The sequence below is a fragment of the Amycolatopsis panacis genome, assembly GCF_003600245.1.
Lineage (GTDB): Bacteria > Actinomycetota > Actinomycetes > Mycobacteriales > Pseudonocardiaceae > Amycolatopsis > Amycolatopsis sulphurea.
Window position 1 is genome coordinate 1 of sequence record NZ_QZFV01000087.1, and the last position, 114,170, is coordinate 114,170.

The 114,170-nt window shown below is 68.3% G+C and carries 106 protein-coding genes, 1 tRNA gene and 3 pseudogenes (1 of these 110 running past the window's edge); 68 read left to right on the plus strand and 42 right to left on the minus strand.

The features are described from left to right. Positions 1–182 precede the first annotated feature (182 nt). The 8 genes from trmB to D5S19_RS16770 all read right to left on the minus strand — a co-directional run bounded on the left by trmB (position 183) and on the right by D5S19_RS16770 (position 7,184). Positions 183–890, minus strand: a complete 708-nt coding sequence (gene trmB / locus D5S19_RS16735) for a tRNA (guanosine(46)-N7)-methyltransferase TrmB (protein WP_120024282.1) — start codon at positions 888–890, stop codon at positions 183–185. Positions 891–910: 20 nt separating this feature from the next. Continuing rightward, the gene (locus D5S19_RS16740) at positions 911–1,405 is read right to left on the minus strand and encodes a hypothetical protein (RefSeq protein WP_233574006.1); all 495 of its coding nucleotides are present in this window, start codon (positions 1,403–1,405) and stop codon (positions 911–913) included. Positions 1,406–1,647: 242 nt separating this feature from the next. After that, positions 1,648–2,391, minus strand: a complete 744-nt coding sequence (locus D5S19_RS16745) for a hypothetical protein (RefSeq protein ID WP_120024284.1) — start codon at positions 2,389–2,391, stop codon at positions 1,648–1,650. Continuing rightward, positions 2,388–3,296, minus strand: a complete 909-nt coding sequence (locus D5S19_RS16750; RefSeq protein WP_120024285.1) for an ABC transporter ATP-binding protein — start codon at positions 3,294–3,296, stop codon at positions 2,388–2,390. Before D5S19_RS16750 ends, D5S19_RS16745 begins: the two co-directional genes overlap by 4 nt. Before the next feature lie 149 nt (positions 3,297–3,445). Beyond that, positions 3,446–4,168 carry an ABC transporter permease gene (locus D5S19_RS16755; RefSeq protein WP_120024286.1) on the minus strand — a complete coding sequence of 241 codons (723 nt, stop codon included), beginning with the start codon at positions 4,166–4,168 and terminating at the stop codon, positions 3,446–3,448. A gap of 23 nt (positions 4,169–4,191) precedes the next feature. Then, the gene (locus tag D5S19_RS16760) at positions 4,192–5,115 is read right to left on the minus strand and encodes an ABC transporter ATP-binding protein (RefSeq protein ID WP_120024287.1); all 924 of its coding nucleotides are present in this window, start codon (positions 5,113–5,115) and stop codon (positions 4,192–4,194) included. A 228-nt stretch (positions 5,116–5,343) separates the two neighbouring features. Beyond that, positions 5,344–6,000, minus strand: a complete 657-nt coding sequence (locus D5S19_RS16765) for a response regulator (RefSeq protein WP_120024288.1) — start codon at positions 5,998–6,000, stop codon at positions 5,344–5,346. Continuing rightward, positions 5,997–7,184, minus strand: a complete 1,188-nt coding sequence (locus tag D5S19_RS16770) for a sensor histidine kinase (RefSeq protein ID WP_120024289.1) — start codon at positions 7,182–7,184, stop codon at positions 5,997–5,999. Before D5S19_RS16770 ends, D5S19_RS16765 begins: the two co-directional genes overlap by 4 nt. Positions 7,185–7,348: 164 nt before the next feature. Between D5S19_RS16770 and D5S19_RS16775 the strand changes: the two genes are divergently transcribed. From D5S19_RS16775 to D5S19_RS16805, 7 genes are all read left to right on the plus strand, one after another. Then, positions 7,349–8,893, plus strand: a complete 1,545-nt coding sequence (locus D5S19_RS16775) for a dynamin family protein (protein ID WP_120024290.1) — start codon at positions 7,349–7,351, stop codon at positions 8,891–8,893. 30 nt (positions 8,894–8,923) lie between these two features. After that, positions 8,924–9,517: a hypothetical protein gene (locus tag D5S19_RS16780; protein WP_120024291.1), complete on the plus strand. Its 594-nt coding sequence runs from the start codon at positions 8,924–8,926 to the stop codon at positions 9,515–9,517. A gap of 159 nt (positions 9,518–9,676) precedes the next feature. Continuing rightward, positions 9,677–10,027, plus strand: coding sequence for a nucleotide exchange factor GrpE (grpE, locus tag D5S19_RS16785; protein WP_120024432.1), 351 nt, complete (start codon positions 9,677–9,679; stop codon positions 10,025–10,027). Beyond that, positions 10,024–11,850, plus strand: coding sequence for a dynamin family protein (locus D5S19_RS16790; protein ID WP_120024292.1), 1,827 nt, complete (start codon positions 10,024–10,026; stop codon positions 11,848–11,850). The genes grpE (D5S19_RS16785) and D5S19_RS16790 overlap by 4 nt, the downstream gene beginning before the upstream one ends. Positions 11,851–11,975: 125 nt before the next feature. After that, positions 11,976–12,659, plus strand: a complete 684-nt coding sequence (locus D5S19_RS16795) for a hypothetical protein (RefSeq protein WP_120024293.1) — start codon at positions 11,976–11,978, stop codon at positions 12,657–12,659. A 348-nt stretch (positions 12,660–13,007) separates the two neighbouring features. Then, a complete protein-coding gene (locus tag D5S19_RS16800; protein WP_120024294.1) occupies positions 13,008–14,828 on the plus strand; it encodes a phosphoenolpyruvate carboxykinase (GTP) in 1,821 nt (606 codons plus the stop codon). A gap of 195 nt (positions 14,829–15,023) precedes the next feature. Then, a complete protein-coding gene (locus D5S19_RS16805; RefSeq protein WP_120024295.1) occupies positions 15,024–15,611 on the plus strand; it encodes an EndoU domain-containing protein in 588 nt (195 codons plus the stop codon). Between the two features lie 71 nt (positions 15,612–15,682). Here D5S19_RS16805 and D5S19_RS16810 read toward each other — a convergent pair whose 3' ends face one another. After that, complete coding sequence (locus D5S19_RS16810) at positions 15,683–15,946, minus strand: helix-turn-helix domain-containing protein (protein ID WP_120024296.1); 264 nt, start codon at positions 15,944–15,946, stop codon at positions 15,683–15,685. A gap of 318 nt (positions 15,947–16,264) precedes the next feature. On the opposite strand from D5S19_RS16810, the gene D5S19_RS16815 reads away from it, so the two are divergent. Continuing rightward, a complete protein-coding gene (locus tag D5S19_RS16815; protein WP_120024297.1) occupies positions 16,265–16,543 on the plus strand; it encodes a DUF3311 domain-containing protein in 279 nt (92 codons plus the stop codon). After that, entirely contained in the window at positions 16,540–18,204 is a 1,665-nt protein-coding gene (gene mctP, locus D5S19_RS16820; RefSeq protein ID WP_120024298.1) for a monocarboxylate uptake permease MctP, read from the plus strand. Before D5S19_RS16815 ends, mctP begins: the two co-directional genes overlap by 4 nt. A 12-nt stretch (positions 18,205–18,216) precedes the next feature. Here the strand turns inward: mctP and D5S19_RS16825 are convergent, their stop codons facing one another. Then, positions 18,217–18,864, minus strand: coding sequence for a hypothetical protein (locus D5S19_RS16825; protein ID WP_120024299.1), 648 nt, complete (start codon positions 18,862–18,864; stop codon positions 18,217–18,219). A 46-nt stretch (positions 18,865–18,910) separates the two neighbouring features. Between D5S19_RS16825 and D5S19_RS16830 the strand changes: the two genes are divergently transcribed. Further along, positions 18,911–19,486, plus strand: coding sequence for a peroxidase-related enzyme (locus tag D5S19_RS16830; RefSeq protein WP_120024300.1), 576 nt, complete (start codon positions 18,911–18,913; stop codon positions 19,484–19,486). On the opposite strand, the gene D5S19_RS16835 is transcribed toward D5S19_RS16830, so the two are convergent. From D5S19_RS16835 to D5S19_RS16845, 4 genes are all read right to left on the minus strand, one after another. Continuing rightward, positions 19,474–19,761, minus strand: coding sequence for a hypothetical protein (locus tag D5S19_RS16835; protein WP_120024301.1), 288 nt, complete (start codon positions 19,759–19,761; stop codon positions 19,474–19,476). The genes D5S19_RS16830 and D5S19_RS16835 overlap by 13 nt on opposite strands. Continuing rightward, positions 19,762–20,691 carry a bifunctional helix-turn-helix transcriptional regulator/GNAT family N-acetyltransferase gene (locus D5S19_RS16840; protein ID WP_120024302.1) on the minus strand — a complete coding sequence of 310 codons (930 nt, stop codon included), beginning with the start codon at positions 20,689–20,691 and terminating at the stop codon, positions 19,762–19,764. Positions 20,692–20,956: 265 nt separating this feature from the next. Beyond that, on the minus strand, positions 20,957–21,106 hold the full coding sequence (locus D5S19_RS32500; protein ID WP_162836041.1) for a hypothetical protein: 150 nt from the start codon (positions 21,104–21,106) through the stop codon (positions 20,957–20,959). A gap of 257 nt (positions 21,107–21,363) precedes the next feature. Further along, positions 21,364–22,554 carry an ATP-binding protein gene (locus D5S19_RS16845; RefSeq protein ID WP_120024303.1) on the minus strand — a complete coding sequence of 397 codons (1,191 nt, stop codon included), beginning with the start codon at positions 22,552–22,554 and terminating at the stop codon, positions 21,364–21,366. A gap of 688 nt (positions 22,555–23,242) precedes the next feature. Between D5S19_RS16845 and D5S19_RS16850 the strand changes: the two genes are divergently transcribed. Further along, positions 23,243–23,749, plus strand: coding sequence for a DoxX family protein (locus D5S19_RS16850; RefSeq protein WP_120024304.1), 507 nt, complete (start codon positions 23,243–23,245; stop codon positions 23,747–23,749). A gap of 198 nt (positions 23,750–23,947) precedes the next feature. Here D5S19_RS16850 and D5S19_RS16855 read toward each other — a convergent pair whose 3' ends face one another. Beyond that, on the minus strand, positions 23,948–25,237 hold the full coding sequence (locus tag D5S19_RS16855) for an acetyl-CoA C-acetyltransferase (protein ID WP_120024305.1): 1,290 nt from the start codon (positions 25,235–25,237) through the stop codon (positions 23,948–23,950). A 95-nt stretch (positions 25,238–25,332) separates the two neighbouring features. Between D5S19_RS16855 and D5S19_RS16860 the strand changes: the two genes are divergently transcribed. Both D5S19_RS16860 and D5S19_RS16865 read left to right on the plus strand, forming a co-directional pair. Continuing rightward, entirely contained in the window at positions 25,333–26,667 is a 1,335-nt protein-coding gene (locus tag D5S19_RS16860) for a 3-oxoacyl-ACP reductase (protein WP_120024306.1), read from the plus strand. Next, on the plus strand, positions 26,667–27,503 hold the full coding sequence (locus D5S19_RS16865) for a MaoC/PaaZ C-terminal domain-containing protein (protein ID WP_120024433.1): 837 nt from the start codon (positions 26,667–26,669) through the stop codon (positions 27,501–27,503). Before D5S19_RS16860 ends, D5S19_RS16865 begins: the two co-directional genes overlap by 1 nt. Here D5S19_RS16865 and D5S19_RS16870 read toward each other — a convergent pair. Next, positions 27,492–28,151 (minus strand): TetR/AcrR family transcriptional regulator, encoded by a 660-nt coding sequence (locus D5S19_RS16870; protein WP_120024307.1) that lies wholly within the window; start codon positions 28,149–28,151, stop codon positions 27,492–27,494. The two genes, D5S19_RS16865 and D5S19_RS16870, sit on opposite strands and share 12 nt — an antisense overlap. A gap of 120 nt (positions 28,152–28,271) precedes the next feature. Here D5S19_RS16870 and D5S19_RS16875 point away from each other — a divergent pair, with 120 nt between their 5' ends. The 3 genes from D5S19_RS16875 to D5S19_RS16885 are packed head-to-tail and all read left to right on the plus strand — an operon-like array spanning position 28,272 to position 30,735. Next, on the plus strand, positions 28,272–28,907 hold the full coding sequence (locus D5S19_RS16875) for an SCP2 sterol-binding domain-containing protein (protein WP_120024308.1): 636 nt from the start codon (positions 28,272–28,274) through the stop codon (positions 28,905–28,907). A 44-nt stretch (positions 28,908–28,951) separates the two neighbouring features. Further along, positions 28,952–29,497, plus strand: a complete 546-nt coding sequence (locus D5S19_RS16880; protein WP_120024309.1) for an SCP2 sterol-binding domain-containing protein — start codon at positions 28,952–28,954, stop codon at positions 29,495–29,497. Between the two features lie 56 nt (positions 29,498–29,553). Further along, entirely contained in the window at positions 29,554–30,735 is a 1,182-nt protein-coding gene (locus tag D5S19_RS16885) for a YDG/SRA domain-containing protein (RefSeq protein WP_120024434.1), read from the plus strand. Here D5S19_RS16885 and D5S19_RS16890 read toward each other — a convergent pair. The 7 genes and pseudogenes from D5S19_RS16890 to pdhA form a co-directional block, all read right to left on the minus strand. Then, entirely contained in the window at positions 30,732–31,205 is a 474-nt protein-coding gene (locus D5S19_RS16890) for an FxsA family protein (RefSeq protein ID WP_120024310.1), read from the minus strand. The genes D5S19_RS16885 and D5S19_RS16890 overlap by 4 nt on opposite strands. A gap of 553 nt (positions 31,206–31,758) precedes the next feature. Next, positions 31,759–33,557 (minus strand): annotated as a pseudogene (locus tag D5S19_RS16900) (ABC transporter ATP-binding protein). Positions 33,558–33,657: 100 nt separating this feature from the next. Continuing rightward, positions 33,658–34,125, minus strand: a complete 468-nt coding sequence (locus D5S19_RS16905) for a TetR/AcrR family transcriptional regulator (protein ID WP_233573987.1) — start codon at positions 34,123–34,125, stop codon at positions 33,658–33,660. Positions 34,126–34,150: 25 nt separating this feature from the next. Beyond that, positions 34,151–37,954: a Pls/PosA family non-ribosomal peptide synthetase gene (locus D5S19_RS16910; RefSeq protein ID WP_120024311.1), complete on the minus strand. Its 3,804-nt coding sequence runs from the start codon at positions 37,952–37,954 to the stop codon at positions 34,151–34,153. 196 nt (positions 37,955–38,150) lie between these two features. After that, the gene (locus D5S19_RS16915) at positions 38,151–39,491 is read right to left on the minus strand and encodes a dihydrolipoamide acetyltransferase family protein (protein WP_120024312.1); all 1,341 of its coding nucleotides are present in this window, start codon (positions 39,489–39,491) and stop codon (positions 38,151–38,153) included. 12 nt (positions 39,492–39,503) lie between these two features. After that, positions 39,504–40,496: an alpha-ketoacid dehydrogenase subunit beta gene (locus D5S19_RS16920; RefSeq protein WP_120024313.1), complete on the minus strand. Its 993-nt coding sequence runs from the start codon at positions 40,494–40,496 to the stop codon at positions 39,504–39,506. After that, a complete protein-coding gene (pdhA, locus tag D5S19_RS16925) occupies positions 40,493–41,731 on the minus strand; it encodes a pyruvate dehydrogenase (acetyl-transferring) E1 component subunit alpha (RefSeq protein ID WP_120024314.1) in 1,239 nt (412 codons plus the stop codon). Before pdhA ends, D5S19_RS16920 begins: the two co-directional genes overlap by 4 nt. A gap of 360 nt (positions 41,732–42,091) precedes the next feature. Here pdhA and D5S19_RS16930 point away from each other — a divergent pair, with 360 nt between their 5' ends. Continuing rightward, positions 42,092–43,513: a M20/M25/M40 family metallo-hydrolase gene (locus D5S19_RS16930; RefSeq protein WP_199730540.1), complete on the plus strand. Its 1,422-nt coding sequence runs from the start codon at positions 42,092–42,094 to the stop codon at positions 43,511–43,513. An 88-nt stretch (positions 43,514–43,601) separates the two neighbouring features. Here D5S19_RS16930 and D5S19_RS33800 read toward each other — a convergent pair. Further along, positions 43,602–43,794, minus strand: a pseudogene (locus D5S19_RS33800) (transglutaminase family protein); the annotation flags it as partial. A 192-nt stretch (positions 43,795–43,986) separates the two neighbouring features. Between D5S19_RS33800 and D5S19_RS16940 the strand changes: the two are divergent. The 4 genes from D5S19_RS16940 (at position 43,987) to D5S19_RS16955 (ending at position 49,151) form a co-directional block, all read left to right on the plus strand. Then, positions 43,987–44,904: an ABC transporter substrate-binding protein gene (locus D5S19_RS16940; protein WP_120024316.1), complete on the plus strand. Its 918-nt coding sequence runs from the start codon at positions 43,987–43,989 to the stop codon at positions 44,902–44,904. 22 nt (positions 44,905–44,926) lie between these two features. Then, the gene (locus D5S19_RS16945) at positions 44,927–45,886 is read left to right on the plus strand and encodes an amino acid ABC transporter permease (RefSeq protein WP_120024317.1); all 960 of its coding nucleotides are present in this window, start codon (positions 44,927–44,929) and stop codon (positions 45,884–45,886) included. Further along, the gene (locus tag D5S19_RS16950) at positions 45,883–46,656 is read left to right on the plus strand and encodes an amino acid ABC transporter ATP-binding protein (protein ID WP_120024318.1); all 774 of its coding nucleotides are present in this window, start codon (positions 45,883–45,885) and stop codon (positions 46,654–46,656) included. The genes D5S19_RS16945 and D5S19_RS16950 overlap by 4 nt, the downstream gene beginning before the upstream one ends. A 191-nt stretch (positions 46,657–46,847) precedes the next feature. Further along, positions 46,848–49,151 carry an oxidoreductase gene (locus tag D5S19_RS16955; protein WP_120024319.1) on the plus strand — a complete coding sequence of 768 codons (2,304 nt, stop codon included), beginning with the start codon at positions 46,848–46,850 and terminating at the stop codon, positions 49,149–49,151. 121 nt (positions 49,152–49,272) lie between these two features. Here the strand turns inward: D5S19_RS16955 and D5S19_RS16960 are convergent, their stop codons facing one another. From D5S19_RS16960 to D5S19_RS16980, 5 genes are all read right to left on the minus strand, one after another. Further along, positions 49,273–50,019, minus strand: a complete 747-nt coding sequence (locus tag D5S19_RS16960; protein WP_120024320.1) for an ESX secretion-associated protein EspG — start codon at positions 50,017–50,019, stop codon at positions 49,273–49,275. 2 nt (positions 50,020–50,021) lie between these two features. After that, entirely contained in the window at positions 50,022–51,320 is a 1,299-nt protein-coding gene (locus D5S19_RS32030; protein WP_158605551.1) for a hypothetical protein, read from the minus strand. Beyond that, positions 51,317–51,919 (minus strand): DUF3558 domain-containing protein, encoded by a 603-nt coding sequence (locus D5S19_RS16970; RefSeq protein ID WP_233573988.1) that lies wholly within the window; start codon positions 51,917–51,919, stop codon positions 51,317–51,319. Before D5S19_RS16970 ends, D5S19_RS32030 begins: the two co-directional genes overlap by 4 nt. Positions 51,920–51,923: 4 nt before the next feature. Continuing rightward, entirely contained in the window at positions 51,924–52,418 is a 495-nt protein-coding gene (locus D5S19_RS16975; RefSeq protein WP_120024321.1) for a hypothetical protein, read from the minus strand. Between the two features lie 376 nt (positions 52,419–52,794). Beyond that, positions 52,795–53,388, minus strand: a complete 594-nt coding sequence (locus D5S19_RS16980) for a DUF3558 domain-containing protein (RefSeq protein WP_120024322.1) — start codon at positions 53,386–53,388, stop codon at positions 52,795–52,797. Between the two features lie 161 nt (positions 53,389–53,549). Between D5S19_RS16980 and D5S19_RS16985 the strand changes: the two genes are divergently transcribed. Then, on the plus strand, positions 53,550–53,699 hold the full coding sequence (locus D5S19_RS16985; RefSeq protein ID WP_199730536.1) for a hypothetical protein: 150 nt from the start codon (positions 53,550–53,552) through the stop codon (positions 53,697–53,699). 152 nt (positions 53,700–53,851) lie between these two features. On the opposite strand, the gene D5S19_RS16990 is transcribed toward D5S19_RS16985, so the two are convergent. After that, complete coding sequence (locus D5S19_RS16990; protein ID WP_120024323.1) at positions 53,852–54,427, minus strand: hypothetical protein; 576 nt, start codon at positions 54,425–54,427, stop codon at positions 53,852–53,854. 178 nt (positions 54,428–54,605) lie between these two features. Here D5S19_RS16990 and D5S19_RS16995 point away from each other — a divergent pair, with 178 nt between their 5' ends. Genes D5S19_RS16995 through D5S19_RS17005 form a run of 3 tightly spaced genes read left to right on the plus strand, consistent with a single transcriptional unit; the run spans position 54,606 to position 58,744 of the window. Continuing rightward, complete coding sequence (locus D5S19_RS16995) at positions 54,606–56,435, plus strand: NHL domain-containing thioredoxin family protein (protein ID WP_120024436.1); 1,830 nt, start codon at positions 54,606–54,608, stop codon at positions 56,433–56,435. Positions 56,436–56,474: 39 nt separating this feature from the next. Next, the gene (locus D5S19_RS17000; protein WP_098512527.1) at positions 56,475–56,768 is read left to right on the plus strand and encodes a GroES family chaperonin; all 294 of its coding nucleotides are present in this window, start codon (positions 56,475–56,477) and stop codon (positions 56,766–56,768) included. 26 nt (positions 56,769–56,794) lie between these two features. Beyond that, on the plus strand, positions 56,795–58,744 hold the full coding sequence (locus tag D5S19_RS17005) for a VanW family protein (RefSeq protein ID WP_233573993.1): 1,950 nt from the start codon (positions 56,795–56,797) through the stop codon (positions 58,742–58,744). Positions 58,745–58,822: 78 nt separating this feature from the next. On the opposite strand, the gene D5S19_RS17010 is transcribed toward D5S19_RS17005, so the two are convergent. Beyond that, positions 58,823–60,508, minus strand: coding sequence for a bifunctional metallophosphatase/5'-nucleotidase (locus tag D5S19_RS17010; protein WP_120024324.1), 1,686 nt, complete (start codon positions 60,506–60,508; stop codon positions 58,823–58,825). Between the two features lie 259 nt (positions 60,509–60,767). Between D5S19_RS17010 and D5S19_RS17015 the strand changes: the two genes are divergently transcribed. Next, on the plus strand, positions 60,768–61,439 hold the full coding sequence (locus tag D5S19_RS17015) for a VanZ family protein (RefSeq protein WP_120024325.1): 672 nt from the start codon (positions 60,768–60,770) through the stop codon (positions 61,437–61,439). Here the strand turns inward: D5S19_RS17015 and D5S19_RS32505 are convergent. Continuing rightward, entirely contained in the window at positions 61,380–61,556 is a 177-nt protein-coding gene (locus tag D5S19_RS32505) for a hypothetical protein (RefSeq protein WP_199730537.1), read from the minus strand. The genes D5S19_RS17015 and D5S19_RS32505 overlap by 60 nt on opposite strands. Before the next feature lie 114 nt (positions 61,557–61,670). Between D5S19_RS32505 and mug the strand changes: the two genes are divergently transcribed. The 4 genes from mug to D5S19_RS17035 all read left to right on the plus strand — a co-directional run bounded on the left by mug (position 61,671) and on the right by D5S19_RS17035 (position 65,752). Continuing rightward, positions 61,671–62,231 carry a G/U mismatch-specific DNA glycosylase gene (gene mug, locus D5S19_RS17020; RefSeq protein WP_120024326.1) on the plus strand — a complete coding sequence of 187 codons (561 nt, stop codon included), beginning with the start codon at positions 61,671–61,673 and terminating at the stop codon, positions 62,229–62,231. Positions 62,232–62,509: 278 nt separating this feature from the next. Beyond that, the gene (locus tag D5S19_RS17025) at positions 62,510–63,295 is read left to right on the plus strand and encodes a response regulator transcription factor (RefSeq protein WP_120024327.1); all 786 of its coding nucleotides are present in this window, start codon (positions 62,510–62,512) and stop codon (positions 63,293–63,295) included. A gap of 158 nt (positions 63,296–63,453) precedes the next feature. Beyond that, positions 63,454–65,298 (plus strand): acyl-CoA dehydrogenase, encoded by a 1,845-nt coding sequence (locus D5S19_RS17030; protein WP_120024328.1) that lies wholly within the window; start codon positions 63,454–63,456, stop codon positions 65,296–65,298. 178 nt (positions 65,299–65,476) lie between these two features. After that, positions 65,477–65,752 (plus strand): GlsB/YeaQ/YmgE family stress response membrane protein, encoded by a 276-nt coding sequence (locus D5S19_RS17035; protein ID WP_120024329.1) that lies wholly within the window; start codon positions 65,477–65,479, stop codon positions 65,750–65,752. A gap of 40 nt (positions 65,753–65,792) precedes the next feature. On the opposite strand, the gene D5S19_RS17040 is transcribed toward D5S19_RS17035, so the two are convergent. Then, positions 65,793–66,185 (minus strand): nitroreductase family deazaflavin-dependent oxidoreductase, encoded by a 393-nt coding sequence (locus D5S19_RS17040; RefSeq protein WP_120024330.1) that lies wholly within the window; start codon positions 66,183–66,185, stop codon positions 65,793–65,795. A gap of 114 nt (positions 66,186–66,299) precedes the next feature. Here D5S19_RS17040 and D5S19_RS17045 point away from each other — a divergent pair, with 114 nt between their 5' ends. Beyond that, complete coding sequence (locus tag D5S19_RS17045; protein ID WP_120024331.1) at positions 66,300–66,950, plus strand: hypothetical protein; 651 nt, start codon at positions 66,300–66,302, stop codon at positions 66,948–66,950. 124 nt (positions 66,951–67,074) lie between these two features. Beyond that, on the plus strand, positions 67,075–67,968 hold the full coding sequence (locus tag D5S19_RS17050) for a helix-turn-helix domain-containing protein (RefSeq protein WP_233573994.1): 894 nt from the start codon (positions 67,075–67,077) through the stop codon (positions 67,966–67,968). A 245-nt stretch (positions 67,969–68,213) separates the two neighbouring features. On the opposite strand, the gene D5S19_RS17055 is transcribed toward D5S19_RS17050, so the two are convergent. Beyond that, the gene (locus tag D5S19_RS17055) at positions 68,214–69,125 is read right to left on the minus strand and encodes an Abi family protein (RefSeq protein WP_199730538.1); all 912 of its coding nucleotides are present in this window, start codon (positions 69,123–69,125) and stop codon (positions 68,214–68,216) included. Between the two features lie 704 nt (positions 69,126–69,829). On the opposite strand from D5S19_RS17055, the gene D5S19_RS17060 reads away from it, so the two are divergent. The 7 genes from D5S19_RS17060 to D5S19_RS17090 all read left to right on the plus strand — a co-directional run bounded on the left by D5S19_RS17060 (position 69,830) and on the right by D5S19_RS17090 (position 75,584). Beyond that, positions 69,830–70,075, plus strand: coding sequence for a hypothetical protein (locus tag D5S19_RS17060; RefSeq protein ID WP_120024332.1), 246 nt, complete (start codon positions 69,830–69,832; stop codon positions 70,073–70,075). After that, a complete protein-coding gene (locus tag D5S19_RS17065; RefSeq protein ID WP_233573995.1) occupies positions 70,059–70,307 on the plus strand; it encodes an AMED_5909 family protein in 249 nt (82 codons plus the stop codon). Before D5S19_RS17060 ends, D5S19_RS17065 begins: the two co-directional genes overlap by 17 nt. Positions 70,308–70,645: 338 nt before the next feature. Next, positions 70,646–72,199, plus strand: coding sequence for an FtsK/SpoIIIE domain-containing protein (locus D5S19_RS17070; protein WP_120024441.1), 1,554 nt, complete (start codon positions 70,646–70,648; stop codon positions 72,197–72,199). Beyond that, positions 72,196–72,582 carry a hypothetical protein gene (locus D5S19_RS17075; RefSeq protein WP_120024333.1) on the plus strand — a complete coding sequence of 129 codons (387 nt, stop codon included), beginning with the start codon at positions 72,196–72,198 and terminating at the stop codon, positions 72,580–72,582. The genes D5S19_RS17070 and D5S19_RS17075 overlap by 4 nt, the downstream gene beginning before the upstream one ends. Next, positions 72,582–74,180 carry a replication initiator gene (locus tag D5S19_RS17080; protein WP_120024334.1) on the plus strand — a complete coding sequence of 533 codons (1,599 nt, stop codon included), beginning with the start codon at positions 72,582–72,584 and terminating at the stop codon, positions 74,178–74,180. The genes D5S19_RS17075 and D5S19_RS17080 overlap by 1 nt, the downstream gene beginning before the upstream one ends. 17 nt (positions 74,181–74,197) lie before the next feature. After that, the gene (locus D5S19_RS17085; protein WP_120024335.1) at positions 74,198–74,416 is read left to right on the plus strand and encodes a helix-turn-helix domain-containing protein; all 219 of its coding nucleotides are present in this window, start codon (positions 74,198–74,200) and stop codon (positions 74,414–74,416) included. 1 nt (position 74,417) lies between these two features. Further along, the gene (locus tag D5S19_RS17090) at positions 74,418–75,584 is read left to right on the plus strand and encodes a tyrosine-type recombinase/integrase (RefSeq protein ID WP_199730539.1); all 1,167 of its coding nucleotides are present in this window, start codon (positions 74,418–74,420) and stop codon (positions 75,582–75,584) included. A 98-nt stretch (positions 75,585–75,682) separates the two neighbouring features. On the opposite strand, the gene D5S19_RS17095 is transcribed toward D5S19_RS17090, so the two are convergent. Continuing rightward, positions 75,683–75,753 (minus strand) — tRNA-Gly (locus D5S19_RS17095). 110 nt (positions 75,754–75,863) lie between these two features. Between D5S19_RS17095 and D5S19_RS17100 the strand changes: the two genes are divergently transcribed. From D5S19_RS17100 to D5S19_RS17110, 3 genes are all read left to right on the plus strand, one after another. Then, entirely contained in the window at positions 75,864–77,042 is a 1,179-nt protein-coding gene (locus D5S19_RS17100) for an oxygenase MpaB family protein (RefSeq protein ID WP_120024336.1), read from the plus strand. Positions 77,043–77,143: 101 nt separating this feature from the next. After that, complete coding sequence (dcd, locus tag D5S19_RS17105) at positions 77,144–77,725, plus strand: dCTP deaminase (protein WP_120024337.1); 582 nt, start codon at positions 77,144–77,146, stop codon at positions 77,723–77,725. A gap of 407 nt (positions 77,726–78,132) precedes the next feature. After that, positions 78,133–83,643, plus strand: a complete 5,511-nt coding sequence (locus D5S19_RS17110) for a DUF11 domain-containing protein (RefSeq protein ID WP_233573996.1) — start codon at positions 78,133–78,135, stop codon at positions 83,641–83,643. A gap of 9 nt (positions 83,644–83,652) precedes the next feature. Here D5S19_RS17110 and D5S19_RS17115 read toward each other — a convergent pair whose 3' ends face one another. Together D5S19_RS17115 and D5S19_RS17120 are read right to left on the minus strand one after the other, a co-directional pair. Next, the gene (locus D5S19_RS17115) at positions 83,653–84,657 is read right to left on the minus strand and encodes a cation diffusion facilitator family transporter (RefSeq protein ID WP_120024339.1); all 1,005 of its coding nucleotides are present in this window, start codon (positions 84,655–84,657) and stop codon (positions 83,653–83,655) included. 90 nt (positions 84,658–84,747) lie between these two features. Then, the gene (locus D5S19_RS17120) at positions 84,748–87,012 is read right to left on the minus strand and encodes a (Fe-S)-binding protein (RefSeq protein WP_120024340.1); all 2,265 of its coding nucleotides are present in this window, start codon (positions 87,010–87,012) and stop codon (positions 84,748–84,750) included. Positions 87,013–87,181: 169 nt separating this feature from the next. Between D5S19_RS17120 and D5S19_RS17125 the strand changes: the two genes are divergently transcribed. Continuing rightward, entirely contained in the window at positions 87,182–87,508 is a 327-nt protein-coding gene (locus D5S19_RS17125; RefSeq protein ID WP_120024341.1) for a DMT family transporter, read from the plus strand. Then, the gene (locus D5S19_RS17130) at positions 87,505–88,065 is read left to right on the plus strand and encodes a TetR/AcrR family transcriptional regulator (RefSeq protein WP_120024342.1); all 561 of its coding nucleotides are present in this window, start codon (positions 87,505–87,507) and stop codon (positions 88,063–88,065) included. The genes D5S19_RS17125 and D5S19_RS17130 overlap by 4 nt, the downstream gene beginning before the upstream one ends. 77 nt (positions 88,066–88,142) lie before the next feature. Here the strand turns inward: D5S19_RS17130 and D5S19_RS17135 are convergent, their stop codons facing one another. Beyond that, complete coding sequence (locus D5S19_RS17135; RefSeq protein WP_120024343.1) at positions 88,143–88,682, minus strand: YbhB/YbcL family Raf kinase inhibitor-like protein; 540 nt, start codon at positions 88,680–88,682, stop codon at positions 88,143–88,145. Positions 88,683–88,843: 161 nt separating this feature from the next. Here D5S19_RS17135 and D5S19_RS17140 point away from each other — a divergent pair, with 161 nt between their 5' ends. The 8 genes from D5S19_RS17140 (at position 88,844) to D5S19_RS17170 (ending at position 95,050) form a co-directional block, all read left to right on the plus strand. Continuing rightward, positions 88,844–89,623, plus strand: coding sequence for a DUF4097 family beta strand repeat-containing protein (locus D5S19_RS17140; protein WP_120024344.1), 780 nt, complete (start codon positions 88,844–88,846; stop codon positions 89,621–89,623). Between the two features lie 27 nt (positions 89,624–89,650). Continuing rightward, a complete protein-coding gene (locus tag D5S19_RS17145; protein WP_120024345.1) occupies positions 89,651–89,881 on the plus strand; it encodes a hypothetical protein in 231 nt (76 codons plus the stop codon). Then, complete coding sequence (locus tag D5S19_RS17150; RefSeq protein WP_233573997.1) at positions 89,878–90,519, plus strand: alpha/beta fold hydrolase; 642 nt, start codon at positions 89,878–89,880, stop codon at positions 90,517–90,519. The genes D5S19_RS17145 and D5S19_RS17150 overlap by 4 nt, the downstream gene beginning before the upstream one ends. Further along, complete coding sequence (locus tag D5S19_RS33175; protein WP_233573998.1) at positions 90,426–90,632, plus strand: alpha/beta hydrolase; 207 nt, start codon at positions 90,426–90,428, stop codon at positions 90,630–90,632. The genes D5S19_RS17150 and D5S19_RS33175 overlap by 94 nt, the downstream gene beginning before the upstream one ends. A 184-nt stretch (positions 90,633–90,816) precedes the next feature. Next, on the plus strand, positions 90,817–92,688 hold the full coding sequence (dnaK, locus tag D5S19_RS17155) for a molecular chaperone DnaK (RefSeq protein ID WP_120024346.1): 1,872 nt from the start codon (positions 90,817–90,819) through the stop codon (positions 92,686–92,688). Beyond that, positions 92,685–93,386, plus strand: coding sequence for a nucleotide exchange factor GrpE (grpE, locus tag D5S19_RS17160; RefSeq protein WP_120024347.1), 702 nt, complete (start codon positions 92,685–92,687; stop codon positions 93,384–93,386). The genes dnaK and grpE (D5S19_RS17160) overlap by 4 nt, the downstream gene beginning before the upstream one ends. 33 nt (positions 93,387–93,419) lie before the next feature. Further along, positions 93,420–94,610, plus strand: a complete 1,191-nt coding sequence (gene dnaJ / locus D5S19_RS17165; protein WP_120024348.1) for a molecular chaperone DnaJ — start codon at positions 93,420–93,422, stop codon at positions 94,608–94,610. A gap of 5 nt (positions 94,611–94,615) precedes the next feature. Continuing rightward, positions 94,616–95,050, plus strand: coding sequence for a heat shock protein transcriptional repressor HspR (locus tag D5S19_RS17170; protein WP_120024443.1), 435 nt, complete (start codon positions 94,616–94,618; stop codon positions 95,048–95,050). A gap of 79 nt (positions 95,051–95,129) precedes the next feature. Here D5S19_RS17170 and D5S19_RS17175 read toward each other — a convergent pair whose 3' ends face one another. Then, positions 95,130–96,305 carry a globin domain-containing protein gene (locus D5S19_RS17175; protein WP_120024444.1) on the minus strand — a complete coding sequence of 392 codons (1,176 nt, stop codon included), beginning with the start codon at positions 96,303–96,305 and terminating at the stop codon, positions 95,130–95,132. A gap of 344 nt (positions 96,306–96,649) precedes the next feature. Between D5S19_RS17175 and D5S19_RS17180 the strand changes: the two genes are divergently transcribed. The 5 genes and pseudogenes from D5S19_RS17180 to D5S19_RS17200 all read left to right on the plus strand — a co-directional run. Then, entirely contained in the window at positions 96,650–97,123 is a 474-nt protein-coding gene (locus D5S19_RS17180) for a MarR family winged helix-turn-helix transcriptional regulator (RefSeq protein ID WP_120024349.1), read from the plus strand. A 57-nt stretch (positions 97,124–97,180) separates the two neighbouring features. Next, positions 97,181–99,064 (plus strand): MFS transporter, encoded by a 1,884-nt coding sequence (locus D5S19_RS17185; protein WP_233573999.1) that lies wholly within the window; start codon positions 97,181–97,183, stop codon positions 99,062–99,064. A gap of 122 nt (positions 99,065–99,186) precedes the next feature. Beyond that, a complete protein-coding gene (locus tag D5S19_RS17190; RefSeq protein ID WP_120024350.1) occupies positions 99,187–100,374 on the plus strand; it encodes an MFS transporter in 1,188 nt (395 codons plus the stop codon). 112 nt (positions 100,375–100,486) lie between these two features. Next, complete coding sequence (clpB, locus tag D5S19_RS17195) at positions 100,487–103,084, plus strand: ATP-dependent chaperone ClpB (protein WP_120024351.1); 2,598 nt, start codon at positions 100,487–100,489, stop codon at positions 103,082–103,084. Between the two features lie 325 nt (positions 103,085–103,409). Beyond that, positions 103,410–104,064, plus strand: a pseudogene (locus D5S19_RS17200) (hypothetical protein); the annotation flags it as partial. 332 nt (positions 104,065–104,396) lie between these two features. On the opposite strand, the gene D5S19_RS17205 reads toward D5S19_RS17200, so the two are convergent. Next, complete coding sequence (locus D5S19_RS17205) at positions 104,397–105,002, minus strand: hypothetical protein (protein ID WP_120024353.1); 606 nt, start codon at positions 105,000–105,002, stop codon at positions 104,397–104,399. Positions 105,003–105,302: 300 nt separating this feature from the next. Here D5S19_RS17205 and pyrE point away from each other — a divergent pair, with 300 nt between their 5' ends. The 9 genes from pyrE to D5S19_RS17250 all read left to right on the plus strand — a co-directional run bounded on the left by pyrE (position 105,303) and on the right by D5S19_RS17250 (position 110,656). Beyond that, on the plus strand, positions 105,303–105,866 hold the full coding sequence (gene pyrE, locus D5S19_RS17210; protein WP_120024354.1) for an orotate phosphoribosyltransferase: 564 nt from the start codon (positions 105,303–105,305) through the stop codon (positions 105,864–105,866). Between the two features lie 68 nt (positions 105,867–105,934). Beyond that, positions 105,935–106,516: an RNA polymerase sigma factor gene (locus D5S19_RS17215; protein WP_120024355.1), complete on the plus strand. Its 582-nt coding sequence runs from the start codon at positions 105,935–105,937 to the stop codon at positions 106,514–106,516. Then, on the plus strand, positions 106,507–107,079 hold the full coding sequence (locus D5S19_RS17220; protein WP_120024356.1) for an Asp23/Gls24 family envelope stress response protein: 573 nt from the start codon (positions 106,507–106,509) through the stop codon (positions 107,077–107,079). Before D5S19_RS17215 ends, D5S19_RS17220 begins: the two co-directional genes overlap by 10 nt. After that, positions 107,076–107,444 carry an Asp23/Gls24 family envelope stress response protein gene (locus D5S19_RS17225; protein WP_120024357.1) on the plus strand — a complete coding sequence of 123 codons (369 nt, stop codon included), beginning with the start codon at positions 107,076–107,078 and terminating at the stop codon, positions 107,442–107,444. The genes D5S19_RS17220 and D5S19_RS17225 overlap by 4 nt, the downstream gene beginning before the upstream one ends. Further along, positions 107,441–107,746, plus strand: coding sequence for a hypothetical protein (locus D5S19_RS17230; protein ID WP_120024358.1), 306 nt, complete (start codon positions 107,441–107,443; stop codon positions 107,744–107,746). The genes D5S19_RS17225 and D5S19_RS17230 overlap by 4 nt, the downstream gene beginning before the upstream one ends. Before the next feature lie 103 nt (positions 107,747–107,849). Further along, entirely contained in the window at positions 107,850–108,293 is a 444-nt protein-coding gene (locus D5S19_RS17235) for an Asp23/Gls24 family envelope stress response protein (protein WP_120024445.1), read from the plus strand. 225 nt (positions 108,294–108,518) lie between these two features. Next, positions 108,519–108,917 (plus strand): DUF2784 domain-containing protein, encoded by a 399-nt coding sequence (locus tag D5S19_RS17240; protein WP_120024446.1) that lies wholly within the window; start codon positions 108,519–108,521, stop codon positions 108,915–108,917. 16 nt (positions 108,918–108,933) lie between these two features. Beyond that, complete coding sequence (locus D5S19_RS17245; RefSeq protein WP_120024359.1) at positions 108,934–109,593, plus strand: TrmH family RNA methyltransferase; 660 nt, start codon at positions 108,934–108,936, stop codon at positions 109,591–109,593. Between the two features lie 121 nt (positions 109,594–109,714). Next, a complete protein-coding gene (locus D5S19_RS17250) occupies positions 109,715–110,656 on the plus strand; it encodes a glycoside hydrolase family 76 protein (protein ID WP_120024447.1) in 942 nt (313 codons plus the stop codon). Between the two features lie 159 nt (positions 110,657–110,815). Here D5S19_RS17250 and D5S19_RS17255 read toward each other — a convergent pair whose 3' ends face one another. Then, positions 110,816–111,682 (minus strand): LacI family DNA-binding transcriptional regulator, encoded by an 867-nt coding sequence (locus tag D5S19_RS17255; RefSeq protein WP_120024448.1) that lies wholly within the window; start codon positions 111,680–111,682, stop codon positions 110,816–110,818. A gap of 168 nt (positions 111,683–111,850) precedes the next feature. After that, on the minus strand, positions 111,851–112,879 hold the full coding sequence (locus D5S19_RS17260; RefSeq protein WP_120024360.1) for a LacI family DNA-binding transcriptional regulator: 1,029 nt from the start codon (positions 112,877–112,879) through the stop codon (positions 111,851–111,853). 128 nt (positions 112,880–113,007) lie between these two features. On the opposite strand from D5S19_RS17260, the gene D5S19_RS17265 reads away from it, so the two are divergent. Both D5S19_RS17265 and D5S19_RS17270 read left to right on the plus strand, forming a co-directional pair. Further along, the gene (locus D5S19_RS17265; protein ID WP_120024361.1) at positions 113,008–114,027 is read left to right on the plus strand and encodes a substrate-binding domain-containing protein; all 1,020 of its coding nucleotides are present in this window, start codon (positions 113,008–113,010) and stop codon (positions 114,025–114,027) included. 34 nt (positions 114,028–114,061) lie between these two features. Further along, positions 114,062–114,170, plus strand: partial view of an ABC transporter permease gene (locus tag D5S19_RS17270; protein ID WP_120024362.1) — the start only. 878 nt of this gene lie beyond the right edge of the window; only the first 109 of its 987 coding nucleotides appear in the window; it begins with the start codon at positions 114,062–114,064; its stop codon lies off the right edge, out of view.

Here is a 114,170-nt window from a genome sequence, read left to right on the forward strand (position 1 = left end):
CGCGCTCAAGCGGGTGGCGGCCGAACCACTCAACGACGAATACCCGCGCACCGGGGGTGCGATAGCGCCGGGCCGTTGCCGGGGATGGGAACCCGGCAACGGCCCGTCGTCGTGTCTGTGAAGGGACCCTTCACAGCCTCTGCGTCCGTGAAGGGTCCCTTCACAGCCTGCTTGCTGGCCCGTCAGATCCGTTCGAAGATCAGGTCGTGCGAGACGCGGCCTTCGACGTCGGCGCGTTGCTCGAACTTCGTGACCGGTCGCCACGGCGGGCGCGGTGCCCAGCCACCCGGCTCGTCGGCGTAACGGTTGCGCAGGGCCGGTTCCGCGGAGCACACCGCGAGCATCTGCTCCGCGTAGTGCTCCCAGTCGGTGGCGAGGTGGAAGGTCCCGCCGGGTGCCAGCCGCGAGGCCACCAGCGCAACGAACTCCGGCTGCACGATCCGTCGCTTGTGGTGCTTCTTCTTCGGCCACGGATCGGGGAAGAACAGCCGCACGCCGGCGAGCGCGCCGGGTGCGACGTGTTCGGCCAGCAGGACCACCGCGTCCCCGTGCATCAGCCGCAGGTTCGTCACGCCGAGCTTCTCCGCCCGCAGCATCAGCTGGCCGAGACCCGGGTCGTAGACCTCGGCGGCCAGGTAGTTCAGCTCCGGCGCGGCGGCGGCCAGCTGCGAGGTGGTCTCTCCCATCCCGGAGCCGATCTCCAGCAGCACCGGTGCTTCGCGGCCGAACCACGCGGGGAAGTCGACCGGTCCGGCGGGCAGGTCGGCGACCGTGCGGCCCAGCCGTGGCCAGTGCTCCTCCCATGCCCGCTGCTGCCCGACGGTCATCCGCCCGCCGCGTTTGACGTAACTGACCACGCTGCGCAGCCGTGGCTGGTGCTCGTTCTCCACCCGGACAAGATACGGGCGGGTCAGCGCACCGCTTCGAACTCCCCGAGCCGGGCCCGCAGACCGGCCACCCCGGCCACCGCGATCGGCGGCGGGGTTCCCGCGGAATGCGCGGGCAGCACGTCGATCCAGCCGTCGTGCCGGTCGGTGTTGAGCACCGTGGTCGGGATCGAATGGCCGGACCGGCCGCGTTCGGAGGGCATGAACTCCCAGTAGCCGGATTCGCCGTCCGCGGCCCACGGCACGAACTCCCAGCCCGGCCTGCGGCTGAGCAACTGGGCGACGCGATCCTCGATGCGGAAGCCGAGCGCGCGGGACTCCAGCCGCCCGCTCGCCATCGCGCGCAGCCACCACGGGGCGGGCAGCTGCTCGTCGGACCGGGCGGCCCGGTGGTACAGCGTGAGCACGGCGTCTTCGGCGGCACGGTGCACCCACGCCTGGCGCAGGTCGCCCGGGCGCGTGGCCGGCAACGCGAACCGGGGCAATTCGATTGCCTGGGACCATTCGAGGTCCAGCATCGGTTCGAGCCGGGGCCGGGGAGCCGCCGCACCGCGGGCTGCCGGAATGGCGCTGACGAGATCTTGACCAGCGTCCACCGTCAAGGTTCACCTCCGGTGAGCTGTGTACATCGAGTGCGCTCTAGCCTTCGAATAAACAGGCCACCTGAGCAGTATGTCCGCTCGCTGTGAGGGAAGCCACACCTGCTTAACGTGGTCTTAATCCGTTTGCCTGATGTACAAGCGCGTCCGCACGTGCAGATTCACGCGTCGCGCCGGTTCGCGGTGTACACCCCGGCCGCGAACAACGCCGCGCAGATCGCCGCGAAATACGCGAGATAGGCCCAGGGTCCGAGAGGGGCCGACAGTTTCAGGGTGGTTCTGGTGAAATCCCCACCGGCGAACTGTGCTGCCGCGTAGAACGGCATCCACTGGTAGACATCCTCGCCGATCCGGGGAATCAGCAGCACCAGTCCTTCCACCAGCTGGGTCCACGCCAGCGCCAGTGCCAGGGAGAACGCGGTGCTGCGCAACAACAATCCCACGCCGACACCGAATATTCCGGTGAGCGCGAAGGTGATCGCCTGACCGAACACCAGCCGCCAGTCCGCCGCGGTGTGCAGGGCGAGATCGGCGTCCGGCCGGACCAGCTGCGCCAGCCCCCACGACCCGGTTCCGGCGGCGAGCCCGAGCAGGGCGCACAGCGAACCCACCACGGCGCCCTTCGCCAGCAGTGCGGGCACTCGCGCCGGCACTGCCAGGAAGGTGAGTTTCAGCGTGCCCCAGTTCGCATCGGAGGTCGCGGCGAGCACCGCGAGTACCAGTGCGACAGTCCGGCCGGCGCTCGCGGCAAGCTGGGTGTTGGCGACGTTGGCGGTCACCTCGGCACCGGAGAGCCCGAAGAACAGCGCGGTGAACCCGATCGGCGCGAGCACCGAAAGCGCCGCGCACCACCACGGCGCGCGGGTGCTGAAGAGCTTGATCCGTTCCGCCCGCAGGACGTTCACCGGGCACCTCCGCTCGGATACTCGGTGTCCTGCCCGGTCAGCTCCAGGTACGCCTGTTCCAGCGAACCGGTCAGCGGGGTCAGCTCGTGCAGGGTGACCCCCGCGGTGAACGCCAGCTCCCCGACCGCTGAACTGTCCATTTCGGACACATGAAACACGCCGGGCTCCTCGGTGAACACCACGCCCCGCTCGGTCAGTGCGGTGCGCAGGGCCGCCTCGTCCGGCGTGCGCACGCGGACCTCACGCGGTCCGGCCTTGGCCAGGAACCCGGCCATCGTGCCCTCGTGGATCAACCGGCCCCGGCCGATCACCACCAGATCCTGCGCGGTCTGTTCCATCTCCGGCAGCAGATGGCTGGACACGAACACGGTCCGGCCCTGCTCGGCCAGCGTCCGCAGCAGCCCGCGCACCCAGTGCACGCCTTCCGGGTCGAGGCCGTTCACCGGTTCGTCGAACAGCAGCACCCGAGGGTCGCCGAGCAGTGCCGTAGCGATGCCCAGCCGTTGCAGCATGCCGAGGGAGAAGTGCCCGGCGCGCTTGCCCGCCACCGAAGACAGCCCGACCAGCGCCAGTACCTCGTCAGCCCGGCGGCTGGGCAGCCCGTTGGCCGCGGCCAGCCAGCGCAGGTGCGCTCGCGCGGTCCGGCCCGGGTGCCGCCAGGCCGGGTCCAGCAGCGCGCCGACCGTCCTGAGTGGATCATCCAGCTGCCGGTAGGGCCTGCCCTCGATCAGGGCGGTGCCGGTGTCCGGGGTGTCCAGGCCGAGCAGCAGCCGCATGGTGGTGGACTTGCCCGCGCCGTTCGGGCCGAGGAATCCGGTGACCCGCCCGGGACGCGCGGTGAAGGTCAGATCGCGCACCGCGACGGTGCCGCCGTAGGACTTGCCGAGTCCGGTCGCTTCGAGCACGTTCGCCCCCTCTCGCCGGGCGAACTCTACCGGTACGAAAAATCCGGGCCGCCCCCGAAAGGCGACCCGGATTTTTCTTTCTTCCCCTTTTTCCCCATTGGTCTCGCCGAGTCCGGTCCCGGTCGGCCCGGCGAAACCTTCCCTGTGGGCTACGCGTCGCGCTTGTTCACGACGAAGATCGAGATCACCAGCATCAGTACCGCGAATCCGGCGAAGTAGGCCAGCGAGCCGCCCTGCGAGAGGGAGACTCCGCTGTCCGGGCGGTGGTGCAGGAAGTTTTCCGCGACGTGGAACGGCAGCCAGTCGTAGACCTTTTCGCTGACCAAGCTCACCAGACGCTCGCCCATCAGCGCCCAGATCAGCACCAGCGAGAGCGCGCCGGCACTGTGCCGCAGCAACGCGCCGACACTGAGCGCGATCACCGCGGCCAGTCCGAAGAACACTCCGCCACCGGCGACGTTGATCCAGTCCGCCGAGGTGTTCAGCGCCAGCCCGGGGAAGGGCTGCATGAGGTAACCGATCCCCCAGGCGGCGAAGCCGCCGATCTCGCCGAGCACCAGCCCGAGCAGTCCGACCACGCCGGCCTTGGCCAGCAGCACCGAGGTCCGGTTGGGCACGGCCTGGAAGGTGGTGCGGATGGTGCCGAAGCGGTATTCGGTGGTGATCGACAGCGCGGCCACCACCATGGCCACCGCGACGCCGAACTGGTATCCGCCGGTGGTGTCGGAGACCGAGAGCTGGTCGGCGTGGTTCGAGTTGGTGGCGATGTACATGATGCCGAAACCGCTGGTGAGCAGGATGGCGAGGAGTCCGCCCCACAACGGCGCACGGGTGGTGAAGAGCTTGATGCGTTCGACCGCAAGCAGATTCATGATTCTCTTCCGATACGTGGTGGTCAGTGAGCGGGGGCCTGCTCGGCCAGCCCGGTGTGGTACTCGACGGAGTCGCCGGTGATCTGCATGAAGGCCTGCTCCAGCGATCCGGTCTGCGGGCTCAGCTCGTGCAGCACGAGCCCCGCGGCGGCGGCGATCTCGCCGATCTTGGCACTGTCCAATCCGGACACGATGAGCGCCTCGCCCGCCTCGGTGACCTGCGCGCCGGCCTGCGCCAGGTGCTGCGCCAGGGTGGGCAGCTGCGGCGAACGCACCTTCACCGTGTTGTCCGAGGCGCGCGCCACGAATTCCTCTGTGGACGATTGGGAGATGAGCTCTCCCTTGCCGATCACCACAAGCTGGGTGGCGGTAAGCGCCATCTCGGAGAGCAGGTGACTGGAGACGAACACGGTGCGTCCCTCGTCGGCCAGCCGGTGCATGAACTGCCGGATCCAGAGGATGCCCTCCGGGTCGAGGCCGTTCACCGGCTCGTCGAACAGCAGCACCTCCGGGTCACCCAGCAGCGCCGCGGCGATGCCCAGCCGCTGGGACATGCCGAGCGAGAACCCGCCGGCGCGCTTGTCCGCGACCGAGGTGAGCCCGACCAGGTCGAGTGCCTCGTCCACCCGGCCCTTGGGAATCCCGTTGGACTGGGCCATCCACCGCAGGTGCCCGCGGGCGGAGCGGTTGGGGTGCACCCACTTCGCGTCGAGCAGTGCGCCGATGGTGCGCAGCGGGTGCTTGAGCTCGTGGTAGAGCTTGCCGCCGATGCGGACCTCGCCCGCGGTCGGGCTGTCCAGCCCCAGCATCATCCGCATGGTGGTGGACTTGCCCGCACCGTTCGGCCCGAGGAAACCGGTGACCTCTCCGGACGGCACGGTGAACGAAAGGTTGTTCACCGCCAGGGCGTTCCCGTAGCGCTTGGTGAGACCTGCTGCCTCGATCATCCTTGCTCCCCTCGGTGCGGTCACTGACCTGTCACATGGTGACGGAGTAAACCGGCTCGCGCGTCATCCTGCGGTTCGAATCCGCTGCACGACCTGAGTAGTACACAAACGGGCTACTCAGCAGGGGTCACCTCAGGGAAAACCCCGAGGTGACCCCGAGTTCACCGCGAGTGATCGCGACAGTCCGAAGTGGAACGACGAGAGTACGAAGTGGACTGTTCGGCCGGGTCAGTCCACGCCGGGGCGGGCGAGCCCGGTCTCGTAGGCGAGCACCACCGCCTGTACCCGGTCACGCAGATCCAGCTTCGCCAGGATCCGGCCGACGTGGGTCTTCACCGTGGCCTCGGACAGGAACAGCGATTCGGCGATCTCCAGATTCGACATGCCCTTCGCGATCAGCACGAGCACTTCGCGCTCACGCTCGGTCAGCACGTCGAGCTCGCTCGCGTCGCGGGCAGGGGTGCCGCCGGCGCCGACGAAGCGGTCCAGTAGCCGCCGGGTGACCGACGGGGACACCACGGCGTCCCCCGCGGCGACCGAACGCAGCGCGGAGACCAGATGGTCGGGCTGGGTGTCCTTGAGCAGAAAGCCGGACGCACCGCCCTGCAGCGCCGCGTACACGTATTCGTCCAGATCGAAGGTGGTCATCACCAGCACGCGCGCGGTGCCCGCCGCGGTGATCTGCTTGGTCGCCTCGACCCCGTCGAGCACCGGCATCCGCACGTCCATCAGCACCACGTCCGGCCGCAGCTCGGCGGCCATCCGCACGGCCTGCGCGCCGTCGCCTGCTTCGCCGACGACGTCGAGATCGGCCTGCGCGCCGAGCACCATCCGGAACCCGACCCGCATCAATTCCTGATCATCGACGATGACTACCCGGATCACGAGTCCAATCTAGCCGGAAACACTGCGTGAACCTGCCAGCCGCCCCCCGGGGCCGGCCCGGCTTCCAGAGTTCCGCCGTACACGTTGGCCCTCTCCCTCATCCCGATCAGCCCGTTGCCGCCGGGTACCTGCAACCTCGGCGCGCCGGTTTTCGACCCGGTGGTGACGTCCACGAGCTGGCGGGCCCGGCCCGCGCCGTCGTCCCGGACCAGCACCTCGACGCGGTCGCGGTCGCGGTGCACCCGCACGGCGGCCCGCGCGCCGACCCCGGCGTGCTTGAGCGTGTTGGTCAGCGATTCCTGCACGATCCGGTAAATCCCGAGGGACACCCCGGCGGGCAGGGCGCCGAGTTCCTCGTCGAGTTCGAGGGTGGTCGGCACGCCGGCCGTGCGGATCCGCGTGACCAGTTCGGATACCGCGTTCGCGTCCGGCTGCGGCACCCGGGGCTCACCCTCGCCCTGATCGCCGCGCAGCACGTCGAGCAGCCGCCGCAGTTCGCCGAGCGCGCCGCGGCCGGTCTCGGAGATCGTCTGCAGCGCCCGCCCGGCCAGCTCCGGGTTGCCTGCCAGCGAGAGCTTCGCGCCGTCCGCCTGCACCACCATCACGCTCACCGAATGCGCGACCACGTCGTGCAGTTCCCGGGCGATCCGGCTGCGTTCCTCGGCCACCGCGATCCGGGCGGCCTGGTCGCGTTCGGTCTCCAGCAGATGCAGCCGGGCCTCGACTTCCCGGTGATAGGCGCGGCGGGCGCCCATGAACTCGCCGAGGGTCCAGAACAGCGCGAGGCCCAAGAGGATGAATATGATGTTCGGCAGGCCCCGCTCATCGGGGTCGGCCAGTACCGTCACCGTGTTCATCAGCACGAGCGCGCCCACGTAGAGCAACCCCTGCTTGCGCCCGACGTAGACCAGGATCGTGTAGAGGCTCAGCCCGAGCGCCACGATGCCGGCGACGCCGAGCCCCAGCGTGCTGTGCGCGACGGAAACGGCGTAGACGAGGTAGGCCGCGAGGACCGGACGCTTGCGGCGGAAGGCCAGCGGCGCGACGACCGCGATGTCGATCGGCACGGTGACGTACCAGGGCGGCATCGGCACGGTGTCGGTGTCCGGGAAGGCGGCGTTGCCGAGGAAGAGCATCAGGTCGACGAAGCCGAGGAGGACCGCGATCAGCGTGTCCCCGGCCATCGGGTGGGCACGCATCCACAGACTCAGCCGTCGCACCTTTCAACAGTAGGTCGTGCCCGGCCGGGGTGCGTCGCTCTCGGGTACCACCTTCGATGCGACCGAAGGATGACCGGCATGGCACGATTCGTCCGCGGGCAGGAACACGAGCCGGAAGGACACGGACGGTGACGGCAGCGGCGGGGCAGGGTCGGCTCGCGGGGCCACTGTCGGATTCGGTGGCCGCGCTGTGCCGCCGGTTGCAGTCGCAGGTCTCACCCCGGACCGCGGCCGGCTTCGGCGAGGTGCTGCGAAGGCTCGGCGCGCCCTTGCAGGTGGCCGTGGCCGGGCGGATCAAATCGGGTAAGTCGACGCTGGTCAACGCGCTGATTGGGCGCCGGGTCGCGCCCACCGATGTCGGGGAGTGCACGCGGCTGGTCACGCGGTTCCAGTACGGCACCGTCGACCGGGTCGAGGTGGTGTTCGCCGACGGCCGCAAGCAGGTGCTCCCGTTCGCCGCGGACGGTTCGATCCCGGCCGAGCTGGGTGTGGACATCGCCGAGGTCTCGCACCTGGAGGCGTACCTGACCAACGCGGTGCTCCAGGACATGACTGTGATCGATACCCCGGGCCTCGGCTCGCTCGACGCGGCTTCGGTCTCCCGGACCGAGCAACTGCTCGGCGCCGCGGACCTCGACGATGGTTCCGACGATCTCGACGACACCTCGCGCAACGCGGTGGCCGGCGCCGAGGCCGTGCTGTACGTGGTGACCCAGGGCGTGCGCGCGGACGACCAGCAGGCGCTCGCCGCGTTCACCGCCGCGACGGCGAGCCGGGAGGCAGGCCCGGTGAACGCGATCGCGGTGCTGAACAAGGCGGACACGATCGTCGCGGAGACCGTCGCCGGGGCCGGCGGGGATGTGTGGAAGGCCGCGCAGCTGCTCGCGCAGAAGCAGGCGAGCACGCTCAAGCCGCGGGTCGCGGACGTGCTGCCGGTGATCGGCCTGATCGCCGAATCCGCCGAGTCCGGTGGGTTCACCTCGGCCGACGCGGAGGCGTTGCGGCAGCTGGCCGGGCTCGACGAGGACGTGCTGGAGACCATGCTGGTGGCCGCGGACCTGTTCACCGGCTGGGAATGCGAGGTACCCGCCGGGGTCCGGCTCCGGTTGCTGGAGAAGCTGGACCTGTTCGGTATTCGTAGCGCGGTGGCCCAGATCCGCGCCGATCCGGAGCTGACCACCGGTGCTCTGCGGCGCAAGCTGCTCGACTTCTCCGGTCTCGACGCGGTGCGCCACCGGCTGGCGGTGGTGTTCGCCGCGCGTGCCGACGGAATCAAGGCCGCGGCCGCGCTCGCCTCGGTGACCGCGCTCGCGCACGCCTCCGGCGACCCGGCCGAACGCCAGCGCGTGCACGACGCGATCGAAGTGCTGCTGGCCCGCCCGGAGGCACACCAGCTGCGTCTGCTGGAAGCGTTGACGCTGGTCGCCTCCGGTGCCGTGGAGATGCCCGAGGACCTGGTCGAAGAGGTGCTGCGGGTCGGCAGCAACGCCGAACTCGGCGACCAGCTCGGCCTGCCCGGGGCGAGCCGCCCGGAGCTGGCCGCGCACGCACTGGAGCGCGCGGGCTGGTGGCGGTCGTTCGCCTCGTTCGGGGCCACCCCCGCGCAGAGCCGGGTGGCACACGTCGTGCACCGGGCCTATTTCCTGATCTGGCAGCAAATCCGCGAGCAGTGAGGACCCCCGCCGGACGCGTAGGCTGGTTTCGTGCGGCTGGGGGACACCACTTCGTGGCGGGTGTACTGGGGCAGCGATCAAGGCATCGACCTGGCGCTGTACCTGCGGGACGTGCTCGCCCTCCCGGTCGCCGAAGGCCAGGTGCTGCCGCCGGTGGAGCCGGCGGTCCCCGTGCACGTGCCGCCCGCGCTCGACCGGGCGTCGGTGCAGGCGGGGTGGCCCGGCTGGTGGAACGGGCTGCTGGAAGCCCTCCGTTGCCGCGGGGAGAGCCGGGCCGCGCGCCGCCGTGGCACCCCGTCGCCCGGGGACGGTTCCGCGATCGACCTTGCCGCGCAGCACTTCGCCCAGGCCGCGGCCCGGCATTTCGCCGACGCCCGCCGTCCGGCAGCGTTCCACCGGCGCCAGATCGTCGCCGGTGACCGGCTCGGCCAGCTCGTCCGCGAAACCGAGCTGGAACTCGGCCGCCGGGCGCATCCGTTCCGGTTGTCGGTACTGGAAATTCCGGTGGCCGGCCGGGTCTGGCTGCGCACCGGGGAGGAACAGCTGCTGGTGTCGTCCCGGCTCGCCGAGGACGTGCCCGCGCTGGAACAGGCGATGCGCACGCTGATCCGGAGCCTCGCCTGAGGCGGGTGGCGGAGCGGCCCCGGCGGCTGGTGGAATCTCCGGTGACGAACGGGGGGTGAGCCGGTGACGGGACTCGGCGAGAGCGAAGCACCGACCGGCGAGATCTCGGCCGCGGACCTCGCGCGGATCATCGCGGAGGCCGAGGGAACCGGGGACGGCATGGTCGCGTCGGAGCCCGGTGTGGATCTCGTAGCTACTGCCGGTGAGCTGGATCGTGCGCTGGCCGACCGGCAGGCCCTCATCCAGCTGTGCCTCTACGCGCTCGATCGCGCCCGTAGCAACGGGGTGGCACAGCGGCTCGAAGACGGGCTGGCCGCGATCGGGGTGCTGGCCCTCCGGCCGGACGGTGAACGGTTCGATCCGGCCCGCCACGAGGCGGGCGGCGCGGTGGCCACCGAAGATCCGGCCCTCGAAGGCGTCGTCGCGGAGACCGAGGTGACCGGGTTCGCCGACCAGGAGCGGCTGCTGCGCGCGCCGGTCGTCACGGTCTATGCGAAGCGGGCGCTGTGACGGCACCGGCGCTGCCCGCGCAGGTCCAGGCCGCTCGCGAGCAGCTGCTGGAGGTGGTCCGCGAGGCCGATCCGGCGCTCGCGCAGTGGGTCGCAGACGTGCGCCGGACTCGTTCGGCCAAGCCGTCGGTGGTGGTCGTTGGCGAGACCAACCGAGGCAAGAGTTCGCTGGTCAACGCGCTGCTGGCGAGTCCGGGGCTGTCCCCGGTGGACGCGGACGTGGCGACCGCGACGTACCTGGTCTTCGAGCATGCGGCGCAGTGGGGTGCGCAGGCATGCTACCCCGGGCAGCATCCGTCCGTGCCGTTCGACCTCGGGCAGCTGGTGGACTGGGTGTCCGCGGCACACGAGCTGCCGCCCGGCCAGCTTCCGCCGCGTTACGTCGAGGTGTCCGGCCCGATCCCGCTGCTGGAGCGGCTGACGCTGGTGGACACCCCGGGCGTCGGCGGTCTCGATTCGCGGCACGGCACGCTGGCCCGGGAAGCCGCCGCGGAGGCGACCGCGCTGGTGTTCGTGGTCGACGCGTCGGCCCCGTTCACGAGCACCGAGCTGCGGTTCCTGCGCGACGTCGCGGATCGTGTGGAAACGGTCGTCTTCGTGCTGGCGAAGACCGACGCGTTCCGTGGCTGGCGGGAGATCCTCGAAGCGGACCGCCGGCTGCTGGCCGAGCATGCGCCGAGGTTCGCCGAGGCGGTGTTCCACCCGGTGTCGGTGCGCGTGTTCGAGACCGCGGCGAAGGCGCCGAATGAACAGGTCGCCGCGATGTTGCGGGAGAAGTCCGGGATCGCCGCGCTGCAGGTGGCCCTGCAGGAGTTGCTCGTTGGCCGGTCGATGATGCTCACCGAGGCCAACACGCTGCGGGCGCTCTCCAGCGTGCTGGCGGAGCTGAAAGCCGGGCTCCAGGCGGAAAGCCGCGCGCTGTCCGCGGGCGAGGCCGAGGCTGAACAGCTGCGCGCACGCCGGGACCAGCTGCAGTCCGACCGGCGCACGTCCACCCGGGGCTGGCAGCTGAGGCTGCGCGGGGAGATCCAGCGCACCCGCGTCGAGATCGGGCACGAGAGCAGCCGGGAGATGCGGGAGGCCCAGGCACATTTCAGGCAACGCATCGACGCCGCGAAGCGCGAAGATCTGGCCGCGCTGCCGCAGGATGTGGACATCGCGCTGCAGACCACGTCGCAACGCGTTTCGATGCTGCTTTCCCAACGGCTGAACCAAGTCACGAACGTCGCGCTCGCGGAGCTGTTCTCCCCCGGGGAATTGGACGTGATCCGCGGTCAGTTCGCCAGGGCGGGCGGCCCGCCGGTGGTCCTGCGCCCGCCGGACAAGAAGCCGCCGACGGCCGAGGACAAACTGCTGGTGTTCATGGGTGTTTCCGGCGGCCTCGGCGCGGGCAAGCTGGCCGCGCTGCCGCTGGCCGGGGTCGCTTTGCTGAACCCTGTGGTGCTGCCCGCGACAATCGTGATCGGCCTCGGCGCCGGCTGGTGGATGGCCCGCACCCGCAAGCAGGCCGCGGACAAGCAGCATCTGAAGCAATGGCTGGTCGAGGCCATTGCGGACGCCCGTGCCACGCTCGACCAGCTGGTCGCCGAGCAGCTCATCGAGGCCGAGCAACAGCTGTCGCTGGCCTTGGACGACGCGATGGGCCGCCGGATCGAGGCCATCGAGGCGGAACTGAAGCAGGTCGATCAGACGATCAAGATGGGCGCGCAGGAACGGGCGAAGAAGATCGCGATCGTGGCCAGACGCCTGCGGGAGATCACCGAAGGCCACGCCACGGCTGAGGCGCTGCTCACCCGTATCCGCGCGCTCCGGGACCGGGCGTGATCGGCTGAGGCGGGACTGACCTGGGCACTGATCGGCTTGTGGACGGGAACCGAACCGGCATACCGTGAGTCTCACCGATCGATACAGCTCAGACCCGGCCGTACCAAAAAAAGGGGGCACCACCCATGTGGGTCGACGAGAGCGGCGGCGGCGACGCCAACGGGCCCGAAGCCATGACCGTGCACGTCGAAGGACAGGAGTACCAGGCCGAGGTCAACTACGACGCGGACCACGACGGCGTGGCCGACACCGCCATCGTGGAGCACGGCGACGGGACGGCGCAGGCCTTCCTGGACACCGATCACGACGGGGTCGCCGACCGGTACGAGGTGCTCGGTGCGAGCGGCCAGGTACAGGAAAAGGCTGTCTACGACGAGGCCAGCGGTTCGTGGGTGGAATCCGGTGGCCACGCCGGCGGCACCGATGCGCCGGCCCAGCACACCTCGACCGGCGGGCACATCCACGCCGATCTGCCCGGCGGCGGAGTCGATGCCGGCGCGGCGACCATCGACACCGACCACGACGGGCACAACGACACCGCGGTCGTGGAGACGAAGTCCGGCGGCACCATCGCGTTCACCGACACCGACGGCGACGGTGAGGCGGACGTCGCGGTCGAGATCGGCTCGGACGGCTCCACCAGCACCTACGAGCACAGCGGCCCCGGCCAGTGGAGCGAGACCTCCGGTGCGCCGAACCGGGCGCTCGACCCGGCGGCCGACGCGGCCTGGGGCGGCGAGGGCACCCAGCTGCTCAACGGTGTCGCGCGGATCGACTCCGGCACCGGCCAGTGGATCAGCCCCAACTGAGCTGTCGTAAGTAACCTGCGTCACAGTCGAAGGGCCCGGCGGTTGCCGGGCCCTTCGTCGTATCGGCGCACGGGCAACGCACCCGAATGCGGCGCCCCGTCAGGAGGATTTCCGGCGCTGGACCGAACCGGTGAAACTGAATCGATTCCCTTATCGTTCTTGTGAGAGAACCGACAGGTCAGCTCTCGGTTACCTGCCGGTCATCCGGCTACAGTCGGGGAATCCCAAAACTCGTACACCGGTTCGCCGCCGGTGGGCGAAGCCATTCGGTCGCCGGCAATGAAGCCCGCACCAAGAACCCCGTCGTTCGCGGTGTGGGCTCTTTTGTCGTCGGAGTCAGGAGTAGAGATGACCGCAGTCGCCATTCCCGGGCTGGACAACGCGCCGACGACGCACACCGGCGTGCTGTCCTGGGTCCGGGAGGTCGCCGAACTGACCACCCCGGACCGCGTGGTGTGGGTCGACGGGTCCGACGAAGAGGCCGCCCGGATCAACGAAGGCCTGGTCGAAGCCGGCACCTTCGTGCGGCTGAAGGCCAAGCCGAACTCCTACTGGGCCACCTCCGACCCCGGCGACGTCGCGCGCGTCGAGGACCGCACCTTCATCTGCTCGAAGCGGGAGGAGGACGCCGGCCCGACGAACAACTGGGTGGCCCCGGCCGAGATGAAGGCCACCATGACCGAGCTGTACCGCGGGTGCATGCGTGGTCGCACGATGTACGTGATCCCGTTCTGCATGGGGCCGCTCGGCGACGAGAATCCCAAGCTGGGCTTGGAAATCACCGATTTCGCGTACGTGGTGGCCTCGATGCGGGTGATGACCCGCGCGGGCAAGGCGGCGCTGGACAAGTTCATCGCGCCGGACGGCGGCGAGCGCGAGTTCGTGCCCGCGCTGCATTCGGTCGGCGCGCCGCTGCAGCCGGGCGAGCAGGACGTCGCCTGGCCGTGCAGCGAGACCAAGTACATCTCGCACTTCCCGGAGGAGCGCGCGATCTGGAGCTACGGCTCCGGCTACGGCGGAAACTCCTTGCTGGGCAAGAAGTGTTACTCGCTGCGGATCGCCTCGGTGATGGCCCGGGACGAGGGCTGGCTGGCCGAGCACATGCTGATCCTCAAGCTGATCTCGCCGGAGGAGAAGGTCCACTACGTCGCGGCGGCGTTCCCGAGCGCCTGCGGCAAGACCAACCTCGCCATGCTGCAGCCGACCATTCCGGGCTGGCGCGCGGAAACCCTCGGTGACGACATCGCCTGGATGCGGTTCGGTGAGGACGGCCGGCTCTACGCGGTGAATCCGGAGTTCGGTTTCTTCGGCGTCGCGCCGGGCACCGACTACCACACCAACCCGAACGCCATGCGCACCATCGAGCAGGGCAACACGGTCTTCACCAACGTCGCGCTCACCGACGACGGGGACATCTGGTGGGAGGGCATGGAGCACAAGCCCGCGCACCTCACCTCGTGGAAGCACCAGGACTGGACGCCGGAGTCCGAAGAGAAGGCCGCGCACCCGAACTCGCGTTACTGCACGCCGATGTCGCAGTGCCCGATCCTCGCCCCGGAGTGGGACGACCCGCAGGGCGTGCCGATCTCGGCGATCCTGTTCGGCGGGCGGCGCAAGACCACCGTGCCGCTGGTGAACGAGGCCCGCGACTGGCAGCACGGCGTGTTCATGGGCGCCACGATGTCCTCGGAGACCACCGCCGCGGCGGCCGGCGCGGTGGGCAACGTGCGCCGCGACCCGATGGCGATGCTGCCGTTCCTCGGCTACCACGCCGGTGACTACTTCAAGCACTGGCTGGACCTGGGCAAGAACGCCGACGCGAACAAGCTGCCGAAGATCTTCTACGTCAACTGGTTCCGCCGCGGCGACGACGGCCGGTTCCTGTGGCCGGGCTTCGGCGAGAACTCGCGCGTGCTCAAGTGGGTGCTCGATCGCGTGGAGGGCAAGGGCGACGCCACCGAGACGCCGATCGGCTACGTGCCCGCCGCGGCCGACCTGGACACCGATGGCCTGTCCGAGCCGGTCGAGGACATCGAGGCCGCGCTGGCCGTCAACCCCGAGGAGTGGCGGGCCGAGCTGCCGCTGATCGAGGAGTGGTTCGCCAAGATCGGCCAGGTGCCCGCCTCGCTGCGCGACGAGCTGGACGCGCTGGCCCAGCGGCTGGGCTGAGCCCCGGAGTGTCCGAAAGGGACGTTCGTGCCACGGCGGTGCGAACGTCCCTTTCGTCTCAGGCTGTGAAGGGTCCCTTCACGGTCGCTGAGTCCGTGAAGGGACCCTTCACGGACTTGCCGCGCGGCCGCGGCCGGCTGACCGGCCGAACGCGCGCGGCAGAGTTAGGCTCCGTGCCGACGAGAGGAGCCCCGAATGGGTGGTGGACACGGCTCCGGCGCCGGTCATCGGGCGACCACGGAGTTCCCGTCCGGCTGGAGTGCCGAGCAGATCATCGCGGTGCTGAAGGACGTGGCCAACGACCCGGACGGACCCCGCCGCCAGCAGTACAACGGCCGCTGGCGCTGCGCGGGTGAGCGGTACGGCGTGCACGTCGCGGTCCTGGTGAACGGCAACGGCCACGTGCACACCGGCTACCCGTTGTCCGGCCCCGGCGTGCTCCGCAATCCCGACACCGCCCGTGACCCGGCGAACCCCGCCGTGACGGACCGCTCGGGCAACCGCATCAGCTACTTCCTCGACAGCCTCCTGCAGCAGCTGACCGATCGCCTGGCCAAGCGGGATCTGGCGTACTACCTCGAACTCCAGTGGTCGGGCGAATGGGAGGAACTGGCCGACACTCTGGCCGCGCACTTCACCCACACCGGTTTCCGGCTGACCGCGGACGAGTTCGCCGATTTCGAGAAACTGCTCAACTCGTTCGACCTGCCCGCCCGCGACTGCGACTTCCTCAACGACCGCACCCGCATCCTCGCCGAGCTCGCCCCCGCTCAAGGGCTGTGAAGGGTCCCTTCACAGCCTCAGCGTCCGTGAAGGGACCCTTCACAGCCTGCGAATCGAGGGTGCGGGGAAGGCTAGCTGGCTTGGGAGAGGCTGGTGGGGTCGCAGTCCAGGCGCAGCCGATCCAGGGGTAGCTGCACGGCGTCCGCGATCGCCGCGACGGTGAAGAACGCCGGGGTCGGGATCCGGCCGGTTTCGATCTTGCGCAGGGTTTCCACCGAGATTCCCGCCTCCTCGGCCACCTCGGTCATGCTCCGGCTCGCCCGGGCGGCGCGCAGCACCACGCCCAGCCGCTCGCCGCGGGAGCGTTCTTCGTCGGTGAGGGGCACGCGCACCATGCCGCCCAGTTTAGCCACAGAGTTGTCCACTGCCTGTGGACAACTCTGTGCACAAGGGAGCCGGGGCCGTGGACAACCGGACCGGGACACAATTTCTGGGGGCGTCCGGTGGTTCGCGACACCGCACAATGGGGTTATCCGCATACCGCCGATCGGCGGTACAAGCCCGTTCCCGGCGGGTTCTCCACGGATGTGTCCACAGCATCCGGGTTGGAAAACCACTCTGGTCAAATCGATACCGGGCAGCTGTGCCGCGCGCCACGCCGAGGTTCTAGGGTCAGGCCGTCGCTGTGTCGCGCAAGTGTTAGGTGAGGTCCCATGTCCACTGCCAAACCGGACCGGCGGGTGCGCGGATTCCAGTTCAGCGCCTGGAATCTGCTGTTGCTCATCCCGCTGCTGATCCTGGTCACGCCGCTGTTCAACTCGGATGAGCCACGCCTGTTCGGCATGCCCTTCTTCTACTGGTTCCAGCTGGTCTTCGTGGTGGCCGGCGTGCTGTGCACCGGCATCGTCTACTGGGCGACCCGGAACAAGCCGGCCAACCCGGCCCGCGAGGAGCGGGATGTGGACGACCTGGACGAGGGGAACGCCCGATGAACCACATCCAATGGGTCGAGCTGAGCATCTTCATCGTCCTGTTCGCGCTGGTCACCGTGCTCGGCTTCGTCGCGTCGCGGTGGAAGGCGGGCGGTTCGCTCGACCACCTCGACGAATGGGGCCTCGGCGGCCGGAGGTTCGGTTCGTGGATCACCTGGTTCCTGCTCGGCGGTGACCTCTACACCGCCTACACATTCGTCGCGGTGCCCGCGCTCGTGTTCAGCGCCGGCGCGCTCGGCATGTACGCGCTGCCCTACACGATCGTCGTCTATCCGATCGTGCTGCTGCCCGCGTTGCGGATGTGGTCGGTCAGCCGGTCCAAGGGGTACGTGACTCCGGCCGACTTCGTCCGCGGCCGCTTCGGCTCGCCGACGCTGGCGCTGCTGATCGCGATCACCGGCATCGTCGCGACCATGCCCTACATCGCACTGCAGCTGGTCGGCCTCGAAGCCGTGCTGCGCACCATGGGCATCAACGGTTCCGGCATCGTCGGGCACCTGCCGCTGCTGGTCGCCTTCCTGATCCTGGCGCTCTACACCTACCAGTCGGGCCTGCGCGCGCCCGCGCTGATCGCGTTCGTCAAGGACATCCTGATCTACCTCGTGATCATCGTGGCGATCGTCTACCTGCCGTCCAAACTCGGCGGCTGGAGCCACATCTTCGACACGGCCAAGGAAACGCTGGCGAAGCCGAGCCCGGCGACCGGCAAACCGGCCGGTTCGATCCTGCTGAACTCCAACAACCAGCTGCAGTACGCGACGCTGGCGCTCGGCTCGGCGCTCGCACTGTTCCTGTACCCGCATTCGCTGACCAGCGTGCTCGCCTCCCGCGGGCGCAACGTCATCAAGCGCAACATGGTCGCGCTGCCCTCCTACTCGTTCGTGCTCGGCCTGCTCGCGCTGCTCGGGTACGTCGCGATCACGGCCGGGGTGAAGCCGTTGACCAACGCGGCCACCGGCAAGCCGGACGGCAACACCATCGTCCCGCTGCTGTTCGATTCGCAGTTCTCGAACTGGTTCGCGGGGATCGCGTTCGCCGCGATCGGGATCGGCGCGCTGGTGCCCGCGGCGATCATGTCGATCGCCGCGGCGAACCTGTGGACCCGCAACATCTACAAGGAGTACATCCGCAAGGACGCGACCCCGAGGCAGGAGGCCAAGCAGGCCAAGCTCGCTTCGCTGGTGGTGAAGCTGGGCGCGGTGCTGGTGATCATCCTGATCGACCCGCAGTTCTCCATCGACCTGCAGCTCATCGGCGGGGTGCTGATCCTGCAGACGCTGCCCGCGGTGGCGATCGCGCTCTACACCCGGTGGTTCCACAAGGCCGGGCTGATCGCCGGCTGGGTCGTGGGCATGGGCTGGGGCCTGATCATGCTGTACGGCATTCCCAACCCGGCCAACGGCAAACAGCACTTCGGCGGGTCCGCGCTGGCGATGGGCAACCTGTCGATCTTCGGCTGGCACCCGTTCGGCGGCACCGGGCTGGCCGCGGTGCAGATCTACCCCGGTTTCGTGGCGCTGATCGCGAACATCCTCGTCGCGGCGGTGGTCTCGGTGCTCGCCCGCGCGCTGAAGTGGAACCCGGGCCGGGACGACACCGGCCCGGAGGACTATCACGCGGACGAGCACGACAAGGACCTGCGCCCGATCGGCGCGCACTGAGCGCCCTGAGTCCTAATCGGACGAAACGGCCCGCTCATCTTCCGGTGAGTGGGCCGTTTTCGCGATCATGGCGTTCGAGACCACGTACAGCACCACCGCGTTGAGCAGGTGCCACAGGAAGTGCGTGCCGGTCGGGAAGACGTCGCACACGACCTCGTCGACCTGGCGAAAGGCCAGTGACAGCGCGAAAATCGCCCCGGCTACCGCGAAGTGCGCCCAGTACGGATCACGCGCGACCGCGAGTGCCACCGTGAACACGGCAAGCCCGATGAGCGCCGGCAGGTAGAGCCCGCCACCGAACGCCGCCGTCGCCACGGTCAGTCCGGCGAATGCGGGCGCGGCGAGCCAGGACCACCGCATTGGCACGCCGAAGAACATCCGCGGGAACATCGCCGCGTAATACAGCAGGAACACCGCGATCGCCGACGAGTCCGCGACCGCGCCCCAGCGCGTGGCGACCAGGTGGAACACGGTGCTGGCCACGAACACCAGCCCGATCAGCCCGGCGAGAAGCCGCCCGTGCCGCTGTCCGTTCGCTCTCCACCAGACCAGCCCGGCAGCCACTAGGAAGGCCAGGTTGGTCACGTCGTTGAACGGCTCACCCCACAGCCCAGGGGCGAGCCGTTCGCAGTAGCCGTCCACATACGCGGTCCAGTCCACGCCCGTAAGGAAACTCCTCCCGGGTCAACGGAGATACCTTGGGGGCATGAGCGATGCGGTGAGCCGGTTCCCGGTGACGGAACTCGAAGACCTGCCCGACGACCTGCGTACCCGGATCGGGGCCATCGCGGAGAAGTCCGGATTCACGCCGAACATCTTCCGCGCGCTCGGCCACCGGCTGGCCGAGCTGCGGGCCTTCCTCGACTACCACGACGCGCTGATGGAGCGCGAGGGCGGACTCAGCAAGGCCGAACGCGAGCTGGTCGTGGTCGCGACGTCCGGGGCGAACCACTGCACTTACTGCGTGGTCGCGCACGGGGCGATCCTGCGGATCCGGGCCAAGGACCCGGAGCTGTCCGACCGGGTGGCCGCGAACCCGTGGCAGGTGGAACTCGACGAACGTGGCCGCGCGATCGTGGATCTCGCGCTGGCGCTGGCCCACGAGCCGGCGTTGTTCGGCGAAGGCGATCTCGACGCGGCCCGCGAGGCCGGGCTCACCGAGGACGAGATCTGGGACGTCGGCGCCATCACCGCGCTGTTCGCGATGTCCAACCGATTGGCGCACCTGACCGCGTTGCGGCCCAACTCGGAGTTCTATCTGATGGGCCGTCAGAAGCGGTAGAACGGTCCGGGCAGGTCCCGGCTGAGCTGGAACCGGATGCGCAACCAGCTGCGCATCCGGTTCAGCGGTTTGGTCCAGATCCGCGGTGCCGGGCCGAAGTAGCGCGGGTCCCGGTGCGGGGTGAACGCGTCGCCGGTGAGGATGACCACCTCGTGCCCGCGAGGGCAGCGACCGGAAACCGAGAGCACCCCGCGGGTGAGGTTCTCGACCCAGTCGATCTCGTCGACGCCCAGCAGCGTTCGACGGTCGCAGACAGCGCAGTAGGCGACGAACACCTAGAACTCCAGCCGCCAGATCTCTTCGGTCAGCAGCGGTCCGAACTCGTCGGTGGGGTACTGATCGGCGAGTTCGAACCCGGCCGCACGGTAGATCCCGCGGGCGGCGCTGAGCACCGACAGCGTGGACAGCTCCATCCGGGCGTACCCGTGCGAACGGGCGAACTCGACGCACTCCCGCACGAGCCGCTTGCCGACGCCGTGCCCGCGCGCGGCCGGTTCCAGCAGGAGCATCCGCAGCTTCGCGAGGTCCGGGTCGGCGCCGGGCATGCAGAAGATGCTGCCGACCCGCACACCGTCCAGCTCGGCGATCCAGCCGGTCTGGCGGGGATCGGGGTGCTCGGCGTAGTCCGCGACGATCCTGGTCACGAGTGCCTCGAACCGTTCGTTGAGCCCGTACTCCTCGGCGTATTGCTCACCGTGCCGCTGCGTCACCCAGCCGAGATCACCCGGACGTGGGGCGCGCAGCGTCACCATGGGCACCGGGTGCGGCGGCTCGCCGACGAGTGCGGTGATGGTCCCCATCGCGCCGAGCAGACGTCGCTGGTCGCGGTCGGGGAACCGTTCCAGCAGCCCGCCGATCCGCCGGGTCGAGCGGCCGTTCAGATCGGCGAACGCCGCCCGGCCCGCCGCGGTCAGCGCGACCACCTGCTTGCGCGCGTCGCTCGTGCTGCGCTCGCGCACGAGCAGGCCGCGGGTTTCGAGCCTGCTCAGCAGCCTGCTGGCGTACCCGCCGTCGAGGGAGAGCCGCTTGCGCAGCTCGGTGACCTGGACCTGCTCCTGCTGGGCGAGTTCGAACAGCACCCGGGCCTCGCTCAGCGAGTACTCGGCGTCGGCCGGGCCCTCGTCGAGCACGCCGATCACGCCGGTGTAGAGCCGGTTGAACGCGCGCACCGCGGCGACGCGTTCGGCCAGACTGGAGCCGGTCATCCTGGATCACCTCAACCTCGGATCGTTGCCTGAGTCAAGGATTACCGGCGGGGCCGTGCGGGGCAAGGGGTTTCTCCCCTGGTGGGACGGCGGCGGGCGACCCGGCCCGGAAATATGGAAACCCCGTGATGCTGCCAGGTCGGGGGTCCGCCAGCATCACGGGGTCGTAGGGGGTATCGAAGCCACGTAGCGGGGCGTTACACCCTTGCTCTCATGTGGTCTGGATCACTCACGTACGTGTGGCGACCACGGTCGTTGACGCAGGTCAGCGCATGAACGGCTGACGTGCCTGGGCCAGTGCGATGAGCTCCTGCCGGACCGTGGAGGTGGCCGCGGTGTCGATCGCGCGGTTCAGCGCCCGGCGAGTGCGAGCCTCGGCGCGACGGGCACGGAGCTTGGCGGCGATGTTGCTCATTGGTGTCTGCATCCCCTTTGCAAGGTCTTCGGTGGCTGTGCCTCCAGTATGCACCTTTTTTCACAAGGAATCCAACGATTCAACGGTGACGTGCCGCACTGGCCGAAGAATCATCGGACAAGATCCGGACATGGCCGGACAGATTTCGTGTTAGCGGTCACAAGCAGGTAACGCGCCCAGTTTTCCTACGGCTGTCTAGCTTCTCCGCTAGAAAGCGATAGGAAGCCGCATAGACGCTGACGCGGGGGCCGTGGGGGTCAGTCGCGGCCGAGCAGGTAATGCCCGAAGTGCGGCACGGTGAAGGCGATCTGCCCGCGTTCGGCGGAGTAGACCAGCCCCTTCTTCATCAGGTTGTCCCGGGCCGGCGACAGCGAGGAAGGCTTGCGGCCCAGGTAAACGGCCACGTCCGCGGTGCTGGAGGCCTCGTCCTTGCCCTGGGTCAGCTCGGCCATCGCGAGCAGGTACTCGCGCTCGGCCGGGGTCGCGCGCTCGTAGCGGGACCCGAAGAACCCGACGGCCAGCTCCGCCTCCGCCTCGGGTGCGGCGACCTGAACGTCCTTGACCGTGATCGGGTCGTCCGGTGCGGCGTCCCAGGCGGCCTTGCTGTAAGCCTGGATGAAGTACGGATACCCGCCGGAAGCGTCGAAGAGCGCGTCCAGCGCCTCCGGCTCGATGCCCGCTTCCTCGCGCTCGATCGGGGCGAGGACGGCGAGGTCGGCGTCCGCCCGGTCCAGCCGGTCGATGCGGGCGTACCGGAAGAGCCGCTCCGAGTAGGACTTCGACGCGGACAGCACCGCGGGCACGTGCGGCAGCCCGGCGCCGACGACCACGAGCGGTGCGCCGGACTGCGACAGCTCGTGGCAGGCCGCGCACAGCGCCGAAACGTCGTCCGGCTGGAGATCCTGGATCTCGTCGATCAACAGGGCCACGCCCGTGCCGACGTCCGCGGCCAGCTCCGCGACGTCGGTGAACAGCTCCACCAGGTCGATCTCGATGTCGCCGGAATCGGCGCGGCCCTGCGCCGCGGGCGCGTCGATCCCGGGCTGCCAGCGGTCGCGCAGCTTCGCGTCCGGCTTGCTCGCCTTCAGCGCGAACGCCTTGAGCACGCCGAGCACGGTCTCCACCCGGTCCGGCGCGCGGTGGCGCACCGCGAGGTCGCGGATCGCCCGATGCAGTGCGGCGGACAGCGGACGGCGCAGCTCGGCATCCGGTCGCGCCTCGATCTTGCCCGCACCCCAGCCGCGCCGGACCGCCATCGAACGCAGCTCGCCCAGCAGCACGGTCTTGCCGACGCCGCGCAGCCCGGTGAGCACGAGGCTGCGCTCCGGACGGCCCCGCGCCACGCGTTCGAGCACCACCTCGAACGCCTTCAGCTCGCGTTCCCGCCCCGCCAGCTCCGGCGGGCGCTGCCCGGCACCGGGCGCGAACGGATTGCGGATGGGGTCCACTCTGGCACCGTATCCGGTTGTCTAGCTCCCACCCGATATTCCGCCATACCGCACTAGCCGTGTCGGCTCGGCGCCGAGGGATGGACGGGTCTGCAGCCCCGTCCATCCCTACCCCCAGCATCACTCCGACGTCGGGTCAGCCCGGCAGGTTCCGCGTCGAGTAGATCTTCCTCGAGTCGCGGATGTACTCGGCAGTGCCGGCTCCGTCGTCCACGTACAGCCGGCTTTCGACGGTAGAGGTTGACGCAGTGTCAAGATCAAGCGTCTCGGTAGCGGTGTATTCCGGTATCTAGGATTTTCCCGATATTCAGCTAGGCAGCACTGGCCTGGTTGGCCACCAGCCGCGCGGGTCCGTGAAGGCCACCTTCACGGACTCTGCGGCCAGGGTGTCGGCAAAGTTGGTCGGGGACCCGGCAGTGGGCGATGCGGAGGTGTGTGCGACCACCTCGTGGCGTGCGCCGGACCGGTTTCGGGTCTGTGAAGGGTCCCTTCACAGACTCAGAGTCCGTGAAGGGTCCCTTCACGGACCTCTACACCGGCTTTGCCGGAACCCTCGACTCTGCGGCTGTGAAGGTTCCCTTCACGGCCTTCCCGGGTAGGGCGGACTTGGTTCGGCTGGGGACGAGCCGTGAGGGCCTTGGTGGCGGTAGGTTTTTGGCAAGGACCACAGACTCAGGGAGGCGGAACCGTGATTCTGCGCCGGGCGGCACGCCCACTGCTCGCGTCGATCTTCATCTTCGGCGGGATCGGCGCCCTCCGCGATGTGCAAGGGCACGCGAAGGCTGCCGAACCCCTGATCACCGGTGCCTTGGACAAGGCCGACGGTCTGGTGCCGGAGCGCGTACCGCGCGATCCGGCGACGCTGGTGCGCATCGACGCCGCGGTCAAGATCGGCGCCGGCTTCGCGCTGGCCACCGGCCGGGTCCCGCGCCTGGCGGCGGTCGCGCTGCTCGGCTCGCTGGTGCCGACCACCCTGGCCAGTCACCGGTTCTGGGAGGAGACCGACTCGGTGGCCAAAGCGGGCCAGCAGGTGCACTTCCTGAAGAACGCCGGTCTGGCCGGTGGCCTGCTCCTGGCGGTGGCCGACACCGCGGGCAAGCCGTCCCTGGGCTGGCGGGCCCGCCGCGCCGCGAAGAAGGCGGGCAAGCGGGCGGAACGGCTGGGCAAGAAGGCGGAGCGGTCCCGGACGGACTGACAGCGGGCCGGGGCCGGATTGGGCCGGCGTGACTCGACCGGGATCGGCTTGATGCGACCAGCCCAGCCCGGTCCGGCTCGACGCGCCTCGGATCGGCCTGGCCCGACCCAGATCGGCCCGATCCGGCCCGGCACCCGTTCGACCGCGAAACCGGCGGGCCGCATCGGTATCCCATCGCCATCCCCCGGCGCGTCCCGGCTACTTCTCCAGGATCGCCGTCACACCCTGCCCGCCTGCCGCGCAAATCGAGATCAGGCCACGGCCCGAGCCCTTCTCGTGCAGCAGCTTCGCCAGCGTGGCCACGATCCGCCCACCGGTGGCGGCGAACGGGTGCCCGGCGGCCAGCGAGGAACCATTCACATTGAGCTTGGCCCGGTCGATCGAGCCGAGCGGCGCGTCCAGCCCCAGCTTCTCCTTGGCGAACGCCGGGTCCTCCCACGCCTTGAGCGTGGCGAGCACCTGTGACGCGAACGCTTCGTGGATCTCGTAGAAGTCGAAGTCCTGCAGGGAAAGTCCCGCTCGCTCCAGCATCCGTGGCACAGCGTAAGCGGGCGCCATCAGCAGACCCTCGTCGCCGTGCACGTAATCGACCGCCGCGGTCTGGCTGAACGTCAGGTAGGCCAGCACCGGCAGGTTGTGCGCCTTGGCCCACGCGTCGGTCGCGAGCAGCACGGTGGACGCGCCGTCGGTGAGGGGCGTCGAGTTGCCTGCGGTCATGGTCCCGTCCGCGCCGCCGTACACCGGCTTGAGCTTGGCCAGCTTCTCCACCGACGAGTCCGGCCGCAGATTCTGGTCGCGGGTCAGCTTGAGGAACGGGGTGAGCAGATCGTCGAAGAACCCGCGGTCGTAGGCGGCGGCGAGGTTGCGGTGGCTGGCCGCGGCGAGTTCGTCCTGCGCTTCGCGCGTCACGTCCCAGACCTTCGCGGTGAGCGCGGCGTGCTCCCCCATCGACAACCCGGTGCGCGGCTCGGAGTTGCGCGGGATCTCCGGCACCAGGTGACCGGGCCGGATCTTCGCGACGAGCTTGAGCCGGTCCGGCAGCGTCCTGGCGGCGTTGAGCCGTACGAGAATCTTCCGCAGCTCCGGGTGCACCGCGAGTGGGGCGTCACTCGTGGTGTCGACTCCGCCGGCGATCGCCGAATCGATTTCCCCGAGTGCGATCTTGTGGGCGACGTTGATCACCGCCTGCAATCCGGTACCGCAGGCCATCTGCACGTCGGAGGCCGGGGTCACGGGCGAGAGCCTGCTGCCCAGCACGCTTTCCCTGGCCAGGTTGAAGTCCTTCGAGTGCTTCAGCACCGCACCCGCGGCGACCTCGCCGATCACCTCGTCCTGCAAGGAAAACCGGCTGACCAGGCCGTCCAATGCGGCGGTGAACATGTCCTGGTTGGCCGCCCGGGCGTAGGGCCCGTTCGATCGCGCGAACGGGATCCGGTTCCCGCCGACGATCGCGACCTTGCGCACCGCTGGGGTCTTTCTGGTCGCCATGACGTCCACCTCTCTGAAATCGTCCCGCGTCCACTGTAACCTACTTGTGAGTAAGTTAGACTGTGGCAGGACGCAGACGGCACGGGAGGCGCGTGATGGCGGACAGGTACCAGCAGTTCACGAAAACCCCGCTGGGGCGATTCGTGGTGCCGAAGCTCGGCCTGCCCAGCCCCGCGACGCTGCGCCGGTACCGCCCCGGTCAGCCCGCGCTCGAAGGTCCCGCGCTTTTCGGCGCGGCGCCCGGCGGCCGGCTGGAGAAGTCCGTCCAGGCACAGCTCGCCGGCGCCGGGATCGAGGTGCTCAGCACGCCTGCCGAGCGGCACGCGGCCCTGGTCTTCGACGCGACCGGCGTCCGGGACCCGGGCGGGCTGCGCGAGGTTTATCGCTTCTTCCATCCGGTGATCCGCAAGGTCGGCTCGTCCGGCCGGGTGGTCGTCCTCGGCACGCCGCCGGAGTCCGTCGAGGGGCGTGAGCGGATCGCGCAGCGGGCGCTGGAAGGCTTCGTCCGCTCGGTCGGCAAGGAGCTGAAGCGCGGGGCGACAGCGCAACTCGTGTACGTGGCCGAAGGCGCTGAAGAAGCCACTGAGTCCACGCTTCGGTTTCTTCTGTCGGCGAAGTCGGCCTTTGTGGACGCACAGGTGATCCGTGTCGGCACGCTCGCGAAGACCGCGCCCACGCCGGCGAGCTGGGAAAAGCCGCTGGACGACAAGACCGCACTGGTCACCGGTGCCTCGCGCGGGATCGGCGCGGCGATCGCCGAGACGCTGGCCCGCGACGGCGCGCACGTGGTCGCGTTGGACATCCCGGCGCAGGGTGCCGATCTGTCCACAGTGGCCAATCAGATCGGCGGTTCCGCGCTGCAGCTGGACATCACCGCCGCCGACGCGCCGGAGAGGCTCGCCGAATACCTGACGACCCGCCGTGGCGGCGTCGATGTCGTCGTGCACAACGCAGGGATCACCCGGGACAAAACGCTCGGCAACCTGACCGAAGCGGGCTGGGACGCGGTACTCACCGTGAACCTCGCCGCGCAGCTGGCGGTGAACGACAAGCTGCTCGGTGACAAGGTGCTCAACGAAAACGGCCGTATCGTCGGCGTCTCCTCGATCGCGGGAATCGCCGGCAACGTAGGCCAGACCAACTACGCCACGTCGAAGGCGGGCGTGATCGGCATGGTGAACGTCGGTGCCCCGCAGCTCGCCGACTACGGCGGCACGATCAACGCGGTCGCCCCCGGGTTCATCGAGACGCAGATGACCGCCGCCGTCCCGCTGTTCATTCGCGAGGCCGGGCGGCGGCTGTCCAGTCTCGGCCAGGGCGGATTGCCGGTGGACGTTGCGGAAACCATTGCGTGGTACGCGAATCCGGCGTCCGCGGCGGTCAACGGCAACGTGGTCCGCGTGTGTGGCCAAGCGCTGCTGGGGGCGTGATGACGGTCCGTGAGCTGAGTAGCGCGCCGAACCTGGCTTCGCTGTACGCGAAAGCGCTGCTGAGCCGTGGCGGCGGGACGACGCTGCCGGACACCGAGCTGGTGCGCCCGGAGGTCGTCGTGGACTCCGCGCACGTCGCGGCCTACGCCGATGTCTGCGGATTCCGCTACTCCGACGAGCTGCCCGCGACGTATCCGCACATGCTCGTCTTCGGCATGCAGATGTCGTTGATGACCGACCCGGGTTTCCCGTTCCCCCTGCTCGGCCTGGTGCACGTGGAAAACCGGATCACTCAACGTCGTCAGCTGCGTCTCGACGAGACGTTCAGCGCACGGGTGCGCGCGGAGAACCTGCGGCCGCACGAGAAAGGCCGGCAGCTCGACCTCGTGAGCGAGCTGCGCGTCGGCGAGGAAACCGTCTGGTCCGAGGTGTCGACTTATCTACGTCGCGGCGACGGCGCCTCGCCGGCCGGTCCTCGCGCGGTGCTGGCTCCTCCGACGCCCACCGGGCTGTGGCATATCCCGGGCGACATCGGCCGCCGCTACGCCGAGGTCTCGGGCGACCGCAACCCGATCCACCTGCACCCCCTGACCGCCTGCCTGTTCGGCTTTCCGAAGGCGATCGCGCACGGCATGTGGACGAAGGCCCGTGCGCTGGCCTCGTTCGAAGGCCGGCTGCCGCCCGCGTTCAGCGTCGAGGTGCGGTTCAAGCAACCGGTGCTGCTCCCCGCGAAGGCTGCGTTCACCAGCTGGCACACCGACGACGGCTGGGCTTTCGAACTGTGGCACGCCCGCAAGCCGAAGCCGCATCTCGACGGCGTGATCTCAGGCGTCTGACGGCTTCCAGACCTGTCCTTCGACGAGGTCGTTGAACCCGAGCCAGACGAGATTCATCAGCCACGAAGCGAGTACGCCGTCGGAGATCTCCGGGTGGTCCAGCGCCCAGTCGGCCAGCGATTCCGCCGCGCCCACCAGCGCCGCGGACAGGCCGGTCCCGGAGAACTCCGCCTGCTCGCCGAGCCCTTTCCGCGTGCCCGCGGCCACCACCAGCGCGGCGACCAGCTCGATCGCTCGCATGCGCATGTCCGTGATCTCGGCGGCGAATGTGCCGCCGACGGTGAGCGCCTGGCGGTGCAACACAGTCCAGGATTCGCGGTACTCGCCGACGAAGCGGTAGAAGGAACGCAGGCCGTGCCACAGCTGCATGTCCGGCGGCAGTTCAGGTTGCACGCCGGTCTGGACGGCCTCCAGGAGGCGGTTCGCCTCGCGCTGGACGCACTTGCCGAACAGGTCCTCCTTGGCGCCCAAGTAGGTGTAGATCATCGGCTTGGAGACCCCTGCGACCTCGGAGATCTCGTCCATCGAGGCCGCGTGGTAGCCGTGGCGGGCGAACACCCGCACCGCGGCGTCCAGGATCTGCCGCTCGCGGACTGTGCGGGGCAGCCGGCGGGCGCGCTCGGGTGGGGGCGGGGCTTCGTCGGACACTGTGGTTCTGACCTCCTCTTGCTGGCAAGAGACGGTACCGGTCGGCGTGGCCGGAGCTGGCTTGCCTGCTTACCTACTCGTCGGTAGCCTTATCTTCGCGGTGCGCGGGAAGGGAGACCGATGGCCGACGATGCCGAGCCGGCCGGCCCCGGCCTCCGCGGGCCGGCGCTGCTCGACGCCCTGGATCAGGCGGATTTCGCCGACCCCGGCGTGACCGACGTGAATGCGGTCGCCGACGCGATCGACCCCCGTGAGCTGGGCAGGGAAGACGTCCGCAGACTGCTCGCCACGCTGCTGCGACTCGCCCGGCAGGCCCCCGCGTTCGCACTGGAGAAGGTGGACCCGGTGCGGCTGGCCACCCTCGTCGCGCGTGCGTCGCGGGCGCAGTTGGAAGCCGTCGTCACCGATCGTGGACTACGCGCCGAGGTTCTGGACGAGATCTTTGCCCGGATGGGCGCGCACATCCGAGTCGATCGGGCGAGGTCGCTACACGCCGTCGTCCACTGGCTCCTTTCCCGCGAAGACGGCTACGATCGCTACGAAACCACGATCTCGCAAGGCGCTTGCACCGTATCCCGGCAGATGCGCGAAGAGCCGCGGGTGACGATCACCGTCTCGCCAGTGGACTTCTTCCGGCTCATCACCCACCAGGCGACGCCGGCGGGGCTGTTCGTGACCGGAAAGCTCAAGGTAAAAGGCGACCTGGCCTTCGCCGCCGGTTTGATCGGCTACTTCGACCTGCCTCGCCCGGTGTAGTCACCGTGCCCCGCCGTGCCACGCCAGCGCCGGACGAACATGCCGTGAACGGTTTCGCCCGCGCTCTTGTCGTCGAAAAGCTGACGCCGGACCAGTTCGTGCAGGTCCTCGCGACCCTGCACATGCTGGGCTCCGCCGGCGCTGGAATCGAACTCAGCGCGCTGACCACCCAGTCGTTGGTGAACGTCGTCGCCGCAGCAACCCGCGACCAGCTGAAGGCCCTGGCCGACCACCCGGACCTACGCGCCGTGTTCTTGGACGAGATCTTCCGCCGAATGTCCGAACACCTCCACCCCGCCCGCGCCCGCCACGTCGACTTGGTCGTCGCCTGGCGCTTCCCCCGCGACGACGGCTACGACCGCTACCAGACAGTCATCGAGGATGGCCTGTGCGTTTCGAGCACCGAGCTGACCCGGACTCCGGATACGACGATCACCGTGCAGGCCGAGGACTTCATCCGCATGGCGACCGGCAACGCCGCAGCCGCCGCGATGTTCGTGACTGGTCGTGTCCGGGTGCGGGGAGAGTACGCACCGGCGGTGCGGTTGTCGGGGTACTTCGACATCCCTCGGCCGAGTGGGGCCGATTAGGGGACGGCGGCGTGGATCGCTGATTCTTGTCGGTGCTCCACCATAGAGTGACCGGCATGGCACTTGCAGACATTGACCGGCAGCACGTGCAGGCCGCGGTTGATGAGTCCGAACGGTCGAAGAAGTCGGATTTCCTTGCCAAGCATGGGCTTCCGAAGGATGAGCGGTACCAGGTACTGGTGGGGCACTACGCCTATCCCGCTCGGGCGATTGTCTGCAGGGCGTATCAACTAGCGACGGGCAGCGCGCTCGCTGGAAGCCAGGCGACCGGAGCGGCCCGGCCGCTCGTCGATCGCCTCGCCGATCTCGGGTATGAGGTGCTCGACCGAGCTACGGCACCAAAGTTCGGGGAAATCCCGAAGGTTCCGGAAGGAACGATGTTCATCAATCGCCGGGCCGCAACGGCCAGGGGGACACATCGCGCTCGCCAGGGTGGCATTGTCGGCACTGGCAAGACCGGTGCTGAGTCGATCGTGGTCTCGGGAGGGTACGCGGATCAGGACTTTGGTTCGGTGATCCTCTACACCGGACACGGTGGTCGAAATGGTGACACCGGAGAACAGACCGAGGACCAGACCTTTGCCGATTCCGGGAATGCTGCCCTAGTCACCAGCAGGGTTAGCGGTGCGTTGGTGCGAGTGATTCGCGGTGCGCACAAGGGTTCTCAGTACGGGCCTCAGTCAGGGTACCGATACGACGGTCTGTATCGGGTCGAGGATGCTGCCTATGTTCGTAAAGATGGCCTGAGGCTGTGTCAGTTTAGGATGGTCAAGCCACAGCTGGAACTCGACGTGTTCGCTACACTACCAACGCGGGCCGAGATTGTTGACGAGCTGGCGCACGATGCTTCTCCCGCCGGTAACCCCAACCCGAAGCAGACCACTACGATGGCGAAGCGGACTGCCCGGATTGCCGAGATTATTCAACGGATCAAGCGTATTCATCAGGACACTTGCCAGATGTGTGGGCTGCAGCTCGTTGCCGGCGACCGTACCTACTCGCAGGGTGCGCATATCAAGGCGCTAGGTGGGCCGCACTACGGCCCCGATACGCCAGGAAACGTATTGTGCCTCTGCCCGAACTGTCACGCGCTGTTCGATCTAGGCGCGATCCTCATTCAGGACGACTGCACGTTGCTCCGCAACGGCGCACCCGCTGGTCAGCTTCGTATCCAGGCCGGCCACGTTATTGATATGACGTGCGTTGCCCATCACCGGGACGCGCATACCAAGTCTTAACCTTCGACGATCCGCCCCTCGATCACCGGATGCGCCGAATCCCGGGCCGGTCGTGGCTGCTCCGGCACGACCTCGCTGTCGACGACCATCACCGGTCCGCGGTGCTGGTTGGCGTAGCGGATCGCGCGCTTCTCGGCGCGGCGGAGCCAGAGGCGGCGGGCCACGGCGCGGGTCGGGGGCAGCAGGAAGAACAGGCCGAGCACGTCCGAGACGAAGCCCGGGATCATGATCAGGACGCCGCCGACGGCGACGAGCATGCCGTCGGTCAGTTCCTTTTCCGGGTTGCGGCCGGACTGCGCGGTGGCGGTGAAGGCGCGCATGGCCTTGCCGCCTTCCCGGCGGGCGAGCCAGGAGCCCACGACGGCGCCTGCGATGAGCAGGCCGATCGTGCCGAGCACGCCGACGGCTGAGCCGACCGCCCAGATCGCGGCGAACTCGGCGATGACGTAGAGCAGGAACACGACAGCCATACCTCCCTAACGCACGGGCGGTCCGATTTGCTCCCGTCCCGCTATCGGTGCAGGTCAGAGAGGTAAACGCGGACGTCTCGCGGGGTGCTCAGCAGGATCTGGCGGGCGGTGGGGGCAGCGGTTGAGCATGCGGGTCCGGCGGGGTGGCCAGTGCCAGATCCAGGTGAGCAGTTCGCGGTCGACCTTGGAGATGCAGCCGCGTGCCTGCGTGTCCTGGCCGCGTTCCCGGAGTTGCCGCAGGAAGTACCCGGCGCAGGCTGACGGGGCGGGGCACGTCCAGGAACAGCACGGTGTCGGCGAACGGCAGGCGGAGGTCCATGGTCCGGCTGTAGTTGCCCTCGATGACCCAGTTGTCCGTACCTGCCGCGGCGACCACCTCGGCACGGAACTCCTCCGGCGGCGCGGGTATCCAGCCGGGGCGCCAAGTACAGCTCGTCCAGGTGGGTGGCGGGGAGGTCGAGTACGGCGCCGATTCGGCGGGCCAGCGTCGACTTGCCGCTGCCGGAATTGCCGAGGATCACGATGCGCCGCCCCATGACGGTCAGCGTAGAGGCTAGCTCAGATAGGCCTGCGCCTGCAGCGTGAACAGCTCCGCGTAACCACCCTCGGCAGCCATCAGCTCCGCATGCGTGCCGTATTCCGCGACTTTCCCGTGGTCCAGCAGCAGGATCCGTTCGGCCTGGCGCGCGGTCGAGAAGCGGTGCGAGATGTACAGCGTGGTGCGGCCCGTCGCGAGTGTGTGCAGCCGGGTGAACAGGTCGTGCTCGGCTTGGGCGTCCAATGCGGACGTCGGCTCGTCCAGCACGAGGATCGGGGTCTCGCGCTGGAAAGCGCGGGCGAGTGCGATCTTCTGCCATTCTCCGCCGGAGAGGGAAACGCCCTGGTCGAACCAGCGTCCGAGGGGGTGTCGTAGCCGCCGGGCAGCCGGGCGATGCGCTCGTCGGCGCCGGCGCGGCGGGCGGAGTCTTCGATGTGCGCGCGGTCGGTGAGCCGGTTCAGGTCGCCGAGGCCGAGGTTCTCCGCGGCGGTGCCCTGGTAGCTCACATAGTCCTGGAACATCGCGCTGATCTGCGTGCGCAGCGCATCCGGATCGAACTCGCGCAGGTCGACGCCATCGAGCAGGATGCGGCCCGCGGTCGGGTCGTAGAGCCGGCACAGCAGCTTGAACAGCGTCGGCTTGCCTGCGCCCTTGCGGCCGACCACGGCAACGGTCTCGCCGGGCCGGATCTCGAAGCTGCACGCCGTGCAGGGCCGGCTCGTCAGCGCCGGGGTAGGTGAAGCTCACCGATTCGAATCTGATGTGTCCGGACACTGTGGACGGTATCGGGCGCGGCTGCGGCGGCGCGACGATCTCCGGCTCGGTGCCGAGGCAACGGTAGAGCGTGTCGAGGTACAGATTGTTCTCGTACATCCCGGAAAACGCGGTGAACAGTCCGGAAACCGAGGCCTGCACGGAGGTCGCGGCCGCGGTGTAGAGCGCGAGATCGCCCAGGGTGAGCCGCCCGCCGACGGCTTCCATCGGGATGTAGAGCGCGATCCCGGAGCCGGCCAGGGTGCTGAGCAGGCCCCAGGAGGCGGACGCGATGTTGCGGTGCACGGTCAGCTTCCGCTGCCGTTCATACGAAACCTGGGCCAACTGTCGGAACCGATCCACAAAGTACGGTCCGAGACCGAAGAGCTTGGTCTCCTTGGCGTACGCGAGCCGTACCGCGACTGGGAGATGAACGCCGGAATCGGCGCCAGCAGCGAGACGAGCGCGAGCAGCGGGCTGATCGACACCAGCAACGCGATCATGCTGCCAAAGGTGATCGTGGCCCGGATCAGGCCGAGCGCCGAGGTCATCATCGACAACGGACGGCTCGGCGCCTCTTGGGCGGCTTGGCGCAGCATGTCGTAGGACGCGGAGCCCTCGAAGTACGCCAGGTGCAGCTTGCTCGCGTGGCCCATCACCTGGTTCCGGATGGTGAGCTTCATCCGTTCCTGCAACAGCGATTGCGCGATCGTGGTCATCGAGCTGCTGAGTGCGGTCGCGGTCGGTACCCCGAACTGATAGAAGCGTGATCGCCACGACGTCCCCTGTAAAGCCGCGATGCTGGATCGCGGCGACCACGGAGTCGAGCAGGATCTTCGCGATATAAGCAGCCACTGTCGGCAGCAGTCCGGAAAGGAGCGTGACCAGTGCAATGAGGACGGTCAACGTCGGGCTTGCCTGCCAGGTCAGCTTCGCGACTTTCGGCAGGCCCGCACGGTACCCGCGACCGATGTGCGCATCCGCTGGGACCGCGATTGTGGTTCCTGATCCGGTTGCGGTTCCGGGATGTCGACGGGGCCGGTGAGCCCGCTGTCCGGCACGGTCTGCGGGGATCGTCTGCCGCGTTTGCCGAATATCTGCACGGCAGCATCTCGGCCGCCTGGGATCACGGGCGCACCACGCCGTGCAGGAAGATGTCGATCATCTCGGTGGGTCCGGGGCGCCGGGCAGGGGCCCGCTTTGCGCGAACAGCATGCTCAGGAACAGCGATGCGGCCTTTTCCACGGGCAGCCGGAGCCGCGTGGCGTCCGGTACGAACAGCTCCCGCACGGCCGAGTGCATGGCGTCGTACGACTCGCGCCGGCTGTCGCCGGTGACCGACTTGCGGTTGCGCCCTTCTACCGGGTGCCTCCGGGCCGCGCCCATCCGCCGCGGGTGGGCGGTCAGCGCACCGACCGCCTCCCGCAGCCGCTCCGCCAACGGCAACTCGTCCTTGTCCTGGAATACGCGGAAGATAGTGCCCTCGCCGATCCCGGCGGCCCGGGCGATCTGCGCGGTGGTGACCTCGCGGCCGTGTTCGACCACCAGGGGGAGCACCGTGCGCACGATCATCCGGCGCCGGTCCTCGGGCGCCATCGCCGGAGCGCGTTTTCCCGTCTCGGGCGTCACGCCGCCCACAGCACGGAGTGAGCACTCACTCCGTCAACGAGACGGACCGCGGCGCGATCGGGTTGCCGCCGAACCGCCGCCGGGCCGGAACCGATTCCCCGCGCATGACCAGCGAGTTCGCCTCGATCGAGCTGTGCGGGCCAAGGTGGGTGTCAAACAGCGTGACGGTGTGCGGGCCGAGCGTCGAACCGGCGTCCAGCCGGATCGGGCCGAGCCGCAGCACCCGGTCCTGGAACAGGTGGGTCTGCACGACGCAGCCTCGGTTGATCACCGCGCCGTCGCCGAGCCGGATGAGATCCGGCTCCGGCAGCGACTTCGTCTCGCAGACCACACCGCGGCCGATCCGGGCGCCGTGCAGCCGCAACACCGCGTTGAACAGCGGCGAGCCGACAATCAGCGCGCCGAACCAGCGCATCACCAGCTCCTCGTGGTAAACCGCGACCAGCTCGTTGCGCCAGACGAAGCCGCTCCACAGTGGATGCTCGCCGGTCCGCACCCGGCCGTTCAGCAGCCATTTCGCCGCGACTGAAATGGCCGTGGCGGTCAGGCCGGCGCCGAGCAGCACTGCCCCGGACACCAGGAATGCGGCGGCTATCCCGAGTTTCTGGGACACCAGCTCCTGCGCGGCGAACACCGCGAAACCGAGGGCCGCGGAGATCGCGAGCGGGATCACGCGAGTCAGCTCGACAAGGGCCCGGCGCAGCACCAACGCGCGTGACGGCGCATAGGTACGTCCGGCGTCGGCCTTCGCGGCCTGGCGCGGGATCGCCAGCGCTGGCCGGCCGACCCAGGAGGTGCCTTCCTCGGCCTCGCTCGGCGCCTGGGAAAGCACCCCGATCAACGCCCCGGTCGGCACCGAACGCCCGGATGCCACCTCGGCCGAATTGCCGACGAACGCGCGGTCGGCGACGCTCGCCGTGCCAAGCAACACCCGGCCATTGCGCAACCGGTACGTCGCAAGGTGCGAGTCGTCCGCGAGGAAAGCACCCGAGCCGACCGATATCAGCTGCGGTAGACCGACCACAGTGGACGCCTCGGTACGGCGGCCGACCCGTGCGCCGAGCAGCCGGAGCCAGCTGCCGGTGAACAGGCTCGCGTAGATCGGGAACGCACGGTCACGGACGCTGTTCATCGATCGCTCGACCAACCACGCCGCCCAGCCTTCCCGGCTGTACACCGGATGTACGCCCGGTCGCAGCCGCCGCCCGGCCAGCCGTACCAGCAGCGCGGTCAACCCGATGGTGAGCAGGAGGGCGACCAGCCCGAGCAGCGGGATCACCCAGAGCAGCCCAGTGAGAGACGAGAGGTCGAGCCAGGTGTAGGCCACGGCGGAGGGCACGAAGACGAGTAACGCGAGCAGCCCGGTGAGCACCGGCGTGATCGCGTAGGCGATGCGCCAGCGGACTGGCCGTGCGGCCGGTTCCGGGGTGTCAGCGGTTCCGGCGACCGTGCCGGACACGCTCCGTCCGGGCGCGACCTCGCCACCGGGCTCGACGACGGCGCCGGGCAACAGGGTCGCACGGCCACCCACCGACGCGTTCGCGCCGACCTTGACTGATCCGATGTGGACAGTGTCCCCGTCCACCCACCAGCCGGACAGGTCAGCACCCGGCTCAACCGCACAACCGTCGCCGAAACTGCCGAATCCGGTGACCGGTGGCAGCGAGTGCAGGTCGACGTCGCGGCCGACGGAATTGCCGAGCAGCCGAGCGTAGCGGATATTCCACGCCGTGCCGGGCAGTCCGCTGACGCCGATCGACGCGACCAGCCGCTCCGCTGTCCACAGTCGCAAATGGACGGAGCCACCCTTGCGATGCGCGCCGGGCCGTGCCTTGGCGAGCAGGACACGCGCGCTGAGGCCGGCCAGCAGGACCCGGCCGGGGTTCGCGGTCGTCACCAGTACGCCGCCGGCCAGCGCCGCCCAGGACCACCACGGCAGGTGCGCCTCGCCGGTCACCGTGTCGAACACCGCGGTCCCGCACAACATCCCGATGGTCCAGCGGGCCCCGGGAATCCAGAGCAGCGCCAGGGAAATCAGGCTCTGTGCGAAACCGGCGCCGCGGGACAGCGGGTGACCCGGCGCGGTCTCGGCGGCCACTGTGGACTCGCCGCCGGTGAGGTGCTCGGCCAGGGCCAGCGGGGTCGGATGGTGGTATACATCGGTGATCGATGCGGTGGGAAACCGGTTCCGTAGCAGGGAAACCAGCTGGGCGGCGGCGAGGCTGGTGCCGCCTTCGGCGAAGAAGTCCGTGGTCGGCGCCGGGGTGCGGCCGAACAGCTCCCGCCAGCGCTCGGCGATCCAGTCGACGTCCGCGCGCAGTTGCGGGGCGACGTCGGCGGCGGGTTCGGTCGCGGCTGCAGGTGGTGGCCAGGGAAGTGCCTTGCGGTCCACCTTTCCCGCCGGTGTCAGCGGAAATTCCGGCAGTACGACCAAAGTCGGCACGAGCCCGTGCGGCAGCAGCCGGGTGAGCCGGGCGCGGGCGTCGTGCTGGTCGAGCGGGCCGTCCACGAGCAGATAGCCGGCCAGTACCAAACCGTTGTGCACCACCGCGGCGGCTGCGGAAACGCCGGGCAGAGTGAGCAGTGCGGACTCGACCTCGCCGAGTTCGATCCGCCGTCCGCCGATCTTCACCTGATGGTCGGCGCGGCCGACGAATACCAGCCCGTCCGGCTCGGCGCGGACCAGGTCCCCGCTTCGGTACCCGCGGATCCAGCCGAGGCCGGGCATCGGCGGGTACGCCCCGGCGTCCTTCTCCCGGTCGAGGTAGCGGGCGAGCCCGACGCCGCCGATCACCAGCTCGCCGGTTTCCCCTTGTGGGACCGGATTACCCGCGGTGTCCACAACGGACACTTGCCAGCCGGGCAGCGGTGTGCCGATCCGCACCGGTTCCCCGGCTCGCAGCCGGGTCGCCGTGGACACGACGGTCGCCTCCGTCGGGCCGTAGGTGTTCCAGACCTCGCGGCAGCCGTCGTCGACCCGGGTGACCAGTTCGGCCGGGCAGGCCTCGCCGCCGAAGATCAGCAGCCGGACGCCGGCGAGTGTTTCGGGAGACCACAGGGCAGCCAGCGACGGGACGGTGGAGACAACCGTGACGCCGTGCTGGGCCAGCCACGGCCCGAGGTCCGGCCCGGAGCGAACGAGCGCACGCGGGGCGGCGACCAAGCAGCCGCCGTGCCGCCAGGCCAGCCACATCTCCTCGCACGAGGCGTCGAAACCGACGGAAAGCCCGGCCAGTACCCGGTCGCCGGGGCCGATCGGACGGTCACCGCGGAGGAAAAGCCCGGCTTCGGCGTCCACGAAGGCGGCGGCCGAGCGATGCGTCACCGCGACGCCCTTCGGCGTGCCGGTCGAACCGGACGTGAAGATCACCCACGCGTCGTCGCCGGGGGTTACCGGGCGACGGATGTGGTGCGGTTCGGCGAGATCCGGACGCAGATGCAAGGTCTGCCCGAACACCGCGCACACCCCGGCCTCGCGGAAGACCAGCTCGGCCCGCTCCGCCGGTTCGTCGAAATCCACGGGCACGTAGGCCGCGCCCGCCGCAAGCACGGACAGGATCGCCAGATACAACTCGACCTGCCCGGACGGCAGCGAGATCCCGACCCGGTCCCCCGGCCCGATTCCGTGCGAACGCAGCCGGCGTGCTTCGTGTTCGACCCGGTCGGCCAGTACCCGATAGGTCAGCGTGGCAGCGCCGTCGTCGAGCGCGGGTGCATTCGGATGCCGGGAAACGGTGGCGGAAAGAACGTCGACGAGGGTGCGTGCTGGTGGGGGTGGCGCCAGTCCGGGCAGGCTGCTTACGGCGTGGGTGAACACAGGACTGGCCATATCGGAAACTCCCCCTGGTAATCGTTGGTGACCTCACGGGTTTCGACCGGAAGATCGTTTCAACTCATGGAACCGGTCGGCCGCTGAGGGGGAGCTGTGCGCCGAAGCCGGAATGTGACTATTTCCTTACCGGGGGCACACAAAGCAGTGCCGGAGTGGGCGAATTGCCCACTCCGGCACTGCTTTGTTCGGATTGTCAGTAGCTGATCGCGACCGCCGGATCGGCGAGCAGCGCACCGACGTCAGCAAGGAATTCCGAGCCCTGCTGACCGTCGATCACGCGGTGGTCGAAGCTCAGTGAGAGCTGCATCACCTTCCGGACCCGCACCTGTCCGTCCACCACCCAGGGGGTGTCCCGGATCGCGCCGACCGCCAGGATTGCCGATTCGCCCGGATTGATGATCGGCGTGCCGGTGTCGACTCCGAATACACCCACGTTGGTGATAGTGAATGTTCCGTTCAGCATTGCCGCGGGGGTGGTCCTGCCCTCGCGCGCGGTGTCGGTGAGTTCGGTCAGCGCGCCGGCCAGATCCTTGAGCGATTTCGTGTCCGCGTCCCGGATCTTCGGCACCACGAGACCGCGCGGGGTGGCCGCGGCGATTCCGAGGTGCACGTATTCCTTGTAGACGATTTCCTGCGCCGCCTCGTCCCAGACCGCATTGATGTCCGGAGTACGCCGCGCGGCGAGGCAAACGGCTTTTGCCGCGAAGGCGAGCGGAGTCAGTTTCGTCCCGGCGAACTCGCGAGATTTCTTCAGTCTTTCCCGCAGCTCCATCATCGGCGTGACGTCGATGGTGAGGAACTCGGTCACGTGCGGTGCGGTGTAGGCGCTCTGCACCATGGCCGCCGCGGTGGCCTTGCGGACCCCCTTGATCGGCACCCGCCGTTCCCGGGTGGCCGGGTCGTATCCGGCGGCCGGAGTGGCCGCGAGGGGTACGGCCGGCGCGGAGCCGTTGGCCGCGCGCTCGACGTCCGCCCGGCTGATCACGCCGCCGTCCGCGGTGCCGGTGAGCGAGTGCAGGTCGATGCCGAGGTCCTTGGCCAGCTTGCGGACTGGCGGCTTGGCCAGCGGCACGTACCCACCCCGAAGCGGGGCGGCCGGCGCCGCGGCGGCAGCCGGAGCCGGAGTGGCGACCGGGGCAGCCGGCGCCGCAGCGGCCACCGCCGAGCCCTTACGTGCTCGCCGTTTGGTCGCCACGGCCTTGGATCCGTAGCCGACCAGCGGCTTCATCTCCTCCTCGGCCGCCTCCGCCGGAGCGGCGGCGGCCGGAGCGGGAGCAGCCGTCCCACCCGGATCCACGTCCATCGTCAGGATCGCGGTGCCGACCTCCACCGTCTGCCCCGGTTCCACGTGCAGCTCGGTGATCACCCCGGCCCACGGGATCGGCAGCTCGACGGCGGCCTTCGCGGTTTCGATCTCGACCACGATCTGGTTGACCGTGACGGTGTCCCCGACCTGGACGCGCCAGGCCAGGATGTCGGCCTCGGTCAGCCCCTCCGCCGTGTCCGACAAGGGGAATTGCTTGTACTCGGGCATTACGGAACCCCCTTACCAGGACAGTGAACGGTCGACAGCGTGCAGTACCCGGTCGAGATCGGGGAGGTAGTGCTCCTCGAGCTTCGCGGGCGGGTACGGCGTGTCGAAACCGGTCACGCGCAGGACGGGGGACTCCAGGGAGTAGAAGCACTCCTGCTGTACCCGGGCGGCGATCTCCGAGGTCAGCGACGATTCCGACGGCGCCTCGCTGACCGCGATCAGCCGTCCGGTCTTGCGCACCGACTCGAACACCGGGCCGAGGTCCAGCGGCGAGAGCGTGCGCAGGTCGATGACCTCCAGCGACTTGCCCTCCTCCTCGGCGGCCGCGGCCGCGTCGAGCGCGACCTTCACCGACGGGCCGTACGCGACGACCGTGGCGGTGGTGCCCTCCCGCACGAGCTGAGAGGAGGCGACGCGGCTGGGCGTGGCGCCGGTGTCGATCTCCATCTTCAGCGCGCCCGAGTGGTACAGCTTCTTCGGCTCGAAGAACAGCACCGGGTCGTCCGAGCGGATCGCCTCCTGGATGCCCCAGTACGCGTCCGCCGCGTTCGAAATGGCCATCACCTTGAGCCCGGCGATGTGCGCGAAGAGCGACTCCGGCGACTCCGAGTGGTGCTCGACCGCGCCGATCCCGCCGCCGAAGGGCACCCGGATCACCACCGGCATCTTGACCTTGCCCTGGGTGCGGTAGTGCAGTTTGGCCAGCTGCGAGGAGATCTGGTCGAAGCCGGGGAAGATGAACCCCTCGAACTGGATCTCGCACACCGGCCGGAACCCGCGTACGGCGAGCCCGACCGCGGTGCCGATGATGCCCGATTCGGCCAGCGGCGTGTCCAGCACGCGCTGTTCGCCGAAGTCCTTCTGCAGCCCGTCGGTGATCCGGAAGACGCCGCCGAGCTTGCCGACGTCCTCCCCCATGATCAGGACCTTCGGGTCCTCTTCCATGGCCCGCCGGAGGCCGAGGTTGATCGCCTTGCCGATGGTGAGTTTCTGCAGCTCCATCAGTGCTCACCCCGATTGCGGATGCTCGAGCCCGCAAGCGACTCTTCGGGCGCGAAACCGTCGAGATAGGACAGGTACTCCGCGCGCTGCTGCTCCAGCAGCGGCGAGGATTCCGCATACACGTTGCTGAAGATCCGTTCCGGCGGTGGCTCGGGCATAGTGAACGTATGCTCGCGCAGCTGCGCGGCGAACTCGTCCGCTTCGGCCTGTACCTGGTCGAAGAACTCCGGCTCCGCCCCGCCGCCGCGGGCGAGGTGCGCCCGCACGCGCTCGATCGGGTCCTTGAGCTTCCACTCCTCCAGCTCGTCGGAGAGCCGGTAACGGGTGGGGTCGTCGGTGGTGGTGTGCGCGTCCATCCGGTAGGTGAACGCCTCGATCAGCACCGGGCCGTTTCCGTGCCGGCACTGCTCGAGTGCCCAGCGGGTCACCGCGAGGCAGGCGAGCACGTCGTTGCCGTCCACCCGGATGCCGGGGAAGCCGTAGCCACGGGCACGCTGGTACAGCGGCAGCCGCGACTGGCGCTCGGTCGGCTCGGAGATGGCCCACTGGTTGTTCTGGCAGAAGAACACCAGCGGCGCGTCGTACACCGCGCCCCACACGAAGCCCTCGTGCACGTCACCCTGCGAGGTCGCCCCGTCACCGAAGTAACAAATCGTGGCTTCGCCGTCGTCATCACCGACTTTGCCCTCGAACTTCTGCCCCATCGCGTAGCCGGTCGCATTCAGCACCTGGTTGCCGATGACGATCGTGTACGGGTGGAACCCGTGCGCCTGGTAGTCCCATCCACTGTGGTCGGTGCAGCGGAAGATCCCGATCAGATCGCGCAGGTCGACGCCACGGGTGTAGGCGACGCCGTGCTCGCGGTAGCTCGGGAAGGCCATGTCGCGAGGCTGTAGCGCACGGCCGGAGCCGACCTGCGCGGCCTCCTGGCCGAGCAGCGGAACCCAGATGCCCAGCTGGCCTTGGCGCTGCATCGCGTTGGCCTCGCGGTCCGCGCGGCGCACCAGCACCATGTCGCGGTAGAGGTTCCGGAGCGTCTCGTCGTCCACGTCCGCGACGTAGGGGTCGAACTGCGTTGACGGAACCCGCTGGCCTTCGGGGGTGAGCAGCTGGGTCAGCTCGGCGCCGCCCTCGCTCGTCGCGCGCAATCCGGCGATCACCTGCTCGGGAGAGGGCTGGGCCGCGATCGCGGCCGGGCCGTCGCCAGGCTCCGGGTGCGTCCACTGTTCGGACGGCATCGTTGTTCTCCTCGGTGTCGGCACCGCTGACGGCGGCTTGTGGCGGCCACAGCGACTGCACCGCCGGCGACCGGGGTGCCCTGGTTCGGGGCGCCGGAACGCCGTCGGCGTTGACGGTTCGTGGCCATATCCTGGCACGAGAACCGGGCGGATGGTGAGTCGCGGATGCTGATTTGTTGCTGAGAAATCCCGTCTGATCAGGGAAAACGCATGGAAGTCCGAGTGTGGGAGCCAGGACGGTCGGGCGGCCATCGGGCGGTTCACCAGCCCTTGGCGCCTCGCGCGGGCTCTGGATCGGACTGTCCGAACCGGAGCGCCGATCACGGCGGTGACCTCCGTCACCGTGGCAGGATGGCTGGTGTGGAACAGAAATCCGTACGTGAATCCGTGGTTTCGACGTGGACCGACGACATCACGCCGAGCCTGTCCGGGCTGATCGCGATCCCGGCGCTGTCCCCGGCGTTCGATGCGGACTGGGTCGCGAGCGGCCACCTCGCCGCCGCCGTCGAGCACGTGAAGACCTATCTGGAGGGCCGGAACCTGCCCGGCGCGCGGATCGAGGTCGTCCGGCTCGAAGGCCGTACGCCGCTGTTGTTCGTCGACGTGCCGGCTACCCCGGGCGCGCAGGACAAGGGCACCGTGCTGATGTACGGCCACCTCGACAAGCAGCCACCGGTCGGCGGCTGGTCCGAGGGGCTGGATCCGTGGACGCCGGTGCTTCGCGATGGGCGTCTCTACGGCCGTGGCTCGGTCGACGACGGTTACTCCGGGTACGCGGCCGCTGCCGCACTGGAAGCGGTGCACGCTGCCGGTGGCGAGCACTCGCGAATCGCGCTGCTGCTGGAAACCGGTGAGGAGTCCGGCAGCCCGGACCTGCCCGCGTACCTCGATCACCTCGGCCAGCGGCTCGGCGAGGTCAGCCTGGTCGTCTGCCTCGACGCGGGCGGGATGGACTACGAACGGCTGTGGCTCACCACGAGCCTGCGCGGCATGGTGCACCTCACCGTCACCGTGCAGCTGCTCGCCACGCCGCAGCATTCCGGGCTGGCCAGCGGGGTGGTCGCCAGCTCGTTCCGCGTGCTGCGTCAGCTGCTGGACCGGATCGAGGATTCGGCGACCGGTGAGATCAAGCTGGCCGAGCTGAACGTCGAGGTCCCGGCGCGCAGGCTGGCCGAGGTCCAGGCCGTGGCCGAGGTCGCGCCGGAGGCGTTGCACCGAGTGTTCCCGCTGGTCAGCGGCGGTAAGACGGTGTCGGAAGACGCACTGGAGCTGCTGCTGAACAACTACTGGCGGCCCACGCTGTCGATCATCGGCGGAGACGGCCTGCCGCTGCCCGCCGACGCCGGCAACGTGCTCCGGCAGAGCACCACGCTCACGTTGAGCTTCCGCCTTCCGCCGACCGCGCAGGCGGACGCCGCGCTCGCCGCGATCAAGCGGGCGCTGACCACGGACGTGCCCTACGGCGCGTCGGTGACCATCGGCGAGGACCAGCAGGCGGAGGACGGCTGGAACGCCCCGGAGGAAGCGCCGTGGCTGACCACCGCGCTGCGCCGGGTGAACGACGAGGTGTTCGGGCGTCCGCACCGCGCGGCCGGGATGGGCGGGTCGATCCCGTTCATGGGGCTGCTCGGCGAGAAGTACCCGGACGCCCAATTCCTGGTGACCGGTGCGTGCAGCGCGGACTCGAACATCCACGTGCCCGACGAGTGGCTGAACCTGGACTACGCCCAGCAGGTCACCGAGGCTGTCGCGCACTTGCTCGACGCGCACGCCCGCCGCTGATGTGGTCTGTGAAGGGACCCTTCACGGACTCTGCGTCCGTGAAGGGTCCCTTCACAGCCTTTCCTCTAGTTGCGCCGGTGCCGGGCTGGGCGAGGCGGGTGAGCTGGATCGAGACGTCCAAACTGGACTGACCGGCGCCGGTGAAGATTCCCTTCAACGGCGCCACGTCCGCGTAGTCCCGGCCGGTCGCCACTCACGTGCCGTGACCCGACGGGGATCGCGTTGGCCGGGTCGTAGGCCCACCAGCCACCGGTCCACACGTCGACCCAGGCGTGGCTCTCCCGGGGGTGCTGTTCATGGTGGCCATCCTCACCCACCGTGCCAGGTCGCCGCGACCGGCATGACACAGCCTGTCCGGTGTGAAACTCCCCCGTAACACAGGAGACCTGTGCAGCCCCGCTTACGAGTGGCAATATGCGTGTTCTCGACTTGTGAGAACTACGAGGAGTGACGAAGTGGCCCGAGGACACCAGATGAAGGCGCTCGCCCTTCTCCCGGCTTTCGCGCTGGCAGGCCTGACCATGGCCTGCGGCGCAGGTGGTAACGGCGCGGGTGGGACGGACACCTCGGCCACCGCGGCCCCGGGCGGTGCGGAGAGCGTGCCTGTCGCACAGAAGGATGCCGCGCTGGCCGCGCTGGTGCCGGCGGAGGTGAAGGCGGACGGAAAGCTCGTGGTCGGACAGGACCAGACCTATCCGCCGAACGAGTTTCTGGACAACGGGAAGGCGGCCGGTTTCGACGTCGATCTCGGCACCGCCGTCGGCCAGGTGCTCGGGCTGACCACCGAGTTCCAGAGCGCCTCGTTCGACGGCATCATCCCCGGTATCTCGGCGAAGAAGTACGAGATGGGCATCTCGTCGTTCACCATCAACGCCGAGCGCACGCAGACCGTCGACATGGTCTCCTACTATCGCGCGGGTACCTCGCTGGCGGTGCTCAAGGGCAATCCCGAGGGCCTTTCGGTCGACAATCTGTGCGGCAAGAACGTGGCCGTGCAGAAGGGCACCACCCAGGTCGACGACCTCGGCAAGCGCAACGAGGCGTGCACGAAGGCGGGCAAGCCGGCCATCAACATCACCCAGTTCCAGGCGCAGACCGACGTGAACCTCGCGCTCACCGCCAAGCGCGTGGCGGCCGAACTGGCCGACTCGCCGGTGATCGACTACGCGGTGAAGCAGACCTCCGGACAGCTCGAAGCCGTCGGCGCGCCCTATGACACCGCGCCCTACGGCGTCGTGCTGCCGAAGAACAGCGGCGAATACGGCAAGGCGGTGTCCGGCGCGATCCAGAAGCTGATCGGCGACGGTACCTACAAGAAGATCGTCGACAAGTGGGGTCTGTCCGGGTCCGGTGCGATCACCACCTCGGAGATCAACCCGGCCGCTTCCTGAACGAGCTGAGGATCTAGTACTCGTGTCCAGTTCCCCCGGCCCTGCCGAAACCCGGCAAGAGGTCAACACCACACCCATCAAGGCCATCCCGGTCCGGCATTACGGCCGATGGGTGGCCGGCGTGATCATTCTGTTCCTCGCGTTCATCGTGATCCGCAGCGTGGTCACCAACAGCGCCCTGCAGTGGTCGGTCGTCGGGCAGTTCCTGTTCGACGACCGGATCCTCAACGGGGTCCGCAACACCTTGCTGCTCACGGTGATCTCGATGGCCATCGGCATCGTCGGCGGCGTGCTGATCGCGGTCATGCGGCTCTCGCCCAATCCGCTGATGTCCGGCGCCGCGGCGATCTACGTCTGGCTGCTGCGCGGTACTCCGCTGATCACCCAGCTGATCATCTGGAACTTCCTCGCGCTGGCCTACTCCCGGATCGGCCTCGGTATCCCGTTCGGTCCGACTTTCATCAGCTGGGACACCAATACGCTGATCACCCAGTTCACCGCATCGCTGCTCGGGCTCGGGCTGAACGAGGCGGCGTACATGGCCGAGATCGTGCGAGGCGGTATCCAGTCGGTGGATTCCGGTCAGCTGGAGGCCTCCTCCGCGCTCGGCATGAGCCGCGCCAAGACACTTCGCCGGATCGTGCTGCCACAGGCGATGCGGGTGATCATCCCGCCGACCGGCAACGAGACCATCTCCATGCTGAAGACCACGTCACTGGTCGTGGCGATCGGGTATTTCGAGCTGATGGTGTCGGCGCAGACGATTTACGCGCAGAACTACAAGACGGTGCCGATTCTGATCGTCGCCGCCGCGTGGTATCTGTTCATGACGTCCGTGCTCACGGTGGCGCAGTACTATATCGAGAAGTATTTCGCCCGCGGTACTACACGTCCACAGCCGCAACAGCGGAAATGGGGCACGAGAATGCTTGGCTTCCGTTTCGGCTCCGGTTCCGCACAGGGCGGAGGTGGCGTGGCGTGACCCCGGTCGTTTCCGCGCAGAAGGTGTGCAAGAGCTTCGGCTCCCTCGACGTGCTCAAGGGCATCGACCTCGAAGTGCACGAGCGCGAGGTGCTGTGCCTGATCGGCCCGTCCGGTTCCGGCAAGTCCACTTTGCTGCGTTGCATCAACCACCTGGAGAAGATCGACGCCGGCCGACTGTACGTGGACGGCGTGCTGGTCGGTTACCAGCAGCGTGGCGACAAGCTGTACGAGCTGCGGGACAAGGAGATCGCCGCGCAGCGCAAGGACATCGGCATGGTGTTCCAGCGGTTCAACCTGTTCCCGCACATGACCGCGCTCGAAAACGTGATGGAGGCGCCGGTCCAGGTCCGCCGCGAGCCCAAAGCGCAGGTGCGGACGCGGGCGTTGGAGTTGCTGGAGCGCGTCGGCCTCGGCGACAAGGCGGCCGCCTACCCGGGCCAGCTCTCCGGCGGTCAGCAACAGCGCGTCGCCATCGCGCGGGCGCTGGCCATGCAGCCCAAGCTGATGCTCTTCGACGAGCCGACGTCCGCATTGGACCCGGAGCTGGTCGGTGACGTCCTCGGCGTCATGCGTCAGCTGGCGAAGGACGGCATGACGATGGTCGTGGTGACCCACGAAATGCAGTTCGCCCGCGAAGTGGCCGACAAGGTCCTCTTCATGGACGGCGGTGTGGTCGTCGAAGCGGGCCCGCCGGAACAGGTGATCGGCGATCCACAACACGAACGTACGAAGGTGTTCCTTTCCCGGGTGTTGAACCCGAACGCTTGATCCAGGACCCGGGCGGGCCGTATCACGGTGCGGTTCGCCCGGGTTTGCTCGTTTGTGCGGCGGTTGCGCACAATGCGTCGCCGGACGCGCACTTTCCGCCACCGTCTGGGCCGGGTTACTCCAACAGCCCCTTGCCACCGCGCCTTCTATCCGATTCCCTGTTAGGCGAACACAGGGGGGAGAAGGCGCACGTGCCTACCGACACGACTTTGCCGCCACTCGATCCGTTTGCCGGGATACCGGACAAGCGCTATGAGGTGAAGGCGGCGGACCTGCTCAAACCGGGTACCGGCGGGCTGCTCCGCTGGCGGCGGCAGGCCACCAATGCGCCCATTGTCGAGGTCCAGGACGCTTACATCACCGGCACCTTCGATTTGCGCGCGGCCGATCTCAACTTCCTGTTCCGGTTCGAACGCTGCCGCTTCGAGCATCCGCCGGACGTGCGCGAGGCCACGCTGCTGGGGCTGGTCTTCCGCAAGTGCTGGCTGCCCGGGCTCAAGGCGCGCAACCTGCGCAGCCGCAACGACGTGCGGTTGATCCGCAGTATCGTCGAGGTCGCGCTGGACGATCACGAGGCCGAGGAGACCACGACGATCCAGCGCGGCGACGATCGCGAGCGGGGCATGCCCAACGCCGCGATCAACCTCACCGACGCGGTCGTCGACGGTTCGGTGGTGCTCACCCGCACCACGATCCGGCATCCGAGCGGCAAGGCGATCCAGGGTGACCGATTGGTCATCACCGGCGCGTTGCTCGCCTACCGGATGGTCGCAAAGGGGGAGGTTCGGCTGCCCGGTATGCGGACCGGCGGCAATGTGAACTTCTCCGGGGCCACTTTGGACAATCCGGATGGCTTCGCGTTGAACGGCAACGGCCTGCACATCGGCGGCAGCCTGCTCTGCGAAGTGGACAACTACGGCCGGTCGAGCGGGCGGAAGCGATTCACCGCCAAGGGGATTCTCTACCTGCCAAGCGCCACTGTGGACAGTGACATCGTGCTGCGCGAGGCGCGGCTCATGGTCGACCACAATGGACCGGTGGTGATGGATGCGTGGAAATCCGGTGATCCCTACCTCGATCCGCGCCCAGCGCTGGTGGCCGACCGGCTGAAGGTCGACGGCAACCTCGAACTCTCGGACGGCCTCCGAGCGTTCGGCACACTCCGGATGGTCAACGCACGCATCGGCGGTTCCCTGCGGCTCGCCGGCGCCGAAATCACTGTGGTGCGTGGTACCGCGGCGCCGTTCTATGACCGCGCCCTGCATTTGGACGGCTCGAATATCGGCGGTGACATAGAGGCGACGAACCTGCGGGTCCCGGTCGGGCAGTTGCGGCTGGCCGACGTCACCGTGGGCGGCAACGTGCTCGCGTGGAATTCGAAGTTCCTGCATCCGGGGCGGGATGCGTTCTCCGCGCGGCGGGCGAAGATCTCCGGTAATCTCCATCTCACCGATGCCACGTTGAAGGGCACGTTGCGGCTGCAGGGCGTGCAGGTCGGCGGGAGCGTGAACCTGTTCGGCACGGTGCTGACCGAGCCCAGTGTGCGGAATTCGAGCAGTTTTTCCCTGGATATCCGCACCGCCCGTATTGGCCGGGATTTAGTGCTCACCGAGAACAAGGATCGCCCGTTCCGCGCCGAAGGCGGGGTGAATCTGGATGGTGCGCAAATTGCTCGCCGAGTGGATTTAAAGGGTGCCCAGCTCACTTCCATCGAACAGCATGGAATCGCGCTGGATGCCAGCGACGTGACGGCTGATGAATTCGTTCTCTCCCCCGCCGAACCGCCGGTCGGTTCGGTCCGGCTTCGCCGCGCGCACTGTGGAACACTGACCGACAACGAAACGATCTGGGCCGCGTCCGATGGTTTGGAACTCGACGATTTCCGTTACGATGCCTTGAAGAACGACATCGCACTGGATGACGATCGTGCCCTGAACCGCCGGATCTCCTTGCTGCGCAAGGCTATGCGGGGCTACCGTCCGGGCCCCTACGACCAGCTCGCCGCGACCTTGCGCGCCGCCGGGAACGAGGAGCACGCCTCCACCGTCGCGTTGCGCAAGCAGCAGTTTCGCTATGAGGCGCTGGCAAAGGGGTTCAAGATCTTCGGCCCCGGCGTGCGGGTGTGGAGCTGGCTGCAGCGGTCGATGGTCGGCTATGGCTTCCGCCCCGTGCGCGCGCTGGGCTGGTTGTTTACGCTGCTGGTCCTCGGCAGCCTATGGTTCGGCCTCGGCTCCGACGATTGCATACGCGACCCCGGCCGCTACGCGGTGAGCGGCCCGCGGTGCCTGGTCAACCAGCAGGACACCGGAATGCAGTGGAACCCGGTGATCTACACGGCGGACCTGCTGGTGCCCATCGTCGACTTCGGGAACAAGTCACGCTGGTACATGCACGACGCCGACAACTGGGTGGCGACCGGCTTCACCGCCTCCGGCTGGATCCTGGCCACCACCGTCGCCGCCGGCGTAAGCCGCATGCTGCGGCGGGAGAGCTGAGCTCGCCGGTAGGGGCCTTTGACGGGGCACCGCGGTCGCTCCGCGAGAGGCGGCGTGACCGGCCCGTCCGCTCCAGCCTGGTGTTGCGAACGGACCTCTCCCGCCACTGCGCCGGAATGGGTCAGTGGAGGTTGTGCAGGAGTGCGTGGAGTTGCGTGATCATTGTTTGGGGGCGGGCTGGTGCGACGTTGATGTAGCGGTCGTAGCCGGGTTCTTTGCTGAAGGTGAACAGGTAGCGGCCGTGGTGGGTGTCGTAGTAGGTGCAGGTGTTGTGGCTGCTGGTCCTGCGGCGGCCGAGTCGGTCGCGGGTGGTTGCGGTGATCTGGCCGGCGCCGGTGCGGGGCAGCATGGCCACGTCCAGCACCCGCCGTACGTCGCGACGCGCCGGGGCTCCCTCGGCGGCTTGCCGCAGATCGGGTTCCGGCACCGACATGGCTGGCCCCGTCGCCGGGGGCAGGGTCGGCAGTTCGCTGATCAGCTCCTCGGCGAGTGCGTCGGGCCGGGCCGGGCGTAGCAGTACCCGCCCTGACGCGGGTACGTGACAGGCGAGTACCGCGTCGGGTCCGGTTGCCGCTACCACGAGCCGGTAGTGGCGGGCGGGGCGGGACTCGATGGTGGCCGAGAGTTCGCTGGTTCCACGGCAGAGCACGGTCATGGTCTGTATGAAGTCTTCACGTGGCCCGCCGCGGCCCCAGGCACCGTGCTCGGTAAGGCTGTGTATCGCGGTGTCGCGGTACTGTCTGGCTTCTTCTGGGTCTCGCCACAGCGGGTCGGGCGACAGCGCCGCTGGGAGTGGGACTCCGGCCAGTTCCGCCGCGAGTGGGAGGCAGTCGGCGGGCAGCACCAGTTCACGATTGAGCACGTGCATTGTCAGAGCCCGATCACCGGTGGGGCTGCTTTGGGCAGCGTGCCGATCAGTGCGTCGTCCGGGTCGGCCTCGAGCAGGTAGTCGGCGCGTTTGTGCTCGGTGTCCTCGTCGCCCTTGCCGCTGCGGCCCATCCCGCCGCTACCCATCCCGGGCGACCCGGCCCGGCCATGGGTGCCGGCGGCACCCACGGTACGTCCGCTGGCGGACTCGGCGTTCCCGGGCGTTCCGGCGCCGGTGCCGGCCCCACGCCCGAGACCGCTGCCACCGCCGTTGCTGTTGCTGTTGCCGGCCCCGCTGTAGCCACGTCCGCCGCTGCTGCCCGAACCGCTGCCGCCGCCGTACCCGCCGGTGCCACCAGGCCCGAACCCGCCTGGCCCGAACCCGCCTGGGCCGAACCCGCCTGGGCCGAAGCTGTTGCCGCCGACGGTGCCGTTGCTGGATCCGCTGCCCGGGTAGCCATCGGCAGGAGTCCAGGCACCAGGGGCCGGTGTGCTGCCTGGTGGGGTGTAGCCGGATGTGGTGGTGGTCTCCGGCACCTTTCCGTGGAACTGCGGCGCCCCCGGCTCGAGCCAGCCCTGCTGCGGGGTAGGCCCGGTGCCGTTCGAGGACCCGCCGACGTGCGAGCCCGCATGGGAGCCGGGAACGCTGCCGGGGCCGCCGCTGTAGCCGCCCGCGTGGCTCCCGCCGCTGCTCCCGGTACCGCCGGTCCCACCCGGCGTGGAGACCGACGGCAGGTGCCCCGTCCCGGCGCCTCCGGGCTGGGTGACCGAGAAGTCCCCACCGGCCGAGGGCATGGCCAGATCGCCGTACTGGGACGGATCAGCCCAACGACCTGAATTGTCGGACGACTGGCCGTGATAAAGACCGTAACCCTCAGTGACGATTCGGGCTTTCTTGTCCCATTCTTCGATTTCGTGGGAACGATTCGAGAGGAAGGACAGCGGTGTATCACTCACCCAGTCGTCAGCGGGCCGGTCGCCGATAGTGCCCACGGATTTGATCTTGCCGTCGAGGTCTTTGAACGAGTTTCCCTGACCGGTGTAGAGCTGATTGGCCTGTTCAAGGTGCTGACCGCTGACCTTCGAAGCCTGCACCATCGGACCCGCACCGGCATAGGCTTGGCCAGCCGAATCGCCTTCCCAGTACTGGCTCATCTTGCCCTGGAGTTGCAACATGTCGTCGGCGATATCGTTGTGTTCCTTGGAGAGTTCGGTCGCGGCGACCGCGCCGTCGTACATGCCGGCCGACCCTTTGCCACGGTTGACCAAGTCCACGATCTGCTGCGGAGTCAACGCCATCATGCACCAGCCTTGATCGTCGTCACTGCGGCTTCAGCGATTTTCGTTACCAGCGAACATGGGTCGCCATAGAACGGCGAACTCTTTCGTAGAAGGCTTGATACCGTAAACGTCTCATTGTTCGTGACGCCGACGGCAATCTGGCAGCCGCCGCTCTTTCGACTGTCATAAACGGCGGAAAAAGCGGCTGGATAACCAGATACTGCAGGGGAAACTTCGAAGTATCCACCGCCTGCATCTATGCTATTCTTGTAAGTGGTTGCCAGACCTCCCTGTCCAGGGAGGAAACCCAGGCTGATGCCACTGTTGTCGCTGTCGAACCAGGTGCACATGGGAGCGACATTGCCGTCGTCTTTGCTGCTTCGTGCCGCCCCTATGACCTGTTTGGCTTGCGTCGAGGTGAGTGCGGAGCACGGATCTTGTTCGTATTTGGCGACATCAAGCGGGCTGGTCACTTGTGGGACCTGGGGCCCAGCGCTGGAGGGTGACGCAGGTGCGCTGGCGGAAGACTCCGGACTCAGCGTTCCGGGTGTGGATGAGCAGGCGGCGGCGACAAGCAGTAGCAGACTGGGGGCAACGATACGGACGATAGTTTTGGTCACAGTGTCATCCTCGCTTGTTGAGGCTGTGGGTGTTCGCCTGGTCCTGCTGCTCGTACCGATCAATGGCCTGTTTCAGCTGATCCGCGTAACCCTGGGCGTAGGCCTGCTGCTGGGTGAGGCTGGCAATGTACGCGTCAGCGTGACTGTCCGCGGCCTTTTTTTGCATAGTGCTGGCCGGGTCCTCGGCAGGCTGTGAGACCTGCTTCAACTGCTGTCCCTTGTTGATCATCTTGAACAGCTTGTCTGCGATGTCCTGCCAGTCCGGAAGTAGCGATTTCATGGCGTCGATGTCCATGACGAAGCGGCCGCCCGTCGCGGCGGCGTTGATCTTGGCGTCCTCGGCAGCGCGCTGCTGGTAGATGCGCGCGCCGGTCGAGTTCATCGCCTCGTTGTACTGCTTGTCCTGCCGGTCTCGCTCGGCCTTCTCCTCCGGGCTAATGTACCCAGCGCGCCCATTGGCCTGCTGTCCGTTACCTGATGACGACTGATCGTTGCCCACAGTAACGCTCCCCCTCGTTCCCCGACTTCCGGCCGCATTGTCTGCGGCTGCCGACACTTCCACGGGAGCATAGTCGGTTAAGGTTCCCTCGACGGGCGAAATCCCTCGGTCGGTAGCACCGGGCCGAACCAGCCTGGGCCGAAGCCGCTGGTGCAGACCGCTGACCTTGGACGCCTGCACCATCGCCGCCGCACCGGCATAGGCCTGCCTGGCCGAGTCGGTCTTCCCGGTACTGGCTCATCTTGCCCTGGAGCCGCAACATCCGATCCGCGATGTCGTCGTGCCGCTGGGACAAACCGGTCGTCACCGTGGCGCCGTCGTACATGCCCTTTGTCGTGGTTGACCAAGTCGACGATCTGTTGCGGAGTCAACGCCATCATGCACCAGCCTTGATCGTAGTCACCGCGGCTTCGGCAACTTTCCGCACCAGCGAGCACGGGTCGCTGTAGGAGGGTGAATTCTTGTTGAGGACTGATCCGACAGTGAAAACCTCGCCGTTCGTGACACCGACAGCAATCTGGCAACCGCCATCATCGCGATCGTCATGAACGGCGGAAAACACAGCAGGGTAGCCCGAGACGTCCGGGGTTCCCTGGAAGTAGCCTGTGGTGGAACCGACGCTGTTCTTATAGGTGGTTGCCAGACCGCCTTGCCCGGGGAGAAAACCGAGGCTGACGCCGCTGTTGTGGCGGTCAAACCAGGTACAGATGGGCGCAATGCTGCTGGGGTCTTTGCTGCTGCGCGTGGCACCTATGAACTCAGTGGCTTGTGCTGGACTGAGCGCAGAGCACGGATCCTGTTCGTACCTGGTGACGTTCAATGGGCTGGCAACTTGCGGGAGGGGCGGCCCGGTACTGAGGGGCGCGCTGCTCGATGGTGCCGGACTGGGTGTGCCGGGTGTGGGTGAGCAGGCGGTGGCGGTGATGAGCAGAAGACCGGTTGCTATGGTGCGGGCAATGGGTTTGGTCACCTGATTATCCTCGCTTGTCCAGTCTGCGGGTGTTCGCCTGGTCCTGCTGCTCGTATTTGTTGATGGCTTGCTCTAGTGCCTTATCAAGGAACGTTGACGTTGTCATCGTGTCGTGTGGACGTCTGGGCTGGTGATCGCGAGGCTTGCCGGTGGAGGTGGCCATGGCACGTAAGCCGGAGGTGTTCGCGCGGTCGTTGGAGCCGCAGGAGGCCCAGCGGCTGGTGAAGATCACGAGGTCGACCCGCGAATCGGGTGCGGCTGCGACGGTCCGGGATCGTGCTGGCCTCGTCGCAGGGCCTGTCCGCGGGTGAGATCGCGGTGATGTTCGCGGCGACCGAGGGGTATGTGCGGGAGGTGCTGCGAACCGACGTGACCAGTCACCGCCATCGAACAATGAGGAGCCTGTGTACGCCAAACAGGGAACGGTTCATCAGCGAACCACCGAAGAGGGCAGAACCCATCCTCACTCCACGAACCGCGACCAGAACTCCACCCGCCGCACCCCGCCCGCCGGCTCCGGGCCCAGTGGTTCCCCGCCGAACTCGTGCCGTAGGTAACTCCGCAGGTCCCAGCCGTAATACACGACATCCGTCTGGTACACCGACAGCACCGGCAGCCCCGGCTCCCCGCGCAAACCCGGCAGATACCGGTGCCCACACACGGGGACCAGCTGCGGGACCGTCGCCAGCTGCCGCCGGGCCGCGGCCAGTGCGTTCGACAGCACCCGCGGCCGGGCGCCCCACTCCGGCAGCCACAGATCGTTGTGCTCCACGTCGTATAGCACGCCGTCGACCGGCCAGTCGAGGCGTTTGCGCAGTTGGTCGGGGTTGCCGTGCAGCCAGTCCGGCCAGCGCTGGCCGACCGGCACCCCGGCGGTCAGGAACACCCGGTGGTCCGCGCTGAAAGTGAAGCCGAACTGCTCCTCGACGTCGTCGAGCTCCGCCGCGGTGAGGCCCGGGCGCAGGGGTTCGCCGAGGTCATGCTGGAGGAGGCGGGCCTCCTCCACGGTGAGCGCATCGCCCGGCTGAACTGTCGACATACCGAGAAGCGTACGGAGCGGCCACCGCCCGCCGCGCGTTCTTTTCCGAGGAATCGCCGGCTCCCTCGGCGGGGTGAGGTTCTTCTCTCAGGCCGTGGATATCGGAACCCGGCGTGAGCAGATGTAGTTGACTCATCTTGTGACTTCCTCACCGCCGGCACCGCGGCCGCAGGCCCGTGTGCGCGCACCCGAACTCGTCGGCGACGTTTGGCTCAACACCGGTGGCCACCGGCTCACCCTTGCTGAGTTGCGCGGACGCGTCGTGCTGCTGGATTTCTGGACCAGCGGCTGCGTCAACTGCCTGCACGTGCTGGACGAGCTGCGTCCGCTCGAAGCCGAGTTCGAGGACACGCTGGTCACGGTGGGTGTTCATGCGCCGAAGTTCCAGCACGAGGGAGAGCGCGCGTCGATCGAAGCGGCCGTACGTCGTTACGAGGTGCACCACCCGGTCGTCAACGACCCGAAGATGGAGCTGTGGTCGCAGTACGCCGTACGCGCGTGGCCGACGCTTGTCGTCGTGGACCCGGAGGGCTACGTCGTACACGTCGCGGCCGGCGAGGGGCACGGTGAGGCCTTGCGACGCGTCATTGGCGACCTAATCGCGAAGCACGACGCGAAGGGCACGCTTCGCCGTGGTGGCAGCGCGTACGTGCCGGTCGAGGAGCAGCCTGTCGAGCTGCGGTTTCCGAGCAAGGCGGCGGTCACGGCGGGCGGGCGTGTGCTGGTGGCCGACACCGGGCACCATTCGATAGTCGAGTTCGCTTCGGACGGCGAGACGGTGATCCGCAGGTTCGGCAGCGGTGAACGCGGGGCGAAGGACGGACCGTTTGACCTCGCGAGCTTCACGGAACCGTCCGGCATCGCCTTGCTGCCCAACGAAGTCGCCCAGCGCGCTGGCTACCATGCAGTCGTCGCGGACACTGCCGGGCACCGGTTGCGCGGACTGGACCTCAACACCGGCGAAGTGAAGACCGTCGCCGGCACCGGGCGGCAGTGGCGCGACGGCACGGATACCGGCAAGGCGCTCGACATCGACCTGACCAGCCCGTGGGACGTCGCCTGGTGGGGCCCTGCCGGGGGCGTCGTGGTCGCGATGGCGGGCAACCACACACTGAGCGTGTTCGACCCTGTCGAAGGCGGCATCCGGCGGTTCGCGGGCACCACGGTGGAAGGCCTGCGAGACGGCGACGTGCACGAAGCTTTCTTCGCGCAGACCTCCGGCCTCGCGCCGGACGGGAACCGCCTGTGGCTCGTCGACGCCGAAACTTCCGCCTTGCGCTGGATCGAGCCCGAGGGCGAGTCCTTCACCGTGCAAACCGCGGTCGGCGTGGACCTGTTCTCCTTCGGCCACGCGGACGGCCCGGCCGACCAGGCGCTCCTGCAGCACCCGCTGGGGCTGACCGTGCTGTCAGACGGGCGCATCGCGATCGCCGACACCTACAACGGCGCCATTCGCCGCTACGACGCCTTCACCCGCGAAGTCGCGACGCTCGCGACCGGCTTCGCGGAGCCACAGGGACTCATCCTGCACGACGGTGAACTCCTCGTGGTCGAGTCGGCAGGCAACCGGGTGACGCCGGTGGGCGGGAACGGCCGCGCAACCACGGTGACGGGTGCCCGTGCCGCATCGAGCCGTCCGCAAACCGTGCTGGCGCCGGGGAACGTCGAGTTCTCCGTGGTCTTCACCCCGCCACCGGGCGAGAAGCTGGACGACCGCCACGGCCCGTCGACGCGGCTGGAGATCACCGCGTCGCCGCCGGAGCTGCTCGCCGACGGCGGTGGCGTCGGGACCGATCTGGTCCGCCGCATCCGATTCGCCGAAGGGGTGTCCGAAGGTGTGCTGCAAGTGGTGGCGCAGGCGGCCAGCTGCGACGACGGCGGTGAGCACCCGGCCTGCCGGATCACCCGGCACGACTGGGGCGTCCCGGTCCGATTCGCCGAATCGGGCGGGCGGAAGCTGGAGCTGGTGATGGCGGGCGAGCCCGCCGAGGCGGCCGCAGGCCAGTAGGATGGCCTGGTGTCTCCAACTCCCCAGCTTGAGATTCAGATGCTGCAGGACCGCGTGCTGGTCCGGCTGTCCCCGGAGGAGGGCGAGCGCCGCAGCAGCGGCGGCATCGTGATTCCGGCGACGGCGCAGGTGGCGCGCAGGCTGGCCTGGGGTGATGTACTGGGAGTCGGCAACAGCGTGCGGAACGTCAAGCAGGGCGACCGTGTGCTCTTCAACCCCGAGGACCAGTTCGAGGTCGAGATACAGGGCGAAGGGCACCTGGTCATGCGGGAGCGCGACATCCACGCGGTGGCCACCGAGCGGACCGAACACGGCACGGGGCTCTACCTGTAAGCACCCGCACCCGGGGGAGGCAGGCATTGCGCGAGGAAGAACCGGCCTTCCCGGCCGATGACCTGCTCGGCGAACCCGGGTCCGGCGCAGGGCACGGGCCGGAATCCCCGCGGTGGAGGGAAGCACGATCCGGGCCCGCACCGTGGTCTGGACCGCAACCCGACCCCCACACCCAACGCCCGTTCGAGCCGGAACCCGGTCAGGGCACCGATTCCGGCCTCGACCTCGCCACCGAGATCTTCGCCGTGGCCGGGGAAGGCCCGCCACCGCCGGACACCCCGCTGCGGCGATTCCGCAGGCGGCTCGGCCGCACCTTCATGATCGTCGGCTGCCTGCTCGGCCTGTTCGTGGTGTGTTACGCGATCGACCTGATCAGCAGCGCCGGCGACGTGCCCCGCGGCGTGCAGGTGGCCGGGATCGACGTCGGCGGTCTCTCCTACGCCGAGGCGGAAGCCAAGCTGCACAACGAACTCCAGCCAAGGCTGACCCGGCCGGTGGCGGTGCACGCGGGGGACGTCACGTCCTCGCTGGTGCCCGCGCAGTCCGGCCTCGGGCTCGACTGGCCGGGCACGCTCAAGCAGGCCGGGCACCAGCCGTGGAGCCCGATCACGCGGGTGCTGTCGTTCTTCACCACGCGGGAAGTCGGCGTCGTGACGCGTAGCGACCAGCTCCAGGTCGAGCAGTCCGTCCGGCAGCTTGCGCAGGACAGGCTCGACCACGCGATGACCGAGGGCAGTATCGGGTTCGTGCCGAATGCGTCGGATGGTGTCAACCCGTACCCGGTCGAGCCGCGGCAGGGCCAGCAGCTGGCCGACGTGCCCGCAGCCGTGCAGGCCGTGGTCGCCGATTGGCTTTCGCCGCGCGGGGTTTCGCTCAAAATGGCGGTCACCCCGGCGAAAGCCACCTCCGCCGGGGTCCATTCGCTGCTCGAAAGCGTCGTCGTGCCCGCGGTGTCCAGCCCCATCGTCCTGCACGGGCAGGGCAGGGACGCCACGCTGAAACCGGCGGCGATCGCGGCGTCGTTCCAGTTCGTGCCGCATGACGGCGGCGCTCTCGAACTGCGCGTCGACCAGGCGAAGCTGCGCCGGGTGGTGCAGAAGGACCTCGCTTCGACGGAGACCGAAGCGAAGGACGCGCAGATCACCTTCGACACCGGAGCGCCGGCCGTCACCCCGTCCATAGACGCGCGAAAGATCAACTGGGGCAACACTTTCAAGCCACTCACCGACATACTGGCGAAGCCGGCCGGGCGCGAGCTGACGGTGGCTTACGACGCGAAGAAGCCGGATTTGACCACTGACAAGGCCAACGCGCTCGGCGTCAAGGAAGTCATCGGCGAGTTCACCACGGGTGGGCTGAGCGGGCCGGCCGCGGCGAACGTGAGCACGCTCGCCGGCCGGATTTCCGGCGTGGTGGTGAAACCGGGCGAGACGTTCAGCCTGAACGCGCATCGCGGTGACGGTTACGCGGCGGCGCCTGCGGAGGAGGACAGCAGCGGGCCGTCAGTGCCCGGCGGCGGACTCTCCCAACTTGCGTCCACTTTGTACAATGCGGCTTACCTGGCCGGGCTCGACGACGCCGGACACGTTGCCCAGGAACACTTTCTCGGCCGCTACCCCGCCGGTCGCGACGCCGTAGCGGTGGATGCCTTGGGCAATGCGGTGGACCTGAAAATCGCCGGCAACGACCAGACCGGCTTCGCGATTCAGGCAAGTGCGAGCGGCGGCTCGGTGACCGTGAAGATCTGGGGCACCCGGCACTACCGCATCGAAGGCCGCGGCGGTGGCGAGACGAACGAAGTGCCGCCGACCGTTCAGATCGGTCCCGGCGCAGATGGCGCCTGTCAGGCGTCGCCGGGCTCTGCCGGGTTCAGCGTGACCGACACCCGGGTGTTCTACGACCTGGCCGGTGGCGCCGAAATCCGCGAGGAAAGCCGCACCACGACGTACTCACCCCGGCCGATCGCCATGTGCTGAGCCGCGACCGCACCGGAAAAGCCGTGAAGGGACCCTTCACAGACTCAGCGTCCGTGAAGGGTCCCTTCACAGACCTGCCTACTTGACGGTGATCCGGTCCGCCGGCGGCGGGGCGAGGCCGGGGTGCGCACCCATGTAGGTCAGGAACGCGTCGAGGTCGACCGGTCCACCCGCGAGGTCGGTGCCCTTGGTGAACTCGGTGAACCCGTCCCCGCCCGCGGCGAGGAAGTTGTTCACCGACACCCGATACGACGCCGCCGGGTCGACCGGCTTGCCCTCGACCGTGAGGTCGGAGACGCGGGAGCCGACCGGCGCCGACGTCGAGTACGAGTAGTGCAGCGAACCGGACACCTGTAGGATCTTCGTGCCACCCGACTGGCCCCACTGCTGTTCCAGCACGTTCTTCAGGTTCGCGCCGGTCAGCGTGATCGTCTGCATGATGTTCGCGAACGGCTGCACGGTGAACGCCTCGCCGTAGGTCACCACGCCGTCGCCCTCACCGGCCGGTGAGGACTTGTAGGTCAGATCGGCGCGGATACCGCCCGGGTTGGTGATCGCGACGACCGCGTTGTTCGACTTCGTCGCCTCCAGCTGCGCGTCCGCGAGCACGTCGCCCAGCGGCGATTCCCCGGACGGCCCGCCCGCCGCGGGCAGATCCGCGGTGATCGTGCCGACCTGCTTGTTCGCGATCGGCGCGGACTTCGCCTTCGCCTCGTCGACGAGCTTCTGCGCGGCCGGGTCCGCGGGCACGTCCCGGGTGACGATCTCGTTGTGCGCCTTGGTCTGCGACCGGACCACGTCGCGGGTGCGGCGGTCGATCTTGAGGTCCACCACGGAAAGCAGCCGGCCGAACGAGGCACCCTGCAGCACCGGCCGGGGCTGGCCCGCGGGATCGTTGATCACGCAGTTGTACTGCTGGTGGCTGTGCGCGGTGAAGATCGCGTCGACCTTCGGGCTGACCTGCTTGGCGATTCTCGAGGCCGCGCCGTCCGGCTTGACCTTGCAGTCGTCCGGGCCCGCCCCGGACTGGCCCTCGTCGCCCTGGTGCAGCAGCACCACCTGGGCCTTCACCCCGAGCCGGTCGAGCACGTCCGCAGTGCGGTTGATGGCGGGTACCTCGTCGCCGAACTTCAGGCCCTTGATCGCCGCGGGCGTGACGACCGAGGGCAGGTCCTTCAGCGTGGCGCCGATGATGCCGATCGGCACCCCGTCGGACTTCTGCACGCTGAACGGCAGCAGCGCGGGCAGCCCGTTGTCGAAGGTCACGTTGGCCCCGAGGATCGGGAACCGCGCGCCGCGGTACTTCTTGTCGAACTGGCAGCCGTCGGTCGGGTGGCAGCCGCCGAGCTGCATCCGCAGCAGCTCCTGGTAGCCCTCGTCGAACTCGTGGTTGCCGACCGCGGAGGCCTTGACCCCCAGCTGGTTCATGAAGTCGACGGTCGGCTCGTCGTGGAACAGCGCGGAGACCACCGGCGACGCGCCGACGTTGTCGCCCGAGGACAGCACGATCGAGTTGCGCACCTGCGATTCGAGCTGCTTCACGTGCGTGGCGAGGTAAGCGGCGCCGCCGGCTGCCACGCTGCCACCGCCCGGCAGCGTGACCTTGCCGCCCGACCCTGACGGCGGTTCGAGATTGCCGTGCAGATCGTTGAACGTGATGAGCCGGACGTCGATCGGCTGGGCCGCGGAAGCGGGCGCGCCCGCGAGGGCCACTGCGGCCACCGCGACGGCACTGGCCGCCGCGAGCCGGGTGAAGACCTTCATGTTTCCTCCGGTTTCGCACCCGTTGTCCCCTGGTACGGGTGCCCGGCGGTGCAGTCTGCCCAATTCGTCCCGTCCTCACCAGGGGAATGCGGACGGAAAGGGGGAATCGTCACCAGTCGTTCCACTTCCGGACCCGGGGCGGTCCGGAAGTGGCGGCCATCCGGTCAGGTCCGGGTCGGCCGGATGGCCGATCCGGCTCCGCGGGCGTTCGGCTCTTCGACCGAAGTGCGGGCGGGGAAAGCTCCATAGCGTTCTTGTCATGACGAACGCACAGGTCACCGCGCTGCAGTACGGCCTCGTCGGGTTCCTCGCCCTCTGGGCGATCGTCCTGGTGCCGCAGCTGGTCCTGCAGTTCGCCAGGTACGGGCGGCTTCGGCTGCGCGGCATCGTGACCACCGCGGCCGTCCTGCTCTACGCCGCCTTCGGCCTCGCGGTGACCTTCCTTCCGCTGCCCGGCCCGAACACCCGGCCGCTGGAGCAGACCGTGCAGCTGCACCCGTTCCAGTGGATCGCCGACATCCATACCGAACTGCTCAAGCACGGCCTTTCCGCGGCGCACTGGATCACCACGCAGACCTTCCAGCAGGCCGTGCTGAACGTGCTGCTGTTCGTGCCGCTCGGCCTGTTCGCCCGGCTGCTGTGGCGCCGCGGGGTGGCAGGTGCGCTGCTGATCGGCGGCGCGGTGTCACTGGCCATTGAGATCACCCAGCTCACCGCGAACTTCGGCACCGCCCCGTTCGCCTACCGGATCTTCGACGTCGACGACCTCATGACCAACACCCTGGGCGCCGGCCTCGGCTGGCTGTTCGCCGCGCTGCTGCTCGCTCTGTTCCCGGTCTCCACGCGCCGGGTCTTGGTAAGCCCGTTCTCTTCAACCGTCCGCCTGGAGCTGCCCCGGCGCGAGCGGGTCGGTCTCACCCAGGCGCGCTAACCGGGCCTGCCGCGCCCGCGCGGCCCGCCGGGCGATCCGCCGGTCTTCGGCCACGACGATGACGGTGGCGATCGCGATGATCAGCGCCACCAGTCCCAGAACCAGCCAAAGCTGCAAGCGGAAACCTCTCCTACGACGTTGTGCGAGAGATCACACAGGCTACCCATTCCGGTGGTCGCTTGGCCACCCCGTGTGGCGCCCGGATCGGCCTGCCGGACGAGACTGGCCGCCATGTCCGTCAAACCGACCAGGGACCAGCTGGCCGCCGCACCCGGCAGCCGGATCCCGGACGTCCTCGAACCCGGCCTGGACGTGCTGTTCTGTGGGATCAATCCGGGGTTGTGGTCGGGCGCGCTCGGTTGGCACTTTGCCCGGCCTGGCAACCGGTTCTGGCCCGCGCTGCACGCCGGCGGTTTCACTCCGCGGGTGTTCGACCCCAGTGAGCAGCGGGCCCTGCTCGGCCTCGGGCTCGGCATCACGAACGTCGTCGAACGGGCCACCGCGCGAGCCGACGAGCTGAGCAACGAAGAACTCCGGGACGGCGGCCGGGCGCTGGTGGAGAAGGTGCGCGAATATCGCCCGCGCTGGCTGGCGGTCGTCGGGATCACCGCCTACCGGGTCGCCTTCGGCGAACCGAAGGCCCAGGTCGGACGCCAGGAGCGCCGGCTGGGCGGCACTGGTGTCTGGGCACTGCCGAACCCGAGCGGGCTCAACGCGCACTGGAGCGCCGCCAAGTTGGGCGAGGCGTTCGGCGAACTGCGGCAGGCAGTGATCGAGAGCTGCGAAGCGTAGCTGAGAACCACCGAACGGAGTACACCCTCAGTAGCGAACGGGGCCATTCGGCAGCGTCGGATGCGCCGAATTCCCGCAGTTCGCGAGGGGTTTTCTACGGAAAGTTTGCTGCAACCGCTCGATACGGCCATGAGGGGGAAACCGCGTCACAAGCCTCGTCCCGCGGGGTCGAATGAGTGACAAGGTGTCGTTTCCGTTCGGTCCCGGCAGGGGGGATCGAAGGCATGCCGAGGGGGTGTGCCGGTCGTCGGGAACGACCTCGAGGACGGAGGCCTCAGATGCGTGGCATCGAGCCCCATCGAACGCCCATCGCGCCGGGACAACAAGCCGGCGGTCGCAGTCTGGGGGTGGCCGTGGTCGACCCCATCCCGCTGTTCCGGGAGGGGGTCGCGTCGATGGTGCACCGGACGCTCGGCCTGCACTGGTCCGGGCAGGCGGCCAGTCACCACGCGGCGATGCAGCTGTGCGAACAGGTGCGGCCGGATGTGCTGATCGTGGATTCCGCGCTGGATCCGAACTGCCATCTGGTCAAGATGCTCAACGCCGGTGATCCGGCGCTCGTGCTGGTGGTGCTGGTGCGCGACACCAGCCGCACCCAGCAGTACCTGGCCACCGCGATCGCCGCGGGTGCGCACGCGATCGTGCCGCGGGCGGTCGACGCCCGCCGGATGGCCGAGGCGATCCGGCGCGCGCACACCGACCGGCGCTACATCGACCCGGCGCTGTCCGCGCTCACCGCGCGGCCGAAACGGCAGCCTGCCGGGGTCGCTCCCGGCGACGGTTCGCTCGGCCAGGGGAAGGCCGTCATGCCGTTGTCCCGGCGGGAATACCAGGTGCTGCAGCTGGTCGCGGAAGGGCTGGAGAACTCGGCGATCGCGAAACTGCTGTTCCTGTCCGTGGAGACGGTGCGGACGCACGTCAAGAGCATCCTGCGCAAGTTGTCCGCACGCGATCGGACGCATGCGGTGACCATCGCGTTCCGCGGCGGCATCCTGGTCCCCCAGCTCGACGATCACCAGGCCGTGCTGCCCGCGCAGAACTCCGTGGCGCGTAGCACCCGGTGACCTCGATCGCCTGGTCGTCGGCGGGTTCAGGGGAGATCGAACCCCTTCGGGGAGTGCCGTCGCTTGCCCTGGTTACTGGTAGGTAATATCCTGATATTACCGGCGAGTAAGGGAAGCTGTGCCCGGCCGGAAAGCCGAACACGACACGGAGTGACGACATGGGCCACTACAAGAGCAACGTTCGCGACCTGGAGTTCAACCTCTTCGAGGTACTCGGCGTGCAGGAGCGCCTCGGCAAGGGCGTGCTCGCCGATTCGGACGAGGAGACCGCTCGGGGCGTGCTGTCCGAGCTGAACCACCTCGCCTCCGGCCCGCTCGCCGAGTCCTACGCCGACGCGGACCGCAACCCGCCGGTGTACGACCCGAAGACCTTCAGCGTGCAGCTCCCCGAGTCGTTCAAGAAGAGCTACCGGCAGCTGCTGGACGGCGAGTGGTGGCGGCTGGGCCTCACCAACGAACTCGGCGGCCTCGGCATGCCCCCGACCGTGCAGTGGGCCGCGGCCGAGCTGATCCTCGGCGCCAACGCCCCGTTGTTCATGTACCTCGCGGGCCCGGACATGGCGATGGTCGTGCACAAGAACGGCACCGAAGAGCAGCGGAAGTGGGCGCAGCTGATGCTCGACCACCGCTGGGGCGCGACGATGGTGCTCACCGAGCCGGATGCGGGCTCCGACGTCGGGGCCGGCCGCACCAAGGCGGTCAAGCAGGAAGACGGCAGCTGGCACCTTGACGGTGTGAAGCGGTTCATCACCTCGGCCGAGCACGACCTGACCGAGAACATCATGCACCTGGTACTGGCCCGCCCCGAGGGGCTCGGCATCGAGACCAAGCCCGGCACCAAGGGACTTTCGCTGTTCCTGGTGCCGAAGTTCCACTTCGACGGCGAGACCGGCGAGCTGGGCGAGCGCAACGGCACCTTCGTGACCAACGTCGAGCACAAGATGGGCATCAAGGTGTCCACCACCTGCGAGCTGACCTTCGGCCAGCACGGCACCCCGGCCAAGGGCTGGCTGCTCGGCGAGGTGCACGACGGTATCGCGCAGATGTTCCAGGTCATCGAGTACGCGCGGATGATGGTCGGCACCAAGGCCATCGCGACGCTGTCCACCGGCTACCTGAACGCGCTGGAGTACGCCAAGGAGCGCGTCCAGGGCACGGACCTGCCGAACATGCTCGACAAGGCCGCTCCGCGCGTGACCATCACGCACCACCCGGACGTCCGCCGTTCGCTGATGCTGCAGAAGGCCTACGCCGAGGGCCTGCGCGCGGTTTACCTGTACACGGCGTCGTTCCAGGACCAGCTGTGGACCGGCGAAGGCGACGAGACCACGCAGAAGCTCGCACACAGCGTGAACGACCTGCTGCTGCCGATCGTGAAGGGCGTCGGCTCCGAGCGTGCGACCGAGCAGCTGGTCCAGTCCCTGCAGACGCTCGGCGGCTCGGGCTTCCTGCAGGACTATCCCATCGAGCAGTACCTCCGCGATGCGAAGATCGACTCGCTGTACGAGGGCACCACCGCGATCCAGTCGCTGGACTTCTTCTTCCGCAAGGTCGTGCGGGACAAGGGCAGGGCGCTCACCTTCCTGGCCGGCGAGATCACCGCGTTCATCGAGTCGGAGACCGGCGACGGGCGGCTCAAGAACGAGCGTGCGCTGCTCAAGCAGGCGCTGGAGGACACCCAGGGCATGCTGGGCTCGATGATCGGCTACCTGACGTCCTCGCAGCAGGACCCGCAGAACGTCAACAAGGTCGGTCAGCACACGGTCCGGTTGCTGCTGTCGGTCGGTGACCTGCTGGTCGGCTGGCAGCTGCTCAAGCAGGCCGGGATCGCCGTCGCGAAGCTGGACAACGGCGCCTCGGCCAAGGACAAGCCGTTCTACGAGGGCAAGCTGGCCGTGGCTTCCTTCTTCGCCAAGACCGTGCTGCCCGAGCTGACCGCTCGGCGCGCCATCGTCGAGGCCGCGGACAACGCCCTGATGGAGGTCGACGAAGCGGCCTTCTGACCGGTCTCCTTGCTCGCGGCGGATTCGGCCGGGATTCCCGGCCGGGTCCGCCGTCGGCGTTCTCCCGCCAGGGTGACTTCCCGGGCCTGGGCTGGCCTTATCCGCCGGTCGAGCGGATTCTGGGTGAACCGGTCAATCCGGGGTACCCGGTGCGCAACGACCCGGAGGAGGAATTCCGATGGCTGTATCCGGCATCATCAGCGCCGTCGTGATCGGCTTGATCCTCGGTGTGCTGGGCAGGCTGTTCGCACCCGGCAGGCAATCCATCCCGATCTGGCTCACCATCGTGGTGGGGATCGTCGCGGCCTTCGTCGGGACCGCGATCGCCCGCGGCCTCGGCTACGCCAACACCAAGGGAATCGACTGGCTGGAGATCATCACCCAGGTAGCGCTCGCAGTGGTCGGGGTCAGCCTCGCGGCCGGGCTCTACGGCAGGCGACGGGTGGGGCGGTAGCGACCTCGGCCGTCCACTTCGGACAGTCTGGAGTGGACGGTCAATCCCGCTTGTCCGCGCGCGTTTTCAGTACCAGGAAATCCGTCACGCCGACGAGGCCGAGGACCTGCCGAACCCCGGCAGGCATCGAGCGGCGAGACTCGTCGTGCCGGAGTTCCGGCTCCGTGACGCGGTAGGTCCGGCCGCGTGTCTGAAGTTCGGCGCCGCCGGCCGCGAACACGTTGCGCACCCAGTCGGTATCGGGCCCGTAGGTGAGGGCGACGAGAAACCCGTCACCGGTGCGGAACACGTTCAGCGGTGTGCGGAACTCCCGGCCGGACCGACGTCCGCGGTGTACGAGCACGCCGAAGCCCGGCAGGACCCCGGCGAACGGTTTCGTGATCCGGTTGGTGACCTTGCGGTTGAACCGGGCGATCTTTGCGGGCAGCACCATGGGTCCAGCATAATCCAACGCGCGTGGAATTACGGGGTGATGGCGTGTACCGTCTCGTTCCCCCGATCTGGTGAGATAGGAACACACACCGATTCCGACGCGGGGAGTTTGAGCATGTCCGACGAGTGGCCGCTGCGGCAGGACCCGGAGTCGCCGGTGATCATCGCGCACGCACTGGTCGAGGACCCGGCCCGGCTGGCCTTCGCGGTACTCGACGATGACGACGACTGGTTCGTCAGCGACGGCGCCGAGTTCGACGAGGATATGGACGTGAACCGCCGGCTGTTCGGCGCCCTCAGCCTGCGCGAGGCCGTCGAGCTGCTGCCCCACCTCACGGCGCTGTCGCCCTTGCCTCCCGGCATGGCCGCGGACTGGGACCCCGACCGTTCGACCTGGCTGCTCAGCTCGGTCGCCGACTCCGATGACGTGGCGGAAGACCGCGAGATCCGCGAAGCCCGCATCGCCGCCTGGCAGCATCCCGGCTCCCCGGTGGACGAGGTCCAGCTCAGCACCGCCCTCACGGAGATCCCCACGACGAGGGATGCGCCGGCCCGCGCCGTTCGCCAGGTCGTCCGCGAACCCGACGGCTCCTGGCTGTTCGTCGGCTTCGAGGTCCCGGAGGAGGAGGACTTCGAGGTGGAAGGCTTGGAGCTGGAGCACGTCACCCGGCTGTATCCGGATGTCGTCGGCGTGCTGCGGGCCGCTCCCGGGCAGGTGTTCGACCGCTCTGCCCCGGGTTCTCCTTGGGAATTGGTCGAGGGCTGATCTCCGCTCCGTGGGGGCCGTCTGCGGTTGCTGACGCCGGTAAACCGGCGTATATGCGTGTAGCGATGTGCAGACAGGCACGATCCGCGGGGTGGAGGTGACGGGCTTTATGCGAGGCATGGGGATGCCGACGCCGCGAGCGCGAGGGTTGGGCGCGGCGTTGCGGGATGCCCGGGTCGAGAAACGGTTCGGGGTACCCGAGCTGGGGCGCCGGATCGGGGTGAACCCGGCGCTGCTTTCGGAGTGGGAGGTGGGCCGGCAGGTCCCGACGCCGGAGGAGGTGGCGGGCGTGCTGGGTGCGCTCGGCGTGACCGGTGAGCGGAAGGCCTGGATCATGTCGCTGGCCCGGGGTTTGGCCGGGCCGAGCTGGTTCACGCCCGGCACGCAGGCGGACCCGACCCACTACACGACTTTGGTGGCGCACGAGCGGGTCGCGGTGTCGATGACGGTGTGGGCTCCCCTGCTGATTCCCGATTTGGTGCAGATCCCCGATTACGCCAGATTGGCCCTCGGCCCGGACCTGCGGGAGGGGGATGACCTGGAACAGGTCGTGCAGAATCGCCTGGACCGCAACCGAATCCTGTTCGGCGCGGGCGCGATCGAGGCAGACATGTTCGTAGGGACGGAAACGCTGGCAAACCACTTCGGCGACGCCGAGGTGATGGCGCGGCAGGTGCGGCACCTCATGGACCTGATCGGAGTCTCGCAGACGCTGCGGATCCGAGTGGTACCGAGCCAGGCCGTGGCCGAAGGCGCGTTCAGCCACTACCAATTGCGGGACGACACGGAGGCCGTGTATTGCCCGCACCACGGGGTCGGCGTCTTTTTGATCGACGAGCAGGCCGCCCCGTATGCGGACATCTCGGCACGTTTGGCCAAGGCATCCTGGTCTCCGGCGAAGTCTTTGGAGCGCCTGGCGGCCGTGGCCGACGGGTTCGACGGCGAGGTCGCCCAGCGGCGGAGAATGACCGATGAACGCCTTGCCGAGCTTTTGTCGGGGGAGGATTCGGGCGGATAGCCGTTAGGTGCCTGGCTTTTGGGACTTCAGACTGCCGGTCGACAGCTGTGCACGGCGAAGGTGTCCACGTCCCACAGCATGCGTTCACACTGTGTGCAGAGCCAGACACCGGACGGCACTCGCAGGTGCCGCCTACGACGGTCGTCCCGGGCGCAGACCAGCCGGTAGGACAGGGCGATCCGTCGCCATGTCCTGGCGACGGCGGGGCTACCTCGGTAGGCGGGGTGTCCGGAACGGATATGGGTTCAGACGCACCACAACTTGCTCGTGCTCTGCCAGTCGCTCGTGGCACCCAGGTGCGTGATCGGGACTATGTCAACAGACGGGAAGCCCTTGAGCACGGTCGGCAGGAGGATCTTCCGTCCCACCTGAAGTCGATCAAGGAGAAACTGAATCAGCGTCAACTGACCGAAGGTCCGGTTCCACTTCGTCGTCGCCGCGTCGAGGTCCGGGTGCTCCCCCGGCTTTGGCCGTTTCGAAGTGATCGTGTGGACGCGGTTGAACAGGCGACCATGGTGCGCGCAGGTGTTGCGTACGACGTTCAACGCCTTGAGCCAGCTCGTCAATTGCGGCGCGCTTAGTCCACACGCGGCGGAGACCTCGTCCTGGACGCCACGAGGAGCGAACCCGTATAGGTACGTCAAAGCTCCCCAATCGAGCAGCTCGACCGCGGCCCAGACCGGCAACCGACCTCCGTACCTTTCGTGGTGGTGTTTGACGAAGTCTTCACGGGACTGGTGTAGCCCCGACTTGTACCGATCGAGCCAGCAGCGGTAACCGGCACCGCTCTGTGCAGTGATCCCAAGCTTGCCGGGGTCGAGGTGCGCGCAAGGGTCGACTTTTCCCAGCTCGTGACCGAGCAGCGCACGGATCGCCAGCTCGATAGGGGCAAGTGCTGTGAAGGTGGCCGCACGGAGTCTTGCATCGAAGTCGTAGAGCGAGACGACGTCTCTTAGCCGGGTCCCAGGGTAGAAGTCGTCATGACGCCCCGTCGCAGCTTGCTTGCGGAATGGGTACCAGTAGCCACTGAGACGGTAGTAGCTGACTCGCCGCAGTATGGCGACGGCATCATGGCGGTCCCCGACGTCCATCCCGCGCTGGGCCAGCAGGCCGACTTGCTGGTCGTAGGGTTGGTACTGCTTGACTGCCCCGTCCAAGTACGCCCGTCCCACAAAAAATGAAGACCGGCCCTGGACCTACCGAAGTAGGCGGAACCGGTCATAGTGAGAACGATCTTAGCCGGGAAGACGATCCGCTGCAAGTCTCACCTAGGCGCCTGGCGCCCCGAACCTGCATGTTGCCAGTTGCCGACGCACGCTTGGCGCTGATCGGGAGACTTGGGCGTCGACAAGGAGATCGCTGTCGTCCGAGCTTGTCGGCCGCGGTTGTAAGGGGGCGGCACCCCGGGCGATAGCAAAGATCAGAACGGTCAGCCTGTCCCAATCGGCTTATGGCACCCGAAGAAATGAAGGCCGAACATAAAAAAGCCCCAGGTCCACAATAGACACCGTGTGACCTGGGGCTTCTTCATGAGAGCGGATGACGGGAATCGAACCCGCGTATTCAGCTTGGGAACCAGCCGTAAGGGCCTGAAAAGTGCCCCTGACCTGGGGGTGTCCCTGCACGCTACGTGCCCTCGTTGACCCCTGTTGACCGGTGCAATTCGCGGCTCGTGCGGGCCGGGGCGACAACGGGTCGGCGGCCGTCATGGCGCACGCCTCGCGGGCCGTCGCTTCGGCCTGGCGGGCGATCGCGGCGGAGCGGGAAGGCCTGACTTGGTGGATGTTGGCCGCTATCGAATCCGCGGCGGAGGCATTCGAAGACCAGGCACGCCATTGGCAGCGCAAGGAAGGACAAGACGGTGACGTTCAACGCGACCTGGACGCCTGGCCCGGAAGCGGTGGCGGGAATGCACCTCACTGGCCCGGCAGCCCTGCCCGGCTTGGTGCTCTACCTCGACAAGGACAGCTTGGCGATCACTCCGCCGACCGATCCGACGCAGTGGCGGGCGTTCGCGGCGTTCCTTCGCCAGCTCCGCGACGGCGCGGACCAGCTGGCGGCCGTCCTCGACGCACGGACGGAGCAGGCTCATGACGACGAAGACTGACCCGACAACGTTGCGCGAGGCGCACGATTCCGCGATGAAGAGACGGCCTGCGGCGGACGCGGGCACGGCGACGTGGCTGACGTTCCACCGGGAGAACGCGCGGATGTACCGCGCCGTGGCAGACACGGACCGCTGGCACCACCACGAGGCGACCTACTGGGCCAACCGGGAGGACGCCGAAGCTGAGCGCCTGGCTTCCCTCTCTCCGGAGGAGTCGCCGAAGCGGAAGTAGTCCAAAGAAGACTGAAGAAAACGCAACGTCAGCAATAAAAACGCACGCCGGGACGTGTGGCGATGAAACATGTCCTCGTGCGGAAATCCTGAAATGTAAGGCGCAGAAGCGGAATCCGGCTACCAACCTTGCCGCTCCTGCGCTGTCCACAACCAGCGGAAGTGAACAATGACAACGCTAAACGATGACAAGTGTTGCGTGTCAACGGGGGTCACCCGGACGCGCTGCGTTTCCTGTAAGCGATTCGCGAAGCTGCTGCCCGGCGAGACCAAGTGTGCGACGTGCTTGGGCGTGCTGCCGCTCGATCTGACCTCGGTGCGGGGTGGTCGGTGATGCACATGTCGACCGGGTTTTTGATTGCGGCCCTGGGATTCTTGGGGCTCGGTGTGTGGGTGCTGCACAAGATCGGCCGGGCGCTGGCGTCCGTGCTGGAGGTCTTGGCGGCGGCTGCGGTGGTGTTTGTCGCCCTGTGGTGGCTGTGCAAGGCCGCCTTCTGGGTGCTGGCGCAAGTGATGACGCGGTGGCGCACCAGCCTGACCGTGGCCGGGATCTATGTGTGGTGCGAACTGGCGGGCTGGGTCTCGCTTGCTTCAATCCTCGGCGGGGTCGGGCTTGCGCTGGGTGTTTGGCAGCTGGTCGGCCCGGTGTCGTTTGACCAGTGGTGCTGGCGGTTCCTGCGTTCGTGGTGGGCGCGGTGGTTCGTCTACGGACGCAAGCTTCCGGCCTGGCTGCACGCCTGCGGGCTGTCGGTGCGGGACGAAGCGTTGCCAGTCGTGGTGAACGTGAACCTCGTCGGTCGTCGTCGCACGCTGACCCGCACATCGGCTGGGACCTCGTCGGCCCGGACGCCGAAGGTGTGCAAGGTCCGTTCCGGTGCCTCGTGGGACGAGGTGCGGGTAGAGCTGGTGGCTGGTCAGAAGCCGGAGGACTTCGACGAAGCCGCGCGGGCCTTGGCGGTAGCGCGGAAGGTCGCGCGCTGCCAGGTGCGGGAGCTGGAACCCAACGTCGTCTCCGTCGATTTCCAGCGACATGACCGGCTGTCCTCGGTGGTGTCGTGCCCGCCCCTGCCTGACGGTGCCAAGGCCGGCGGGGTCGACCTGCGCAATGTGTGGGCCGGACGGACCGAGTACGGCAAGGCGTGGCACGTTCCGCTGCTCGGCGCTGGTGCGCACATCCTGACGGCTGGTGCGTCGGGTGCGGGCAAGAACTCGGTGATGTGGTGCCCGCTGGTCTCGGCCGCGTCGGCGATCCGTTCGGGCGTGGTGCGGATGTCCGGGATCGATCCGAAGGGGATGGAACTCGCCTACGGGCGTGGGATCTTCGCTCGTTACGCCGTGTCGGGCAAGGACGCGCTGGAGGTACTCGACGGCCTGGTGGACGAGATGGAGTCGCGGAAGCGGGCCTTCTCCGGGCGCGTGCGTACGATTCCGGTGTCGACGGAGTATCCGTTGGAGCTACTGGAGTTCGACGAAGTCGGCGCACTGACGAAGTACACCGACCGCAAGACCCGGGATGCGATCGTGGAACGGGTCGCGCTGCTCACCACCCAGGGGCGGGCGCTCGGGATCTCGGTCCGTGGCTACGTCCAGGAACCGACCAAGGACACGGTTCCGGTGCGGGAGCTGTTCACTCGCCGCGTCTGTCTGCGCGTGACCTCCAAGAACCACGTCGGGATGGTGCTCGGCGACGGTGCGTACGAGCGCGGCGCGTGGGCGAACCGGATCGGCGACTCGGAAGCCGGTGTCGGCTACGTGTGGGGCGAAGGCATCCGCGAGCCGCTGCGGGTCCGCGCGGGCTGGGTGCCGGACGAGACGGTCAAGGCGCTGGAGGACTACGTCACCAACGGCGGCAGTGCCGATCTGCGCTCCCGAGTGCAGGGGGTGGCGGCATGAACTCGCTGATGGTCTTCCTCGACGCCATCCGGGACCACCTCGACCTGCACCAGCTCCCGCCGGTCTCGTCCCTGGACGTCTCGGCGTGGTCCCGGCCGATCTCGGTGCAACTCGACGTCAACGGGCTACCTAAGGTTGCTCGTGCCCTGTTGGTCTGGGCGAACACCCTTGATGACGTCACGGCCTCGCTCTGGCGGATTCGCGGGGGCGACTCGGTGCATCTCTCGATCACCGGACGCACCCCCTGCGGAATTCCGGTGCGGGTCTACGGCGCAGTTCCGTTCGACGCGCGCACCTTCCCGGATCTTCCTGCGGGCGCGAAACAAGCCATGCCGGTGTATCTGCTGCGGGACTGGACCGCACCCGGGGAGGTGGCTTCCTGATGAGCGACACGACCACGCGCGCGGAGCGAATGCGCGCACCCCTTGCCGACGACGTCATCCGCGCCACAGCAGAGAAGCACGGCGTGTGCGTGCGGCCGTTCACGATGGAGGTCGGCGACCAGGACACCGGAGAGGTCCGATACGTGCCGGTGCCATGCGGGTCCACTGTGGAATCCGTCTGCCTGCCGTGTGCGCGCAAGGCCAAGGCGCTGCGGCAAGTCCAATGCCGCGAGGGCTGGCACATGACGAAGGAACCCGATCTGGCATCGGACGAACCGACCGAGGACCAAACGGAGCTACTGACGTTCCGGGCGGACCTCGTCGCCTCGTATCGAGAAGTCGCCGATCGGGATCCCGCTGAGGCCGAGGAACTGCGCGAGGAAATCCGAGGGGTTGACGAAGAACTTCGGCAACTCGGTGTCCGGGGCCGCCTGCCCTCCATCGACCTGCCGACCAAGAAAGTAGTGAAGCGGTCGACGAAGCGGAGGCAGGACGCGCCGAACCTGCCCCGGCGGAAGGTCGCCAAGACCACGGTGGGGCGGGAGTACGCGGGCCGGTTCCGGCCGTCGATGTTCGTCACGCTGACCTGCGACACCTATGGTCCGGTCCGCGGTGACGGCTCGCCGGTCAACCCGAGTGCGTATGACTACCGGCGGGCGGCGCGGGACGCGGTGCACTTCTCGGCGTTGGTGGATCGGTGGTGGCAGAACCTGCGCCGGGTCGTCGGCTGGGACGTGCAGTACTTCGCGACGGTGGAGCCGCAGAAGCGGACCGCGCCGCATCTGCACGCCGCGATCCGAGGAACGGTGCCGCACGAAGCGATCCGGCAAGTCACCGAAGCCACCTACCACCAGGTCTGGTGGCCGAATCACGACCAGATCGTCTACGCCGACCGGATGCCCTCGTGGGACGGGCCGGAACGCGGGTTCGTCGACCCCGCCACCCGGGAACCGCTGGTCTCCTGGGACGAGGCGGTGGACGAGGTCGAGACCCCAGCGCATGTGGCGACGTTTGGGCGGCAGGTGCACTCCAAAGGCATCCTCGGCGGAAGCGAAGAGGCTGGCCGCCACATCGGTTACCTGACGAAGTACCTCACCAAGTCCACGGGCGAAGTGGTCGAGGCCGAAACGGCGGCGCTGGCTGACCACCACGACCGGCTGTTCGCCGAACTGGCCATCACGCCCTGTTCCCCTCGGTGCGCGGTGTGGCTGCTCTACGGCATCCAGCCCAAGGGAGCCAACGGAAAAACCACCCCGGGGCATTGCAAGGGCCGGGCACACCGGCGCACCACCCTCGGCCTGCCCGGTCGCCGGGTGCTGGTGTCGCGCAAGTGGTCGGGAAAGACGCTCGTGGACCACAAGGCCGATCGGCGCGGCTTCGTCCTGGACGCGCTTGCTGCGGTGGGAATTGAGAAGCCGCAACCGGATCCGGCCCGGCTCGTCTGGCGCAAGGTCGATGCCGGTGACCCGCACGTGCCGCCTCGGCCGCATCTGGTGATGCACGCGATCGCCGAACGCATCGCATGGAAGGCCGAATACGACCGCGCCCTACTGGCCGCCAGTCCGCCGGAAACTTCGGCAACTCGGCAAGCGGCCTGATCGGGAAGGGGGAAGCAATGGACACGAAGTATCTGACGGTCGACGAGGCAGCCGACTACCTCAACACCGGAGTCCGGTTCGTGCGACGGCTGATCGCGGAACGGCGGATTGCCTTCCACAAGGCAGGCGTTCACGTGCGGCTGGCAGTGGCTGATCTGGAGGAGTTCATGCAGTCCGGCCGGGTCGAGCCGATCACGCACGGATCGGTGTTGCAGGATCTGGGAAAGGTGGCGTGAGATGCCGAACAACAAAGGACGGAAGCGCCGCTTCGGGAGCATCCGCAAGACCAATCTCGGGGAATACCAAGCAAGTTACCTCGGACCGGATGGTCGGCGGCACTTCGCTCCGCACCGGTTCAAGCGGGAGCGGGACGCCGATCGTTGGCTGAACAACGTCGAGTCGGTCATCATCGCCGGTGACTGGACGGATCCGGAGCGCGGCAAGATCTCGCTGGGCGAGTACGCGTCGAAGTGGATCGACGAACGTCCGGGACTTCGACCGCGTACCGCAGAGCTGTACAGGTGGTTGCTGCGCAAACACATCGCGCCCTACATCGGAGAAACGGAGTTGCGGCGGTTGTCGGCTGCGGTCATTCGACAATGGCGAGCGGAGCGACTGGCGGCAGGTGTCTCGACGTCGGTGCTGGCGAAGTGCTATCGACTGATGCGCGGAGTCCTGAACACTGCGGTGGACCCGGACGCGATCATCACCCGGAACCCCTGCAAGGTGCCGGGTGCGGACAAGGAAAATCCAGATGAGCGTCCATTGGTCACGGTCGCGCAGGTCTTCGAGTTGGCCTCGAAGGTCCCCGACCGTTGGGGCGCAATGGTTCTGCTGGCGGCCTTTACCTCGCTGCGCTACGGAGAAGTGACCGCGTTGCGGCGCTGCGACCTGGCGGAGAACGCCAGTACGGTCCGGGTGACCCGGGCGTTCGTTGACGTGCCAGGGAAAGGGCTGTCGGCTGGGCCGCCGAAGTCGCGGGCAGGTGTTCGGACGGTGACGGTGCCGCACGCGGTTCGACCGCTGCTGTTGAAGCACCTGGCGTTGTTCGTGAAGCCGGACGACGATGCGTTGTTGTTCACGGGCAAGAAAGGCAATCCATTGCGGCGGCCGAACTTCGCGCAGCTGTCGAAGTGGACAGAAGTCGTGGAGGACCTTGGTTTGAAGGGGCTGCACTTTCACGACTTGCGCCACGCGGGCAACGTGTGGGCGTCCAAAGCTGGGATGTCGACCAAGGACCTGATGGCGAGGATGGGGCACGACGACATGCGAGCGGCCCTGATCTACCAGCGTGCGACGGACGAGGCGGGCGAGCGGATCGCCGAGACACTGTCGAAGCTCATCGAAGAGCACCGGCGGACCGAGCGTCCGAAGGGAAAGCCCGAAAATGGAGCCGCCGAGTGATGTTGCTGGGATGTTGTTAGAACAACCCGTAGAAAGCCAGAAGGGGTGCTTCCCAAGATCGGGAAGCACCCCTTCTGAGCTGCTAAAACAACCATCTGAGCGGATGACGGGAATCGAACCCGCGTATTCAGCTTGGGAAGCTGATGTTCTACCATTGAACTACATCCGCAGTGCCTCGCCAGCATACACAACCCCGCCGTCCGGCTGTCCAGCGGGCGTGGGTTGACGGTGCGTGAGACCGGTGACAACACTTGTTGTCGGTCAGGAGGTGGGCTCGCGGTGGACGAGCAGGTGCTGTTCCGGCAGGGCGCGTTCGGGCTGGTGGCGCGGGCGCGGGGGCGCGGCGCGCGGAGGGTGGACGAGGCGCAGATCGCGCGGCTCAGGGAGTTTGCGCAGCGGCAGGATCGGCTCGCGGATGACGTCGTCGAGTGGTTGCAGCGGGATCGGCGTGGGCGGGAGTTGGTGAACCGCGCGCTGGCCGAGGGGATCGGGCGGGTTGAGCAGGCGCCGGATGAGTTGCGGGCCTTCTTCACCCACGTCGAGGGTACGCCGTATTGGGTGGACGCGGAGCGGCTCGACCGTGGTGCGCGGGCGATCACCCGGGCGGGGCTGCTCGGGCTCTTTCCGCTTGGTGACCTGTCGCTGATGGGCGGCTACTTTGCCTCGCGGGCGACGAAATCCCTGGTCGGGACGGGGGAGATCGAGCATCGCACGGTTCACCGGCTGTTCGAGACGGCGGCGTGGTGGATCGACGTGACCACGCCGGGCGCGTTGGCCCGGCACGGTGAGGGTTACCAGGCCGCGTTGCGGATCCGGCTGGTGCACGCGCAGGTCCGGCGGGCGATGAACGGTCGCGCCGACTGGGATTACGAAAGCTGGGACCGGCCGGTCAACGAGGTCCAGTCGGCGGGCACGTTACTGCTCTTCTCCCTGGTCTACCTGGCCGGCGCGGAGCTGCTCGGGGTGCGGTATTCGGCGCAGGAGAGGGCCGACGTCCTGCACCTCTGGCGCTACGTCGGCTGGCTGGTGGGTGTGCCCGGCGAGCTGCTGCCGGCGGACGAGGACGACGCCTGGCGCCTGCTCTGGCTGCTGGCCGCCACCGAGTTCATCCCGGACGACGACACGAAACGCCTGGCCAAAGCCCTGGTGGCCAGCCATACCGCGATCGGCGACGGCCGTGGTGCGGCGGGCCGGGTGCTCGCGCACGTCAACGTCCGGGTGCACGCCTCGATCAGCCGTCTGGTGCTGGGCCGGGGCAACGCGGACTACCTCGGGCTGCCGGACGACCCGATTGCGCAGACCGCCGTCGTGCTCGGGGCGGGTGCGAATTTCGTGGCCGAAACGGTCCGGCCGTTCGTGCCCGGTGCGACAGCTTTGCAGGAACGGCTCGGTGAGCTTGGCCGTCGCCGCTATCGGCAGCGGCTGAACGAGTTGATGGAGCGGGATCGTGCCGCTTGAGGTCACGCATGATCAGCTGGGTGGCGGCGGGAAGTCCCTGGGCACGGCGCCGGAGGAGGGACACCCGCGGGTTCCGGCCGGCCGCCCGATACGCTCTGTCCGTGCTGCTCAGTGACCGTGACCTCCGCAAAGAGCTCGACGCCGGCCGGCTCGGCATCGACCCGTTCGATTCCGGCATGGTCCAGCCTTCCAGCATCGACGTCCGGCTCGACCGGTACTTCCGGGTGTTCGACAACAGCAAGTACACCCACATCGACCCGCAGCTGCAGCAGGACGAGCTGACCTCGCTGGTCGAGAAGGAGGGCGACGAGCCGTTCGTGCTGCACCCCGGCGAGTTCGTGCTCGGCGCCACGTTCGAGCAGGTCAGCCTGGCCGACGACCTCGCGGGCCGGCTTGAGGGCAAGTCCTCGCTCGGCCGGCTCGGGCTGCTCACGCACTCCACGGCGGGCTTCATCGACCCGGGTTTCTCCGGGCACATCACGCTCGAACTGTCGAACGTCGCGAACCTGCCGATCACTCTGTGGCCGGGGATGAAGATCGGCCAGCTGTGCATCTTCCGGCTGTCCAGCTCCGCGGAATTCCCGTACGGGTCCTCGGAGGCGGGCTCCCGGTACCAGGGCCAGCGCGGTCCGACGCCGAGCCGCGCGTACCAGAACTTCCATCGCGTGGACACCTGGCGCTAGGTCCGCTCGGGCGATTTCGGACCGTGACCGGGCGGTCCGATCGGGCTGTGATCGTCACCCACGAGTAACCCAAGCGCCGCCCCGGTCGCTCTGCGGAGTGACTTCGTCGCACGGCCGGGTAGGAAAGGATCTCCACGTCACCGGTTCGTGCCAGGCTCGCGGGCATGGTTTCGGCCGGGAAACGTCTGCTGGTGGTGCTCGGCCTGCTGGCCGGTCTGCTCGCCCCGAACGCACAAGCCGCGACGGGCAGGTCCCTCGGCCAGAGCTGGCACCAGATGTTGTACGGAGATTTCCGGTACGCCGGAAACAGCGTCGTGCAGTGCGCGGAGGATGACGCCGAGTGCGCGAAAGCTGCCGCTCGCACCACGAAACGTCCCGCCGGTGACTTCGCGCTGCGTTGGTCCGATGTGGACTCCGACCCGGCGACGTTCGACTCCTCGACCGCGCAGGTGACCGTCCCGCCGGGGGCGAAAATCGCGTTCGCCCGGCTGAACTGGGGTGGTTCGACGGCTTCCGGCTGCGCCCGTCCGCCGGGCACGCCGTCGAAGCAGGAAGTGCAGTTTTCCGTCGGCGGTTCAGCGCCGGAAAAATTTGCGCCGCAGGCCTTTTTCGACGATTCTTCGTACTATTCCGCCCATGCTGATGTGACGAGTCGATTCACCGGGGTGGCCACGGGAAAGCCGGTGGAGCTGACCGCGGCCAACGTCTGGACCGCGGTCGGCAAGGGTTGCGGTGGCGGCTGGTCAGTGGCGCTGGTGTACGCCTACCCGCAGCGGGATCCGGAGTATGCGCCGGAGAAACGTGCGATTTACGTCTACGACGGCCATCTCCACCAGGGGCCTGGCGACCCGGTGGCGACGACTACGATCAGCGGTTTTCGAGCCGCGGTCGCGGATGCGCACGTGGGCGTGACTGCCTACGGTGGCGACTGGGGAACAACTGGCGACCAGTTGTTACTCAACGACGCAGCGGTAGCGGAGCCTGGAACAGGTGCGCGAGAAAACTTCTTCATCGCTAATTCGGAAGGTGCGAAGAAACCTTCCTCGTCGAACAATTTCGGGGTCGATGCGAAATCGTTCAACACTGGCGCGGTGGCGGTCGGGGCGACCAGTGCGCGGTTGTCCTTTCGCAGCACGGGTGACGACTTCGTCGGCGCCGGCCTGGCATTTTCCGTACCGGTACCGGATCTGCACCTCGCGACGCACGCCTCGGCGTCCCGTGTGCACCCTGGCGATCAAGTAACGTTCACCGTGGGCGTCGCGAATCCGACCGACCTGGACGCTCGCGATGTCGTGGTCGGCGACGAGCAGTTTCCCGTCTGTGCCAAGAAGATCGGCAACATCGCCGCCGGTGCGGCGACGAGCTACCAGTGCACGGTGACCGCTCCGGACAAGGATTTCACCGACACTGCAACGGTTACCGGAACCAGCACGTTCGGTGACCCGATCGAGGCGAGCACGACCAGTCGCGTGGACGTCTTGCACCCTGCCATTACGTTGAGCCAGCAAGTCGACAAGCCCGCATATCGTGCCGGCGATCCCGTGACGGTCACCCTGACCGCAGCCAATCCCGGCGACGTGCCGCTCCACGAAGTCACGGCGACCATGGCGGATCCCGCCGAGGCATCGCCGGGTAAGGCCGCTGATGCGAAGAAACCCTTGTGCACGAGCACGATGGGGACTCTTGCACCGGGCAAGTCGTCGATCGCGACGTGTGTCCTCACCGCTCCGGTGCCGACTGGTGGCGGGCCCGTCGAGGTACGGGGTACTGACCCGCTTGGCAAGGTGGTCACTGCTGGTGCCGACGTGAAGGTCCCCGTCATCGCACCCGGTCTGACCGTTACCAAGACGGCGGCGCCACCTGTGGCGCACGAAGGTGACCAAGTCACCTGGACCGTTACCGTCCGCAACACTGGCGACAGTCCACTCAGGCCGGTCACGGTTGTCGACCAGGCCGAGCCTGCGTGCTCGCGGACCTTCGGCGCTCTCCAGCCTGGGGCTGAGCAAACCTATTCGTGCAAGGCGAAACCATCGTCGACCACGACGAACAGCGTGACTGCGACGGGTACCGACCTCTCCGGTCAGCCGGTCACCGCGACCTCCTCGGCGATGGTTCAGGTGATCCATCCGGCGCTGGAGGTCACCGTCGCCCCGGCTTCGGCAGTGGTGCGCGAAGGGGACCGAGTTCCCTATTCCGTCACGGTCCGCAACACCGGCGATGTCTCGTTGAACGAAGTAGCAGTGGCGGACGACAGCGTGCCGGGCTGCGTCCGGAAGTTCGACACGCTGGCGTCGAAGGCAGCGCAGACCTACCAGTGCGAGCAGTTGGCTCCTGCCGACGACGCGACCAATACCGTCGCTGCGAGCGGTAAGGATCAGCTCGGACGGATACTGCGGGTGACGGCGGACGCGCACGTGGACGTAATCCATCCCGCCATCCAGGTAACCGCGGCAGCTGCGCCCGCGCAGGTGCGCGAAGGGGACGAAGTGACGTTCACTGTCACCGTGAGCAACAGTGGTGATGCCGGGCTGCATGACGTCACGGTGGCGGATACTCAGGTTCCTGGGTGCGCTCGCGTGCTCGGTACCCTTGCGGCGCAAGGGAAACAGACCTTCACCTGTACTACGGTGGCCGGGCGGGACGGGTTGGGGAACGAGGTCTCTGCAACCGGCGATGATCCCACCGGTCGTGCGGTCACTGGTTCGGCAGGGGCTTCCTTCACGGTGCAGCATCCGGCGGTGAGCCTGACCGCGACCGTCCAAGATGGACCGTTTCGGGAACACGACAGCGTGCGAGTTCACGTCGTTGCGGCGAATGTCGGTGATGTCCCGCTGCGCGAACTCTCCGTGACCGGGGCGAAGGTCGTCGGGCAACCAGTCGAGAGCTGTGCACAGGGGCATGATTCCCTTGGTACGGGCGAGAAGTGGGCGTTTGACTGCACGGTGACCGCGCCTGGCGACGATGCGGTTGAGGCAGTGCAGATCATTGCCGGGACGCCGGTTGGGCCACCGGTGAGCGGCGCGGCGGAGGTGGTGATCGACGTGATCCATCCGGCCCTGTCGATCACGCAGAGTGCTTCCCCGTCGACGGTGCGACCGGGTGCGACGTCGACGTTCACGGTGACGGTGCGCAACTCCGGAGACGTCGAACTCCGCGACGCCGTAGTGGCCGATCCGGCGGTTCCGGAGTGCGCGAAGCGACTGGGAACGCTTGCGCCGAAAGCAGAACAGACCTACTCCTGCACGCACCCGATGAGTGACGACCTCACGAGCACGGTGACGGCGACCGGTACCGACCTCTCCGGCCGACAGGTCAGCGCCGCGGCGAACGCGCAGGTCGACGTGATCCACCCGGCAGTCGCGGTCACGCAGGTGGTCTCGTCGGCTCAGGTCCGTGAAGGGGACCAAGTCACCTTCACGATCACTGTGCGCAACAGCGGCGACGTCCCGTTGGTCAAAGTGTCCGTTGTGGACGATCAGACACCAGGCTGCGCGACCACTGTGCCGGGATTGACGCCAGGCCAAGCACATGAGTACAGCTGCACCACATACGCCGGCCACGATGGCTACTCGAACACCGTCAAGGTCAGTGCGGCCGATCCGCTCGGTGGAGGTGTGAACGCTGCGGCGGATACCGTCTTCACGGTGGTGCACCCGGGTCTCTCGCTGGAGAAGACCGTGCACGGTGGTCCCTTTCGTACCGGTGATCCGGTCACCTTCACACTTACGGTCACCAACACCGGTGATTCGCCACTCAGCGCCGTCAAGGTGACTGACCAGGGAACGTGCGCGAAGACCTTCGACACCTTGGCTGCCGGTGTGAAGCAGGCTTACGACTGCACGGCACCCGCGCCTGCCGACGATGTGGTCAGCACCGCGAGCGCGACCGGCACTCCACCGACCGGACCACAACTGTCGGTCACCTCCGCCGCGAAGATCGACGTGATTCATCCGTCGATTACGGTCCGCCCAACGGTGAGCCCGGCAATCGCTCGGGTGGGCGACGACCTCACGGTGACGCTGGTTGTCACCAACACCGGTGATGTGCCGTTGACGTCGGTGACCGTAAAAGATCCCGGCTGCGACAAGACTTTCGACCAGCTCGCCGCGCAGGCCGTGCAGACTTACCAGTGCACCGTAAAAGCCGGTCCCGACGACTTCACCAACACCGCGGCGGTCACCGCGAACGACCCGACGAACCGGGCCGTGACCGCGTCCGCCGGTGCGCCCGTGGACGTGATCCATCCGGAGATCGCGCTCATGAAGGAGGCTCAGCCGTACCAGGTGCATTCGGGCGACAAGGTCACTTTCTCCTTACTGGTGAAGAACGTTGGCGATGTGCCGCTCAGCGATGTGTCCGTTGTGGACGATCGGACGACGTCCTGTGCGCACCAGGTGGCACGACTGGCGCCGGACGCCGAGGAGACGTATCAGTGCACTACGGTCGCCGGGGCGGCGGGCTTCACCAACATCGCGAAGGTCAGCGGGGCCGATCCGACGAAACGCCTGGTCAGCGCCTCCGCGCAGGCGTCGTTCGTAGTGCTGAAGCCGAGCGTGTCGGTGGTCGAGCGGGCGTCCGGCGGGCCGTTCCGCGCGGGTGAGTCGCTGCCGTTCGAGGTGATCGTCACCAACACCGGTGACCAGGAGTTGCACGATGTCACCGTTTCTGCGGATCATGCGACAGACTGCGCACGTCGGTTTGAGACCTTGCCCGTCAACGGAATCCAGCGCTACCCGTGCGTGACCACTGCTGGATCCGGTGATCCGTCGGCCACTGTGACCGCGACTCCCCCGTCGGGTGCTCCTGTCACCGCAACGGCCAAGGCCGACTTCAGCGTGCTCCATCCTGCGGTCGAGCTCCGCCGGGAACACCTGGACCAGCCGATCCGCCCTGGCGACCCGGTCACCCACGTGACCACTGTGCGCAATACCGGAGACTCGCCGCTGCACGAGGTGACCTTTCACGACGCTGATGAGGCTTGCTCGTTCACGCTTCGCACACTCGAACCTGGCGCGCACACAACTCGCGCCTGCACCCAGACGGCGCGGGCCGACCTGAGCGGCCGCGACACCGTCACGGCAACCGACGAGACCGGCCACACCGTCGTGAACGGCACCACCACGACTACCGACGTAACCGGTCCCGGCCTGACCGTCACCGCCACACCGCCACCGCGACCGGTGCTCCCCGGTCACCCGAGCCCGGTCACGACCGTCGCGAAGAACACCGGCGACGTGCCTTTAGCCGACGTCCGGGTGACCGGTCCCGGCTGCGCAAGCGAACCAGTCGAACTTGCCCCAGGAGCCACCACAGCCCCACTGGCCTGTGAAGTGACCACTCCAGGCACCGTCACAGCGACCGGCCGAAACGTTGCTGCGCAAACGACACCGCGCGCTGACGCCCAGGGCGCAACCCGAGACGCCGCGTACCCAGCCGACGCCCGCGTCGCAGGCACTGGCGCACTGGTATCAGCCCAAACCCCAGTACGCCCCAACGTCGCCAACCCGACCCTTCGGCTGACTGAGCGCGGCGAGCCAACTGCGGCGGCAGGGGCCACCGTCACGTTCCTGGTCGCTGCTGAGAACACCGGCACCTCCGCGCTGACCGTCGACGGGCATCGGCTGCTGCCGGGTATAAGGCACTACTGGACCCGGAGCGCCACAGCCCCGACACACGGACGATTCGCCGTACAAGTAGTGCCCGAAGTGGACGGAGCGAACCCGTTCATCGTCAAGGCGACTGCCGAAGGGCAAGTGGATATGGCGGTAGCCCGGCCGGTCGACGGGAACGATCTCGACCTTCGGGACGGCATACTGGTCAGTCTCGGGCTGCTAGGAGCTGGCGCATTGCTCGTGCGTATTACCTGGCGGGCGCGGAAAAGTGTGCGTACGCGACGTCGCAACAGCCGGAAGGGCTGATCCCCCGGACTACTGCGTGTCTTCGATCGGCCGCTGCAGGTCGCCGTAGCGCTCCAGGACGGTTGCGCGCAGCGTCGGATCGGTGCGTGGCACTGGCTCGATGAACACCTCGCGTACGTCGTTGAACTGCTCGCTCAGTTCACTGGCCAGACGTACGCACGCGCGTTCCACGTCGGCAGCACCGAGTGCGTCGTCGAAGTCCATGCGGGCGCAGACCAGTACGTGGTCGGTGCCCATCACCATGGTCTGCAGGTCGACCAGCGCTTCGATTTCGGGCGCGGCCACCAGGTGGTCGCGTACGCCGCGTACCAGCCGCGGCTCTGCTTGCCTGCCGATGAGCAGACCGCGGTTGGTGCGGCCGAGCAGATAGGCCACGCATACGAGCAGCACGCCGATCAGGATCGAGGCCAGCCCGTCCCACATCGACGAGCCGGTGAGCTGGTGCAGGCCGATGCCGGCGAACGCGAGCAACAGGCCGACGAGCGCGGCGGAGTCCTCGAACAGCACCGTCTTCGGCGCCGGATCGTCGATCAGCTTCAAATAGCCGAAGAACGACCGGCCCTCGGCGCGGGAGTCCCGGCGCACCTGGCGTACCGCCTGCAACCAGGAAATCCCTTCGAGGCAGAACGCGGCGGCCAGCACGAGGTACCCGACGATCGGGTTCGTCTGCTCCTCGGGGTGCCCGAAGACCGTGGTGAATCCTTCGTACAGCGCGAAAACCGCACCCGAGGTGAAGATCGACACGGCGGCGAGCAGGGACCAGAAGTACCGCTCCTTGCCGTACCCGAACGGGTGCATGCGATCTGCCGGTCGCTCGGACCGCTTCAGTGCGGTGAGCAACAGGACTTCGGTGATGGTGTCGGCGACCGAATGCGCTGCTTCCGACAACATCGCACCCGATCCGGTGATGATGCCCGCGGCCAGCTTCATTGCCGCGATGGCCAGGTTCACCGCGCCTGCCAGCACGACGGTGAGGGTGCTTTCACCGCCGGCGGATTCGTCCTGCTCGCTCACGCGCAGCAGACTAGCTCTTGTGCTGTGCGCGCATCGGCCACGAACGAAGACGGCCCCTCCCGAAGGGCGGGGCCGTCCATGGGAAAGCCGTCAGTCCTGCTTCTCCTCCGTCGCCGTCTCCGGCTCGTCTTCCGGCTCGGGGTCCGGGCCGTCGAGTGACGGCGCGCCCGCCGGGACGAGCGTCGGCTCCGGCTTGCGCTTCACGGCGGTGAGCAGCAACTGCGCGACGTCGACGACCTCGACCTTCTCGCTCGCCACACCGTCGCTCTGGCGCGATGTCACGCCGTCGGTGAGCATCACGCGGCAGAACGGGCAGCCGGTGGCGATCTTCGACGGCGCGGTGCCGAGCGCTTCGTCCACGCGCTCGACGTTGATCCGCTTGCCGATCTTCTCCTCCATCCACATCCGCGCGCCGCCGGCACCGCAGCACATCGAGCGGTCGCCGTGCCGCGGCATTTCGCGCAGCGTCGCGCCGGAAGCGCCGACCAGCTCGCGCGGTGCGTCGTAGACCTTGTTGTGGCGGCCCAGATAGCACGGGTCGTGGTAGGTGACGTCCTCGGCGACCGGCGCGACCGGGGTCAGGTACTTCTCCCGCACCAGGCGGTTGAGCAACTGCGTGTGGTGCACGACGTCGAACTGGCCGCCCAGCTCCGGGTACTCGTTGGCGAGTGTGTTGAAGCAGTGCGCACAGGTCACGACGACCTTGCGCGCCTTGCGTTCCCGTCCTTCGAACACCGAGTTCAGCACCTCGACGTTCTGCTGGGCGAGCATCTGGAAGAGGAATTCGTTGCCCGCACGGCGTGCCGGGTCACCGGTACAGGTCTCTTCCGAGCCCAGCACGGTGTACTTCACGCCCGCGATGTGCAGCAGTTCCGCCACCGCGCGGGTGGTCTTCTTCGCGCGGTCCTCGAACGCGCCCGCGCAGCCGACCCAGAACAGGTACTCCACATCGCCGAGATCGCCGTCGAAGACCGGCACCTCGAAGTCCAGCTCCTCCGTCCACTGCAGACGGTCCTTGGCGTTCTGACCCCACGGATTGCCCTTGTTCTCCAGGTTCTTGAACATGCCGTTCAGCTCGGTGGGGAACGAGGATTCGATCATCACCTGGTAACGCCGCATGTCCACGATGTGGTCCACGTGCTCGATGTCCACCGGGCACTGCTCCACGCAGGCACCACAGGACGTACACGACCACAGCACGTCCGGGTCGATTACGCCACCGTCGTCGCCGACAAGTGCCTTCTGCGACTCCGCGATCGCGAGGACGTCAATACCCGCGTACATGTTGTCGCCAGACAAGCCGACTTCGTCGCCCGCCATGTCACGCTTGCCACCCGCGAGCAGGTACGGCGCCTTCGCGTACGCGTGGTCGCGCAGCTGCGTAATGAGCAGCTTCGGCGACAGCGGCTTCCCGGTGTTCCATGCGGGACACTGCGACTGGCAACGACCGCACTCGGTGCACGTGGAGAAGTCCAGCCAGCCCTTCCAGCTGAAGTCCTCGATCGCGCCCACACCGAAGGTGTCTTCGTCCGGGTCGGCTTCTTCGAGATCGAGGACTTTGCCCTTGCTCATCATCGGCTTCAGCCGGCCGAGCGCGACGCCGCCGTCCGCTTCGCGCTTGAAGTAGATGTTGAAGAACGCGCTGAACCGGTGCCAGGCCACACCCATGGTCATGGTGCGCGCGACGACGATCAGCCACACCGTGGCGCTCATCAGCTTGATGAAGGCGAACACCGACACCAGGGCCGCGGACGAAGGCAGCGCCCAGCTAAGCGGGTTGGACACGAAGGCGGCCCACGTGGGCGTCTCGTGGGCGTGCATAGCGGCCTTCGCGGCGCGTACGCCGATGATGCCGATGCCCTCCACGATGACGACAGCCTCGACGAAGTACGCCCACTTGAAGTTCGAGCCGGCGAAGCGCGACTGACGGTCCGCGCGGCGTGGGTGGTTCAGCTGGCGGATGATTGCCAGCGCGATCCCGCCCACCACGGTGCCGACGCCGAGCAGCTCCATCAGCAGGCTCCACGGTGCCCAGTCCTCCAGCACTGGCCAGCCCCAGGTAGGCACGAACACCTCGCCGTAGGCCTCGAACAGGGCGAGCGAGCCGATCAGGAAGCCCCACATCACCATCCAGTGCCACGGCGCCACCTGACGGAACTTGGCCATCCGGGTGTGGACCGCGAATTCCTTGACCATGGTGACCAGCCGGGCGGTGAACGGCCCGTTGCGGGTCGTGTCGGGCTGGCCGAGCCGGATCACCCGCACGAAGCGGGCCACGGTCGCGCTGAACATTCCCCAGGCGATGATGCCCAGGAGGACGGAGATCCCCCCGAGCGTCAGCTGTACCGCGCCCATCGTCGGGTGCCTTTCGTCCGGTGTGGTGGTGGCCGGTGCGCGAGGCGCCGGTTGCGGAGCAGGGTAACGCTTCTTACTGATGGGTAATCGGTTGGACGGTCCCAAGTCCCACTGATGTGGTGCACGCCTCGCTGGCTATTGGGACGATCGTTCAGGTAGTTTCTCTCCTATGGGTGCCTACTTGTACCTCGCGCTGGCCATCGCCGCGGAGGTCACGGCCACCGTGTCGCTGAGGTTTTCCGAAGGGTTCTCCCGGCTCGGGCCTTCGATCCTGGTGATCGCCGGGTACGGCTTCGCGTTCTTCGCGCTTTCGCAAGTGCTGAAGGCAGGGCTGCCGATCGGTGTCGTCTACGCGGTCTGGGCGGCGGCTGGAGTTGCCTTGGTGGCGCTGGTGGGTGTCTTGTTCCTCAAAGAGCCGATCAACCTGGCGATGATCGCCGGGATCCTGATGGTGATCGGCGGTGTGGTGCTGATCGAGTTGGGGAGCAAGGCGTGAAGATCCAGGCCGACGGTCGCAAGGTACGCGGTGAGAAGAGACGTACCGAGATCATCGAGGCCACGCTGCGGGTTATCGAACGCGACGGCGTCGCCGGAGTCACCCACCGCACTGTCGCTGCCGAAGCGGGCGTACCCACGACGTCCACCACGTACCACTTCTCGTCGCTGGACGACCTGCTTGTCGCCACGCTCATCTCGTGCGCACGGGATATGGCGACGGAGGTGTACTGGATGATCGACCGCGCTCGTTCGCGGGGCAGCCGTGGGGCCGAAGAGGTTGCGGGGCTGCTCGCCGAGGCGCTGGGGCCGCGACGCGGCCGCACCATGGCCGAGTACGAGCTGTACCTGCTGGCTGCGCGCAAACCCGAGTTGCGCCCGGCCGCGCGCCGCTGGCTCGACGTGCTGACCTCGATGGTCCGTCACGACGACGAGGTGGCCTTCCGGGTGTTCCTCGCCGGTATCGACGGGCTCCTCATCCAGGGCCTGATCGACGACGAGCCGCCGTCCGCGGACGAGCTTCGCCCGGTCGTGGACTACCTGCTGAAGCCGCGCTGAAAGCTGTGAAGGGACCCTTCACGGACTCAGCGTCCGTGAAGGGTCCCTTCACAGCCGGAGGCCACGGGGAGGTGCGCTCAGCCCTTGTTCTCGTAGACGGCGGTCAGGGTCGCGCGGGCCAGCGTGTGGCCGAACATGGTGAAGCCGAGCGCCGCCGGCGTCGTGTCTTCGTCCGCGTCGAGGGTGTCGACGTCGAGGGCGTGCACTACGAAGAAGTAGCGGTGTGGGCCGTGGCCGGGAGGCGGGGCGGCGCCGAGGAACTGACGTACGCCGCCGTCGCCCTTCAGGGTGACGGCGCCTTCGGGGATGCCTGAGCCAGAGGCGTCGCCTGCGCCCGAGCGCAGTTCGGTGACGGTGGCCGGGATGTTGAACACGGCCCAGTGCCAGAAGCCGCTCGCAGTGGGCGCGTCGGGGTCGTACGCGGTCACGGCGAAGCTGCGGGTGTCTTCGGGGAAGCCGCTCCAGGACAGCTGAGGCGAACGGTCCTCGCCGCCGGCGCCGAAGATGCCGGACAGGTGGGGCCTGGCGAGCGTTTCGCCTTCGGCGATGTCGGTGCTGTGCAAGGTGAACGAGGGCACCGATGGCAGGAAGTCGTAGGGGTTGGACGGCTGGGGCATCGATCCTCCTGAGCGCGGGAAGTCCGTTCGCCCGTCAGGTTAGGACCCTGGCCCCGAGGGTGCCGCCTCAGGGATGTTTCGGGGGGTTTACCGGATGTCGCCGGGGTGCCGGTGCCCTTAACGTCGTCCGGGACCGCAAGGACGCACCAGGGGGAGGAACCATGGCACGCCCGATTCTGGCGCTGGCCGGCATCGTCGTGATCGGCGCGGGACTGGCGATCGGCTTCGGCTGGGGCGTTGCGTCGTCGGTCACCCGCGAAGCCACCCTCAGCGAGCAGATCCACGGGGTCAAGCTGACGGCCGCCGCGGGTGACGTACGCGTCCGTACGGGTAGCGGGCCGGTACAGGTGAAGGAGAAGCTGCAGTACCACTTCAGCTCGGATCCCGGCGACGCTTACCGGGTCGAGGACGATCAGCTCGTACTAGGTGACTGCGGCCATAACTGCAGTGCCGACTTTGAGATCGTGGTTCCGGCTGGCATCCCCGTCACCGGCGATATCGACTCGGGCGCGCTGGACGTCGCGGGGGTCAGCAGCGTCGACGTCACTTCGCACTCGGGGCAAGCGCAGGTTGCCGACGTCGCCGGCCCGGTGAGCCTGAACCTCAGCAGCGGTTCGACCGACGTACGCAACGTCGGCGACCTGAAGGTGCACAGCAGTTCCGGCCGTGTGAAGGCGGAAGGCGTACGCGGGAATGTCGACGTTTCCGTCGACAGCGGGCGCGTGGAGCTTGGGCTCGATCAGCCGGCCAACGTGACCGTGAAGGCCGACTCCGGCAGCGTCGACGTGCGAGTACCGGCCGGGTCGTACCGCGTCACCGGCGACTCCGACAGCGGACGCCGCTCGGTAGAGATCCCGCAATACCTGCAGAACGCCAGTCCTGAATCCAAGACGCTCGACCTGAACACCGGCAGTGGCCGTCTGACGGTCAAGGCCGCCTGAAACTTCCCACAGGGGGGAACACGCACCATGCGCAAGATCGAAACGCGGTTGCTCGCGGCCGTGCTGGCCGGCGCTGTCGGAGCCTTCGTGGTGACCGCCGCGTTCAGCCACGAGCCGGCGCCTGCGCCTGCGGCGCCGGTGGCGGTCGTACGGGTCGATGTGCCGCCAGGCGCCGTCCAGGTCGCTGATGTGGTGGGGGTACGCAGCGAAGTGGACCACCGTGCTGCCCGCCCGGCCGCTGCGGTGCGGCCGGCATGAACCTCGCTGTCGCTGTTTTAACGCTGCTCCCCACTGATCACTGCACCGACGCATTCCCTCGTATGGACGGCACGGAGTCGCTGTACGAACGCTTCAACGTCGTCGGCTTCGATCCGCGCGGTGTTCCGGAAAGCAGGCCGGGAATCACCTGTTCGCCGGCAAAGCTGTACGACACCGGCTTGAATCGCTTCCCGTCGACCCGCGCCGAGTACGCGGCCTTCGTCGAGCACAACCGTGCTGCAGGCGAAGACACTCTGACCAAGACCGGGCCGATGCTCGGGCACGCCGGCACGAAGAGCGCGGCCGAGGGCGTCGACGCGATTCGCAATGCGTTGGAGGAACCGTGGGTTTCCTGGTTCGGTCTGCCCTGCGGCACTGAACTTGGTGCGGTGGACGCATCTTCGCACCCCGACCGCGTGGACCGGATGGTGCTCGCCGGCGCCGTGGACCACGCGCGCCCCATTCGGCAAGCGATGATCGAGGAAGCAGCGGCAACGGAAGATTCGCTACTCCGCTTCTCATCGTGGTGTCACGGCTCCTCGGAGTGCGCGCTGCACGGCCAGGACGTACTCGCCCGTTACGACAAGTTGGTCAGGCGCGAGGTCTCGCCGCGAGCATCGACGGGTCGAGCTTGCTGACCCGGCTCGATGACGGACATACCGGCCTGTACAACTCCCCGTGCGCGGTCGCCGCCGAGGTGAACTACCTGGTGAGCGGTGTCACACCCGATCGAGGGGCGGTCTGCCGGTGATTCCGGGAACAAGGACCCCGGCCTGCCCGTTATCCTGACATGAAGGTTGAGCGGACTCGGCTCAAGTCTGGTTGACGAGCCGAGCGCGCAACCGGTACAACTTGCTACGGGCAGGCTCAAGGCCGACCCGAAAACGCAGGTCACGAACCATAGCAGTAGAGCTGCCAATACGAGAGGAAGCACCATGGCGCGAGCGGTCGGCATCGACCTCGGCACGACCAACTCGGTCGTCGCCGTCCTTGAGGGCGGCGAGCCGACGGTCATCGCCAACTCGGAAGGCTCCCGTACCACCCCCTCGATCGTCGCCTTCGCCAAGAACGGTGAAGTGCTGACCGGTCAGTCGGCGAAGAACCAGGCCGTGACGAACGTCGACCGGACCATCCGGTCGGTCAAGCGGCACATCGGTACCGACTGGAAGAACGAGATCGACGGCAAGAACTACACGCCGCAGGAGATCAGCGCGCGCGTGCTGATGAAGCTCAAGCGCGACGCCGAGTCCTACCTCGGCGAGGAGATCACCGACGCGGTCATCACCGTCCCGGCCTACTTCGAGGACGCCCAGCGGCAGGCCACCAAGGAAGCCGGCCAGATCGCCGGCCTGAACGTGCTCCGGATCGTCAACGAGCCGACCGCGGCCGCGCTGGCCTACGGCCTGGACAAGGGCGAGAAGGAACAGACCATCCTGGTCTTCGACCTCGGTGGCGGGACGTTCGACGTGTCGCTGCTGGAGATCGGCGAGGGCGTGGTCGAGGTCCGGGCGACCTCCGGGGACAACCACCTCGGCGGGGACGACTGGGACGAGCGCATCGTCGGGTGGCTGGTCGACAAGTTCAAGGCCTCCAACGGCATCGACCTCACCAAGGACAAGATGGCGCTGCAGCGCATCCGCGAGGCCGCGGAGAAGGCGAAGATCGAGCTGTCCAGCTCCAACTCCGCCGGCATCAACCTGCCCTACATCACCGTGGACGCGGACAAGAACCCGATGTTCCTGGACGAGACGCTCTCCCGCGCCGAGTTCCAGAAGATCACCTCGGACCTGCTCGACCGCACCAAGGCGCCGTTCAACAACGTGATCCGCGACGCGGGCATCTCGGTCGGCGACATCGACCACGTGGTGCTCGTGGGTGGGTCCACCCGGATGCCCGCGGTGGCCGAGCTGGTCAAGGAGCTGACCGGCGGGCGCGAGCCGAACAAGGGCGTGAACCCGGACGAGGTCGTCGCCGTGGGTGCCGCGCTGCAGGCCGGCGTGCTCAAGGGCGAGGTCAAGGACGTCCTGCTGCTCGACGTGACCCCGCTGTCGCTGGGCATCGAGACCAAGGGCGGGGTGTTCACCAAGCTCATCGAGCGCAACACCACGATCCCGACCAAGCGCTCGGAGATCTTCTCCACCGCCGACGACAACCAGCCCTCCGTGCAGATCCAGGTGTTCCAGGGTGAGCGCGAGATCGCCGCGGCGAACAAGAAGCTCGGCATGTTCGAGCTGACCGGCCTGCCGCCCGCCCCGCGCGGGGTGCCGCAGATCGAGGTCACCTTCGACATCGACGCCAACGGCATCGTGCACGTGACCGCGAAGGACCTCGGCACGAACAAGGAACAGTCGATGACCATCACCGGTGGCTCCGCGCTGCCGAAGGAGGACATCGACCGGATGGTCAAGGACGCCGAGGCGCACGCGGAAGAGGACAAGACCCGCCGCGACGAGGCGGAGACCCGCAACCAGGCCGAGACGCTGGTCTACCAGACCGAGAAGTTCGTCAAGGACAACGAGGACAAACTGCCCGAGGAGCTCAAGGGCAAGGTGAACTCCGCGATCGAAGAGGCGAACGAGGCTCTCAAGGGCACCGACTCGGCCAAGATCCGCGAGTCCATCGAGAAGCTGAACACGGCTTCGCAGGAGCTGGGCAGCGCGCTGTACGCGAACGCCGGTGCGGCCGGTCCCGAGGGCGCTGCGGGCGCCGCGGGTGCCGACGCCGGTGCCGCGGGTGGTGCCAAGCAGAAGGCCAAGGCCGACGACGTGGTCGACGCCGAGATCGTGGAAGAGGACGAGAAGAAGTGACCCCACGCCACTCCGAGCCCGAGGGCCCCGGCCCTGAGGAACCGGTGGTCGTGCGTGACCGGCGGCGGGTCGACCCGCAGACCGGCGAGGTCCGGGAGCCCGCTGCGGAGACCACGGAAGCGGACGTCCCGGCCGGCGAGGAGCCTTCGGGCCCCTCGCTCGGCGACTCGGCCGACGACGCGGTCACCGCGGTGTCCGACGTCGAGAAGCAGCTGGCCGAGCGCACCGCCGACCTGCAGCGGCTGCAGGCGGAATACGCCAACTACCGCAAGCGCGTCGAGCGTGACCGGGACGTCGTGGTCCAGGGTGCCAAGGCGTCCGTGGTGGGCGAGCTGCTTGGGCTGCTCGACGACCTTGAGCGCGCCGAGCAGCACGGCGACCTCACCGGTGCGTTCAAGGCGGTCGGCGACAAGCTGGTCAGCGGTCTGCAGCGGGCCGGCCTGGAGTCGTTCGGCGCCGAGGGCGAGGTCTTCGACCCGAACGTGCACGAGGCCGTTCAGCACAACACCTCGCCGGACGTGTCCGGCCCGACGGTCACCGTGGTCATGCGCCGCGGCTACCGGTTCGGGGACCGGGTGCTGCGGGAGGCGCTGGTCGGGGTCACCGACCACGAGCCCGCCGCGGCCGCGCCGGTCGACGGTTCGGTCGGCGGCGAGCTGCCGCTCGACGGGTCGATCGATGAGTCCGGCCGGCAGTAACCGTCGTTTCGCAGGGAAAGGAGGAGACACCCGATGAGTGCTCGGGAGTGGATCGGCAAGGAGTTCTACAAAGAGCTGGGTGTCTCCTCCGATGCGACCGCGGACGAGATCAAGAAGGCCTACCGCAAGCTGGCCAAGGAGAATCACCCGGACGCCAATGCGGGCAACACCACCGCGGAGAACAAGTTCAAGGCGGTGTCCGAGGCCTACGGCGTGCTGTCCGATCCGGCCAAGCGCAAGGAGTACGACGAGGCACGCAGCCTGTTCGGGGCCGGCGGCCCGGGTGGCTTCGGCGGTTTCGGCGGCGGCCCCGGTGGTGCGGGCGGATTCGACGTGGGCGACCTGTTCGGCCAGGCCGGTGCCGGTGCGCAGCAGGGCGGTTTCGGGGGCCTCGGCGACATCCTCGGTGGCATCTTCGGCCGGGGCCGGGGAGCCGGTGGTCCGGCGGGCACGGCCAACCGGCCGCAGCGCGGCGCGGACGTCGAGACCGACGTGCGGATCGACTTCCTTGAGTCGGTCAAGGGCGCCACGCTGCCGTTGCGGCTGTCCAGCCCGGCCACCTGCAGCACCTGCGGGGGTAACGGGGCGAAGCCGGGCACCTCGCCGCGGGCCTGCCCGATCTGTAACGGGTCTGGGCTCGTCAGCCGGAGCCAGGGGGCGTTCGCGTTCTCCGAGCCGTGCCAGGACTGCCGGGGACGCGGCAAGATCATCGACGAGCCGTGCCCGGAGTGCGGTGGCGAGGGCGTGAGCACCCGTACCCGGACGTTGACCGTACGCATCCCGCCGGGGGTGAAGGACGACCAGCGCATCCGGCTGGCCGGGCAGGGCGAGCCGGGGCGCGGCGGCGCGCAGGCAGGCGATCTGTACGTGCGGGTGCACGTGGCGCCGCACGCGTTGTTCGGGCGCAAGGAACTCGACCTCACGCTCACCGTGCCGGTGGACTTCACCGAGCTGGCGTTGGGCACCACGATCACGGTGCCCACGCTGGAAGGGAAAGTCTCGCTCAAGGTGCCGGCCGGTACGGCAAGCGGCCGAGTGCTGCGCGTGCGCGGAAAGGGCATCCAGAAGCGGGACGGCGCACAGGGCGATCTGCTGGTCACCCTGGACGCGGCGGTCCCGGCGAAGCTCGACGACAAGGCTCGCACGGCGCTGGAGGGCTACGCCGAGGCGATGAAGGGCCACGACCCGCGGCCTGAGATCACCGAGTTGCTCGAAGGCAGGTGACGGCGATGTTCGGCGGTACTCCGGGACTCCCGAACGGTGCGGACGAGGACACCCCGGTGTTCGTGATCTCGGTGGCGGCGCAGCTGTCCGGGCTGCACGCCCAGACGCTGCGCTCCTACGACCGGCAGGGCCTGGTGTCCCCCGGCCGCACCTCCGGGGGCGGCCGGCGGTACTCCGTGCGGGATATCGCCCTGCTGCGTGAGGTCCAGCGCCTTTCGCAGGAGGCCGGGGTGAACCTGGCCGGCATCAAGCGGATCATCGAGCTGGAGAACCAGGTCGACGCGCTGCGCTCGCGGGTGCACGAGCTGACCGAGGAGCTGGCCGCGGCGTACGCGGCCGCCGAACATGCCGCCGCCGCGGTGCACGCGTCCTACCGCAAGGACCTGGTGCCGCTGCGGCAGCAGACCTCGCTGGTGGTCTGGAAACCCAAGAAACGCTGAGCCTTCCCGCGCGGCTGGCAACGCTGTGAAGGGACCCTTCACGGACTCTGCGTCCGTGAAGGGTCCCTTCACGGCTTTCTCAGTCCACCGTGAACGGGTCGTACTGGATCTGGCCGAGCGCGCTGCCCGCGACGAGCATCCGGGACACCGTCGCGCGGATCATCGCCGGGGAGCCGGACACCAGGATGTCGTGCTCCGGCCAGGCGCCGTAGCGGGTCACCGCCTCGGCCAGCGTGCCCTGCTCGCAGCCGGGCAGGTCCTCGCCGCGTTCGACGACCGGGATGATCGACAGCCACGGGTTTGTCGCGGCCAGCGCGCGCAGGTCTTCGAGGTCGTACAGGTCCTCGCGGGCCGGGCCGCCGTAGAACAGCCGGGTTTTCGGGTTCTCCCCCCACTGCGCGAGGTGGTCGAGGATGGCGCGCAGCGGGGCCAGCCCGGTGCCGCCGGCGACCATCAGCACGCCCTTGGACCGTTCGCGGTCCACCGCCAGCCGGCCGATCGGCGGGCCGAGCCGCCAGACGTCGCCGGGCTGGGTGTGGCTCACGATCGCCCGCGAGACCCAGCCGCCGTCGACCGCGCGCACGTGGAACTCGATGCCGCCGTCCGCGCGGGGCGCGTTGGCCGGGGACAGGTACCGCCACAACCTCGGCCGCTGCGGCACCTCCACGCTCATGTACTGCCCGGGGGTATAGGGCACGGGCTGCTCCGGGATCAGCCGCACCAGCGCGAGATCCCAGGTGAGCCGACGGTGCTCGACCACGGTGGCCGACCAGAACGGCGGGTTCACGTCCGCCGCGGCCGCCTCCTGCATCGCGCGCGCGACGATGGTGAACGCCTCGGCCCAGGCCCGCTCCACGGCCGGGGTCCACTCCGCGCCGAGATGGCTCTTCAGCGCCGCCAGCAGCGCCGTGCCGACCGCCTCGTAGTGCTTGGGGATGACGCCGAACTTGCGGTGGTCACGACCGAGCTGGCGCAGGAACGGGACCAGATCGTCGGGCCGGTCCACCATCTGCACGATGCGGACCAGCGCACGCACCAGGCGGCCACGCTGGACCTCCATGTTGATCGGGAAGAAGTCGCGGGTGGCCGGCGCGAGCGTGAACAGCATTCCGTAGAAGAACTGCGAGATCTCCGGCAGATAGGGCTCCGACCGCGCCCAGGTGTCCCGGATCAGCCGCACCATGGCGGTGACCGCGGCGGGGGCTTCGCGGGGTGCTGCCGAGCGCGGGATGGGACTGATCGAATCGGCTGTCATGAAGGTGTCGTTCACCGGTCGGGAGAAGGGATGGGGAGCGGGTGATCACGGACGCCGGGCCGCCTGGTCCGGTGGCTTCGGTTCGCGCCGTCTCGCGGACGTTCCGCGGGAATGCGCCACGCGCGCTCCTCTCCCTTTTCTGGGGTCCACCGCCCCGGCTCGGGCGCGGCTCGTCCGCAGAGTAGCCGTACTCCGGCGGGTTGCTCGCAACGTTGCTCCGGTCGGGTTATCGGCCGGTTGGCGGCGTGGGGCAGCTCACCGGATAGATAGTTGTCCTACGCAACCTTTCCCTCGTAAACTTGCAACGTACAAGCAGTTGGGCGAGCAGCCCGGGAGGAGCCCAGATGAGCTCTGCCGACGATGTCCGGCTCGAACTGCTGCGGGAGTTGCGGAGTTCGGCGCAGCTTCAGCATCTGTGGGTGATGCAGGCCTGGCAGGACGAACCGGGGCTGCACCCGGCCGCCGGCATGCTGCTGTCCGATCTCGCCAAGCACGGCGAGGCCCGGCCGTCCGAGCTGGCCAAACGCCGGCTCGTCGACCTTTCGGTGATCAGCAGGCAGCTCGCGCAACTGCAGACGGCAGGCCTGATCGACCGCAGACCCGCGCCGGAGGACGGGCGCGCCTCGCTGATCAGCGTTTCGGCGAAGGGCGAGGCCGAACTGGCGCGCTGGCGGGCCCGGTACCTGGAGTTCTTCCAGACCGCCCTCGGCGGCTGGGACGAAGGCCGGCTCGCCGACCTGACCGAACGGCTCGCCGCCCTCAACGCCGACCTGCGGGCCACGCTCGGCGCGCCGGACCAATGCACCATGGGAAAGTGAAGTAACGCGAAGTGGAAACCCCGGCCACCGGTGAGCCCCCCGGCCACCGGTGAGCCGATGCCCCACCGGGAGATCATGAAGGCCTTCACCGGCCTGCTGCTCGCCCTGCTCGTGGCGCTGCTGTCGTCGACGATCGTGTCCAACGCGCTGCCGACGATCCTCGCCGATCTGCACGGCACGCAGAGCCAGTACACCTGGGTGGTCACCGCCACCCTGCTCACCTCGACCGCGACCACCCCGATCTGGGGCAAGCTGTCCGACCTGTTCAGCAAGAAACTGCTCTACCAGCTGGCGATCGTGCTCTTCACGCTCGGCTCGGTGCTCGGCGGTATCGCGGGCTCGATGCCCGAGCTGATCGCCTACCGCGCGGTGCAGGGCATCGGGCTCGGCGGCCTGCAGGCGCTGATCCAGGTCGTCATCGCCGCGATGATCGCGCCGCGTGATCGGGGCAAGTACTCCGGCTACACCGGCGCGGTGTTCGCCGTGGCCACCGTTTCCGGGCCGTTGATCGGCGGGCTGATCGTCGATTCGCCGCTCGGCTGGCGCTGGTGCTTCTGGGTGTGCGTGCCGGTCGCCGTGATCGCGTTCGTGGTGCTCGGGCGCACCTTGAAGCTGCCGGTGCTCAAGCGGAAGGTGCGCATCGACTGGCTCGGCGCGACCCTGCTGGTGGGTGGCGTGGCGCTGCTGCTGATCTGGGTTTCGCTGGCCGGGCAGAGCTTCGCCTGGATCTCGTGGTCCAGCGTGGCCTACGTCGGTGGTGCGGTACTCGCGCTCGCGCTGGCCGTGTTCGTCGAATCGCGTGCCGCGGAGCCGGTGGTGCCGCTGCGGCTGTTCCGCAACCGCACCTTCACCTTGTCCGTGCTCGGTTCGCTCGCGGTCGGTACCGCGATGTTCGGCGGTTCGGTGTTCCTCGGGCAGTACTACCAGGTCTCCCGTGGTTTCTCGCCGACGCACGCGGGCCTGATGACCCTGCCGCTGGTGCTGGGACTGGCGATCGCCTCGACCGGCGCGGGCCTGGTGATCTCGCGGACCGGCCGGACGAAGCCGTTCATGGTCGCCGGTGGGGCCTCCCTGGTGGCCGGGCTCTTCCTGCTGAGCACGGTGGATCACGCCACGAATCTCACCCTGATGGGGGGCTATCTCGCGCTGGTCGGCATCGGGCTGGGCTTCCTGATGCAGAACCTGGTGCTGGTGGTCCAGAACACCGTGGCGATGAGGGACATGGGTTCCTCCTCCTCGGTGGTCACCTTCTTCCGGTCGCTCGGCGGGGCGGCCGGGGTGTCCGCGCTCGGTGCGGTGTTGTCCGCCCAGGTGGCCTCGAACATCGCGAAGTCGTTGACTCACATGGGAGTTTCGTCCGACGTCGCCGTGCACGGCGGGGGCGGTACCTTCAACATCGCTTCGCTGCCGGCCGCCCTGCAGCCGGTCGTACGGGCCGCCTTCGGCGATTCGACCGGCACGGTCTTTCTGTACGCCGGGGTCATCGCCGTGGTCACGCTCCTGGCGGTGGTGTTCGTCAAGGAGGTGCCGTTGCGACGTACGCTCGATGCAGAGGCTCCGGTCGCCGACGCCGTCGAAGAGCCGGTGGAGGTCACCACAGCGTTGCGTGGACGAGTTCTCGATACCGGTGGGCGCACGGTTTCCGGCATCGTCCTGACGCTGACCGACTTGGCGGGTCGTCAGGTCGACGTGGGGCGTACGGGCAGTAAGGGCGAGTACGCGCTCTCGGCGAGTACCGAGGGCGAGCACTTGCTTCTGGCGACAGCAGGTTCTTCGCAGCCGACAGTGTCGACGGTGCGTCTCGGCGCTACACCGGTGTGGCACGACCTGTTGCTCGACAGCTGCGGCCCTGCGCGAACCGAGGGGTGGCACGCTGCTCCGTTGGCGCAAGCTGTGGTGCGGGGAGAGGAGTTTGCGGCCAACCGGGGAAGGTTGTACTGATGATCGGCCGGCCGCGTGACCTGTCTCGGGCAACGCGCTCTACTCGGAGTGGTTCTTGGTCATTTCGCGATGTCTCCTTCCGGACCTGACTTGATGGCCAGCGGCGGCGGTAACGTCGATTTGTGACGCGGAGCCGGGTCGCGCTGCTCGGGGCGATGGGGATCGACAACTTCGGATCCGGTCTCTTTTTGCCGCTCGTACTGGTTTATGCGTCCCGCGTGATCGGCGTTCCACTTGTCGCGGTGGGCACAGCTATCACGGTGGGGACTACCGCGGGGTTGCTGGTGCCACCGTTGGCCGGCCGGCTGATAGACCACGCCGGGCCGCGCGTCGGAGTACTCAGTGCTCAACTGATGCAGGCGGCCGGTGCCACCGTCTACCTCTTCGCGCACGGCGTCGGTGGGGTCGTTGTCGCGTCGGTACTGCTGGGGGCAGGGCAGCAGCTCTTCCACAGTTGCCTGTACGCCCTTATCGCCGAGGTTGCCGGCGACGTGCCGAAGGACCGTCCATTCGCTGAAGTCGGAATGGCGCGCGCTGGCGGCTTTGGGCTCGGTGGGCTGACTTCGTCCGGTTTACTGACTTGGTTTGACGACTGTGGCTACCGCATCGCGCTCATAGCAGACGTCGGCACCTTCTTGGTTGCAGCGGGCATTGTTGTGACGTTTGTTCGCCCGGCTCGCCGCGTCGTGCGGATTGTGCGCCGCTGTCCGGGAGTGCTGCGCAACCGGCCATACCTCGCGTTGATCCTCTTAACCGGGATGTTCGGACTGTCGCTGGACTTCTTCCTCATCGGCACCCCGGTGTTCATTCTCGACCGGCTGCACGCCCCGCAGTGGCTGCCCGGCGCGATTCTGCTTCTCCTGACGGTCCTCACCAGCTTCGGCGGCACGGTGGCGTTACGGCTGACGCGGCAGCTCAGCCGGATTGACGCGATGCGCGCCGGCTCTGCGCTCTTCGCCGCGTGGTGCGCAGTCAGCCTCGGTGTGCTTCTCGTGCCGCGAAGCTGGCAAGTGCCGTACATGTTGATCGCGACGCTCGTGTACGCGGCAGGTGATCTGGTCTTCGGCCCACGGTGCGGTGCGCTCGCTGAAGCCGCGGCGCCTCCCGAAGCGAAGGGCCGTTACCTGGCGGCGTTCCAGTACGCGTTCACGATGGCGCAAGTGCTCGCCCCGGCCGTCGTTTCGTTGTTTTCTGTGTCCATTTGGCTACCCTGGGTGCTGGTCGGTGTCTGCTCTTGCCTCGCCGTGCTGGGGCTGGGCAGGCTGGGACCGAGGTTGCCGACGAGGGCTGTGAGCCCGATTCAGAGTTGAGCGGAACAGACTCAAGTTTGCTGACGTTATACCTGTCGGACGGCCTTGGTCAGGCTGTTCACCTGCACTTTCCACCGAAACATGAGACTTCCACCGACGCATGAGGTGAGGGATGGACGCTTTCAACCCGACCACGAAGACCCAGCAGGCGATCTCGTCCGCGGCGCAGGCGGCCACCGTGGCCGGCAATCCGCACGTATCGGCCGCCCATCTGCTGGGTGCCCTGCTGGCGCAGGGCGAGGGCACGACCGCGCCGCTGCTGACCGCGGTCGGGGCCGACCCGGAAACGGTGCACAAGGACCTTGAGCCGATCATCCAGGCGCTGCCCTCGGCGACCGGCGCGACCGTGTCGACGCCGCAGTTCGACGCGCCCGCGGTCAAGTCGCTCACGCAGGCGCAGAAGCTGGCCACCGAACTGGGTGACGAGTACGTCTCGACCGAGCATCTGCTCGTCGGCCTGGCCACCGAGGGTGCCCAGGTCGCGGACCTGCTGAAGCGCCACGGTGCCACCCCGGACGCGTTGCGCGAGGCGTTCGCCAAGGTGCGCGGCTCCGCGCGGGTCAGCAGCCCGGATCCGGAGAGCACGTTCAAGGCGCTGGAGAAGTACGGCGTCGACCTGACCGAGCGCGCCCGAGCGGGTGAACTCGACCCGGTGATCGGCCGGGACACCGAGATCCGGCGTGTGGTGCAGGTGCTTTCCCGTCGTACCAAGAACAATCCGGTGCTGATCGGCGAGCCGGGGGTCGGCAAGACAGCCATTGTCGAGGGTCTCGCCCAGCGGATCGTCACCGGGGATGTGCCGGAATCGTTGCGCGGCAAGCGCGTGGTCGCCCTCGACCTCGGGTCGATGGTGGCCGGCGCGAAGTACCGCGGCGAGTTCGAAGAGCGGCTGAAGGCCGTGCTCAAGGAGATCACCGACTCCGCGGGCGAAGTCGTCACGTTCATCGACGAGCTGCACACCATCGTCGGCGCCGGTGCGGGCGGTGAGGGTGCGATGGACGCGGGCAACATGATCAAGCCGATGCTCGCCCGCGGTGAGCTGCGGATGGTCGGCGCGACCACGCTCGACGAGTACCGCCAGCACATCGAGAAGGACCCGGCACTGGAGCGCCGGTTCCAGCAGGTGCTGGTCGGCGAGCCGTCGCCGGAGGACACCATCGCGATCCTGCGCGGGCTCAAGGAGCGCTACGAGGTGCACCACGGGGTCCGGATCACCGACGCCGCGCTGGTGGCCGCCGCGACGCTGTCGGACCGCTACATCACCGCGCGATTCCTCCCGGACAAGGCGATCGACCTGGTCGACGAGGCCGCGTCGAAGATCCGCATGGAGATCGACTCGCGGCCGGTGGAGATCGACGAGGTCGAGCGGGCCGTGCGGCGCATGGAGATCGAGGAGATGGCACTGTCCAAAGAGGACGACGCCGCCTCCCTGGAGCGGCTGAGCGCGCTGCGGGCCGAGCTGGCCGAGAAGCGTGAGGAACTCACCGCGCTGACCGCCCGCTGGCAGAACGAGAAGGGCTCGATCGAGACCGTCCGTGAGCTGAAGGAGCAGCTGGAGCAGCTCCGTGGCGAATCGGAACGCGCCGAGCGCGACGGCGACCTCGGCAAGGCCGCCGAGCTGCGTTACGGCCGGATCCCGGTGCTGGAGAAGGAGTTCGAGGCCGCCATGGCCGCGAACGAGGCGAGCAAGCAGAACGTGATGCTGAAGGAAGAGGTGGGCAGCGACGACGTCGCGGACGTGGTCTCCGCCTGGACCGGCATTCCCGCCGGGCGCCTGCTGGAGGGCGAGACGGGCAAGCTGCTGCGGATGGAGGAGGAGCTGAACCGCCGCGTCATCGGGCAGGACCAGGCGGTGCAGGTGGTCTCGGACGCGGTGCGGCGGGCGCGGGCCGGCGTGGCCGACCCGGACCGGCCGACCGGCTCGTTCCTGTTCCTCGGCCCGACCGGCGTCGGCAAGACCGAGCTGGCGAAGGCGCTGGCGGAGTTCCTGTTCGACGACGAGCGCGCGATGCAGCGGATCGACATGAGCGAGTACTCCGAGAAGCACTCGGTCGCCCGGCTGGTCGGTGCTCCCCCGGGTTACGTCGGCTACGACCAGGGCGGCCAGCTGACCGAGGCCGTGCGGCGCCGTCCCTACACGGTGGTGCTGCTGGATGAGGTCGAGAAGGCTCACCCGGACGTGTTCGACGTGCTGCTGCAGGTACTCGACGACGGCCGGTTGACCGACGGGCAGGGCCGGACGGTGGACTTCCGCAACACCATCCTGATCCTGACCTCGAACCTCGGCTCGCAGGCGATCGCCGACCCGGCGCTGGACGAGACACAGCGTCGCGACGCGGTGCTGGACGTCGTGCAGCGGCAGTTCAAGCCGGAGTTCCTGAACCGGCTGGACGACATCGTGGTGTTCCACGCGCTCGGCACCGAGCAGCTGACGTCCATTGTGGACATTCAGGTGGCCCGGCTCGCCAAGCGGCTCGCCCAGCGCAGGCTGAACCTGGACGTCACCGAGGCGGCCCGCGAATGGCTGGCGCTCAACGGCTTCGACCCGATCTACGGGGCTCGCCCGCTGCGTCGCCTCGTGCAGTCCGCGATCGGGGACCAGCTCGCGAAGCAACTGCTGTCCGGCGAGGTCCGCGACGGCGACACGGTCCGGGTGGACACCCCGGACATGGACGCCGGGGACACGCTCACCGTGTCCCGCGTCGATTGAGGCCGGTGGGCCGGTCACTGTGACCGGCCCACCGTCTTCTCGGGGGTCGGAGCTACTTCGTTTACCGAACGGACTTCATGGGAGACCTCGCCGGACCGGGACGACGGCGAAAAGCCCTCCCCCAGGTCCTCCTCGGATGACAGTAAGCATCGCTGACCAGCACGTCCGACCCCGATGGCTGTCACCTGATCCGGGGACAGCCGGCCAAACTCGGCTCGATTAACCGATTTATCGACCCAAAATTCGGCGATGGCCCGAAAAAGGGGCGCGCCGACACGGTGCGCGCGTTCCGGGGTAGGGGCCCGGCAGCGATACCCTGATCGGCGTGGGTATCTCGGCGTGGATCTGGTTCGTCATCGCCGCCGTCGCGCTGGTGGCGGGGCTTGGGCTGCTCTTTGCGGACCGGGCCAAGGAAGGCTCGCGCAACCGTGAGCGGCAGCGCTGGGCCCAGCTGCGCGGATGGCAGTTCGTGGAGGAGGACGACCGGCTGCCCCAGCAGTGGTCCGGCGGCGCGATCGGCTACTTCGGCGCGGACGCCGCGGTGAACGTCGTGGCCGGGTCCACCTTCACCTCCGACGGCCGCCGCCCGGTGTTCATCTTCGACATCGAGTCCGAGGGGCAGATCCCGGCCGTGGTAGTCGCCGTACGCTGCAACAAGACGCATCGCGTGCCGGTGGAGATGTGGCTGTCCAGCGTGCCCTTCCAGCGCGAGAACATGCCCGAGATGCTCGGCCCGATCGGCCAGCGCTACGCCTTCGCCGACGACACCGAGGGCGCCCGCCAGGTGATCACCCAGGACCTGGTCGACGCCGCGGACCAGCTCGGCGGCGACGTCGGCGTCGCCTGGCTGGAGCAGGAGTGGGTGCTGGCCAGCGTGGTGCCCGGCGCCGGCCCGTCCCGCCTCGAACGGCTGCTGCGCGACCTCGGCGAGATCGCGGACATCGTGGACCCGTTTGACGAGGACTACGACAGCAACCGCACCTGGACCCCGGCTGCCGGCATGCCGACGGTCCCTTCGGCCACCCCGGACCAGCGCACCCAGACCCTCGACCCGCGCGCCGGAACACCGGCCCCGCGCACCCAGGTCTTCGACCCCTCCGGCACCGGGGAATCCCACCCGCGCGCGATCACTCACGCCACTTCCCCGGCGGACACGCAGGTCACCACCCCGGTCCAGGCTCAGACCGCGGCCGACGTCCGGGATGCCGAGCCGCCGGCTCCTCCGCAGCCGCGCTCCCCGTTCGGCGATCCCGGCGAGTCCGGGCCGGTGCCTGCGCCACAGCCGGAGAAGAACGAAGAGCCCTGATCGGCCTCAGGCCGGCCCGACTGTGGCCCGGGAGACTCCCCAGTCGTCGTCCAGCAACCGATGTCCGGGCTGGGACTGCGTCGGCACCGGGTCGGGTGCGGTGTCGACCCAGGTGCTGGCCAGCTCGTCGAGGGTGAACTGGCCGCGGAAGGACCGCGGTAGCTCAGCTGCCGCGAGCAGGCCGAGGTCGCCGGAGACGAACTGCCGGTCCGTGGGCAGGTCGAGGGTCCCGGTGAACCGGCCGGTGACAGGCTCGGCCGCAGCGAGGACATCGCGCAGGTCGCCGGTGAACCGGCCGGTGTCCGTGGTGCGGGCGGCGGTCCGGGCCGGGTGCGGGCCATCGCCGCTGAACGGCCGGGTGCCGAGGCGCGGCCGGTGGGTCGCGGAGGGATCCTGGTACAACTGCTCGCCTAGGTACATCTCGTGGGTCACCGACTGGTCGTACATTCTGGGGGCCTGGTCGAAGCTGCTTTGCGGCAGGTCGAGCGGTATCCCCGTGCGGGACGGCTCCGCCCAGACGGTGGCCGTGCCGACCACCAGCAGGGCCAGCGGGGCAGCACCGACGGCGACCCGTGGCAGGCAGCCGGGCATCCGCTTGGTGTGCTTGCCCATGCGCGGGACCCTACTTCGCGATCATGCAGGTGTGCCGGGCGGGCGGCGAGGTTCACCCACTTGACCGCCGACGTAGTGCTCACCGGACCGGGACCTGTCCGAAGTAGACGGATGGGCCAGCTGCCTCCAGTGCTGTGAAGGGACCCTTCACGGTCTCAGCGTCCGTGAAGGGTCCCTTCACAGCCGTTGCCGTCGATCCGCGCGACATTACCGGACACGCCCGGTGACCGCCGTCTCGCTCGGTGAATGACTTGCACCGATGGGGGAGGCGCCGCGACGGCGTGTGTAAGACTCTCGGCCGTGGCGTATCCCGCGTTGGACCGAACTGCGAAGCTCGAACTGGCCAGGCTGATCACCGAACTGGCCGTGGTGCACGGCAAAGTGACGCTGGCTTCCGGCAAAGAAGCTGATTACTACATCGATCTCCGGCGCGCGACGCTGCACCACGCCGCCGCTCCGCTGATCGGCAAGCTGCTGCGGCAACTGACCGCGGACTGGGACTACGTCGCGGCCGGCGGGCTCACCCTCGGCGCTGACCCGGTCGCGCTCGCGATGTTGCATTCCGCGGCGGCCGACGGTGTCGTGCTCGACGCCTTCGTGGTCCGCAAGGCCGTGAAGGAACACGGCATGCAGCGGCAGATCGAAGGCGTCGAGGTACGCGGGCAGCGCGTGCTGGCGGTCGAGGACACCTCGACCACGGGCGGCAGCGTGCTGACCGCGGTCACCGCGCTGCGCGAGGCCGGTGCCGAGGTCGTCGGCGTGGCGACTGTGGTCGACCGGGACACCGGCGCTCGCGAAGCGATCGAAAAAGAGGGTCTCGAATACCGCTACCTGCTGAGCAAGGACGACCTCGGGCTCAGCTGATTCGCCCCGGTGGCGGTGATCACCGACAATGCGTGCGTGACGAACTCCCTCCTCGCGGTGTCCCCCTGATGGAAGGGGGCGCCGTGACCACGATCCATGCGGAGCCCGGCACGCCGCTCGACGACGCAACCCTCGTCGGCCGCGCGCGTGACGGTGATGTGCGGGCTTACGAACAGCTCGTGCTCCGCTACCAGGGGCAGATGTTCCGGCTCGCGGTGAAGATGCTGCATCACCGCGGGGACGCCGAGGATGTCGTGCAGGAGGTCTTCCTCGGTGCGTGGCGCAAGCTGGAGCAGCTCAGCGACGACCATTCGTTCGTGGGCTGGCTCTACCGGAGCACCACCAACCGCTGCCTGAACGTGATCCGGGCGCGCCGTCCGCAGGCCGACGTCGACCTGGAGCTCGCCGAGTCCCCGCGCCGCGACGCCCGTCCGGAGCATGCCGCGCAGATCAGCAGTCAGCTGGCCGCGCTCAACGAGGCGTTGCGAGGGCTGACCGCGCAGCAGCGGGCCTGCTGGTTGCTGCGTGAAGTGCACGGCCGCTCGTACGACGAGATCGGCGAGATCGTCGGTGCGAACCCCACGGCGGTCCGGGGGCGGATCGCCCGGGCCCGTGCGCAGCTGGCGGAGGAGATGAAGCCGTGGCGGTGAACCAGGATTACGAACTGCCCTGTGGCCGGGAGCTGGAGACGGTCTGGGGCAGGCTCGACGAGGTCGGCACGGATCACGCTGACGAGCACGAACTGACCTGCGTGCACTGCCGCACCGCGCGCGAGAGCCTGCTCGCCCTGCGGGCGGCGACCGACGAGCTGATCACCGAACCCGATCCGCCGCCGCCGGACCTGTTCGGGCGGATCATGTCCGCGGTCCGCGCGGAGGTGCGTCGCGGCCAGATGGTCGACCTGGGCACGCCGGAGCCCGGCGGCGTCGAGATCAGCGAACAGGCGGTGGCGGTGGTCCTGCGCTACGCCGCGGATTCCGCCGGCGATGTGCGGGCGCGCCGGGTACGCGTGCGAACGGTCGGCGTCGACAACGGCGGGGCCAGCAGAGTCGAAGTGGAACTCACCCTTTCGATCCGGCTCGGGAACGACGACGGCGGTGAGTCGTTGGCCCGGGTGCGGGAGCTGGTCACCGCGGCCGCGGCCGCGCGGGTCGGGCTGTCGCTGGAGAAGCTGGACCTGCTGGTGGAAGACGTGTACGAGGACGGCGAATGACAGTCGAGGCCGAGTACGTGATCGCCGATCCGGTGGTCGCGAGTGTCGCCGCGCGGGCGGCGATCGAGACCACCGGGGTGGTGCGTCTCGAACCCGGGCTGCGGGGGCTGGTCACGGCCTGGACCCGGGCGGCGCGGCAGCGCTGGAAAGGGCTTCAGCCGGCGCCGTCCGACGGCGTGCGCGTGCGGACCGCCGAAGGCAGGCGGACCGTGCAGCTCGATTTGGTCGCCTCCGGTGCCGACCAGGCCGCCGCGGTGGGCCGCGCGGTGCAGCGGGCGGTCGCCCGCCGGGTCGCCGAGCAGACGGGGGTGTCCGTGGACGCGGTCACGGTGTCCATTTTGGACATCGAAGCGGGTGACCGGTGACCGCGACCGCGGCGAGAGCGACGGCCGGGAAGATCGCCGAGGCCGTGGCCAGGCTCGAAGGACTGCGCCCGGCGACCGTCATCGCGCCGGAGATCGGCTGGCTGCCGGTGGATTTGTCCGGTGGCGCCGTGGACCTGAGCCCGGAGCTGGTCGAGGTCCGGGTGATCGCCACCCGGCTGCCGCTGCCGCCGCTGCTGGCGCAGGCGGAGAAGTCGGTGCGGCACGTGCTGGCCGGCACGGAGTGGGCGCGGGCGCGGCTGCGCCTGGTGGTCACCGATCTCGACGGGGCCGCGTTCGCCTGATCCGGACGTCACACGATCGGGTCGTGACGATCTTCGCCGGGTGGTGTCGACCCGGCAACGGGGCAAGAACACGTGGTACGCCACCGAAACCGAGGGAGCACCGATGACCGCCTCCAAGTCCGAGAACACCGAGCTGACCACCCGCCCGGACGCCGGGCCGCTCGTCACCTCGCAGGGCACGACGAGCATCGCCGACGTGGTCGTGCAGAAGATCGCCGGCCTCGCCACCCGCGAGGTCTCCGGGGTGTACGACCTCGGTGGTGGCGCCGCCCGCGCGTTCGGCGCGCTGCGCGATCGCATCCCCGGTGCCTCGGCCAGCGCGGGACAGGGCGTCGCGGTGGAGGTCGGCGAGAAACAGGCGGCGGTCGACCTGCAGATCGTGGTCGAGTACGGGGTGCCGATCGCCGAGCTGGCCCGTCAGGTGCGGCGCAACGTGATCGGGTCGATCGAGCAGATGACCGCCCTGGAGGTGGTCGAGGTGAACATCAACGTGGGCGACGTGCACCTGCCCGACGACGAGGAACCGCAGGCCGACCGCGTGCAGTGACTCCGCGCGTGCCCGGGGCCCGCAGGTCCGGCCCCGGGCCGCATCCGCGGGTGCGCAGAATGCCCGCCTCCGGACACCGGAAGATCGCCCGCGAGTCACGTTCGGATCACCGCTTGGTGTCTGGTTGCTTCGGTAGGTCGAACATCACACCACCTCCCTGATTTTCCCTCGGCGGTGTCGCTGATCCGGAGTAACGTCGCTGGTGGGGACCGGGAGGAGGTGGCCGTGAACGTTACGGTCGCGCACGTGCTGGCGGATGTGACGGTGGCTGTGCACATCCTCGCGCTGCTGTTCATCGGCCTAGGCGGATTCCTTGCCTGGCGCTGGCCGAAGGTCGTGTTCGTGCACGTGTTCTTCGCGGTCTGGGGCGTGCTGGTGAACGTCACACCGCTGGCTTGCCCGCTCACCGCGCTGGAGGACTTCTTCCGGCATCAGCAGGGGCTCGGCGATCTGCCCGGCGGATTCAACGCCTACTACCTCTACGGCACGGTGATCCCGCGTTCCGCGCTGCCCGCGGTGATCTTCGTGGCGATCGGCCTGCTGGTGTTCTCCTACGTCGGCGCCTATCACCGCTGGCGCCACCGCGACCAGGGCACTCCGGCGCACGAGCTGCGCGTCGGGTGAGCGAGAATCGTCGTCCGTGACGACGGAACCGCACGAGCCCGGACCGACCGAATGGGGTGCCCGCGAGGAGGTGGGTGTCGGGCCGTGGCCGGGTGACTGGCCGCAGGACCCGCGCTACGACCCCGAGCTGCTGGCCGGTGGCGACCGCCGCAACGTGGTCGATGCCTACCGGTACTGGCGTCGTGAGGCCATCGTGTCCGACGTGGACACCCGGCGGCATCCGTTCCACGTGGCGATCGAGAATTTCCAGCACGATCACAACATCGGCACTGTCGTCCGCACGGCGAACGCCTTCGCCGCGGCCGAGGTGCACATCGTCGGTCGTCGCCGCTGGAACCGGCGCGGCGCCATGGTCACCGACCGCTACCAGCACTTACGCCATCACGAGGACGTCGCGGGCCTGCTGGAATTCGCCGCGGGAGCCGGGTTGTCCGTGGTCGCGGTCGACAACACCCCCGGTGCCGAACCGCTCGAAACGGCCGAGTTGCCGCGTGCGTGCGTGCTGCTGTTCGGGCAGGAGGGGCCGGGGCTGTCCGAGGCCGCGCAGGCGAGCGCCGTGCAGGTGGTGTCGATCGCGCAGTTCGGCACCACGCGCTCGATCAACGCCGGGGTGGCCGCCGGAATCGTGATGCACTCCTGGATCCGCCGGCACGCGGACCTGTCACAAGCTTGGTGAATCTACCGATCCCCGGCGGTACGGGGGCAGAATCGGTGGGGTGGACACCTCCGACCCCGCCGCCCGAGCGGCGGCCGCCGAACATGCGGTGCGTACCCGGCACCTCCGCCGGGTGTGGGCGATGCCGGGTACGGCGCTCGGCCGAAGCGGCTGGCCGCCCAGCTTCGGGCAGCGGCTGCACTGGCACTGGAACTACTGGTGGCAAGCACATCTGCTGGACTGCCTGGTGGATGCGCAACTACGAGCCCCCGTCCCAGGCCGGGCTCAGGTGATCGACCGGTTCGTCCGATCCGTGCACCGGCGCAACTTCGGCACCTGGGTGAACGAATATTACGACGACGTCGCCTGGCTCGGCCTTGCCCTGCAACGAGTCCGCGCCCTGAAACTATCCACAGTGGACGATGCACTGACCGCGATCGACGCCCGCCTGCACGAGGGCTGGACCGGCGATCTCGGCGGCGGCATCTGGTGGCGGCGCGGAGATCGGTTCAAGAACGCTCCCTCGAACGGCCCCGCGGCGATCTTCCACGCCCGGCAAGGTGATGCGACCCGCGCCCGCGCGCTGACACTGTGGCTCACCGCGACACTCGTGGACCCGGACACCGGGCTGGTCTGGGATGGTATCCGGGCGGATTCCGGCGAGCTGGTGAAGAACATCTACACCTACTGTCAAGGGGTTTACCTCGGCGCGTGCCTTGAACAGTCCGAAATGGATAGTGCCGCCCGCACCGTCCGCGCCGTATCCGCCCATCTTGCCCCGGACGGTGTGCTGCTCGGCCAGGGTGGCGGGGATGGTGGGCTGTTCGCCGCGATCCTGGCTCGGTACTTGGCCCTCGCTGTCCCCCAGCTGCCCGATCCGGAGTCCGGCCTTGCGCGCCGGATTGTGCTCGCCTCGGCGGATGCGTGCTGGCAGGGTGCGGTGGCTGTGCCCGGTGGCCCGCTGTTCAGTGCGGAATGGTCACGTCCTGTGCCGCCGTTGCCGCTTGGTGCTGTGCCGGAACGGGATTTGTCCGTCCAAACTGGAGCGTGGATGCTGCTGGAGGCCGCGGCCACGTTGCGCTGAGGCCTGACTCGCCCGCAGTGCCTGCCGCCGGCCTGCCACTTGTCACCGGAGGCGCCGTGAAGGGTCCCTTCACAGCCTCTGGGTCCGTGAAGGGACCCTTCACGGACTGCAGGGCGGCAGCAGACCGCTGGAACCGCCACCGTGCCGGAGGACAAACCCTCAGCAGCCGCAGGAAGCACGATGCAGGAACCGCGGAGCCAGCCGGACCGCTTCCGGCCGGCGCTCCGGTTCCTTGCAGCGTTCGACGAGCAGCTGGATCGCGCGGCGGCCCATTTCCGAGATCGGCTGGGCCATCGTGGTGACGCCGGGGGAGACCGTTCGGGCCCAGTCCATGTCGCCGTAGCCGACCATGGCGAGTTCCGCCCCGATGCGGATGCCGCGGCGGTGTGCCTCCCACTGGGCGCCGATCAGCATCGACTCGCCGGCCACCACGATCGCGGTGGGCGAGGGCCAGCCTTCCAGCAGCGCCGCGGTGGCGCGGGCGGCGCCGCCCGCCGAGGACATGCCGGAGGTGACCAGGTCCGGGTTGTAGCGCAAGCCTGCCCGCTCCAGGCCGAGCCGGTAGCCGAGGGTGCGTTCCTCGGTCACCGTGGCACCGGCCTCGCCGGTGATCAGCGCGATCCGCCGGTGCCGCCGCTCGGCGAGGTGCTCGACGAGCGTGGCGGTGGCCTGAATGTTCTCGGAACCGACCTGGTCCACGTCGTTGCGCCCGGCGATCCGGTCCACCAGCACGGTCGGCACGCCCATCCGCACGAGCCCGTTGACCACCGCATCATCACCCGGCGCCGGAACCAGCAGCACCCCGTCCACCCGATCGGCCCGCAACGCCCGCACGACGGCGGCCTCCTCGCGCACCGAATCGGCGGTGTCGGCCAGCAGCAGATCGCACCCCGCGCGCGCCGCGGCACCGCGAATGGCGCGCAACAGCCGATCGTTGTAGGGGTTGGCATGGCGCCCCAGAGCGACCCCGAACCGGTACGTGACCGGCGGGTCCCAGGCCGGAGCCACCGGCGCCAGAGCGGTCATCATCCAGGCCCTCGTCCTCGTTCTTACCCAAGGCTAGCCAGTCCGTATCCGCCTTTCCCGTCTGGACGGGTATCCGAGGCCATCAAGTCCGCAGAATCACCGAAGTGAGTGAATTTCCTGGCCGCAAAGCAACCTAGCGTGTGCGTGGTGGCGAAGCTGTTCGTCGGGTCACTCCGGCGCCGGGCAGCCGCATGACTCCCGATGCCGCAGTGTCGGCGGCAGCCGCACCGTTTCCGCCGGTCGGGCCGGGTCGGCGAGACGGGCCATCAGCAGCTGGACGGCGCGCCGTCCGATCGCCTCGATCGGCTGGGCCATGGTGGTCAGCGGCGGGTCCACGAACTCCGCCCACTCCACGTCGTCGTAGACCACGACCGCCAGGTCCACGCCGAGGCGCAGGCCACGGCGGCGGGCTTCGTGCAGGGTGCCGACCATCATGCTGTCGTTCCCGACCACCAGCGCGGTCGGCGGTTCCGGCAGGGCGAGCAGGGTGCTCAGGGCCAGGCTGCCGCCGTCGCGGGAGGACTGGCCGCAGGCGACCAGTTCCGGGTTCCAGGGCAGGCCGGCCCGGCCGAGGCCGAGCCGATAGCCCAGCACCCGTTCGTCGCTGGTGGTCAGGCCGGGGGCGCCGGAGATCATGCCGATCCGGCGGTGCCCCAGCGACGCCAGGTGCGCGGTCAGCGCCGAGGTCGCCTGGATGCTCTCCGCGCCGACCTGATCCACGTCGGTACGGGTGGTGAGCCGGTCGATCAGCACGATCGGCACGTCCAGCGACACGAGTTCGCCGATCAGCGGGCCGGTGCCGGCCGCGGGGGTCATCAGCAGCCCGTCCACCCGGCGGGAGCGCAACGCCCGGATCACCTCGCGTTCGGTGGCCGCCGTGTCGTGGGTGTCCGCCAGCAGCACGGTGTAGCCGTTCGCCGAGGCCTCCCCCTCGATCGCCTGCATGAGCCCGGCGAAGTAGGGGTTCGCCACCAGCGAGACGGCCATGCCGATCGACCGGGTGCCCCCGGTGACCAGTGAACGCGCGATGGCGTCGCCGGTGTAGCCGGTCGACTCGATCGCGCTCAGCACGGCGGCCTTCGTGCTCTCGGCGACCGCGCGGGTGCCGTTGACGACATGCGAAACCGTCGTGATGGACACCCCGGCCATCTCCGCGATGTCCCGCTGAGTCGGCCGTGCCGAACGCGGTCGTGGCATGTCAATCCTTTCTATCTTTTCCCCAGAGACGGGCAAGCGTTTGCGCAAACGCTTGCGTCGCGGCCCGAGTCTTGTCTACCTTCCGGTCCATCGGCAAGTTCGCACCTCGATCCGGAGGGCCAACCTTCATGAGGCAGCGGGGTCTCACCGCGCTCGCACTGGCGGCCGCTGTCGCGGTCGCCGGCGTCGGCTGCACGGCCGAGCGTCACTGGGGCGGCAGCAGCGCCAAGGCAGGCAGCGGCCAGGCCAAGGTCGGCCTGGTCACCAAGACCGACACCAACCCATACTTCGTCGAGTTGCGCAATTCGGCAGCCGCGGCGGCGAAGGCGAACGGCGCCGAGTTCAGCGCGCTGGCCGGTCAGTTCGACGGCGACAACGACGGCCAGGTCCGGGCCATCGAGAACCTGATGCAGCAGGGCGTGAACACCATCCTGATCACGCCCAGTTCGTCCACCGGGGTGCTCAAGGCGATCAAGGACGCCCGCGACGCCGGGGTCCTGGTGATCGCGCTGGACACGGCCACCGATCCGCCCGACGCGGTCGATGCCACCTTCGCCACGGACAACTTCGCCGCCGGCGAGCAGCAGGGCGCGTACGTCAGGGCGGCGCTGGCCGGTGCCGATCCGAAGCTGCTGATGGTCGACGGCACCGCGGGCGCCTCCGTGGATACCCAGCGGCACGGCGGGTTCCTCAAGGGCATCGGGCTCAAGGACGGCGCACCGGAGATCAAGGGGCGTACAAACGCCAACGGTGACCAGAGCCTCGCCCAGCAGGGCATGGAGAACCTGCTGCAGCGCACCACCGATCTCAACGCGGTGTATTCGATGAACGAGCCGATGGGCCGCGGTGCCAATGCCGCGCTCAAGGCCCGTGGGCTCACCGGTCAGCTCGTGATCGGTTCGATCGACGGCGGTTGTGAGGGTGTGCAGAACGTGCATGACGGCCGGTTGGCGGTCACCGTGATGCAGTTCCCGCGGAAGATGGCCGAACAGGGCGTACTCGCCGCGGTCGACTACGCCAGGACCGGGAAGAAGCCGACCGGGTTCGTGAACACCGGCTCGACCACGATCACCGACAAGCCGATGCCGGGTGTGCCCAGCAAGGACACCGCTTGGGGTCTGGAGAACTGCTGGGGAGGCACCAAGTGACCACCGCCGACGTATTTCTTTCCGCGGAGGCGGCATGACCACCGTGAACAGCATCCGGGAACGGGAATCGCCCGGTGAGTTCCTGCTGCGCGCCCCCGCGGTCGGCCCGGCGCTCGCGCTGGTGGCCGCCGTCGTGGTGTTTT

What these genes read in the sequence shown, in the direction of transcription:
- D5S19_RS16740 (WP_233574006.1), bottom strand. Translation starts at nt 1,405, where the DNA reads ATGCTGGACCTCGAATGGTCCCAGGCAATCGAATTGCCCCGGTTCGCG.
- D5S19_RS16755 (WP_120024286.1), bottom strand. Translation starts at nt 4,168, where the DNA reads ATGAATCTGCTTGCGGTCGAACGCATCAAGCTCTTCACCACCCGTGCG.
- D5S19_RS16760 (WP_120024287.1), bottom strand. Translation starts at nt 5,115, where the DNA reads ATGATCGAGGCAGCAGGTCTCACCAAGCGCTACGGGAACGCCCTGGCG.
- D5S19_RS16770 (WP_120024289.1), bottom strand. Translation starts at nt 7,184, where the DNA reads ATGGCCGGGGACACGCTGATCGCGGTCCTCCTCGGCTTCGTCGACCTG.
- grpE (WP_120024432.1), top strand. Translation starts at nt 9,677, where the DNA reads ATGGTCGCGTCGGAGCCCGGTGTGGATCTCGTAGCTACTGCCGGTGAG.
- D5S19_RS16795 (WP_120024293.1), top strand. Translation starts at nt 11,976, where the DNA reads ATGTGGGTCGACGAGAGCGGCGGCGGCGACGCCAACGGGCCCGAAGCC.
- D5S19_RS16800 (WP_120024294.1), top strand. Translation starts at nt 13,008, where the DNA reads ATGACCGCAGTCGCCATTCCCGGGCTGGACAACGCGCCGACGACGCAC.
- D5S19_RS16805 (WP_120024295.1), top strand. Translation starts at nt 15,024, where the DNA reads ATGGGTGGTGGACACGGCTCCGGCGCCGGTCATCGGGCGACCACGGAG.
- D5S19_RS16810 (WP_120024296.1), bottom strand. Translation starts at nt 15,946, where the DNA reads ATGGTGCGCGTGCCCCTCACCGACGAAGAACGCTCCCGCGGCGAGCGG.
- D5S19_RS16815 (WP_120024297.1), top strand. Translation starts at nt 16,265, where the DNA reads ATGTCCACTGCCAAACCGGACCGGCGGGTGCGCGGATTCCAGTTCAGC.
- mctP (WP_120024298.1), top strand. Translation starts at nt 16,540, where the DNA reads ATGAACCACATCCAATGGGTCGAGCTGAGCATCTTCATCGTCCTGTTC.
- D5S19_RS16830 (WP_120024300.1), top strand. Translation starts at nt 18,911, where the DNA reads ATGAGCGATGCGGTGAGCCGGTTCCCGGTGACGGAACTCGAAGACCTG.
- D5S19_RS16840 (WP_120024302.1), bottom strand. Translation starts at nt 20,691, where the DNA reads ATGACCGGCTCCAGTCTGGCCGAACGCGTCGCCGCGGTGCGCGCGTTC.
- D5S19_RS32500 (WP_162836041.1), bottom strand. Translation starts at nt 21,106, where the DNA reads ATGAGCAACATCGCCGCCAAGCTCCGTGCCCGTCGCGCCGAGGCTCGC.
- D5S19_RS16855 (WP_120024305.1), bottom strand. Translation starts at nt 25,237, where the DNA reads ATGGCGACCAGAAAGACCCCAGCGGTGCGCAAGGTCGCGATCGTCGGC.
- D5S19_RS16860 (WP_120024306.1), top strand. Translation starts at nt 25,333, where the DNA reads ATGGCGGACAGGTACCAGCAGTTCACGAAAACCCCGCTGGGGCGATTC.
- D5S19_RS16865 (WP_120024433.1), top strand. Translation starts at nt 26,667, where the DNA reads ATGACGGTCCGTGAGCTGAGTAGCGCGCCGAACCTGGCTTCGCTGTAC.
- D5S19_RS16875 (WP_120024308.1), top strand. Translation starts at nt 28,272, where the DNA reads ATGGCCGACGATGCCGAGCCGGCCGGCCCCGGCCTCCGCGGGCCGGCG.
- D5S19_RS16885 (WP_120024434.1), top strand. Translation starts at nt 29,554, where the DNA reads ATGGCACTTGCAGACATTGACCGGCAGCACGTGCAGGCCGCGGTTGAT.
- D5S19_RS16890 (WP_120024310.1), bottom strand. Translation starts at nt 31,205, where the DNA reads ATGGCTGTCGTGTTCCTGCTCTACGTCATCGCCGAGTTCGCCGCGATC.
- D5S19_RS16910 (WP_120024311.1), bottom strand. Translation starts at nt 37,954, where the DNA reads ATGGCCAGTCCTGTGTTCACCCACGCCGTAAGCAGCCTGCCCGGACTG.
- D5S19_RS16915 (WP_120024312.1), bottom strand. Translation starts at nt 39,491, where the DNA reads ATGCCCGAGTACAAGCAATTCCCCTTGTCGGACACGGCGGAGGGGCTG.
- pdhA (WP_120024314.1), bottom strand. Translation starts at nt 41,731, where the DNA reads ATGCCGTCCGAACAGTGGACGCACCCGGAGCCTGGCGACGGCCCGGCC.
- D5S19_RS16940 (WP_120024316.1), top strand. Translation starts at nt 43,987, where the DNA reads ATGAAGGCGCTCGCCCTTCTCCCGGCTTTCGCGCTGGCAGGCCTGACC.
- D5S19_RS16960 (WP_120024320.1), bottom strand. Translation starts at nt 50,019, where the DNA reads ATGCACGTGCTCAATCGTGAACTGGTGCTGCCCGCCGACTGCCTCCCA.
- D5S19_RS32030 (WP_158605551.1), bottom strand. Translation starts at nt 51,320, where the DNA reads ATGATGGCGTTGACTCCGCAGCAGATCGTGGACTTGGTCAACCGTGGC.
- D5S19_RS16985 (WP_199730536.1), top strand. Translation starts at nt 53,550, where the DNA reads ATGGCACGTAAGCCGGAGGTGTTCGCGCGGTCGTTGGAGCCGCAGGAG.
- D5S19_RS16990 (WP_120024323.1), bottom strand. Translation starts at nt 54,427, where the DNA reads ATGTCGACAGTTCAGCCGGGCGATGCGCTCACCGTGGAGGAGGCCCGC.
- D5S19_RS17000 (WP_098512527.1), top strand. Translation starts at nt 56,475, where the DNA reads ATGCTGCAGGACCGCGTGCTGGTCCGGCTGTCCCCGGAGGAGGGCGAG.
- D5S19_RS17010 (WP_120024324.1), bottom strand. Translation starts at nt 60,508, where the DNA reads ATGAAGGTCTTCACCCGGCTCGCGGCGGCCAGTGCCGTCGCGGTGGCC.
- D5S19_RS17015 (WP_120024325.1), top strand. Translation starts at nt 60,768, where the DNA reads ATGACGAACGCACAGGTCACCGCGCTGCAGTACGGCCTCGTCGGGTTC.
- mug (WP_120024326.1), top strand. Translation starts at nt 61,671, where the DNA reads ATGTCCGTCAAACCGACCAGGGACCAGCTGGCCGCCGCACCCGGCAGC.
- D5S19_RS17025 (WP_120024327.1), top strand. Translation starts at nt 62,510, where the DNA reads ATGCGTGGCATCGAGCCCCATCGAACGCCCATCGCGCCGGGACAACAA.
- D5S19_RS17030 (WP_120024328.1), top strand. Translation starts at nt 63,454, where the DNA reads ATGGGCCACTACAAGAGCAACGTTCGCGACCTGGAGTTCAACCTCTTC.
- D5S19_RS17035 (WP_120024329.1), top strand. Translation starts at nt 65,477, where the DNA reads ATGGCTGTATCCGGCATCATCAGCGCCGTCGTGATCGGCTTGATCCTC.
- D5S19_RS17040 (WP_120024330.1), bottom strand. Translation starts at nt 66,185, where the DNA reads ATGGTGCTGCCCGCAAAGATCGCCCGGTTCAACCGCAAGGTCACCAAC.
- D5S19_RS17045 (WP_120024331.1), top strand. Translation starts at nt 66,300, where the DNA reads ATGTCCGACGAGTGGCCGCTGCGGCAGGACCCGGAGTCGCCGGTGATC.
- D5S19_RS17050 (WP_233573994.1), top strand. Translation starts at nt 67,075, where the DNA reads ATGCCGACGCCGCGAGCGCGAGGGTTGGGCGCGGCGTTGCGGGATGCC.
- D5S19_RS17065 (WP_233573995.1), top strand. Translation starts at nt 70,059, where the DNA reads ATGACGACGAAGACTGACCCGACAACGTTGCGCGAGGCGCACGATTCC.
- D5S19_RS17070 (WP_120024441.1), top strand. Translation starts at nt 70,646, where the DNA reads ATGTCGACCGGGTTTTTGATTGCGGCCCTGGGATTCTTGGGGCTCGGT.
- D5S19_RS17075 (WP_120024333.1), top strand. Translation starts at nt 72,196, where the DNA reads ATGAACTCGCTGATGGTCTTCCTCGACGCCATCCGGGACCACCTCGAC.
- D5S19_RS17080 (WP_120024334.1), top strand. Translation starts at nt 72,582, where the DNA reads ATGAGCGACACGACCACGCGCGCGGAGCGAATGCGCGCACCCCTTGCC.
- D5S19_RS17085 (WP_120024335.1), top strand. Translation starts at nt 74,198, where the DNA reads ATGGACACGAAGTATCTGACGGTCGACGAGGCAGCCGACTACCTCAAC.
- D5S19_RS17090 (WP_199730539.1), top strand. Translation starts at nt 74,418, where the DNA reads ATGCCGAACAACAAAGGACGGAAGCGCCGCTTCGGGAGCATCCGCAAG.
- D5S19_RS17120 (WP_120024340.1), bottom strand. Translation starts at nt 87,012, where the DNA reads ATGGGCGCGGTACAGCTGACGCTCGGGGGGATCTCCGTCCTCCTGGGC.
- D5S19_RS17125 (WP_120024341.1), top strand. Translation starts at nt 87,182, where the DNA reads ATGGGTGCCTACTTGTACCTCGCGCTGGCCATCGCCGCGGAGGTCACG.
- D5S19_RS17135 (WP_120024343.1), bottom strand. Translation starts at nt 88,682, where the DNA reads ATGCCCCAGCCGTCCAACCCCTACGACTTCCTGCCATCGGTGCCCTCG.
- D5S19_RS17140 (WP_120024344.1), top strand. Translation starts at nt 88,844, where the DNA reads ATGGCACGCCCGATTCTGGCGCTGGCCGGCATCGTCGTGATCGGCGCG.
- D5S19_RS17145 (WP_120024345.1), top strand. Translation starts at nt 89,651, where the DNA reads ATGCGCAAGATCGAAACGCGGTTGCTCGCGGCCGTGCTGGCCGGCGCT.
- D5S19_RS17150 (WP_233573997.1), top strand. Translation starts at nt 89,878, where the DNA reads ATGAACCTCGCTGTCGCTGTTTTAACGCTGCTCCCCACTGATCACTGC.
- dnaK (WP_120024346.1), top strand. Translation starts at nt 90,817, where the DNA reads ATGGCGCGAGCGGTCGGCATCGACCTCGGCACGACCAACTCGGTCGTC.
- dnaJ (WP_120024348.1), top strand. Translation starts at nt 93,420, where the DNA reads ATGAGTGCTCGGGAGTGGATCGGCAAGGAGTTCTACAAAGAGCTGGGT.
- D5S19_RS17170 (WP_120024443.1), top strand. Translation starts at nt 94,616, where the DNA reads ATGTTCGGCGGTACTCCGGGACTCCCGAACGGTGCGGACGAGGACACC.
- D5S19_RS17175 (WP_120024444.1), bottom strand. Translation starts at nt 96,305, where the DNA reads ATGACAGCCGATTCGATCAGTCCCATCCCGCGCTCGGCAGCACCCCGC.
- D5S19_RS17180 (WP_120024349.1), top strand. Translation starts at nt 96,650, where the DNA reads ATGAGCTCTGCCGACGATGTCCGGCTCGAACTGCTGCGGGAGTTGCGG.
- D5S19_RS17185 (WP_233573999.1), top strand. Translation starts at nt 97,181, where the DNA reads ATGCCCCACCGGGAGATCATGAAGGCCTTCACCGGCCTGCTGCTCGCC.
- clpB (WP_120024351.1), top strand. Translation starts at nt 100,487, where the DNA reads ATGGACGCTTTCAACCCGACCACGAAGACCCAGCAGGCGATCTCGTCC.
- D5S19_RS17205 (WP_120024353.1), bottom strand. Translation starts at nt 105,002, where the DNA reads ATGGGCAAGCACACCAAGCGGATGCCCGGCTGCCTGCCACGGGTCGCC.
- D5S19_RS17215 (WP_120024355.1), top strand. Translation starts at nt 105,935, where the DNA reads ATGGAAGGGGGCGCCGTGACCACGATCCATGCGGAGCCCGGCACGCCG.
- D5S19_RS17225 (WP_120024357.1), top strand. Translation starts at nt 107,076, where the DNA reads ATGACAGTCGAGGCCGAGTACGTGATCGCCGATCCGGTGGTCGCGAGT.
- D5S19_RS17235 (WP_120024445.1), top strand. Translation starts at nt 107,850, where the DNA reads ATGACCGCCTCCAAGTCCGAGAACACCGAGCTGACCACCCGCCCGGAC.
- D5S19_RS17250 (WP_120024447.1), top strand. Translation starts at nt 109,715, where the DNA reads ATGCCGGGTACGGCGCTCGGCCGAAGCGGCTGGCCGCCCAGCTTCGGG.
- D5S19_RS17255 (WP_120024448.1), bottom strand. Translation starts at nt 111,682, where the DNA reads ATGACCGCTCTGGCGCCGGTGGCTCCGGCCTGGGACCCGCCGGTCACG.
- D5S19_RS17260 (WP_120024360.1), bottom strand. Translation starts at nt 112,879, where the DNA reads ATGCCACGACCGCGTTCGGCACGGCCGACTCAGCGGGACATCGCGGAG.
- D5S19_RS17265 (WP_120024361.1), top strand. Translation starts at nt 113,008, where the DNA reads ATGAGGCAGCGGGGTCTCACCGCGCTCGCACTGGCGGCCGCTGTCGCG.